We start from the raw sequence: 115,343 nt of genomic DNA, 5'->3' as shown, positions 1-115,343 counted from the left end.
CGCGGGTTGTCCTACGGCGGCGCGGTCGCCGACCCGCTGCTCGAGACGCTGGCTTGGACGATCGGGATGATCGTCGTCTTCGCCTACCCCGCGATCAGGGGTTACCGGCGGGCCGCGGAGACGGGGCCGTAACCACCCACGTCGCCGTCCGCCGGGTCAGCCAATCCGGCGCACGACGTCTTCCCGCGGTTCGGCGAAGTCGTAGTCCAGCCAGCGGTCGCGGTTGGTCCAGCCGACCAGGTCGTAGCGCCAGCGGAACGGCCAGGTGTGCGCGACCGTGTTGAACAGCACCGCGCCGAGCGCCGCGTAGTCGTCGTGGGCGGACAGCAGAGCGCGCTGACCGCGCGGTGACGCGCTGAAGAACGCGTCGAACATGGCGACGGACTGCTCGGTGGTGAGCCTGCCGAGGCCGTAGAGGCCGCGCATCCGCATCCAATACACCAGTCGCGCGCGCGGCGGCCAGAGCGCGGCGATCGGGTCGCGGCCTTCCATCAGCGCGGCGACCGCGGTGTCCACCAGCGCCAACGAGTCGGCGACGCTGTAGCCGGTGCACGGGTGCATCATGCCGCCGCGCGAACCGAACGGAATCGCGCGCGCCTCGCCTCTGCGCGGCGGCGGCTGGTCCAGCGGGTAGTGCGCCGCCTCGCTCGGTTCGGCGCCGTTGAGCCGGATGCCGTGCGCGGCCAGCCGCGCGAGCGTGCGTTTACGCAGTTCGTGCTGCGGCATGCCGCCCCGGAGACCGAGGCTGGTCTCCTCGAAGATCACCGTGCCGTCGCCGAGCGGCACCGCGTAGAGGAACGACGGCGGCTCGTCCGGGCCCGCGCCGTTCTCCGGCCGCCAGTCCAGCAGCAAGCCCTCGCCCTCGGTGATCATCGGGGCGGCGGTCTCGGCGTCGACGAAGATGCCGTGCGCGCTCGCCGCCCTGCGGCGTCCCAGCGAGGGCAGCCCACGGGCGTCGAACACCGCCGCCGCCCGGTGCACCGCGCCGTCGGCGAGTTCGACCTCGTGCGCGTCCACCCGCGTGGCGCGGCCCGCGACGACGGTGGCGTCATCGAGCGGCAGTGCCGCCCGCAGGCCCGGTTTGGACAGCACGCAGTAGGGACGCTCGATGCGATGCTCGGTCTTCGTCCATACCGTCGGCGCCGGGATGGTCGTCGCGATCGCCGTGGCGGGCAGCCATCGCGGCAGCTCGTCCACCCAGCAGGAGAAGGTGGGCGGCCACAGCCGTTCCGGGCGTGGGTCGATCGCGGTCACCGACAGCCCGGCGTTCATGGCGCGGTGCGCGAGCGCCCGCCCGGTGGGACCGAGCCCGACCACGCACACATCGACTTCCCGGTCCGCGCTGACACCCATACGGGCATTCAATCCGTTGGGACGACGGCAGCGCAACTATTCCGCGCTCCTGGGCCCAAGGAATCGGGGGCTCGCTATTTCGGGATCGGATCGATATGGAGCAACGATAATTCCGCTTTTCGATGCCTGCCCCCAGAATTGGTGGCCCAGCAACTTCAGTCGTGAATCGGCTCGGGACAGACCCTAGCCTGAGCTCGGAACGCGAGGCGTACCGGGATTCGGGATAAGGGGAGTCATGAGAGGAAGCCACCTCCGCCGGCTGATGTTGTCGGCGGTCGTCGCCGTGGCCGCCGCGTCGGCGATGATTTCGACGCAGGCCTCGGCCGCGCCGGCGGAGTCTTCCATTGTTTCCGTGCAGGAGCACAATGCGCGGAGCCTGACATTGACGGTGCATTCCGCCGCGATGGATATCGACATTCCGGTGGAGGTGCAGCGCGCCGCGGACACGAGCGTGCCACGGCCGGTGCTGTATCTGCTGCTCGGCGCGGCCGGTGGCGTCGACGGCTCCACCTGGGCAACGAAGACCGACGCCATGCAATTCCTCGCGGACAAGAACGTGCACGCGGTCACGCCGATCGGCGGCATGTTCAGCTACTACGCGGACTGGGAGAAGGACGACGCCAGACTGGGCCGCCAGAAATGGCGCACCTTCCTGAGCAGCGAACTGCCCCCGCTCATCGACGCGTACCTCGGGACCAGCGGGCGCAACGCGCTCGCGGGCTTCTCGATGTCGGGGACCACGACGCTCGCCCTCGCCGCGACCACGGGCGGGTTGTTCTCCAGCGTCGCGGCCTACAGCGGTTGCGCGCAGACCAGCGATCCGGTCGGCCGCGAGTTCGTCCGGCTCACCGTCGAGGAATGGGGACTGGCGGAGCTGGACAACATGTGGGGTCCCGCCGGCGCACCGCAATGGGCGGCCAATGATCCTTACGTGCAGGCGGAGGGATTGCGCGGAAAATCCATCTACATCGCCAGCGGTAATGGCATGCCCGGCGTCTACGACCGATACGGCGGCAAATACTCGCTGAACGGCCCATGGGGTTTCGCGAATCAACTGGTCGTCGGCGGCGTGATCGAAGCGGCCACCAATTACTGCTCACACAACATGAAAGACCGGCTCGACAGCCTCGGTATCCCCGCGCGCTACAACTTCCGCCCGGAAGGAACTCATTCCTGGGGCTACTGGGAGGACGCGCTGAAGGATTCCTGGCCGACGCTGGCCGCTGGATTGGGAATCTGATCGGTCGGGAATTCGAGATGACTGTTCGTACCAGGGCCGCGCGCGTCGTCGGCCTCATGATGGCCGCGGCCTGCGTGGCGCTGTCCCACGCGCCGAGCGCGGCCGCCGCACCGGAGACACCGGCGCTGGACGGCGCCAACGACTGGACCTGCGAGCCGACACCGGCGCGACCGGAGCCGGTGGTGCTCGTGCACGGCTCCGGCACCGATATCGGCCGCAGCTTCCCGCTGCTCGCCCCCGCCATCCGAGCCGAGGGGCATTGCGTGTTCGCCGCGAACATCGGCGCCGCGCCCGGCGTGGTCGACGCGGTGAGCGGGCAGAGCGGCTCCAGTTCCACCGGCATCGGGCCGATCGGCGCCGCACTGCTGGGCCGCGCGGTCTACGGCGTGGCCGACATCGACCGGATGGCGGGCGAGCTCGCCGAGGTCGTGCGGTCCGTGCGGGAGGCTACGGGCGCGAGCCGGGTGGCGCTGGTCGGCCACTCCACCGGCGGCACCGTGATCCGGCAGTATCTGCGCGCCCGCGGCGGCGATGCGGTGTCCCAGGTGGTGACGCTCGGCACCCCGTATCGCGGCACTACCTGGGGCGGATTGCGCGCCGGCTATCCGGACCTGGCCGCGCTCGGCTTGGGGGACGCGCAGATCGCCGCCCAGGTCTTCGGGACTCCGGGGCAGCAGCAAGTGGTCGGGTCACCGCTGCTGAACCGGCTGAACGCGGGAGGCGAGACCGTGCCGGGTCCCCGGTACACGGCCATCGCCTCCCGCGCCGACCAGGTGATCACGCCGCAGGACACCGCCCTGCTGGCCGCACCCGCCCCCGCCGACCGCAACGTGTGGCTGCAGGACGGATGCCCCGGCGACGCGGCCGACCACAGCGGCATGCTCGAAGACCCGCGCGCCACCGCCGCCGTGCTCTCCGCGCTGGCCGGAGATCGGCGGACGCTGCCCTGCTGAGCGCACCTGCGGCCGGATGAGATCACGAGACGAGATGGAGAACCGCGGTGGCCCTCGGCATCACCTGTAGCGGGCTGCGCCGCGAATACGCCGGCGTCGCGGTGGTCGACGACGTGACGTTCCGTGCCCCCGCGGGCCGGGTCACCGCGGTGGTCGGGCCGAACGGCGCGGGGAAGACGACGCTGCTGTCGATGCTCGCCGGCCAGTTACGGCCGCACCGGGGGCGGCTGCGCGTGGAGGACGCGGATCCGAGCGTCGAGCCGTGGGCGGTCCGCGCCAGGGTCGGCTGGGTCCCCGACGTGTACGAGGGCAGCGAGACCTGGTCGGTCGCCGAGGTGGTGGAGTTCTCGGCGAAGGTCGCGGGGCACAGCGGGGACGCGGCCGAGGAACTGGTCGATCGGGCATTGCATCTCGCGCGCTTGGCGGCGTCCTCGGCCACGCCCGTGCTGCGGCTGTCCCGCAGCGAGAAGAAATGGCTCGGCCTGGCCAAAGCGCTCGCCGCCGGTACGACGGCGCTCGTGCTCGACAATCCCATGGCCGACTTGGACGACGACGGCCGTCGCTACCTGGCCGGAATGCTGCGCGCTCTGGCGCGGCAGGACATGACGATCGTCGTCTCGGCTTGCCTGGAAGACGATCTCGCCGGATGCGCCGAGCACATCCTGCGCATCGATCGGGGCCGTGTCGTCGCGGGGTGAACGAACCCGCTCCCGCGCAGTAGGAGCCGAAGCGTCGGCGGGACCGGCCGCGCGGGGGTCGCCGGTGACTACTTGGGCGTGACCCAGGTCGTGATATCGGCGTGCACCACTTCCAAGCCGTGCTTGTCGTAGATCGACACCGGCACCACCAGCTCGCGGCCCTCGGTGATGCTCGCGAAGTCGGGAATCTCGGCCAGCTTCGCGACCGCCCGCAGTCCGGTCTCCGCCTTGGCCAGGTACCGCACGTTCATCGCCTTGGGGATCCACCGGTGCGTCGCGGGCACGGTCGCCTCGCTGAGCATGCCCATCGCCACCTCGGCCAGGTTGCACGCCGCGATGGCGTGGAAAGTGCCCAGATGGTTGTGGATGCCGAACCATTTGGGCGAGGTGACCTCGCACAACCCCGGTTCGAGCCGGACCACGTTCGGCAGCACGGTACCGAAGTACGGCACCCTGGCCACCATTCCCAGCGAGAACAGGGCATGTCCCAGCCGGTTGTCCGGCAGCTTCTTCCAGCCGCGATAGGTCACGGTCTCTTTCGTCATGGCGGCTATCTTACTCAGAAGTAAGTTTGTCTCGGGCCCCACTGATTTGAAGTGGCCCACGGGGGTCGTGCATACTGTTCGGGTTGCCTTGCACCGGGCCATGCCTGTTTCTCCGTGAAACTGCTGGTCGGGCAGGGCGAGCAGTACCCATCGTGTACCTCGCCGGGTTTCTGGCGTGGGTACGTCCGGGACAGTGTTCCAGGTCTGAGATACGTTGCGATCCGAGGCCGAGGAATGAGCGGACGGGCGACACGCCCGACCGCGTGGACCGGAGAACCATGACAGATGAACAGCGGCGAGGATCGGGCATGCCCGGTCATGGTCTCCACCGTGTGGGACGTCTTCGTGTGTTCGGGCTGTGCAAATGAGGGTGGTCCAGAGGACTGGTGTAGCCGGGCTTCGGATCACGAAGGAAAGCGGAGAAAAGGACACTTAGCGTGGCGGGACAAAAGATCCGCATCAGGCTCAAGGCCTATGACCACGAGGCGATCGACGCTTCGGCGCGCAAGATCGTGGAGACGGTGACCCGCACCGGGGCACGCGTCGTCGGCCCGGTGCCGTTGCCGACCGAGAAGAACGTGTACTGCGTCATCCGTTCGCCGCACAAGTACAAGGACTCGCGCGAGCACTTCGAGATGCGTACGCACAAGCGCCTTATCGACATCCTCGACCCGACGCCGAAGACGGTGGACGCGCTCATGCGCATCGACCTGCCGGCCAGCGTCGACGTCAACATTCAGTGACGGGGACTCGAGACATGACTGACAACAAGAACAGGCCTGCCGCCGGCATCCTGGGCACCAAGCTCGGCATGACCCAGGTCTTCGACGACAACAACCGTGTCGTGCCCGTGACCGTCATCAAGGCCGGGCCGAACGTCGTCACCCAGATCCGCACCGTGGAGCGCGACGGCTACAGCGCCGTCCAGGTCGCCTTCGGCGCCATCGACCCGCGCAAGGTGACCAAGCCGGTCTCCGGTCAGTTCACCAAGGCCGGGGTCACCCCGCGCCGCCACGTCGCCGAGATCCGCGTCGCGGACGCCTCCACCTTCGAGGTCGGCCAGGAGATCAACGCCGACGTGTTCGAAGAGGGCACCTACGTCGACGTCACCGGCACCAGCAAGGGCAAGGGCTTCGCGGGCACCATGAAGCGCCACGGCTTCCGTGGCCAGGGCGCCTCGCACGGTGCGCAGGCCGTGCACCGCCGTCCGGGTTCGATCGGTGGCTGCGCCACTCCCGGCCGCGTGTTCAAGGGCATGCGCATGTCGGGCCGGATGGGTAACGACCGGGTCACCACGCAGAACCTGTCGGTGCACAAGGTGGACGCCGAGAACGGCCTGCTGCTGATCAAGGGAGCGATCCCGGGTCGCAAGGGCGGCGTCGTGATCGTCAAGAGCGCCGTGAAGGGTGGTGCGCACGCATGACGAGCCTCGAGAAGAAGGCCAACCTGACGCTGCCGGTCAAGGAGATCGGCGGCAAGACCAACGGCACCGTCGACCTCCCCGCGGAGATCTTCGACGTGACCGCCAACATCGCGCTGATGCACCAGGTCGTCGTGGCCCAGCAGGCCGCGGCCCGCCAGGGCACGCACGCGACGAAGACCCGTGGCCAGGTCTCCGGCGGCGGCAAGAAGCCGTACCGGCAGAAGGGCACCGGTCGCGCCCGCCAGGGTTCGACCCGCGCGCCGCAGTTCACCGGCGGTGGCACCGTGCACGGCCCGCAGCCGCGCGACTACACCCAGCGCCTGCCCAAGAAGATGAAGGCCGCCGCCCTGCGTGGCGCCCTGTCCGACCGGGCGCGCAACGAGCGCATCCACGTGATCACCGAACTGGTGGCCGGGCAGACCCCGTCCACCAAGACCGCCAAGAGCTTCCTGGCCGAGCTGTCGGACCGCAAGAAGTTCCTGGTCGTGGTGGGCCGCGAGGACGTCGCCGCGTGGAAGAGCGTGGCGAACCTGCAGAACGTGCACCCGATCGCTCCCGACCAGCTCAACACCTACGACGTGCTCAACAGCGACGACGTGGTGTTCAGCGTCGAGGCGCTCAACGCGTTCGTGCACGGCCCCGCGGAGTCTCCGCAAGACACTGCGGCGATTGCACAGGAGGAGAGCAAGTGACCACCATCGCCGACCCCCGCGACATTCTGCTGGCGCCGGTCATCTCCGAGAAGTCCTACGGACTGATCGAGGAAGGCACCTACACCTTCCTGGTGCACCCGGACTCGAACAAGACGCAGATCAAGATCGCCGTGGAGAAGGTCTTCGGTGTGAAGGTGACCAGCGTCAACACCGCCAACCGTCAGGGCAAGCGCAAGCGGACCCGCTTCGGTTACGGCAAGCGCAAGAACACCAAGCGCGCGCTCGTGACCATCTCGGCCGACAGCAAGCCCATCGAGATCTTCGGAGGCCCGGTCGCGTAAGCGCCCGGGAGTCCAGAAAGCAGAGAAGAACTCATGGCAATCCGTAAGTACAAGCCGACTACGCCGGGCCGTCGCGGCTCCAGCGTCTCGGACTTCGCCGAGATCACCCGGTCGACCCCGGAGAAGTCGCTGCTGCGCCCGCTGACCAAGTCCGGCGGCCGCAACGCCCACGGCCGGATCACCACCCGGCACCGCGGTGGCGGGCACAAGCGCGCCTACCGCCTGATCGACTTCCGTCGCCTGGACAAGGACGGGATCCCGGCCAAGGTCGCGCACATCGAGTACGACCCGAACCGCACCGCCAACATCGCGCTGCTGCACTTCGTGGACGGCGAGAAGCGCTACATCATCGCCCCCAAGGGCGTGACACAGGGCACCCGCATCGAGTCCGGCCCGACGGCCGACATCAAGCCGGGCAACAACCTGCCGCTGCGCAACATCCCGACCGGTACCACCATCCACGCGGTGGAGCTGCGTCCGGGCGGCGGCGCCAAGCTGGCCCGCTCGGCCGGCATGAGCATCCAGCTGCTGGGCAAGGAAGGCCCCTACGCCACGCTGCGTATGCCCTCCGGTGAGATCCGTCGCGTCGACGTGCGCTGCCGCGCCACCGTCGGCGAGGTCGGCAACGCCGAGCAGTCGAACATCAACTGGGGCAAGGCCGGCCGTATGCGCTGGAAGGGCCGCCGCCCCACGGTCCGTGGTGTCGTCATGAACCCGGTCGACCACCCGCATGGTGGTGGTGAGGGCAAGACCTCCGGTGGTCGCCACCCGGTCTCGCCGTGGGGTCAGCCGGAAGGCCGCACCCGCAAGCCCAACCGTCCGAGCGACAAGCTCATCGTCCGCCGTCGCAAGACCGGCAAGAAGCGCTGAAGGAGGAGGTAAGAAATGCCACGCAGCCTCAAGAAAGGCCCGTTCGTCGACGACCACCTCCTGAAGAAGGTGGACGTGCAGAACGAGAAGGGCACCAAGCAGGTCATCAAGACCTGGTCGCGTCGTTCGACCATCATCCCCGATTTCATCGGGCACACGTTCGCGGTGCACGACGGCCGCAAGCACGTGCCGGTGTTCATCTCGGACAACATGGTCGGGCACAAGCTCGGTGAGTTCGCGCCGACCAGGACGTTCAAGAGCCACGTCAAGGAAGACCGGAAGAGCAAGCGGCGATGACGACGACCGAGACTCAGAACCCGACTGCGCGCGCGACCGCCAAGCACGTTCGCGTCACCCCGATGAAGGCACGCCGGGTCGTGGACCTGGTCCGCGGCAAGCGCGTCGAGGATGCCCTCGCCCTGCTGAAGTTCGCGCCCCAGGCCGCGAGCGAGCCGGTCGCCAAGGTCGTCGCCAGCGCCGCGGCCAACGCCGAGAACAACCTCGGCCTGAACCCGGCCACGCTGGTCATCTCGACGGCGTACGTCGACGAGGGCGCCACCCTGAAGCGGTTCCAGCCGCGTGCCCAGGGCCGTGCGTTCCGCATCCGCAAGCGCACCAGCCACATCACCATCGAGGTCGAGAGCATCCCCACCGCCGGTGGAGCCACTCGTAACCGCCGGAAGGGAGGGGCAAAGTAAATGGGACAGAAGATCAACCCCCACGGCTTCCGCCTCGGTATCACCACCGACTGGAAATCGCGTTGGTACGCGGACAAGCAGTACGCGGACTACGTGAAGGAAGACGTCGCGATCCGTAAGCTGCTGGCCACCGGCATGGAGCGGGCCGGCATCGCCAAGGTCGAGATCGAGCGCACCCGTGACCGCGTGCGGGTGGACATCCACACCGCGCGTCCGGGCATCGTGATCGGCCGCCGCGGCGCCGAGGCCGACCGCATCCGCGCCGAGCTGGAGAAGCTCACCGGCAAGCAGGTGCAGCTGAACATCCTCGAGGTGAAGAACCCCGAGTCGGATGCGCAGCTGGTGGCCCAGGCCGTCGCCGAGCAGCTGTCCAACCGTGTGGCGTTCCGTCGCGCGATGCGCAAGGCCATCCAGTCGGCCATGCGTTCGCCGAACGTCAAGGGCATCCGTGTGCAGTGCTCGGGCCGTCTCGGCGGCGCCGAAATGTCGCGCTCGGAGTTCTACCGCGAGGGTCGGGTGCCGCTGCACACGCTGCGCGCCGACATCGACTACGGCCTCTACGAGGCCAAGACCACCTTCGGTCGCATCGGCGTGAAGGTCTGGATCTACAAGGGCGACATCGTCGGTGGCAAGCGTGAGCTCGCCGCCGCTGCCGCCGCGCCCGAGCGTCCGCGCCGGGAGCGGCCGAGCCGCCCGCGTCGGTCCGGTTCGACCGGCACCACGGCGACCAGCACCGAGGCCGGGCGCGCCGCCACCGCGGTGGCCGACGCTCCGGCAGAGACACAGGAGGGCTGACGCATGCTGATGCCTCGCAAGGTGAAGCACCGCAAGCAGCATCACCCGGGCCGTTCCGGTACGGCCAAGGGCGGCACCTCGGTGGCGTTCGGCGATTTCGGCATCCAGGCGCTGGAGCCGGCCTACGTCACCAACCGGCAGATCGAGTCGGCGCGTATCGCGATGACTCGCCACATCCGCCGTGGCGGCAAGATCTGGATCAACATCTACCCGGATCGCCCGCTGACCAAGAAGCCCGCCGAGACCCGTATGGGTTCGGGTAAGGGTTCGCCGGAGTGGTGGGTCGCGAACGTCAAGCCCGGTCGCGTGATGTTCGAGATGAGCTACCCGAACGAGGAGACCGCTCGCGAGGCCCTGCGTCGCGCGATGCACAAGCTCCCGATGAAGTGCAGGATCGTGACCAGGGAGGAGCAGTTCTGATGGCTACCGGAACACCGGCCGCAGAGCTCCGCGAGCTCACCGAAGAGGAGTTGGTGGCCAAGCTGCGCGACTCCAAGGAAGAGCTGTTCAACCTGCGCTTCCAGATGGCGACGGGTCAGCTGGACAACAACCGTCGTCTGCGCGTCGTCCGTCACGAGATCGCGCGCATCTACACGGTCATGCGTGAGCGTGAGCTCGGTCTGGCCACCGGACCCGCTGGCAAGGGAGATGCCGCATGAGCGACAAAGCAGAAGGGCAGCGCGGCACCCGCAAGGTGCGGGTCGGCTACGTTGTCTCGGACAAGATGAACAAGACGATCGTCGTCGAGCTGGAAGACCGTAACCGGCACCCGCTCTACGGCAAGATCATTCGCACCACCTCGAAGGTGAAGGCGCACGACGAGAACGAGATCGCCGGCATCGGCGACCGCGTTCAGCTGATGGAGACCCGTCCGCTGTCGGCCACCAAGCGCTGGCGTCTGGTCGAGGTCCTGGAGAAGGCCAAGTAAGCCTTTCTGCCACGGCGTGAAACCCGAAGGCCCGCTTCCCGTTCCGGGAGGCGGGCCTTCGCCGTGTCCGGGCGCGTCCGGGAATTACACTGCGGTACACCCCTGGATCGGTACTGTCGGGTTCGTGTTGCGGGTAGCGATCGAGCGCACCGGCGTCCCGGCCGGACCGAAACCGCGATCGCTGGCGCCGACGGCCGATGCGGAGGTATGAGCGGTGGGGAAAGCGACTCGACCCGACCGGCCCGGTGACCGGGCGCGGCTGCGGGACCATCTGCTGAAGACGCGGATCGCGGGGGATGTCGCGACGCCTCGGGAAGGGAATCTCGCGAACTATCGCAAGATGGTGAACAAAGACCCGGGGTACCAGTTCGGGCTGACGCTGCGGGATTGGACGTTCGCCGAGACCTTGGAGATGATGGCGCGTCTGTGCGGGGTCGGGGCCGATCCGCGTCATACGCGAGGTCCGGACACCATCGACGTCGACCTGACGCTCGACGCGCTCGACGCGATGGGAGAGCGGATCGGGCTCGCGGCCCGCCGCGGGGAGACGGTGATCCTGGCGACCGGGCATCCGGACACGCTGATGGGCGTCTATCGCGCCGTCGAAGACGCGCTGCGGGCGGCGGGCTGTGCGGTGCTCACCCCTGCCGCCGGGTGGTCCTACCGGGCCGGCACGCCCTTCGGTCCGCAGCATCGCGAAATCGTCTACACCTCAGGAGTCGCCGCGCTCGCCGCCGACGGCACGCTGCGGCACACTCACGACCCGCATCCGATGCGGGCGGTTCTGCGGGAACTGCGCGACGCCGCGACCGGCCGATGGCCCGGTCTGGTCATCGCCGACCACGGCTGGGCCGGAGCGGCGGGCGAGGCGGGTATCGACACCGTCGGATTCGCCGACAGCAATGACCCCGCTCTGTTCGCCGGTCAGGCCGAGGGAAAGATCGCGGTCACGGTACCCCTCGACGACGGCGTCCACCCCGGCCACTACCGGCCTCTGACCGCGTATCTGCTCGACCGCGCGGGGCTCGGCGGGTGACCTGACCGTGCGCCGCGATGCCTCGCAGGGTGCACCGTGCAAGTCGTCGCACATCGGCGTTCGCCGGTACCAGCGGCCGATCAGATCGTGGAGGCTCGGGTGGTTGCGCGGATGCGTCCCCCCGTCGATGCGAGGTGGACCGGCCACTATCGTGAGGACGTGACCGATAACAACCGTCTCGACAGTGGGGGTCTGGCGATCGAGAGGGTGGCCGCAGTTGTCGAAGCTGCCGGTGTGGCCGGACGTCAGCTGCGGGAAGTCGTCTACGCGGTCGGCACGGAGGAGCACACGCTCGCTTCGCTGGTGCGGTCGACGGCCGTCCCGCGGCGGACCGTGGAAGAGGTCTTGTCGGCGCTGGGGGACGACCTGGAGTATCAAGGGGAAACCTTCCGGCTGCGCGGCGAGCGGGTGGACAGCTACGCCGCGCGATTCGATTTTCCGCAATTGCGGAGTACCGCGCTGACCGATCCGCTGGCGGCGCGGATGGCGCAGTACGCCGACACCATCCGGATCGTGCGGGACCTGATCGAGCGGGCGCCTGCTTCGCGCCAGGACATCGACCACGTCTCGGCCACAGCGGAAACCGTTGTGCGGCGGGCGCTGTGGATGGATTCCACTTTCGACTTGGCCGGGTCGCGGATTCTCTTCGTCGGCGATCACGATCTCACCTCGATCGCCACCGCGCTGGTGTGCCCGCGGGCGAGTATCACGGTGGTCGATCTGGACGAACGGATTCTCGAGTTCATCGATACCGAGACCGCGCACCTGCCCAACGAGGTGCAGTGCCTGTTCGCCGATCTTCGTCTCGGCCTGCCGACAGCCGCCGCACGGTCCGCCGATCTCGCGGTGACGGATCCGCCCTACACGCCGGAAGGCATCAAGCTTTTCCTCGCCCGAGGTCTTGCCGGCCTTCGCGACAAAGAGAATTCGCGGATTCTCATGGCTTACGGCTTCAGCGCACGGCAACCCGCCTTGGGGCTCAAGGTGCAGAACACCGTCCGCGATCTGCATCTGGCGACCGAGGCGATGCTGCCGAGATTCAACCGGTATCTCGGTGCGCAGGCGGTCGGGAGTTCGGCCGATTGGTACGTGTGCAGGCCGACCTCGCGGACCTGGCGTTCGCTCGAGTCCGCGCAGGGCGGCGTCGCTGCGAACATCTATACCCACGGTCCGCAATCCCTCGAAGGAGGTACCGGGCAGCTCGACGGCGAGTTCGTAAAGTACCTGCTGGAGCAGACCACGGGGGAGGCCACGGTGCTGGTCGGCGACGGATGGGGTGGCAGTGCCGAAGGTCGGGCGAAAGTCGGGCTGGACACGTTGCTCGCCAACGGCATACCCGCCGCGCACAGTCGGCGTGGACTCTGCACTGTCGTCGCGAACTTGGCGAAGGACCCCGGCGGCTGGCTGCTGCGGGTCTTGCTGGCCGCCAACTGCCGCGAGGTGGTCGCCGTGGTGCCCGATTCGCATCCCGACGTGCGCGACGCTCGGTCCCTGCAGCGATTGTCTTCGCTGGTATCCGCCAAGTACGCGCTGCGAATCGTCCGAGATACACCGCGAGCCGGATATCTGATCGTGCGGGCGGAGGCGGTCGACGCTGCCGGCCCGGACGACGCGGTCGTCGGTTTCCTGTTGAGCCGTGCGCACGGCAAAGTCGGAAACGTGTGGCGAGACGGGTTGATTCGCCATGCATCAGATGAAACCGAGCTGACCAAGCGGCAGGCGAGAGATCTGGTGCAGACGACGGCGTCGAAGAGCAAGCTGCTCGGACTGCCGCTGATCGAACTCGCCCGCCACGACGTCGCCACGGTGGTGGCGGATGCGCGCGCGTCGATGCACGCACTCGCGCACGGTTGACCGGCGCGGGAGTGATGCGCTCGGAAGGGCTGGTTCGCGGGCGATGGTGGGATCGCAGCGATCAAGACGGGCCGGGTGATCCTTTGGTCTCGTCGGGCCGGGCGATACGCCAGGTATCGCGAACGATCGTTTCGATGTCGGAATGGCGAGGACGCCACGGTAGTTCGTTCGTCGCCTTGGTGGGATCGCTGATGAGGGCGGCCGGTTCCGGCGCAGGCGGCCGGTGGGTGAGCCGGATCCGGCGGCCGGTCTGTCGTTCGACCGCGGCGACGACGTCGAGGATGCTGCTGCCGCGGCCGCTGCCGATGAGGTAGCGCCGCCATTCGCCGTTCGGCGGCATACTTTCGACGCACGCGACGAAAGCGGCTGCGGCGTCGGCGATGTGCAGGTAGTCGCGCACCGCGCTGCCGTCGCCGTTGACTTCCAGAGCCGAGCCGTTCATCGCGGCGGCGAACGCCCGGGGCACCAAACGCGTCGGATCGGGGTCCGCGCCACCGGCTACGTTCGTCAAGCGCAGCACGGTAGCGGACAAGCGACCGGCGCCCGCCTGCGAACTGATCGCCCACTCGGCCGCCAGCTTGCTCGCCGCGTAAGGATGCGGCGGTGCGTCGGGCAGACCTTCGGTCATCGGCTGTCGTTCGGGAGTTCCATATATCGATCCGGTCGAAGCGAAGACGATCCGCGACACTCCGGCGGCGGCCATGGCATCCAGCAACGCGACGGTCCCGCCGGTATTGACGCGAAAGTAGCCCAGCGGATCGGCCGTCGACTCCCGGGCCCGAGTGAGCCCGGCGAGATGGCACACCGCCTCGACCCCCTCCAGCGCTTCGCGCAGCCCGGCCTCGTCCAGCAGGTCGGCGACCCGGGTCACCGCCCGCAGGGCCGAACCCCTCGCGCGCACCATCGCGATCGGCTCGTGCCCGGCCCCGGCCAGCAGTTCCACCACCGCCCGGCCGAGATATCCGTTCGCTCCGGTCACGAGAACTCGCACCACACGATCTTGTCATCGAGTGGGGGTAGCACCTGGACAACGTCCGGCCGGTCGGACTGGTCGAGTAGGCGAGCGGTTCGGTGTTCGGGCAGGCTGGCAGGTCTTGCGCTATACGTATACATCTACTTATAGTGAGATGACGGCCCGGAGGGTCCGGGAGCATCGAATCCGCATCGGTAGAGCGGGCCGGTCCACGGTAGACGCATGCCCACATGCGCACTGATCTATGAAACGGGGACAGTTATGACCAGTGATCCGAACAAGCCGCTTGATGCGGAGACCGTCGAGGCTCCGGCCTACGGCGTCACCATCGTGAAGGAATCGGCCGAGCCGGGCGACGCGGAGGAGCTGCGCCAGATCGTGTTGCGCGTGGGGCCGGGAGGCGGACGGCAGCAGCGGTTCTTCGGCAGGCTGCTCGGCGAATCCCGCGAATACGGCAAAGCCGGGATGAACGTGGTGCGGGTCTATGTGAGCCGCAAGGGCAAATTCGTGGTGCACCGCCGGGAGTCGGACTGGCGCGAAATGTCGGTCGCGATCGACTGGACCGAATGGAAGAATTGGCGCGAGCTGCTGCGGCCGGGCAGCGGCGAGCGTGAGTGGGGCGATTACACGGTGGAGATCGTGGACTCGCCCGCTGAGTTGCGCGGCCGGATTCCGGAGCACATCTACCGGACGGTCGTCGACGTGGCCGAGAACCCGAACTCGCAGGACCTGCAGATCTGAGATACCGCCGCTTTTCCACTTTCCGGAAAGGATCTATTCGCAGATGTTCGCACGACTGGGGGCCGTGGTCGTCCACAATCCGTGGAAGGTGATCGGCCTGTGGGTGCTGCTCGCCATCGCGGTGGTGGCCGCGGCGCCGGAGCTGAAATCCACCACAGACCAATCCGCGTTCCTACCCTCGCATTACGAGTCGATTCAAGCGCTGGAGTTGCAGCAGAAGGCTTTCCCCGACAGCTCGGCTCCCGCCGCGATCATCGTGTTCGCCCGGAAGGACGCCGCGCCGTTGACCGACGCGGACGCCGCCTCGGTCGTCTCGATCGGCAACGGCCTGCGCGAGGCGCAGATCAAGGACGTCATCGGGATACAACCGACGCCGCCGTCACAGAACCGCTTGGTGCAGATCATCGCGGTGCAGATGACGAAGGTGACCAATCCGAACGACACCACGCAGGGCGACGCGGTCAAGGCGCTGCGCAAGGAGTTGAAGGACCGCGTCGCGGGCACCGAGCTGAAGGCGGGCATCACCGGCCAAGCGGCGCAGGTGCTGGATCAGCGGGAATCGGGCGACAAGGGCTTGGCGATCGTCGGAATCGCCACCGTCGTGCTGATCCTGGTGCTGTTGCTGATCATCTTCCGCAGCCCCGTGATCGCGTTGCTGCCGATCGTCGTGATCGGCGCGATCTCCAGCATGGTCAGCGGGTTGATCGCCGTGGTCGCCAAGGCCTTCGACTTGCAGATCGACGCATCGATCAACGCCATCCTGGTGGTCGTGCTGTTCGGCGTCGGCACCGACTACATCCTGTTCCTGATGTTCCGTTACCGGGAGCGGCTGCGAGCCGGCGAGGATTCGAAGACCGCCATGGTCAGCGCCGTCACGCGGGTGGGTGAGGCGATCACGTCGGCGGCGGGCGCGGTGATCATCGCGTTCATGGCGCTGGTGTTGTCCACCCTCGGCATGTTCCGCGCCATGGGACCGGCGCTGGCGATCGCGGTGGCGGTCGCGCTGGCGGCGGGGCTGACGCTGGTTCCCGCGGTGGTCTCGCTGCTGGGCACCAAGGTGTTCTGGCCGTCGAAGGCGTGGCGCACCGAGCCGAAGGGGGCGCGGTTCACCGCGATCGGCAACGCGCTCGGCCGGCGGCCCGGTCTGTTCGCCGCGGTCTCCGGCGGAGTGCTGGTGGTGCTCGGGATCTTCGCCCTGGGGTTCCACCCGACGTTCGACCTCAGCTCCGGATCGACCTCGGAGGCCTCGGAATCCGTCGTCTACAGCAAGGAGCTGGGCAAGGGCCTGCCCGCCGGGACAACCCAGCCGACGGACGTCCTGTTGCAGTCCGGCGCAGGCGAATTGGCGGCCGACCAACTCACCGCCTATCGCGCCGCGCTGGCCGCGGTGCCGGGCGTGGGTCAGGTGGCCGAGCCGAAATTGTCCACGGACAAGTCGATCGCCGACTTCGCGGTGACGCTCGACGCCGCACCGGAATCGGACGCCGCGCTGGACACCGTCTCCGGCCCCCTGCGCGATGTCGCCCATTCGGCCGCGCCCGCAGGCGCCACCGCCGCGGTGGGCGGTCTGACTTCGGTCTTCGTCGACTTCCAAGAGGCGATGGCGCGTGACTACTCGATCGTCTTCCCGGTGGCGGCGATCCTGATCATGATCGTGCTGGGATTGCTGCTGCGCAGCCTGGTGGCGCCGTGGTACCTGATGGCCTCGGTGTTCCTCGGCTTCGCCGCCACGCTCGGCGCCGCGGTGCTGGTGTTCCAGCACTTCCGGGGCGAGACCGGCCTGATCTTCACGCTGCCGGTGATCATGTACCTGTTCGTGGTCGCGCTGGGCACCGACTACAACATCCTCATGGTCGCCCGGTTGCGGGAAGAGGCGCGCGAGGGCAACGAACCGAAACAGGCCGCGGCGCTGGCGGTGCGGCACACCGGCCCGACCATCGCGGCGGCCGGCGTGATCCTGGCGGGCACCTTCGCGTCGATGATGCTCGCGGGCAACAACGTCCTCGCGCAGATGGGCTTCGCCATCTCGGTGGGCATCGCGATCGCCGCCTTCGTCATGGCGATGTTCTTCACGCCCGCGCTCACGGCGCTGATCGGGCACAAGGCGTGGTGGCCTGGGCACGGGGACGAGAAGCCCGGTGGGGCGGGGCGGGAGTCTCGGGAGGTCGTCGGGAGTTCGGTCGGCGAGGGCTGATCGAAGCCGGAGCGTTCACCACCGACGCTCGCGAGATCGGAATAGAGCTGTGCGCCCATATCATTGGGCGCACAGCTTTTCGTTCGATAACGATCGTAGTGCGACGATCACCGATTGCGAAAACTACGGCACTACCCACCCGGTTCGAGTGAAGAGTCGGCTAATGAAGTAGTGGCGCGAGATTTCCTCGTAAGACGTCCCGTTTCGTCGGTGCTGACGAGTCGTGTCTTCTTTCCGCCAACTGGCCATGCTGCCTGGGATATCAAGCAGCGCCCCGCTAGTGTGGGGCTTCACAGCATCGAGGGAGGGCATGATGGCGCTGACAACTTCTCTGGCAGGCAGGGTACGGAATACCAGCCTCCCTAAAAGCCATTCGCTGTTGCCGCTGCTGGAGGCCGTCGTCAACGGTCTGCAAGCGATCGATGCACGCTTTGGTGAGGACACCGAACACGGCCACCTTCGGGTTACGATCCGGCGGAGCGGACAGGATGAGCTCGACTTCGACTTGTCCGACGCGGGTCGTGTGACGCTGAAACCGATATCAGGATTTTTCATCGAGGACAACGGCGTGGGATTCACCCCAGCCAACATGAGCTCGTTCGAGACACTGGACAGTGACTACAAGGCGGAGATGGGTTGCCGCGGCGTAGGACGCCTGCTCTGGCTCAAGGCGTTCGACAGGATTTCGATACGGAGTACGTACCTCGACGACGACGGCGATCTTCGCGCACGGCAGTTCAAGTTCTCCGTAGACCGCGAAGTCGAGCACGACGAGGCGCCGGAGTGCTTCGATGAACCAGGCACAGTCGTCCATCTGGATGGATTCAAAGACGCCTTCCAGAGAAGCGCGCCGAAGACGGGCGAGACCATCGCCCGTGCGGTGTTCGAACACTGCATTTGGTACTTCCTCAGGCCCGGCGGCGCCCCTGACGTGACGATCGTCGATGACGAGGATGCGATCTCGCTGGCGAAACTGATGGAAGAATTCGTTTTCTCCGAGTTGCCTCAGACCGCCGTCGAGGTCAAAGGCAAAAAGTTCGACATGGTCAATCTTCGCCTCAAGTCCTCGACACGCAATTTCACGCCTCGGCTGTACTGGTGTGCGGCCAACCGCGTCGTTGTCGAGGAAAACCTCACCGGGAAGGTCCCAGGGCTGTACGGAAGGCTGAAGGACGACTCAGCAACCGAGTTCACATATGTCTGCTACCTGTCGTCCGACTTTCTGGACGCCCACGTTCGAGCTGATCGCACCGCGTTCGACATCAACGAACGACTGGCGGACCCGACGTTGGAAGACGATATCTCGCTGGAAGATATCCGTTCGGGCGTGCTGCAGGAAGTAGAACAGCTCCTTGCCGACTCACTCGCCGCAGCCCGCGACGCAGGCAAGCTGCGAGTCCTCGAGTTCGTCAGCAACCACGCGCCTCGGTATCGCCCGGTCCTTTCCAGGCTCGAGTCACTCGGTGTGACCGTGGACCCGTCGATCAAGGATGCAGACCTCGAACTCCTGCTTCATCGCAATCTACAGAAGCTGGAGGCCGATACCATCACTCAGGGCCAGGCGATCTTCGCAGAGGCCGGCTTCGCTCCCCTGGAGGAATACCGGGAACGCTTGAACCAGTACCTCGACAAAGTCAGGGACATCAATCAATCCGACCTGGCGGCGTATGTCTCCCGCCGTAGAGTGATTCTCGACCTATTGTCCAAGCTCATCAGGACGAACGAGCAGGGCAGGTATTCTCGAGAGGACGCTATCCACTCGCTGCTCATGCCTATGCGCACAGACTCGAATGAGATCGGCACCGACGCGGCCAATCTGTGGATCATCGACGAGCGGCTGGCTTTCCACGACTACCTCGCCTCCGATAAAACGCTCAAGAGCATGCCGATCACGGGCTCGGAGTCGACGAGGGAACCGGACATTCTTTCAACCCGACTCATCGACACGCCGGTGCTGGCAGCGGAGGGTGAGACGTTGCCATTGGCCTCGATCGTCGTGGTCGAGATCAAGCGGCCGATGCGGAACGACGTGTCGGAAGACAAGGACCCAATCCTTCAGTCGCTCGACTACGTGAAGCGCGTGCGAAGCGGCGGTGTAGTGACCGCTGCAGGACGTCCGATCCCGGCGTCACAGGATTCGCCGGCATTCTGCTATATCCTCGCCGACCTGACTCCGACACTGGTGAACAGGTGCGAGTATGCGAACTTGCGGCGGACTCATGACGGCCTTGGCTTCTTCGGCTTCAACGAGCCGGCCAAGGCGTACATAGAGGTCATGTCGTTCGACAGGCTCGTCAACGCCGCAACAGAGCGTAATCGAGCGTTTTTCGACAAGCTCGGATTGCCGTCGAGCTGACCGCCGAGTATGGCGGTTATCCGGTAAGCGAGTTGTGTTGAGGCGCAAGGCCCTAGGTGAGCGCTCAGACGATGGTTGCGTAGGGGCGGTGGACTTTGAGGGCTGAGTCCAGGACTCGGGTGACGGCGGAGCGGGGGAGGCCGAGTTCGTTGGCGATGGCGGGGGTGGAGCCGCCCTGGTCGGCTAGCGTCAGGATCTCTCTGACCTCCTCGATCGGGAGGTGGGACAGGCGGCGGCCGGTGATGGCGCGTGCGATCGCGGAGATCTCGTCGTCGTCGGTGTCGGCTTCCTCGGGCTCGGTGGGGAATTCATCGTCCTCGTCGTCGTCCGCCTCGAGGACGGGTATGGGTTCGACGCGCGGACGCGAGGGCTCGGGGGCTTCCTCGAGCGCCAATTGTTCGCTCTCCGTGTCGGCGGAGCGGTCGTTCTGCTCGGCGGTCGCCGACTTTCCGCGTTTCGCGCGCGGTGCGGTGGCGTTCGGGTGCACCTGAGCGGCAGTGTCGGCAGTCGCTGGGGGCGGTGTGCGCATGGGTTCGGTGGAGCCAGGGTGCCGGACTTCGTCTCCGTGATGCGCTCGCTCGATCGAACGGCCATCTCGATCGGTAGACGCGTGCGGTGACGCGACACCGTTCGCGCCTGCCGACGGGTGCTCACGGAACGCGAAGCCGTCGTGCAGGTCGGCGAGTGAAATCTGCTGTGCCGCTGGTTGCGAGAGCTGGCTGTCGGACGCGGGCGCTTCTGCTGGACTCGACGTTCCACGCTCGACATCGAGTGGGTGAGACTGTGGCGCTGGGGTTTCGTCGGCAGCGACGGCGTCCGTGGGGTGCTTGGTGACGAGCGGCTCGGTGTGCTTGTCGACTGGGTCGGCAGGAGGCACTGTGCTGGTGGGTATCTCGGTGGAGTGACCGTTGGCGGCCGAAGCAATATCGTGCCCCTTGACCCGCGGGTGACCGGTCGTGTGGAACGCATCGTCGGTGCTGGGGTGGGCGGTGTTCCCATCGCCACTCGAATACCGCACGGTGCCGTCGGCAGGGCTCGCCGGGACGATGTGGCCGTTGGTGGCAGGGCGCGAAGCGTGCCCGTTGGTGTGCGGGTGCGCGTTTCCGTTGGTGGGCGTCCGGTTGGTTTCGCCGTGGATCGGCAGTGGGTAGCCGTTCACGGGCAGGTCGTGCGAGTGGCCGTTGCGAGGACGCGAGAGCGCGGCGCCATTCGGACCGGTGACGGCCTCATGGCCGTTGCGTGATTGCTCGCCGGCGGAGTGCGAAGCGGTAGTGTGCGTTTCGCTGTCCACCGGGACCGTCCCCGTCCGAGGGAGGGTGACGGGATGGCCGTTGATCGGCGTATCGACGGCGTGACCGTTGGTCCTGCGCGCATCGGTCGGCCCCGAGGCGGCGGAACCTTCGTACATTTCGCTGTCCACGGCGTCCGCCGTCGTGGGCGGTGTGCGGTCGACGGTGATCGGATGGCCGCCGATCGGTGGTTCGGCCGGATGATCGTCGGCCGCCGACTTCCGGTGGGCGTGAGCCGGGGCGGGGGCGGCCGCTGCGGCCGGGTGGGTGAACTCGTCGGGACGAGCGTCCGTCGTCTTGTCCTGGACAGTGGCGCAGACCGGCGTTTCACGCCCGGCGGGAGTGCCCCGATGTTCGGTTCGCGTTCCTGGATTCGCGTCGTAGCGACCATCGGTCACGGGTGCGGCGTAGGTATCGCCTTCCGTAGCGAAGCGGCGGCTGTTCGTCGCCGCAATCGGCTGGTAGTCACCGTTCTCCGGCATACCCGCAGCGAATCGCGCATCGACCCGGACGGTGCGCGGGTCGGGATCGATCACCGGCGCTCCGTCGATGAGCACGGCGTACCGCGCGGAAACCCAGGCGTGCAACCAGATCACGACGCCGACCATCACCGGGGCGATCGCGTACTCGGCGGCGCGGCCGAGGTCGCCCGCGGCGAGATGCGGTCCGGTGTTGAGGGCGACGGTCGTGCCGAGCAGCGCCGCCTCGAAGAAGATCACCTTGCCGCGCGCCAGCTCCCGGCCCCAGCGCGCCGCGGTCGTCGCCGCGACCATGATGGTGATGACGGGGATGGAGATCATCGCCTCGATGCCGTAGCTCAACCAGTACAGCGGGTCGGACATGTCACCGCTGGGCACCAGATTGTGCTGCACGTTGACACCGGCCCAGACCATGCCGAGCACGACGACGGCGATCAAGGCGCGCGAGGACCACTCCGCACGCCGGTAGAGCTGCGCCAAGCGCGCGTCCTGGCTGGAGGCCCGCCGCCGTGCGGCCAGCGCGCGCCGATGCCAGCGGGCGTCGGCCTCCTCCGCGCGGCGCAACGCCGCGGCCGACTTCCGGTCGCGCCGCTCGGTGGCCAGCTCCGCCTCGATCGCCCTGCGCCGCTGCTCTCGGCGGCGCGCGCGAATCCATTCCGCCAACTCACGCTCCGCGGCGATCTCGCGTTCGGAGAGCACCTCCAGCAACGCCGGATCGAGCTGCAGGGGCAATTTGCCGCGCGCGGTCTCGACTTGCTGAGCCAGCGCGGCAATCTCGGAACTACCGTTCGAGGGTTCGTCGGGCATCGCGAGCCTTCCCAAGAGCAGGTCTCATGTCGTAGCGGTGGAGACATGATTGCTCGAACATATGTGTGATCGAAGTGAGATTAAACCGACCTGTTCCCGTGGTCAACGTAGCGGTCTCCCGGGGGGAAGGCGACACGCCGAACAGGCGAAATTCGCAGCTCGCCGCGAATATCCGCATGAGCGGCGCTTTTATCGTTGGTCTCCGCGTGTCGAAACTCAGTTCGAATGCGCGCAGAGCGATCACGCGAATTCCGCCGCGTGGGGTTGCCGCCCGCGCGCTCGAGCCCGAGGGGAACGCGGAGCGACGGCGGCCGGTCACCGCGCGTTTCAGCGCGAAGCAAGACCGGGACCGCCGTTCGTGGCCGCCGGCGAAGTTTGCGACGACAGGTCGCGACAGAACTAACGCAGCGTGGTGTGCCAGACGATGGCGGCGGCCAACGCGCCCGCGCCGTTGACCGACCAGTGCAGGGCGATCGGGGCGAGCAGGCTGCCGCTGCGGTGGCGCAGCCAGGTGAACACGACGCCCGCCGCGGCCGTCGCGAGGACGGCGAGCAGGATGCCTGCGATCTGTCCGGTCACGCCGCCGCCGACGTACTCGCTCAGGCCGCGATTGCCAGAGGTGAGGCCGAGGGAGGACGCGATGTGCCAGAGGCCGAACAGCAGGGAGCCCGCCGCGAACACGCCGCGCGCGCCGTAGGCGCGGTGCAGGGTGCCGTGCAGTACGCCGCGGAAGGCCAGTTCCTCGGGGATCGCGGTTTGCAGCGGGATGACGATCATCGAGGCGATCAACGCGCCGGAGACGGTGGCGTAGCGATCGGCCAGGAAGAACGGACGGGTCATGGGCAGCGCCGCGCCGATCGCGACGGCTGCGAGGACCACTGCCACCGCGGCGAGCGCGTAGAGCGAGCCGCGCCGCCAGTGCCGGGGCGAAAGGCCCAGTTCCGACCAGCCGAGGCCGCGCCTGCGCATCAGCGCGAGCAAGGCGATCGCCGCGATCGGCACCGTGACGATGTTCGCCCACGCGGTGGTGAAATGCGCGATCAGATTGGTGCCCGCCAAGACCATCACTACCACGGCGACGTCGATGTAGGCGTGCAGTCTGTGGCGTGGGCGGGGCGGTGCTGCTAGGTCCGGCTCAGACATCTCGACCGAGTCTACGGAACAAGAACACGTTCACCATAGATTGCGGCGCTATTGCTGGATCGATCACTTTCCCGCCGCCGTCGCGGGCGGCGGGGGACGGCGCTCGCGTGGATGGCGAGGCGGGCGCCGGAGAGCCGTGTGTGGGGAGCGGGGCGGCGCTCGTCCGGGCAGGTACGGCGTTGAGCCGATCCGCGTCCGGTGGCGCTGCCCGGGCGAGCGCCGGTTGCGGCTCCGCTGGTTCAGCCGAACGGCGGGCGGATCGTGGATTCCTCAGCCGGCCCAACCGTGCGGATCGGTCCAGGCCTGGAGCGTGCGGGTGGTTCGGAAACGGCGTGGCTCGCGGGTGACCGGATCGGTGAACTCGAGCGAGGCGGCCAGCAGTTGCAGCGGCCTGGTGAAGTCGTCGACCGGCTTGTCGGTGAGCACCGGGTAGAAATCGTCACCAAGGATGGGGATGCCGAGGCTGTTCATGTGCAGGCGCAACTGGTGGGTGCGGCCGGTGTGCGGGCGCAGGCGGTAGCGGCCGAGTCCGTCGCGGTGCTCGAGCAGTTCGATCTCGGTCTCCGCGTTGGGCTCGCCCGGCACCTCCTGGGCCGCGAGCACCTGCTTCTCCTTGATGATCCGGCTGCGCACCACGCGGGGCAGTGTGAGGGCGGGATCGAATCGGGCGATCGCCTCGTACTCCTTGCGCACGGTGCGCTTGTGGAACATGGTCTGGTACGCGCCGCGGCGGGCGGGATCGACGACGAAGAGCACCAGTCCGGCCGTGACGCGGTCGAGCCGATGAGCCGGAACCAAGTCGGGGAGGTCCAGCTCCCGGCGCAGCCGCACCAGCGCGGTCTGGAGGATGTGCTGACCGCGCGGGATCGTGGCCAGGAAGTGCGGCTTGTCGACCACCAGGATGTCGTCGTCGCGATGGACGACGGGGATGTCGAACGGGACCACCGTCTCCTGGGGCAGATCGCGATGGAACCAGACCGCGCCGCCGGGCACGTACGGCGAGTCCGGGGCGATCGGACCCTCCAGGTCGACGATGCCGCCCGCGTGCAGCAGCTCATCGATGCGCGCAGGAGACACCCGGGGCAGGCGTTCCACCAGATGGTCCCGGATGGTCGCCCAGTGGCCCTGCTCCGGCAGTCGCAACCGGGCCGGGTCCAAGCCGTGCCGCTTCGGCAACGGCGGTTGTTGCCGCCTTCTCATCGGTACCGACCTTAATAGGCGCGGTCGGACGTCGTCCGTCCTCGGTCCGCGCATGGCCGGAGCCGAGGCGGAGGTACGCCTGACCGCAGGTCCGTGACCCGGGGTCGCGGGCTCAGTGTGCGCGGATCGCGATGCCGGGGTAATCGAGCACCAGGCCCGATTTGTCGTAGTCGAGGGTGCAGGCGAAGTCGAACTCCGGGGCGGTGTACTGGAAACGCGGCCCGTGCGCGCCGTCGGCCACGCGGACGTAGCGCTGCTCCAACCGGGCTACCGCGGCGCCGGAGGCGTATACGCAGGCCGCGGGGGCGTCCGCGCTGTCGCCGATCTCCCGCGCGGCCCGGTGCACCGGCAGCGCGTTGGTCAGCGCGGAGGACTCCAGGTCCACGTCCAGGCAGCCGTCGAGCAGCGGCGCGGGCATGCCGTCCAGCAGCCAGGAGCCCGCACCGTCGGACTCCAGCACCAGCGTGTTCCAGCCGCCGGGCTTGCGCACGGCCACCTGAGCGCGGCGTGTGCGCCATTCGGTGTCCAGTGCGATCCGGTAGTCCACCACCCAGGGGTAGCCGTCCTCGACGGCTGTGGTGCAGCCGTCGATCAGCACGCCCTGCTCGGTGACCCGGAAATAGGCCACCTCGAATCCCTCGCGGGCGGTGCGATGCCGCCACGCGGCGGTGGGTGGCGGCGGCGCGAACATCATCGGGATCAGAATCCGCGCAGGCGATCGGGCGTCACACGCAGCACGACGGAGTACTCGGCGTAGAACTGCTCGTCGGTGATCCCGAGTGAGCGGAGGCCGTCGGCGTACTTCGTGGTGAAGGCGTCGATCTCCGCCGCGCCGGGGCGCTGCTCGACCACGCGCGCGGTGCCCGTGAGCACGACCACGTCGCCGCCGGTCGCGGTGCTGTTGAGATTCAGCGCGACCCGAGGGTTGCGCTGGATGTTGCGCACCTTCGGCTGGCCGGGCTTGCTGAAGATCAGGAATTCGCCGTCGCGCCACTGGAACCAGACGGGGTTGGGCTGCGGTGTGCCGGTGGGGCCGACGGTGGTCAGCCAGAGGACGGACTCGCGGTTCAGTCGCGCGGCGACTCTCGCGCCGAATTCGGTCTCGGTATCGACGACGGGGGCGGCGGAGCGATCGGATGCCGTTGCGGTCATGGCAAGGACAACGCCACCGCTGCCGTGACGATTCCGCCGCACGGACGACAGCCGCTCCGACACCGGGGGAACTCGTCGCGGCGACCACGGTGTGGCCGTCACGGCGTGGCCCGTTCGTCCAGCACCATCAGCCGGGCTTCGACCAGCGTCCTGCGTGCGCGCCTGCGGACCCGGCATATCTCGACGCCGCAGTCCAGGTGCACCTGCATGGCGCGGTGCGCTTGATTCGCGGTGAGTTCGCCAGGGTCTTTCGCGCAATTGGACAGAATCGAAAGGGTGTCTGCGCCAAACATATTCGTCACCCCTGTGTCCGATGGTTTCGCTTGCATGGGAAGTTAGCGATGCGCAGGGGCTATCGCGCCAGGACGCGGGTTCGTTCATGAAGGTTTCCCGAGCGCGTCGAGAATTCGAAAACAGAGGGTTCGCAGTAGTTTTCGCACATTGACGAAATAAGTCGCGAAAGACAACGCCTGGTGTGGGCCGCACCCTCGGGGTGGATCTCGCGTACGAGGCCGCGAGGCGGGTGTGGGGCCGGAGCGCCGGACGGGCTAAAGTAACTTAGCCTAACCTTCCTAAATAACCCCTTCTGTGTGAGTATGGGGCGAATCGGGAACGAACGCCGGGACGGGCGAGAGACGAGGACAGATGACGGTGGAGGCCGCGCCGCTGCCGGTGGCGGACACGGGGAACCGGCCGCCGAAGGCGGTGCTCAGAGAACACAAGCGGCGGGAGGCGCGGGCGCGCAAGGAGATCCTCGCGCCCGTGCGCGGGCACCTGGCCGCCGCGAGCGTCGTCATGGCCGTCGCGTCGGTGTGCGCGGTGGCGCCGTTCGTGCTGATCGTCGAAGTGTGCCGCGCACTGCTCGATCAACCCGTGGACACCGGCCGGGTCTGGCGACTGCTCGCGGTCGCCGCGGTGGTGCTGCTGGCCCGCGCCCTGCTCCAGGCCGGTGCGCTGACCTGGACGCATCTGGTCGACAGTGGTTACCAGCTCGCGGTGCGGCGGGCACTGGCCGCCAAGCTGACCAGGGTGCCGCTGGGCTGGTTCGGCGAGCGGACCTCGGGCGAGGTGAAGAAATACCTGCAAGACGACGTGGAGGCGCTGCACTACCTGGTGGCGCACGCGCGGCTGGAGTTCGTCGGCGCGCTCACCGTTCCGCTGGTCACCCTCGGCTACCTGGTCACGGTGCAGTGGCGGCTCGCCCTGGTGCTGCTGCTGCCGATCCTGGCCTACGCCGTGCTCTACAGCCGGATGATGGACCGCGACGGCCGGGACCGCTACGTCGTCTACACCCGCTCCGAGCAGCGCACCAAGGAAGCGGCCATCGAGTTCGTCGACGGCATCCAGGTGGTGCGCGCGTTCGGCCAGGCGGGCAAGGCGCACAGCGTCTTCCAGGACGCCGTCGAGCACCAGGCGCGCAGCGTCGACCGGCTGAAGACGCCGATCATCAAGGTGCAGGCGGCCTCCGACATCGTCGTCACCCCGGTGTTCGTGATGCTGGTCGTGGTCTTCGCCGGGCTGGCCGCGGTGGGTCTGGACTGGGTGCCGCCGCTGGACGTGCTGCCGTTCCTGCTGGTCGGCCTGGGCCTCGGCAGTTCGTTGCTCAACCTCGGCTACGGCGCGCAAGCGTTGCGCGCGGCGGCGGTCGCGGCGCAACGACTCTACGACCTGCAACAGACGCCGGAACTGAGCACCGACGCGCACGCATCCGATGCGGCGCCCTCCGCGCCCGCTGGACTGGTCCGGTTCGAAGGCGTCGGCTTCGGTTACCGCAGCGGCCACGACGTGCTGCACGACATCGATCTCGAACTCGCGCCGGGCACCATCACCGCGCTGGTCGGCCCCAGCGGCTCCGGCAAGTCGACGCTGGCCAAACTGCTGCCGCGCTTCTACGACGTGGGCGCGGGCCGGATCACCATCGGCGGCAGGGATATTCGTGACTTCCCGAGCGAAGAGCTCTATCGCACCGTTGGTTTCGTCTTCCAGGATGTGCGGCTGATCCGCGGGACCATCCGGGAGAACCTGCGCCTGGCCCATCCGGACGCCGATGACGCGGCGGTGGAAAAGGCGGCCCGCGCCGCGCAGATCCACGACCGGATCGTCGCGCTGCCACGCGGATACGACTCCGAGATCGGCGTCGACGCGACCCTCTCCGGCGGCGAGGCGCAACGGCTCTCCATCGCCCGCGCCCTGCTCGCCGACACCCCGGTGCTGGTGCTGGATGAGGCGACCGCCTTCGCGGACCCGGAATCCGAAGCCGCCGTGCAGGACGCGCTGGCAGTTCTGGTCGCGGGTCGCACCGTGCTGGTCATCGCGCACCGGCTGCACACCATCACCGGAGTGGATCGCATCCTCGTGCTCGAGGGGGGACGGCTGGTGGAGCAAGGCGAGCACGCGAGCCTGGTCGCCGCGGGCGGCACCTATCAGCGACTGTGGGAGATCAACGAGGCGGCGCTGGGCGAGATCGCCCTCGTCGAACGTGCGGAGGGCGTCCGATGATTCGCAAGGTACTCGACCTGGTTCCGGCCGAATTCGCCCACCTGACGCCGAGGTTGTTCGCCGCGATCGTGGCCCAGGCGCTCAGCCAGGCGCTGGCGTATCTGCTGCTGGTGCCGGTGTTGCAGGCGCTGTTCGACGACGACCTCGGCCGCGCGTGGCTGTGGGCGCTGGGCATGCTGGCCGCGGTCGCGGGCGTGGTGGTGTTCGGTTACCTGCAGGCCGCGATCGGACTGCGCGTCGGCGTCGGCATGCAGCGCGGATTGCAGACCCGGCTCGGCGACCACCTCAACGCGCTGCCGCTGGGCTGGTTCGAGACCCACGACGCCGGACCGCTGGGACGGCTGATGGTCGAGAACGTGCGCGAACTGCAGGGCCTGGTCGCCTACCTGCTGGCCAAGATCCTGACCGGCGTCATCGTCCCGCTCGCGGTCGCGGTGGGCATGCTGCTGGTCGACTGGCGTATCGCGGTGGCGATGCTGCTCGCCGCGCCGGTGCTCTATCTGGTCAACGGCTTGGCGAATCGCGCCTACACCGGCGCGGACAAGCGCCTGCACGCCGCGGCGGCCGAAGCCGATTCGCGCGTCATCGAATTCGCGCAGGCGCAGCCGGTCCTGCGGGCCTTCGGCGCGGTGGGCGCGGGCAACCGCGCGCTCGACGCGGCGCTGGCCGGGCAGCGGTCGGCGGGTGCGCGCATGGTCTTCGCCAGCGTGCCGGGCCTGATCCTGTTCGCGCTGTTCGTGCAGGCGGTGTTCCTGCTGCTGGTGTACGTCGCGGTCGCCCGGGTGACCGACGGCGCGATCTCGGCCGCCGCCGCCGTCGCGCTCGTCGCGGTGAGCTCGCGATTCATCGAACCGGTCAATCAAGCCGCGCAGTTGGGCAACGCGCTGCGCTCGGCGGCGACGGCCGCGGACCGGATCACCGAATTGCTCGCCGAACCGGTGCTGCCGGAGGCCACCGCCCCGGTCACGCCCGGCGCGCCATCGGTGATCTTCGACGACGTGAGCTTCGGCTATCGCGATGGCGAGCCGGTGCTGTCGGGCGTCACCTTCAGCGTTCCCGCGGGCACCACCACGGCCATCGTCGGACCGAGCGGCGCGGGCAAGACGACCCTGCTGCGGCTGGCCGCCCGGTTCTACGACGTGGATTCCGGCCGGGTGGCGGTGGGCGGGCACGACGTGCGTGACCAGCCGTCGGCGACGCTGTTGAGCCAGCTGTCGCTGGTCTTCCAGAACGTCTACCTGTTCGACCAGTCGGTGGCCGACAACATCAGGATCGGCAAGCCCGGGGCGGACGACGCCGAGGTGCGGCGCGCGGCCGAAGCGGCGCGGGTGGACGAGATCGTCGAGCGTCTTCCCGACGGTTTCGACACCCGCGTCGGCGAGGGCGGCACCGCGTTGTCGGGCGGTGAGCGGCAACGCGTCTCGATCGCGCGGGCGCTGCTGAAGGACGCGCCGATCGTATTGCTGGACGAGGCGACCAGCGCGCTCGACCCGCACAGCGAGGCGGTGGTTGTGCGCGGCGTGCACGAGATCACCAGGGACAAGACGGTCATCGTCGTCGCGCACCGGCTCGCCACCATCGCGCACGCCGACCAGATCCTGTTCCTGGACGGTGGCCGCATCGTCGAGCGCGGCACGCACGACGAACTGCTGGCGCTGGGCGGCCGCTACGCCGCCTTCTGGAACGAGCGCTCCCGCGCGACGGGTTGGCGGCTGGAACCGGCTCCGGCATAGGCGGGCACGAGGTCCCGTCGCCGGACAGGCGGCGGGGCCCCGCATCGGTGGGAGTTACTTCCAGTAGGCGCGCGCTTTGATCGCGGTTTTCGGCAGCGCGTGCGCGGTTTTGAGCGTCTTGACGATCGAGCGGGTGGTGTGACCGTCGCAGGCCACCCAGGCGAAAGCGTCCTCCGGGCAGTCGATCTCGTGGGCCTGCTCGCGCATCAGCCGCCCGTCGTCGACGCGCTGCAGCCAGGTGACCTGGTGGTGCGGCTTGTTGCGGACCGGGAGGGTGCGGTCGGACTCGTACTGCCATTCCAGCCAGACCCGTGCCGGGGTGTCGCCGATCGCGTCGAGCAGGGAGTTGATCGCGGGCAGCGACGCGGTGTCACCGAAGATCAGATACTCGCTGTGGGCGGTCTCCGGCAGCTGGAAGTCCGAACCGAGGACCGAGGCATCGATCTCGTCGCCCACCACGGCATTTCGAGCCCATTCCGCGGCCGGGCCGTTGTGCAGGGCGAATTCGATCCAGAAGCGGTCGTTCTCCGGGTCGGGGTCGACCAGGGTGTATCCGCGCTGATGTTCTCTGTCCCCGTTGGGGATCCACAGCCGCACCCACTGGGTCGGGTGCACCGGATGGTCGGCGAGCAGGCCCCCCGCGCTGAAACCGAGCCGGACGAACTTGTCGGTGATCTGCTCGGTCGAGGTGACGGTCAGCCGATAGTCATCGGCCCGCCACGCCTTCAACATCAAGCCTTCGAATCCTCTGCCCATGCGACTAAGGCTAGCCTAATCACACTTGGAAGTGGAGGCGTAGGCCGTGCCGACGCGAAAACGGCCCCGGAACTCGGAAGCCGAGTTCGACGGGACCGTTTTCGCGCCGCGGTCGATCAGACGCTGCAGGGGACCGACGCGTAGTAGCCGATGGTGCACTCGGATTCGCGGGTCAGCTTCCACGTGCCATCGATCCGGCGCCAGGACACCTCGATCGCCGGGAAGGGGGAGAAGCCGTCGACGGTGGTCATCAAGTTGGCGGAGAGGGTGTCACCGTTGACGCTGACCGGACCCTGGACCGACCAGCGGAAGCTGGGCACCGAGTTCATCACGCCGGCGATCTGATCGATCATCGGCAGTCCCGCCTCGCCCGCCTCCAGTTCGGCGGCGCGGGCGGAGCGCGACGCTCCGGTGTTCAGCAGCACCTGCAACTTGGCCTGCAGTTCCCCGACCGAAGGCGCCGCGGTGCGGACCACGGCGGGCGCCGCGGTAGCGGGGGCGATGCCGGCGAATCCGCCGACGAGCGTGGCCGAGACGATGGCGAAGGCCGCCGCGGTTGCTCTGATCTTGCGGTTGTTCATCTGCGTACTTCCGTTTCGTTCCAGGGCGATTGCTCGCCTGCCCCTGCGGAGTTCGCCACAGGAGCGGTTGCCTCTAGCAATATAAGGTAAGCCTATGCAAACATGTGTGGGTGCATGTCCAGTCTCACGGTGACGTCGTCGCGGGCGACCAGCCGCACAGCTGAGTGCCCGACCGATAGCTGAGCAGTGGCTGGAAACACAGATGGGAGAACCGGTGGACAGACTTCTCGTGGTCGGTGGCGGCCCCAAGGCCATGGCCGTGGCGGCGAAGGCGCACGTGCTGCGCGAACTGGGATTGGCGGCGCCGGAGGTCGTCGTCGTGGAATCGCAGGCGGTCGGCGGCAATTGGCTCTCCAGCGGCGGATGGACCGACGGTCAGCACCGGCTCGGCACCAGCCCGGAGAAGGATGTCGGCTTCCCGTATCACTCGACCTGGGCGCGGGGGCACAATCGCGCCATCAACGAGGCGATGCAGCGGTTCAGCTGGACCTCTTTCCTGATCGAGCGCGGCACCTACGCCGAATGGGTGGACCGGGGCAGGCCGCATCCGCACCACCATGTGTGGGCGAAATACTTGCAGTGGGTCGCGCGCAAGACCGGGGTCGAGCTGGTGCTCGGCACGGTGCGCACCATCTCGGCGGCCGCCGACGGCTGGCTGGTCCGCGTGGTGGACGCGAACGGCGTCGAATCCGAACTCGACGCCGACCGGTTGATGATCACCGGCCCCGGGCGCAGCGACCGCGCGCTCGCCCGGCACCCGAAAATGCTGAGCATCGCCGAATTCTGGGATCTGGCCTGCCGCAGGCGGTTGCCCGCGTCCTCGCGGGCGGCGGTGATCGGCGGTGGGGAGACCGCCGGATCGGCGCTGGACGAACTGGTGCGTCACGACGTGCTGACCGTGTCGGTGATCTCCCCGGCGGCCACGATCTACACCCGCGGCGAGAGCTTCTTCGAGAACTCGCTCTACAGCGATCCGGCCAAGTGGCGGGCGCTGAGCCTGGGGGAGCGGCGGGATGTGGTGCGGCGCACCGATCGCGGCGTCTTCTCGGTGCGGGTGCAGGAGAATCTGCTCGCCGACAGCCGGGTCCATCATCTGCAGGGCCGGGTGGTGCGGGTGGCCGATCAAGGTGATGGGGTCGCGTTGACCCTGCGCAACGATCTGCGCCCGGATCAGGTGCACGCGTTCGACTTGGTGGTCGACGCGACCGGCGGGCAGCCGCTGTGGTTTCTCGAACTGTTCGATTCCGACGCCGCCGATCTGCTGGAGCTGGCCATCGGCGGGCCGGTCACCCAGGCGCGGCTGGAGGCGGCCATCGGCCACGACCTCGCCGTCTCCGGACTCGAGGCGAAGCTCTATCTGCCGAATATGGCGGGGCTGGCACAGGGGCCGGGATTCCCGAATCTCAGCTGCCTGGGCGAACTTTCGGATCGAGTGCTGGCCGGTGCGCCGGTGCGCTCGGCCACAGTGCGCCACTTCGGAGCGAACCCGGCATTTGCATAGGCTAGGCTAGCCTTACTTAGAGTTCGTCGAGGATAGGTTCGGTATGCGCATCGTGTCGTTCGGCTTCCAGACCTGGGGCCGCAAAACCCTGCAGGCCCTGATCGATTCCGGTCACGACGTGGTGCTCGCGGTGACGCATCCGGCCAGCGAACAGTCCTACAAGGCCATCTGGTCGGATTCGGTCGAGGAACTGGCTCGCGAGCACGGGATCCCGGTGCACCTGACCGAGCGCGCCGACGCGGAGACCATCGACCTGGTCAAGCGGGCCGAGCCGGACGTCATCGTGGTGAACAGCTGGTACACCTGGATGCCGCCGGAGCTGTACAACCTGCCTCCGCACGGCACGCTCAACCTGCACGATTCGCTGCTGCCCAAATTCACCGGCTTCTCGCCGGTGCTGTGGGCGCTGATCAGCGGGGAGAGCGAGTTCGGGCTGACCGTGCACCGGATGGACGAGCAACTGGACACCGGCGACATCCTGGTGCAGCATTCGCTGCCGATCGGCCCGGAGGCCACCGGCACCGAACTCGTGCTCGCCGGAATGGAACTGATTCCCGGGGCCGTGCGGGAAGCGTTGCACGCGCTGGAGACCGGCACCGCGGTGTGGCGGCCGCAGGACAAGACGCAGCGAACCTACTTCCACAAGCGGTCCGAGCGCGACAGCCGCATCGACTGGCGCACCCACGCGGTCGATCTGGAGCGGTTCGTCCGCGCCCTCTCCGAGCCGTACCCGCGCGCGTTCAGCTACTACCGCGGCGAGAAGATCGAGGTGCTGGCGGCGCGCGTGTCGGAGGCGCGCTACGGCGGCACGCCCGGCCGGGTGATCGTGCAGGAGGGCGGCGGCACCGTGGTCTGCGGGCCGGACGCCTACCGGGGCAACCCCGGCTTGGTGCTGACCCGGGTGCGCACGTCGGACGGGGTGGAACGGTCGGGAGCCGAATTCTTCACGCGCGGGGGCTATCTCACCGATTCGCCGGAGTGATCCGCCGCCATGTCGACCATCGCCGATTCCGCGCGTCTACGCGACGGCGCGGAGCCCGCCCGCGCCGGTGACGAGCGGGTTCCGCTGTCCTCGGGCCAGCGCCGGGCCTGGTTCCTGCAGACCAGGGACCCCGACGACGCCACCCTGAACATCTGTTTCGCCTACCGGCTGACCGGCCCGCTGGACGCGGCCCGGCTGCGCGCGGCCGTCGATCGCGTGGTGGCGCGGCACGACATCCTGCGCACCACTTACGGATCCGGCCCGGACGGCGAGCCTTACCAGCTGGTCCACGACGATCTGTCCGCACCGTGGCTGGAAGTCGACATCGCCGATCTCCCGGAATCCAGCCGCAACCGCCGGGTCGAGGTGCTGGCGCGCCGCGCGGTCGGCGAACCGTTCGACCTCACCCGCGCCGCGCCGCTGCGGCTGCTGCTGTTGCGCACCGGCCCGGCGGAGTTCGTCTTCGTGCTGGTCATCCACACGATCTGCTGGGACGACGACTCCTGGAGCGTGTTCCGCGCCGAGGTCAACGCCGCCTATCGCGGCGCGCCGGCGACGACGCCGACCCAGTACGTGGACGTCGCGGTGCACGGCACCACCGGTGAGCCGGAGGACGCCGCCGTCGAGTTCTGGCGCCGCACGCTGCGGCCGCTGCCGGAACCACTGGAACTGCCGAACCGATCCCCGCTCGCGGGCACGGGGAACCGGCAGGCGGGCCACCGAGTGCTGGACGTGCCCGCCGAACTCGTGGACCAGGTGTACGCCTTCGCGGGCGACTACGACACCAAGCCGTTCGCGGTGCTGCTGGCCGCCTACTACACGGTGATCCACCGCTACACCGCCGCGACGGATTTCCTGGTGGCGGTGCCGGTGTCCAACCGAGGTCCCGCCGCGGTGTCGGCCATCGGGTACTTCGGCAACACGCTGCTGCTGCGCGCCGGGTTCGCTCCGGAACATTCCTTCGCCGATTTCGTCGCGCTCGTAGCCGAGAGCTGCGCGGCGGGATTCGCGCACCAGCATGTCGGCATCGATCGCGTTGTCCGTGAGGTCAACCCGGATCGCGCCGACGGACGCGACGGGCTGGAGCAGCTGGTGAGCGTCGGTTTCGGGGTGCGCGAGAGCGCGCGCGGATTCGACTTCGACGGCGTCACCGCGCACGGAGTGCAATTCGGCGGGTCGGTGGCCCAGTTGCCGCTGCGCCTGAACGTGGTGCTCGACGAGCGGGGCGTGCACCTGGAAGCCGAATATGCCGCGGACCTGCTGCCGGACGCGGTCGTCGAGCAGTTGCTGCGGCACTACCTGCATCTGGTCGGCGCGGCGGTGACCGAGCCGACCCGCGCGGTGGGCGATCTCGAGTTGTTCCCGGCGGCGGAGCGGGAACGCGTCGCGGCGCTGTCGCACGGCGAACTGGTCGGCACGCCGCCGACCACCGTGCCCGCGCTGCTGCAACGGCGCGTGGCCGCCACCCCGGACGCGGTCGCGATCATCGCGCCGGGCTTGGCGAACACGGCGCCGGTCACCCTCACCTACGCCGAGCTGCACAGCCGGGCCAACCGGCTGGCGCACTGGCTGATCCGGCAGGGAATCGGGACCGAGGACGTCGTCGTGCTGCGACTGACCACCTCCGTGGAGTTCGTCGTCGCGGTGCTCGCCGTGCTCGCGGCGGGCGCGGCCTACCTGCCGATCGACCCCGCCGACCCGGCCGATCGAGTCGACGCACTCGATCGCGCGGCCGGTCCCCGCCTGCGGCTCGGGCAGCACGAGCTGGCGGCCGCCGAGCAGGCCGCCGAGGGCCTGCCGTCGCACGCGCCGACCGACGCCGAACGCGTGCGCCCGCTGCGGCCGGACAATCTCGCCTACGTGCTCTACACCTCCGGCTCGACCGGCAAGCCCAAGGGCGTGCCGGTGCCGCACGCGGCGCTCGCCGAGCACCTGACCGGCTTCGCCGCGGAGGGCGGCATCACCGCGGCCGACCGGCTGCTGCAATCGGCGCCGCTGAGTTTCGACGCCTCGCTGCTGGACATCTTCGTGACCCTCACCGTCGGCGCGAGTCTGGTGATCCCCAAACCCGGTGCCTTCCGGGACATCCCGTACGTGGCGGACCTGATCGAACGCTGCGGTGTGACCGTGCTGCACATGGTGCCCTCCCAGTTGAGCACGTTCCTGATGCTGCCGGAAGTCAGCGAGTGGCAGGCGCTGCGCTACGTCCCGGTCGGCGGGGAAGCGCTGCTCGGCGAGGTCGCCGACCGATTCGCGGGTGTCTTCGATGCCGAGTTGCGCAACCACTACGGACCCACCGAGGCGGTGGTGTCGGCGACGCACTTCACCGTCGACGGCCCGCAGGGCACCGGGATCGTGCCGATCGGCGTGCCCAACCGCAACGTCCACGTCTATCTGCTCGATGCTCGCCTGCACCCGGTGCCCTCCGGCGTCGTCGGCGAAATATATCTGGGTGGAACGCAATTGGCGCGCGGATATCTCGACCGGCCGGGATCGAGCGCGGAGCGGTTCGTCGCCGATCCGTACCGGCCGGGCAGCCGCATGTACCGCACCGGCGATCTGGCCCGCAGGGACGAGGCGGGCGTGCTCGAATTCGTCGGCCGCGCCGACGAACAGGTGAAGGTGCGCGGTCACCGGATCGAACTCGGCGAAGTGCGGGCCGCCATCGCGGGCCATCCCGCGGTGGCGCGCTGCGAGGTCGTCGCGGTGACCGACGCCGCGATCGGTCCGATGCTCGCCGCCTACGTGGTGGCGGCCGAGGACGACATCGATCTCGACCAGATCCGGGCGCACGCGGCGGCCGTCCTGCCTGATCACATGGTGCCCGCCGCTTTCGCGGTCCTGGCGGAGATTCCGCTGACCGCGCACGGCAAGCTCGATCGCCGCGCGCTGCCGGAGCCGGTGCGCGGCGCGGCGCACGCGTACCGGGAACCGAGCACCGCAGGCGAGATCCGGCTCGCCGAGCAGTACGCCAGGATTCTCGGCCTGGACCGAGTGGGCGCGGACGACTCGTTCTTCGAACTCGGCGGGCATTCGCTGCTGGCCAATCGGCTGCTGGCCTGGATAAGGGAGGAGTTCGGCGTGGAGATCGATGTCCGCGTGCTGTTCGACACCCCGACGGTCGCCGAGCTCGCCGCCGCGCTGGAAGCGAGTTCCGCGGGAACGCGCGACGATCTGAGCGGGGAGCAGCGCAGGCGGGTGCTCGGCGAGTGGGCCAACGGCGTCGCGCTGTCGGACGTGCCGGGCGTCGAAGAGTTGATCCGCTCGGCGCGCACCGTTCCAGGCCCGCGTCGCGCCCTGCTGTGCGCGGGCGAATCTCTCACCTACGACGCGCTCTTCGAGCGACTGGCCGCGCCGCGCGCGACGTCGGCGCATCCGGTGGACACGCTGGTCGCCTTGCTCGCGCGCACGATCGCGCACGGCGAGGACGACGCGCTCGCGGCCGCGGTCGCCGATCGCCGCGCCGTCGCCGCGCACCAGCGCTCGCGCAGCGCCGATCCCGCCTTCGCCGCGCCCGACGTGCGGCTGCTCGCGGTGACCGGCGACGCGCGGCGCGCCGTTGTGGAACTGCTCGCCGCGCTCGCCGACGGCGCCAGTCTGCTGGTCGCCACCGAGGCGCAACGGGTCGATCCGGTCGCGCTGGCCGAACTCGTCGCCGCGCACGCGGTGACCCACGTGGTGCTGGCGCCGGTGACCGCGGTCGCGCTCGCGGACGAACTGCCGCAACTGCCCAGTGTCCGGCGCTGGGACGTGGCGGGCGTCGACGCGCCCGCGACGCTGTCCACCCGGCTGGCGGCGATGTCGGCGGATTCGGTCGCGGTCGCCTGCTACGGCGTGCCCGAATACGCCGGGCCGGTGGCCAGGGGACCGCTGGACGGCAGCGGCCGGGTCAGGCCGATTCCCGGTGCGCGGGTGCTGGTGCTCGACGCCGCGCGGCGTCCGGTGCCGCCCGGGGTGATCGGCGATGTCTACGTGGGCGGAGCCGGGCTCGGCGCGCCGGCCGACGCGGCGCGGTGGGTCGCCGACCCCTATCTGGTGGGCGGCCGGCTGGTCCGCACCGGTGATCGCGGCTGGTGGGACACCGACGGGTGGCTGAATCTCGACAAGGAGCTGACGAAATGAACACGGTCCGAACTACGGGGCGTCCGCGCCGGGGCACGCTCGGCCGGATGGGTCTGGCCGCGCTCGCGCTGAGCCTGGTCTGCTCGCTGGCGGCCTGCGGCTCCAGCACCGGCGACGACAGCGCCGACGGCGCGGTGAAGATCACGCACAGCCTGGGGGAGACCGAGGTTTCCGGCACCCCGCAGCGCGTGGTCACCCTCGGCAACCAATGGCTCGACGCCACGCTCGCGCTGGGGGTGACGCCGGTCGGTTTCGCCGACAACATCTCCATCGGCGCGCAGTCCAAGCCCCCGTGGGCGCCGGACTCGCTCGCGCAGGCAAAGGCGCTGAGCATGGGCGGCGACATCGTCGAACAGATCGCGGCGCTGGAGCCGGACCTGATCCTGGTGCCCGGCTTCATGGTCGACAAAGCGATGTACGACAAGCTGTCCAAGCTGGCTCCGACCATCGGCCCGGTGACGCCGGGCGCGCAGGTCGACCGGTGGGCCGATCAGGTGAACACGCTCGGCAAGGTGCTGCACCGGGAAACCGAGGCGAGCAAGGTCGTCTCCGACGTCGAGGCCCGCATCGACGCGGTCGGCGCCAAGTACCCGAAGCTGCGCGGCAAGACCTTCTTGACCTGCATGCTGACCGGTCCCGCCCAGTTGATGGTGCTCGCCGACCCGAAGGACGGTTCGGCGGCGCTGTTCACCCGGCTCGGCATGGACATCCCCCAGAAGATCGCGCAGGAGGCGCCCGCGGGCGGCCGGTTGGCCCTGTCGCCGGAGCGGCTCGGCGACCTCACCTCCGACCTGCTGATCTGCGGCGCGATGCCGGTATTCGCGGAGAAGTTCAAGCAGCTGCCCGGATACGCGGAGCTGCCGTCGGTGCGCAACAACGGCATCGCGTTCGTCGACGTGACCACCATCAGCGCCATCAACACCCCCACGGCTCTTTCGGTGCCGTACGTGCTCGACAAGCTCGACCCGACGTTCGCGGCCGTCGGTAAGTAAGGAAGGAACGCAATGTCGGATTCGTCCGTGAACGGGGCCACCACCGGTGACCGGGGCACGCCGCTGTCGCTCGCACAGCAGGCGGCGCTGCTGCCCGAACGGTTGCGCCGGGTGCCCGCAGCCAATCTGTTCGTCGCGCTGGAGATCACCGGTGAACTCGACGGAGACGCCTTCGAGCAGGCCGCGGCCGCGCTGCTGGCCGAGCACGAGATTCTGCGCAGCGTCTTCCCGGACGACCGGCGCATGCCGTATCAGCGTGTGCTGCCGGTGCCGGACACGGTGGTCGAGGTGGTCCACGCCGACGCCGCCGCGCTCGGCCCCGCGCTGCACGCCGACGCCGAGCACCGATTCGACCTGGTGCGCGGCTTGCCGATCCGGATTCGCCGCTACGACTCGGGCGATCGCGCCGTCGTCTCGATCGCGGTGCATCCGGTGGCCGCCGACGACCGCAGTCTCGAACTGCTGACCGAGGCGCTGTTCGCGGCCTATGAACTCGGCACCGCGCAGCCGGCGACCTCGCAGTACCGCGCGTACGTCGCCACGCAGCTGCGCGCCCTGGCCAATCGGGACGCGCCCGAACTGGCCTACTGGACCGAACGGCTCGCGGAGCTGCCCGAGCGGGCTGTGCCGGTGCCGGGCGATGCCACCGGCCCTACGCGGCACAGCTTCACGGTTCCCGCCGCGACGCTGTCGGCGCTGCGCGGCGAGCAGGAGACGACGGCGGCGTTCGCCGCGGTGCTGGCGCGGGCGCTGCGGGACGCGGGCCTCGGTGATGACGTCCTGATCGGCGTCATCGATCCGGCCCGCACCGATCAGACCGAGCACAGCCTCGGCAATTTCGCCAATCACCTTGTGCTGCGCCTCGATCCGACCACAGGACCGCGCGAACTGCTGGCGGTCGCCGGGCAGCGCCTCGCCGAGGCCCGCGCGCACGCGACGGCCCGCATCGAGCGGCTCACCCACGAACTGAAGGGCGCGGCGGCGGTGACGACCGGTGCGCTGTTCCAAGCGCTGCTCGGGGTGCGCGCCGAGCGGCCCGGCATCGTGACCGCCGACTTCGCTGTGCGGGAGACGATGCGGCGCTCCGGCCGTCCACACGGCGTCGATCTGGTCGTCGACGTCGTGACCGGCGCGCAGGACGCCACCGTGACGATCGAGTTCACTTCCGCCTTCGCGGCGGCGGGCGAGTTCGCCGCCCACCTGGAGGCGCTGTGCGCCGCCTTCGCGCAGGGCCGCGACGAGCAGGCCGAGATCGCGCTGTTCGCGGCAGCGGCAGCGGGTGACGGGTTCGGCGGACCTGGTCTCGGCGGCCCGCCGCAGACCGAGGCGGAGACCTTGATCGCGGCGGCGATCAGGAAGGTGCTCGAGTTCGACGACGATGACGAGATCGGCCGCGCCGACACGTTCTTCGCACTCGGCGGCGACTCCATCGCCGCGTTGCGCCTGGTCACCGAACTCGGGGAGCAGGGGTACGCGCTGGACGTGCAAACAGTGTTCGCGCATCCGTCGATCCAGGAGCTGGCGTCGCAGCTGACCGACGCGGCGCCGGCGCAGCCGCAAACCGCCACTGTCGCGCCGATGGCCGCCTCCGGCCTCGATCCCGCGGCGCTGGCCACCCTCGGCAAGAGATTCGGCGCGTCGTGAGCGCACCGCGAATCCTCGATGTCGTAGCGCTCTCTCCGCTGCAACGCGGTCTGTACTCGGTCAGTTCCCTGTCCGGCCCGGTGGACCCGTATCTGGTCACCTTCGCGGTCCGGATCGAAAACCTGGCCGACATCGCGCCGCTGCGGACCGCATTCGATCAATTGCTGACCCGCTATCCCCATCTGGGCGGCGCGGTGGTCACCGACGGCCTGCCGCATCCGGTGCTCGTGATCACCTCGGCGGGCCGGATCGGCTGGCAGGAGGTGGATCTGCGCGACGCCGACGATCCCGCCGCCGCCGCCATGCTGCTGTACTGGGCGGAGGGCCGCAAGCGCATCGACCTGGACAACGGCCCCTTGTTCCGGGTGACCGCGGCACGGGTCGGCGCGCGCGACTACGAGCTGATCTGCACCGCCCATCACATCGTCGTGGACGGCTGGTCGATCCCGCTGCTGTTCGCCGACCTCATCGCACTGCACGCCGGGGCGGGCGCGACCCTGCCGCCCGCTCCGCCGCTGCGCGACCACGCGGCATGGCTGGCCTCGCGCGACACCGCGGAGTCGGTGCGGGCGTGGAGCGAAGCGCTCGCGGGGCTGGCCCCCATGCCGATGCTGGCCCCGCCCGCCCAGGCCGATATCCCGGTGCTGGGGCAGACCCGGCTGGATCGCGCGTCCACCGCGACGGTCACCGGCTGGGCGCGGCGCAACGGCCTGACGCTGAACACCGTGCTGCAAATGGCCTGGGCGCGAGTGCTTTCCGGGCTGACCGGCCGCGACGATGTCGTCTTCGGTCAGACCACCTCCGGCCGCGACGCCTCGTTGCCCAACGCCGACCGGCTGGTCGGCGCGCTGGTCACCACGATTCCGGTCCGGGTCCGCGCCGACGAGCGCGCGCCGGCGGCGATCGGCGCGCAACTGCAGCGCGAGGTGGCCCTGCTGCGCGCACACGAGTATCTGGGGGTCGCCGAGATCACCCGTCAGGCCGGTATCGGGCAGCTCTTCGACACCCTGCTGGTCTTCGAGAACACGCCGCTGGGCGCCGTGACGGAACGGATGCCGATGGCGGGCGGCGCGACGATGCTGCCGCGGCGGGTCGATTCGCCGAGCCACTATCCGATCGCGGTCGTCCCGGTGGTCGAGCAAGACGAGCTGATCGTGCGGGTCGAAGTCCGGCCCGACCTGGTGTCCCGATTCCAACCGGACCGGCTGGCACGGCGTTTCGCCGAGGTGGTGCGGCGCATGGTGACCGCGACCCGCGCGTGCGACGTGAACATCCTGCTGGACGACGAACCCGCGGCCCTGGTCGCGCCCGTGCCGCGCGCGGCGGAACACCCGACGGTGCCGGACGCGTTGTTCGCCGCGGCCGCGCGCGCGGGTGACGCGGTCGCCGTGGTGGACGAGGACGGCGAACAGACGTTCACGGAATTCGCCGCCGCCGTCACGGCACTGGCCGAAGGCTTGCGCAGCGCCGGAGTGCGCGCGGGTGACGCGGTCGCCGTCGTGTTGCCACGGGATCGCCGAGTGTTGCACGCTCCGTTCGCGATCGGGCGGATCGGCGCGCTGTGCGTGCACGTCGATCCCGCTACGCCCGCGGATCGGCTGGCCTACATCCTGGAAACGTCCGGTGCGCGAGTCGTGCTCGCCGATCAAGCCTTCGGCGATGTGCTCGCGGAGTGCGCGGACGTGCGGCATGCCGGTACCGGCCCGCACGGCGAACTGCACCTGGCCGGGGACCGCGAGCGACGTCCCGCCGAGGGACCACGGCCGGGCCCGACCACGCCGTTCTACGCCGTCTTCACCTCCGGCACCACCGGCAGGCCGAAAGGCGTTGCGGTGTCCCACGGCGCGCTGCTCAACCACTGGGCGAACCACGAGCGCCGCATCCTCGCGCCGGTGGCGGCGGAGGCGGGACGGCGGCTGCGCGTCGGGCACGGCTGGTCCACCGGCTTCGACGCGGCATGGCAGCCGACGGTGGCCCTGCTGAGCGGGCACACCGTCGTGTTGCTCGGCGACAAGGTGCGCACGGACGCCGAACAGGTGGTCGCGGCGATCGAACGCCATCGCATCGATGTCTTCGACACGTCGCCGTCGATGCTGAGCAGGCTGATCGTCTCCGGGCTCTTCCTCGAGCGCGACGGTCGCGAGCACTGCCCGCTGCGGGTGCTGGCGCTCGGCGGCGAGGCCATCTCGCTCGACACCTGGGCGCGGTTGCGCGCGCTCGACGGCACCAGGGTGATCAACTTCTACGGGCCCACCGAGACCACGGTGGAAGCGCTGATGGCCGACGTGCTCGAGCACGAGGGGCCCACCATCGGACGTCCGTTCGACGGCATGACCGCCGAAGTGCTCGATCATCGGCTGCGCCCGGTGCCGCCGGGCGGTCACGGGGAGCTGTACCTCTCGGGGCCGCAGCTCGCGCTGGGCTATCTCGGCAGGCCGGGCACCACCGCCGCGGCGTTCGTCGCGGGGCCGCGCGGAAGGCGCTATCGCACCGGTGATCTGGTGCGGCGCACCGACGCGGCGACCGTGGTGTACGAGGGACGGGCCGACAGTCAGGTCAAGATCAACGGCTACCGGGTCGAGCCGGACGAGGCCACCGTGGTGCTGCGGGAACTGCGCGGCGTCGAGCATGCGGCGGCGCTAGCGTTCGTCGAGAACGGCCGGACCAGGCTCGGCGCGCTGGTGGTCGCGGATCGCTCGGTCGAGGAGATCCGCGCCGCGCTCGCCCGGCGGCTGCCCCAATTCCTCGTCCCGAGCCGCATCGTGCACGTCGATCGGATTCCGTTGAATCGCAACGACAAGCTCGACGTGCAGGCGGCGACGGCGTTGCTCGCCCGGCCCGCGCGCGAAACGCGGGGCGGTGCGCCCGCGACCGAGACCGAGCGCGCGCTGCTCGAGGTGATCGCCGCGATGGGCGACGCCACCGCGGGGGTCGGACTCGACGACAGCCTGCTGGACCTCGGCATCGACAGCATCGGCGTCATCGATCTGGTGTCGCGCCTGCGCGGCGCGGGCTTCCGGGTGCGCGCCGAGGACGTGCTCGCGGCGACGGATCTGCGGCAGCTGGCGGCGGTCCTGTCGAGCGCGGAGCAACCCGAGGAAGCGCCGCGGGTGCCTGCGGGTACGGTCATCCCCCTGACCGCGCTCGCGCACGAGATCATCGCCAACGGCGACTATCGCTACCTGGCGCAGAGCCAAGTGCTCACGGTGCCGGTGGACGCGACGCCCGCCGACATCGTCGACCGGCTGGAGGCGCTGGCCTCCGCGCATCCCACGCTGCGCTCCCGGCTGGACTGGACGGCGGAGCGGACACCCGTGCTGATGGTCGGCGAATCCTCCGGCGTCGCGGAGCAATTCGAGATCGCCGACGACGAATCGGGCGCCGCGGCGGCCCGGCTGGCCGCCACGGTGGACCGGCTCGACCCCGAGTCAGGCCGCATGATGGCCGCCACGTTGCTGAACGGCCGGGAAGGCAAGCGGCTGCTGCTGTCGATCCACCATCTCGCGGTGGACGTGGTCTCCTGGCTCATCCTGGGTGACGACCTGCGCAGGCTCGCCGAAGGGCAGCCGCCGGTCAACGAGTCCAGGCCCGAGCCGGGGCCGATCCACGCGCCAGCGGCGACCCCGCCGATACTGGGCACGCCACTGGGCGGCAGGTTGACCGACCCCGCCGTCGATCGAGCGGGCAAGGCGTGGCAGCGGGTGGTCGAGCTGGACGCGCGGCGGACCGCCCGGCTGCTGGACGCCGCCGCCGAGAACGACGTGCCGCTGGAGGATTTCCTGCTGCTGGCCTGTGCGCGCGGCTTCGCCGACAGCGCCGACGCCGCCGGGCGGGTCGCGGTGACCAGGGAATCGCACGGCAGGCCCGCCGACGACGACAGCAGGCAGGTCGGCTGGTTCACCGTCGAAGAGACCGTGCTCGTTCCGCTCGCCGCGGCCCAGGCGTGGACTCCCGGCTCGGGCGCGGCCCCGGTGCGGGAGCGCACGCTCGACGCGCGCGGCCAGTTGCGCCTCAATCACCTCGGCCGGTTCGATCTCTTGCGATTCGGCTCCGGTCCGTGGACACCCGCGCCGCTGGCGGAGTTCACCGCCGAGTTCGGCATCGCGGCGCATCCGGATCTGCCGCTGCGTTTCACCGTGGACATCACCACAGCGGTGGTGCCGAGGGCGGACGGGCCGGTGCTGGTCGCTCAATTCGACGTGAATTCAGCGGTGTTCGACGAGGCCGAGGTCGAAAAGCGCTTGACGCGCTGGACGGCGGTCCTCGCCGATCCGGAGGTAGCCGGGTGAATGCCGGAGCCGGAACGGTGCGTGCGTAGGTTAGGCAACCACACTCTGCCGCATGACGGGGTCTATGGGTTAGGATCCATTAAGTTAGGCAAGGCTTGCCTTTTAAATGCGCAGGCCGGTGTTCGGTGCGGTGAGGAGTCTGATGCTCGGCAAGGCGGAAGTTCGCGAGATCGTTGCGACGGACCTGGGAGTGGCTCCGGAAACCATCGGCGACGACGACGATCTCGTCGGTCTGGGCATGCACTCGATGAAGCTGATGCGTCTGGCCGCGCAATGGCGCAAGCAGGGCTACGACGTGCGCAGCTCCCATCTGGCACTGCAACCGACCATCGCCGCGTGGGCCGAACTGCTCGCGGCGAGCCGGGCCGGGGAAACCGCAACCGAGGCCGCGGCGCAGGCCCCCACGACCGAAATCGCCCCCGAGTCGGACGAATTCCCGCTCGCCACCATGCAGCACGCCTACTGGGTCGGCCGCAGGCAGGACCAGCGGCTCGGCGGCGTCGCCGCGCACCTGTACGTCGAATTCGACGGCGCCGGACTGGAAGCCGACCGTATGCGGCGCGCGGTCGGGCGGCTGCTGCGCAGGCACGACATGCTGCGGGCCCAGTTCTCCGACAGCGGCACCCAGCGGATTCTGCCCGAGCCGCTGGTGCCGGTCTTCCACGCGAACGACCTGCGCGACGGCCACGACACCGGCGCGATCGAAGTCGAGCTGGAGCGGATCCGGCAGGACAAGAGCCACCAGCGCATGGACGTCGCGGCGGGTCAGGTGGTGGACATCGCGGTCACCGTCCTGCCGGGCGGAAAGCACCGGCTGCATCTCGATGTGGACATGGTCGCCGCGGACGCCCAGAGCTACCGCAGGATTCTCGACGATCTGGCCGCGCTGTACGAGGCCGACGACGATGCGCTGACGCCCATCGGCTGCACCTTCCGCGAGTACCTCGCCGCGAAGGAGCGCACCGCCAAGGACAACTCGGCCGACGCGCGGTGGTGGGCGGGCAAGATCGGCGACCTGCCCGACATCCCCTCGCTGCCGGTGGTGCCGGAGAGCGATCGTCCCGACCCGTCGCGCAGCATCCGCCTGCATCACTGGTTCGACGCCGAGGCGAAGGCGCGATTGCACGCGAACGCCCACGGCAACGGCGTGACCCCGGCGGTCGCCCTGGCCACCGTGTTCAGCGAGACCATCGCGCGCTGGTCGGCGCGGCAGCGCTTCCTGCTCAACCTGCCGCTGTTCAACCGCGAACCGCTGCACGACGACATCGACCGGGTCGTGGGCGATTTCACCAACTCGGTGCTGGTGGACGTGGACGCACGCGAGACCGAGTCGATGGTGGCGCGGGCCAAGCGGTTGCAGCGCGAACTGCACACCTGCGCGGCGCATTCCGCCTACGAGGGCTTGGACGTGCTGCGCGACCTCGGCCGCGAGCGCGGCGCCCCGGTCACCCCGTCGGTGGTGTTCACCTCGGGCCTGGATCTCGGTGAGCTGTTCTCCGAGCGCGTGACCCGGGTGTTCGGCGAGCCGGTGTGGATCATGTCGCAGGGTCCGCAGGTGGATCTGGACGCCCAGGTGGCGGAGTTGTCCGGTGGCCTGCTGGTGAACTGGGACATCCGCAGGGACGCGCTGCCAGAGGGCGTGGCCGAGGCCATGTTCGAGCAGTTCCGTCGCACGCTGGAGGCGCTGATCGAACCGGACGCCGACTGGACGGCGGATCTGCGCATCGAGTTGCCCGCGGCCCAGCGTGCGGTCCGGGCCGCGGCCGACGACACCGACGCCGACCTCGGCGCGCGCACCCTGCACGGCGCGTTCTTCGACGCGGCGCGCGACCACCCCGAGCGCATCGCGCTGTACTGGCGCGACAGCGGGACGAGCAGCTACGGCGAACTGGCGGACCAAGCCCTCGCGGTCGGACACGCGCTGACCGCGGCGGGCGTTCGTCCCGGCGACACGGTGGCCGTCATCGTGGCGAAGGGCCACCGGCAGATACCCGCCGTGCTCGGCGTGCTCGCGGCCGGAGCCGCCTACCTGCCGATCGGCACCGATCAACCGAACGCCCGGCGCGATCGCATCCTGCGGCGCGGCGCGGTCTCCGTGGCGCTGCTGGACGAACCGGCCGAGCTGCCCGATGGCGTCACCGGGCTGACGCTCGCCGACGCGCTCGCAGGCCCGCGACTGGACCGCGCGCACGACACCGACCCGAACGCCGTGGCCTACGTGCTGTTCACCTCCGGCTCGACCGGCGAGCCCAAGGGCGTCGAAGTGAGCCACCGCGCCGCGGCGAACACCATCGACGCCATCGACACCCGGTTCGGCATCGGCGCGGACGACCGCACCATCGGCCTGTCCGCGCTCGGCTTCGATCTGTCCGTCTACGACATCTTCGCCCCGCTGTCCCATGGCGGCGCGCTGGCTTGCGTGGACGCCGACACCGAGCGCGACGCCGCGGCATGGGCGGCCTTGATCGCCGAGGCGGGCGTGACGGTACTGAACTGCGCGCCCGGCCTGGTCACCATGCTGGCCGACACCGCGAGCCCGCAACAGCTTCGCTCGCTGCGCGTCGTGCTGACCGGCGGCGATCGGGTGAAGACTCGACTCGCGCAGCGGATGCGCGCCGCCGTGCCCGGTCTGCGCTTCGCCGGGCTCGGCGGCACCACGGAGACCGCGATCCACTCGACGGTGTGCGAGGTGACCGACGACTTCCCCGCCGAATGGGACAACGTCCCCTACGGCGCCCCGCTGCCCAATGTCCGGCTGCGCGTGGTCAACGAGCGCGGCGAGGACTGCCCGGACTGGGTGCCCGGCGAGCTGTGGATCGGCGGGGCGAGCGTCGCCGACGGCTACCGCGGCGATCCCGAGCGCACCGCCGAACGGTTCGCCGAACGCGACGGCGTGCGCTGGTACCGCACCGGTGATCTGGCCCGCTACCTGCCGGACGGAACGGTCGACTTCCTCGGCCGCGCCGATCACCAGGTGAAGATCCGCGGCTACCGCGTCGAGCTGGGCGAAGTGGAGTCGGCGCTGGCCGCGCTGCCCGGCGTGGACGAGGCGGTCGCACTGCTCACCGAGGCGGGCAGGCTGGCCGCTGCGGTGCGCGCGGATGCCGAAGTGACCGCCGACGCCGTCGCCGCCGCACTGCGGGAGTTGTTGCCCGCCTACATGGTCCCCGACGTCATCGAGGTGCTGGCCGACATCCCGCTGACCGCCAACGGCAAGCTGGACCGCGCCGCGATCCGGCGCAGGCTGGGCGCGGACGACGCGGCGGCGCGCATCACCTATGTGCCGCCTGCCGACGAGGTGGAGGCGGCGGTCGAGTTCATCGCCGCCCAGGTGCTCGGCGTGGACCGGATCGGTGTCGCCACCGACTTCTTCGACGCGGGCGGCAATTCGATTCTGGCGACCACGTTCACCGGTCAGGTGCGCGGCCTGCTCGCGGTGTCCGGCTTCGGCGTCACCGGCGTCTTCGAGGGCAGGACGGTGCGCGGGATCGCCGCCCGACTGCGTGCCGCGGAAGCGGATCCGGCCCGGTTGGAGCGCGTCAGCCGGATTCTGCTCGAACTCGCGCAGGTGAGTGTTCCCGAGCCCGCCGCGGTCTGACGACCCGCTCGGTTCTGTCCCACGAGGATTGGTGTGACGCAGATGCGATCGCTGGAAGAGCTACAGGAAGCGATGCGGGCCCGGCTCGCGGAAGAAGGGCTGGCCGCGGCGCCCACGGTGCCGGTGCGCCGGGACCCGGCCCGCGCGCCGTTGTCGTTCGGGCAGCGTTATGTATGGGCGCATCTGCAGATCGCACCGGACAGCACTGCCTACAACCTCTGTCTCGCGCTCACTTTCGAAGGCGAGGTGGTCGACGACGCGCTGCGTCGCGCCTTCCTCGCGCTGGCGCGGCGTCACGAGGTGCTGCGCACCACCTACCACAACGACGAGCAGGGCGAGCCCTACCAGCTCATCCACGCCGACCTGCCGCCGCGGGTGCGCGAGGTCGATCTCACCGCACTGCCCGCGCCGCAGGCGCGCGCCGAACTGGACGCGCTGGTCGCCGCGGCCGCGCACGAGAGCTTCGATCTGTCCCGCGAGTCGTCCATGCGGCTGACGTTCGCGCGCACCGACGCGCGCACTCTGACGGTGGTGCTGGTGATCCAGCACATCGCCTGGGACGGCATGACGCTGCCCGCGTTGTCGCGCGACGTGGAGCGGTTCTACCGGGAAGCGCTGGCCGGTGCGATCCGGGTGGAGCCGCCGCGCCTGCAGGTCGCCGATTTCGCCGAGTGGGAGCAGGATCGTTTCGCCGAGCAGGACCACGCCGCCGACGAGGCGTTCTGGGCCGGGCGCTTCGACGGCGACGTGCCCGAACTCCAGCTGCCGTACAACCGGCGGCCGGTCACTGTCACCGAGCGCGGCGCACGGCTGGACCGGCTGCTCACGACCACCGCGGACGCGAATCTCCGTGCGCTGAGCGCCCGTTGCGGCGCGACGCCGTTCGCGGTGTTCCTGGCGGCGTACTACGTCGCGCTGCGCCAGATGACCGGGCAGACCGAGATCGTCGTCGGCACCACGGTCGCCAACCGGGAAGAGTCCGGTATGGAGCTGCTGATCGGCAACTTCAGCAACATGCTGCCGCTGCGGTTCACCGGAGTACGCGGCGGCGACCGCCCGGCCACGTTCGGCGACCTGATCGAGCATGTGCGCGAGGTGACCACCGAAGCGTTCCGGCACAAGCACTTCCCGCAGGAAGCGCTGGTCCGCGCGGTGAACAAGGCGACGGGCAATGTCGGATCGCGGCTGTTCGACACCATGGTGCTGTTCCTGCACCAGAAGATCGACGGCCCGCAGTTGCCCGGCGCGGTCACCAGCTGGCAGCTGGCCGACCACGGCGCGTCGCTGCTGCCCGTCGCGGTCGAGGCGTTCATGCACGCCGACCGGGTGGACGTGCAGATCACCTATCGCACCGATCTCTTCGACGCCGCCACCATCGAGCGGCTGCACGACTACATCGACCGGACGCTGGCCGCCGCCGCGATCGATGTGCCGGTGGACCGGCTGCTGGTGCTGACCCCGTCGGACGAACTCGCCGTGCGGACCTGGTCGCGCGGCGATGTCGTGCCGATCGAGCGGGACACCGTGGACGCGATGATCCGGCATTCGGCCGCGACCCATCCGGACCGCGTCGCCGTGGTGTTCGGCGACATCGAACTGAGCTACGCCGAATTCGACGCGCGGGTCAACCGATTCGCCAGACTGTTGCTCGCGCACGGCGTCCGCAACGGCGACCGCGTCGGCGTCTACGCCGAACGCAGCGAGCGACTACCGGTGGCGTTCGCCGCCGTGCTGCGGGCCGGGGCGGTCTATGTTCCCGTCGACCCCAGCTATCCGGCCGATCGCGTCGAGTACATGCTCGGTGACGCCGAGCCGGCCCTGCTGGTGCTGGCCGCGGCGGAAACCGTTGCCGTCGAAGGCATCGCGGTGATCGACCTGGACGCGCCGGAAACCGTCGCCGAGCTCGCAGGCCACGACGATTCGCCGATCCGTGAAGTGGAGCTGTCCCGCCCGATCCACCCCCTGGACGCCGCCTACCTGCTCTACACCTCGGGCACCACCGGCAGGCCGAAAGGCGTGGTGATCAACCATCGCGCGGTCGCCAACCACGTGCAGTGGATGCGCGACTATCTCGGCTTCGGAGCCGAGCGCATCCTGCAGAAGGCCCCGATCGGCTTCGATGTGTCGGTGTTCGAGCTGGTGAACGCGCTGTGCACCGGCTCGGCCACGGTGCTGCCGCCGCCGGACTGGTGGCAGGCCGACGTGGAGGCGCTGGCCGCGATCATCCACCGGCACCGGATCACCCAGGTGTCGCTGGTGCCGAGCGTGGTGCGCGCCTTCCTCGACGCCGGACCGGATCCGGACCGGCTGCGCTCGATGCGTTTCGTCTACCTCGGTGGCGAGGCGGTGCCGCCGCCGCTGGTGGAGGAGACCAGCCGGGTCTTCGGCGGCACGGTGCTGAGCCTGTACGGACCGACCGAGGCCGCGATGGACCTCACCCACGAGAACTTCGCCGGTGCGCTGGCGCGGCCGCAGGAGTTCCGGTCGGCGTTGATCGGCCTGCCGGAATGGAATTCGAACGTCTACGTGCTCGACGAGCACCTGCGTCAGGTGCCGCCCGGCGTCACCGGCGAGCTCTACCTCGGCGGGATCCAGCTGGCGCAGGGCTATCACCGCAGGCCCGGCCTGAGCGCGGCCGCTTTCGTCGCCTGCCCGTTCGCCGACGAGCCCGGCGCGCGGATGTACCGCACCGGCGACATCGTGCGCTGGCATCCCAGCGGCAGCCTGGAATACCTCGGCCGGGCCGACGATCAGGTCAAGATCCGCGGGCACCGCATCGAACTCGGCGAGGTCGGCACGGTGTTGCGTCAGGTGCCGGGCATCGCCTCGGCCGCCGCCGTCGCGATCGAACGCGAAACGGACACGGTGCTGGTGGCCTACTACGTGGCCGAGCCGGGATCGGCGCTCGCCGCGGGTACCGACGCCGCGAACACCGAGGCCGTCAAAGCGCAGCTCGCCGAGCGGTTGCCGGACTACATGATCCCTTCCGCCCTGGTGAAACTGGCGGCGCTGCCGCTGACCGCGAACGGAAAGCTCGACCGAAAGGCGCTGCCGGTGCCCGACCTGGGCGGCAGCACCGGGCAGGGCCGGGCGCTGCGCGCGGGCGCCGAACTGGCGGTGGCCGAGGCGATGCGGCAGGTGCTGGGCATCGCCGAGCACACCCACCTCGCGGCCGACGACGATTTCCTCGCGCTCGGCGGCGACTCCATCACCGCGATCCGGATGGCGTCGGCGCTGAAGAAGCGGGGATGGCTGATCACGACCAGCGCGCTGTTCGAGGCGCGCACCATCGCGGCGATCGCCGCCGCCACCGAGCCGCTGGACGCGCTCGCCGCGCCCGCGCTGACAGAGGTGGGCGACGGCACGGGCTGGATTCCGCTCAATCCGATCGCCACGCTGCTCGTCGAGCGGCGCGCCGACCACTCCGCCTACAGCCAGGCGATCGCGGTGGTCACTCCGGCGGACAGCTCGCCGCGGCGGCTGCAGACCGTGATCAACGGCATCATCGACCGTCATCCGCTGCTGCGGGCGCGCATCGCGACCGGCCCGGAAGGCGCGCCCGCGTACTACGTCCCGACTCCGGGCGAACCGATCGTCTACCCGGTCGTGGCGGAAGTCGAGATCGCCGATGCCGCTTGGGAACAGGACGCCGAGCCCGCGCTGCGCGAACAGCTGCGCAAGCTGAGCGCCGAACTGGACCCTGCCGCCGGTCGCATGGTGGGCGCCGCGTGGGTGCGCAGCGCGGATCGTCGCGCCGGGCGGCTGCTGCTCGTCGCGCACCACCTCGTGGTGGACGGCGTCTCGTGGCGAATCATCACCGACGACCTGCGTCACCTGTGGGCCGGTGACGGGGCGTCCGACGAAGGCACTTCGGTGCAGACGTGGAACACCAACCTGGTGCGGCTGGCGCAGTCGGATGCGATCGTGGCCGGACTCCCGGCTTGGCAGGCCGTCGCCGAGCGTCCCGATCCGCCGCTCGGCGCCCGCGCGTTCGACGGCGCGCTGGACACCGTCGCCACGGCGCGCGAGGTCACCGCGGAGCTGACCGCCGCCGACACCCAGTACTTGATGACGACCGCCGCACAGGCTTTCGGCTGCGACTTCCTGGACATCCAGGCGGCGGCGCTCGCCGTCGCGACCCACCGGTTCCGGCGGGCCAGGGACACCGACGCCGACACGGTCTCGCTCACCATGGAGCGGCACGGCCGCGTCGAAACGCTGTTCCCCGGTGTGGATCTGGCCAACACCGTCGGCTGGTTCACCACGGCGTATCCGGTCGCGCTCGACATCGCGGCGGGCGCGGCGGAGCCCGACATGGTGGCCGCGGTGAAGGCGGTCAAGGAGCAGTTGCTCGCCGTGCCGGATTCCGGCATCGGATGGGGCCTGCTGCGCTACCTCAGCCCGGTGGGCAGGCAGGCGCTGGAGCGGTATCCCGCGCCGCAGCTGAGCTTCAACTACATGGGGCGGTTCGCGGTCCCCGCGCGGACCGACGCGCTCGACGACTGGGCCGCCGCACCGGAATTCGGGTATCTGGGCGGCCACGCCGACGACTCGATGCAGGCTCCCGCCTTGCTGGACGTCAACACCGTCGCGGTGCTCGACGGCGACACCCCGACGCTGCACGCCTCGTTCCGGTTCCCGTCCGGCCCGCTGGCCGAGGAGGCGGTGCGCGAGTTCGCCGGGCTGTGGACGGCGGCGCTGCGCGAGCTGGTCGCGGCCGTGCGGGACAACCCCGATGTCGGGCTCACGCCGAGCGATGTGCTGGCCCGCGACGTCACGCAGCTGGATTTGGACCGCTGGCGCGCGCTCTACGGCCGCTACGTCGATGTGTACCCGCTCGCCCCGCTGCAGGCCGGGCTGTACTTCACCGCGCTGAGCACGGCGGGCCGCGACGCCTACACGGTGCAGACCACCATCACCGTGCGCGGTGAACTGGACGTGCCGCGGCTGGCCGGCGCGCTGGACACGGTGCTGAACCGGTACCCCAATCTGCGTATGGCCGTATCGGTCTCGCATGCCGGTCAGCCGTACGCCGTCATCGCCGAACGGATGGACTTCCCGGTCGCCGAAGTGGACTACAGCGGGTACGCAGATGCGGCCGAACGCCTCACCGCTTTCCTCGACACCGACCAGGCGGGCGCGTTCGATCTGTCCCTCGGGCCGCTGATGCGCGCGACCGTCGTCCACCTGCCGGACGCCGAGCACATGCTCGTGCTCACCTCGCACCACATCCTCACCGACGGTTGGTCCGGCCAGTTGCTGCCGCGGGAGATCTTCGCCGCCTACGCGGGCCGCGCCGCGCAGGAGCCGCAGGGCAATCCGGCCACCTTCGCGGAGTTCCTGCGGCTGACCGAGGAACGCGAGCAGCGGACGGAGGCGGTGTGGGACGCCTATCTGGCCGCCGCGCAACCGTGCCTGGTCGCGCCGAACCGGGTGCCGGGCGGCTCGATGCCGGTGCTGCATCGCTTCCCGGTGCCGGACGAGGTGGCCGGCGGCCTCGCCGAACTGGCCGCGGCGACCGGCACCACCGTGAGCGTGGTGTGCCAGCTGGCCTGGGCGAACGTGCTCGCCCTCGTGACCGGCGGCGACGCGGCGGTCTTCGGCGAGGTGGTCTCCGGCAGGCCCGCCGATCTCGACGAGGTGGACAGCGCCATCGGGTGCTTCGTCAACACCGTCCCGGTCGCGGTGGGACTGCCCGCCGACCGCAGCTGGCGGGCGCAACTGACCGAGATGCAGTCGCGCCGCTGGGAACTGATGGAGTACCAGCAGTACCGGCTCACCTCGGCGAATCGCGCGGCGGGCGCGCGCAGGCTGTTCGACAGCATGTTCGTGTTCCAGTCCTACCCCTCCGGGCGGGCGGACCTGGTGCGGCTGCTCGGCAGCGCCGGGCTCGAGCTGACCGGCTTCGAGGGCCGCGGCGCCACCGACAACGCGCTGCTGCTCATGATCTTCCCCGCCGACCTGCTGTTCCCGGGCGAACCGCTGCAGGTCGCGCTGTTCTACGCCGAGGACTCCTTCGACGACAACGACGCCCGAATCATCGAGACCGCGTTCAGCAACACCCTGCGCGCGATCGCGACCGACCCCGACCGCCGCATCGGCGACACCGAGGTCGTCGACGACGCCGACCTCGGGATGTTGGTGATGCGCCGGATGTGGCAGTGAGGAAATGATGGCCAGTTCACCCGGATGGATCCGGAAATTCCACAAACCCCGCGCCGCGGGCAACCCGCCGCTGGTGATCTGCCCGCACGCGGGTGGCGGCGCATCGACCTATCGGCCGTTCTCCAAGGCGCTCAGCGAGCATTTCGACGTCGTGGTCTTCCAGTACCCGGGACGGCAGGACCGGGCGGGCGAGCCGGTCAAGGAGACGATTCAGGAGATCGCCGCGGAGGCCTTCGACGAATACCTCCGCTCGCCGCTGCCGCGGGATGTCCCGGTCACGGTCTTCGGTCACAGCATGGGCACCATGGTGGCCTTCGAATTCACCCGGCTCGCCGAAGCGGCGGGCGTTCCGGTACGGCTGCTCGGCGTCTCCGGCGCGGTGGCCCCGTGGCAGGTCGCCGACATGCCGCCGCATCCCACCGAGGACGAGGCGCTGCTCGACCACGTCGGCGCGCTCGGCGGCACCGGCGCGGACGCGTTGGCCAACCGGGATCTGATGCGCATGGCGCTGCCCGCGCTGAAGGCCGACTACGCCGCGTTCGACGCCTACACCTGCCCCGAGGACGTGACGGTGCGCGCCCGCATCCACGCCATGGGCGGCAGCGCGGACGAGTTCGTCGGAATCGGCGATCTGTTCGCCTGGGACGCGCACACCGAACAGGACCTGACCGTGACGATGTTCGACGGCGGGCACTTCTATCTGCACGATCACGTACCGGCGATCACGGACGTGCTCTCCGGCGAGCGAGCGGCGGCATGATGACGGCGAACAACCACGAGGATCCGATCGTCATCGTCGGGATGGCCGTGGAAGCGCCTGGCGGCGTCGACACGCTGGGCGACTACTGGACGGCGCTGGCCGAGTCGCGCGACCTGATCGGGCCGTTCCCGCGTGACCGTGGCTGGCCCGTGGAACGACTGATGGGCATGGCCGACACCGACGGATGGGGCCGGGTCGCGGACGCGGGCGGATTCCTCACCGGCGCGGCGCACTTCGATCCGGCGTTCTTCGGGCTCAGCCCGCGTGAGGCGGTGGCGATGGACCCGCAGCACCGGGTCGCGCTGCGGGTGGCCTGGCGGGCGCTGGAGAACACCGGCGTCAACCCCGACGCGCTCGCCGGTGCGGAAGCCGGTTGCTTCATGGGCGTTTCGTACACCGAGTACGGTCCACGAGGCGACGAACCGAACGAATACACCGGTTATCGGGCCACCGGGGCCGCGCTCGGTGCGACGGCGGGCCGGATCTCGCATGTGCTCGGTTTGGTCGGCCCTTCGATCAGCGTGGACACCGCGTGCGCCTCGTCGCTGTCTGCGCTGCACTTGGCGGCCAACGCGATCCGCGCCGACGAGTGCGAATGGGCGCTGGCGGGCGGCGTCTGCGTGATGGGCTCGGCGGCGGGCTTCTTCGAGTTCGCCAGGGCGAACGCGCTCGCGCCGGACGGTCAGTGCAGGCCCTACTCCGCGCACGCGCAAGGAACGCTGTGGGGCGAGGGCGCGGGTGTGGTCGTGCTGGAACGCGAGTCGCGAGCGCGCGAACTCGGGCACCGGATCTACGGCCGGGTGCTGGCCACCCGGGTGAACCACAACGGCAAGGGCGCGCCGATCGCGGTGCCCAGCAGTGCCGCGCAGGAGCGGCTGATCCGCAAGACGGTCGCGGCGGCGGGCATCCCGGCCGAGTACGTCGGGATGATCGAGGGCCACGGCACCGGCACCGCGGTGGGCGATCCCATCGAGCTGGTCGCCTTGCAGAACGTGTACGGCGCGGGTGCGGACGCGGGGCCGCTGCTCGGTTCGGTGAAGTCGAATCTCGGTCACGCACAAGCCGCCTCGGGCATGCTCGGCTTGATCAAGGTGCTGCTCAGCGGCCTGCACGGCAGGATAGCGCCGACCAGGTTCGCCGAGGAACCGACCACGGAGGTGGATTGGCACGCCGCCTCCCTACGCCTGGCCGACCGGCTGTCGGACTGGGCTCCGCGCGACGGCGTCCGCTACGGGGCGGTCTCCTCGTTCGGTGTCGCGGGCACCAACGCGCACGCCGTCATCGCCATGCCCGCGCTGGAGGAGGAGATCCATGTCTAGTCACCGGCTTCCGGACGGCAGCATTCCCGTCCTGCTGTCCTCCGACGGCGTCGAGTCGCTGCGCGCCGAGGCCGCCGCGATCCTCGCCTACTTGCAACGGTGGCCCGGCGTCACGCCGGATCAGGTGTCGGACATGCTGCTGCGGACCAGATCGGCGCGACGGCATCGGGCGCTGGCCATGGTGCGCGACCGCGCGGAACTGACCGACGCGCTGCGCGCGGTGGCGGCGGGGCAGCCGCACCCCGCCGTGCTCGGCAACAGCGCCGCGGCGAGCGCGCGCAGGATCGGATTCGTGTTCCCCGGTCAAGGTAGCCAGCGGGCGGGCATGGGCAAGCTCTACTACGAGAAGTCGCCGGTATTCCGCGCGGCGGTCGAGGAATGCGATCTGGTGTTCCAAGAGCTGTTCCAGCTGTCCCCCCTGGAGTACCTGCTCGACGACTCCCTCTCCGACGACGTGCTGCGCACCGTGCAGCCCGCGCTGCTGATGCAGATGCTCGGGCTCGCCGCGATGTGGCAGGCGGCCGGCGTTCGCCCCGCCGTGACCATCGGCCACAGCCAGGGCGAGCTGGCGGCGGCCGTGGTCGCCGGGGTGATGCCGCTGGCCGACGCGGTGCGCGTGGTCACGTTGCGCGGCGGGCTCGTCGATACCCTGGGCGAGCAGGAACGCACCAAGGGCCGGGTGTTCTCGATGGCCGTGCTCGGCATCGATCGGGAGGAATGCGAGGCGCTGCTGGCCCGCAATTCCGGATTCGCCGAACTGTCGGTGATCAATTCGGCGCACGTGCTGGTGATCGGCGGGGATCGCTCGACGGTCGGCGAGATGGTCGCCGAACTGACCGCCCAGGGCAAGTTCGCCAAGGAGATCCGCGTCGCCTATCCGGCGCACACCTCGGTGGTCAGCGAGTTCCGCGACGAGTTCTGCGACAGCACGCTGGTGGACAAGCTGGATCGCGCGCAGTTCGCCGCGACCGACATCGAATGCATCGGCGGCACGCTGGGCGCCGCGATCACCCCGGACCTGCCGGTCGGTGACTACTGGTACTGGAACCTGCGCAACCGCGTGCGATTCGATCTGGCCATCGCCGCCGGTGTGGACAGCGGCGTCGATACGTTCATCGAGATCTCCGAGCATCCGGCGCTGGTACTGGCCCTGATGGAGAACCTGGGCACCGCGACCGTCCAGCGTGATTTCCAGGTGATCGGCACCTCGCGCCGCACCGCCGAGGGCTTGGAGGACTTCACCCGCAACCTCGCGACCGTCGCGGTCAACGACGCCGGATACGACTGGTCGGCCTTGCGCGTGAAATCCCATGCGCGCGAAGGACTTCCGCTGCTCGACTTCCCGAACACCCGGATGAACGAGAAACACCTCTGGGCGCCGTACGAGCGGACCGAGAGCGTCGCGCGACCGACGACCACGCCGGAAGCGCCGACCGCGCCCCCGGCCCGGGTGCGGGAGACGTGGGTGCGGCTGCCCGCGCGCACCCTGGTGCCGCCACGCACGGTGGCCATCGTCGACGGCACCGGACGCTGCGCGGAGCTGGCCGGTGCCCTGCGGACCGCCGCGGCCCGGCACGGCGTGCCGGTCGTCGATCACGACGGCGGCAGCGTGGCTTTCGACACCGTCCTCGTGCTCGCGCCCGCGCCGAGCGACGGCGAGATCGAGTCCGCCGTCACGGCGCTGGCCGAGTTCGTCGGCGGAAGCGCTTGGCTGCCCGACCTGACCGGGGTGGGCGATGCCTGGCTGGTGACCGTCGGCGGGGAACAGGTGCTCGCCGCCGACACCCCCGACCTGTTCGGCGCCGCCGCCCAGGCGGGATTCCGTTGCCTGGCCGCCGAGCATCTCGGCGTGCGCTTGCGCCACCTCGATCTGCCCGCGGACCAACCGGCCGCGGCCATGGCCCGGCAGGCGATCGGCGCGATCCACACCGCGGCCGAGCCGGAACTCGCGCTGCGCGAGGACGGCGTCTACGCCAAACGCCTGATCGCCGACGACTCAGCACCCGAGCCGCTGCACGACGACCGGCTCGCCGAGGTGCTGATCACCGGCGGCACCGGCAAACTCGGACTGGACTTCTGCGAGCAGTTCGTGCGCGCGGGCGCGAAACGAATCACCCTGCTCGGCCGGTCGGGCGGATCGCCGGAGGTGCGCGCCCGGATCGCGCGCATCGGCGAACTGGGGCCCGCCGAGATCGTCGTGCGGGCCTGCGATGTGCGCGACGAGGCGGCCGTGGCCGCGCTGGCCGCGGACTATCGCGACACGCCCATCGACCTGATCGTGCACGCCGCGGTCGATTACGTCGCCGCGGCCGAGCCCGGCCCGGAGGCCGTGCGCGCGGCCGCCGCGCCGAAGATCGTGGCCCTCGACCATCTGGTGCGGCATCTGCCGCGCGGCGAGGCGGGCCGGATCGTGCTGTGCTCGTCGCTGTCGGCGACCATCGGCGGGCGAGGTCACCTGCTGTATTCGGCGGTCAACCGCATGCTCGATGCCGCCGCGGCGCGGTATCGCGGTCGCGGCGTCGCGTGCTCGTCGGTGCAGTGGGGCTTGTGGCGCGAGGTCGGAGCGGATCAGGCCGAGGCGCTGGCGAAGATCAGCGGCACCGGCCTGGCGCCGATGAACCCGGCGGCCGCGACCGCCGCGGGCATCACCACGGCGGCGGAGAACGTCATCGTCGCGGCGGCGGATTGGGAGCGGATCGCGGACATCTTCACGATCTTCGGCTTCGGTCCGCTGTTCGCGGGCCTCGAGGTCGAGCCGCTGCCGGAGCTGGCGCGGGTTCCCGAGACGGGGACCGTCGCACCGCAGGTCGAGACGGCGCCACAGCCAGAGCCGGAGGACGTGCCCGAACCCGACGGCGCCGACACCGCGGAACGGGTCCGGTTCGCCCTGCGCGCGGTGATGGGCATGGACACCTCGGAGTCGATCGACGGATCGATGCCGCTGGTGGCGCTCGGCCTCGACTCGCTGCAGGCGCTGGATCTGCGCAAGCGCATCGAAGCGGAACTGCGGCGCGAACTCCCGGTCACGGCGATCCTCGGCGGGGCGTCGCTGGACGAAGTGGTCACCCTGCTCGGCTAGTGGCGACCCTGCGGGGCCGGTGTGGGGCGACCGCACCGGCCATGGACCAAGGGCTCGCGCCGCCAGTCGATTTAGGTTAGCTTTACCAAAGTAACTGCGGGCAATCGGAAAACGGAGGCTGGTGTGGAGGCGAGCAGGGGCGCGACAACGCGCACCGATCCGGCGATCGTCGTGGAAGCCGTCGAGAAATCGTTCGGCGAGGTGAAGGCGCTGCGCGGGATCAGCTTCAGCGCGCCCGCGGGCAGCGTGCTCGGGGTGCTCGGCCCCAACGGCGCGGGCAAGACCACCACCGTGTCGGTACTGTCGACGCTGGTGAAGCCGGACGCGGGCCGGGCGACGGTCGCCGGCTTCGACGTGGTTCGCGAGGCCGAGCAGGTGCGCGCCTCGATCATGCTCACCGGCCAGTACGCCGCGCTCGACGAAATGCTCACCGGCCGCGAGAATCTGGTGCTGTTCGGCAGGCTGATGGGGTTGCGCCGCAAACAGGCGCGGACGCGGGCCGAGGAACTGCTCGCCCAGTTCGAGTTGGAGCACGCCGCCGACCGCCGCGTCGGACAGTACTCGGGCGGTATGCGCCGGCGCATCGACATCGCCTGCGGCCTGGTGCGCCCACCGCAGGTGGTGTTCCTCGACGAGCCGACCACCGGTCTGGACCCGGTGAGCAGGCAGAGTCTGTGGGCGCTGGTGCGCTCGCTCAAGGACCAGGGCGTCACGATCCTGCTGACCACGCAATACCTCGAAGAAGCCGACGTGCTCAGCGACAACATCATCGTCGTCGACAAGGGCACGGTGATCGCCGAGGGCACCGCCGACGAACTCAAGGCGCGCACCGGAACCAGCTTCTGCGAGGTGGTTCCCGCCGACGCGGGCCGGGTGCCCGCCGTGGTGGCGGCGCTCACCGGACTAGGTGAACTCACCGTCGCCGAATCGGCCGATCGGGTCTCGCTGCCCGCGCCGGACGGCGCCGTCACGCTCGGCGAGGCGCTGCGCAGGCTCAACGAAGCCGAGATCGAGCTGATCGACATCGCACTGCGCAGGCCGTCGCTGGACGAGGTCTTCATCGAACTGACCAAGCCCACCGAGGTCGTGGCGTGACGACGTCGAACCCCGCGGCGGTACTGCGTGTTCCGCCACTGTCGCAGTGGAGCGCGCTGAGCGAGCGCGGTATTCGCGCCGCGGTGCGGGAGGGCGACCTGATCCTGGCCTTCACCGCGCCGGTGACGTTCTTCGTCTGCGTGTACGTTCCGCTGCGCCGCTCCATGGAAGCGTCCGGACTGGACTACGCGCAATTCCTGCTGCCGCTCATCGCGTTGCAGGCGATGTTCTTCACCGCCATGTTCGCCGGTGACCGCGCCGCCAGGGAAGTGGCCGGCGGCATGGGCGCCAGGTTGCGCTCGCTGCCCGTGCGAGCCTGGGTGCCGCCGGCGGCCCGGATCTCGGCGAACGTCGTGCGCGCGGGCGCGGCCCTGGCGGGCGCGCTGGTCATCGGCGCGCTGTTCGGTTTCCGTTTCCACGGGGTGCCCGGCGCCATCGCCTTCCTGGGCTTGACCCTGGCCTTCGGCGCGGCGCTGGTGCTCGGCGCGGACGCGCTCGGCACCAAGACCGCCAATCCGGAACTCGGCGCGACCGTGCTGTTCGCACCGCAACTGCTGCTGCTGATGATGTCCACGGGTTTCGTTCCCGCCGAGAGTTTTCCCGGCTGGATCCAGCCGTTCGTGCGCAACCAGCCGGTGTCCCAGGTGGCGGGCGCGCTGCGGGAGATGTCGGAAGGACGCTTCGGGGCCGCCTCGGCCATCGCCGCGGTCTGGGTCGCCGGTCTGCTCGTCGCGGCGATCGTGGTGTCGATCCGGGTGGAGAGGAAGCGGCGATGATCGCACTGCTCGACCAGAGCCTGGTGGAGACCGGGCGGCTGCTGCGGCGCTGGAGCAGGCAGCAGGAGGTGGTGACCACCACGCTCGTGCTGCCGATCCTGCTGCTGCTCATGTACAAGCTGGTGCTCGGCAAGGCGCTCACCCCGGCCGGTGGCGGCGCCGAGCCGATCTACGGTTTCGTGCCGATGATCGCGGTGGCCGGGGCGATGTACGGCGCGATGGGCACGGGCCTTTCGCTCTACGGGGAGCGGGAAAGCGGTCTGCTGCGCCGGTTCTGGGTGCTGCCGGTGCACCGCTCGGCCGGACTGATCGGCCGGCTGCTCGCCGAATGCCTGCGCGCGCTCGCTGCCACCGCGATCGTGCTGATCGTCGGCGTGCTGCTCGGGCTGCGGTTCCACAACGGTCTCGCCGGGGTGCTCGGCGCGCTGCTGGTGCCCGCGCTCGTCATCGCGGGTTTCACCCCGATGGTGATCGTGGTCGGCGTGAGCCGCATCGGCGACAAGGTGGTCCAGATCTTCGCCGCCGTCGTGCTCTTGGCGATGTTCTTCAACTCCGGCTTCGTCCCGGTGGAGAACTATCCCGAGTGGTTGCGGCCGATCGTGCGCGGCCAGCCGATGAGCTGCGCGATCGAGGCGATGCGCGGGTTCATCCTCGGCGGGCCGCTGCTCACCCCGCTGGTGCAGGTCATCGCGTGGTCGGTGGGGTTGACGGCGGTCTTCGGACTGCTGGCCGTCCGCGGCTACCGCGATGCCGCCCGGCACTGATCGGCTTGGCCGCGGCGCCGCGGCGAATTACTGTCTGTCGCGATGAATTCCGTACCCGCGCCGCTGCTGCTGTCGATCGGTGTGTTCGCCGCGGTGGTCACGGTCGGTCGCTGGGTGTTGGTGCGCCACACCATGATCGACCGGTTGATCAACCGCATCTGGACGTGGGAACTGTCCGGGTTCCTGGCCGGCGGCATCGGCGCCGGGTTGGGCGCGCCTGTGCTGGGGGAGCGGTTGTTCATGGGTTGCGGTCTGCTGGCGGGCGCGAGCGCCATCGGCTTCGCGATGGTGCTTGCCGGCCGCGAGCCCGAGCGGGCCCGAGGCGACCAGCGGCGATACGACACGGTCGCGGCGATCGCCGCGGTATCGCTGCTGGCGGAACTGCCGGTGCACGATCATCTCGACTGGCTGCACTGGCCCAGCGTCGTATGGACCGCCGGTTCGGGCGCGACGGCGATGGGCGGAATCTTGATCGCCCGCACCTGCGTTGTCGAGATGTTGCGCGCGGATCTGTCGGTGTGGGAACGGATGCTGTACGGCACGCTGTTCGCACTCGCCGTGTACTGGTTCGCGGGCTCGGTCGTCGGCATGGTCCGGACCGCCACGGGCACGCCACCGACCGAACCCGGTGCGCGGTGGGTACTGGTGGTGCTCGCCAGCTTCGTGGTCACCACCGGACTGGTGACCGTGCGGCTGGTCGACGTGATCCTGGCGCGCTGCGCGTGGGACCGGGCGAGCAGGCGGTGCCGCCGGTTGCGTCCGTTGTGGCGGGATTTGACCGCAGCGGTGCCGGAAGTCGTGCTGCAACACGGCCCTTCGGACCGTGACTCGGCTTCACGGCTGTATCGCATGTCGGTCGAACTCTGGGACGCGGTGCTGCATCTGAAGGCGTACGTGCCGCCGGACGTCGCGGGCGAGCGCGACCTCGCCGTGCTGATGGCGCACGCCCACCAGGTCAAGATGGCGGGTGGCGGGCCGTCGGGCGCGGCAGACGTGCGCCTGCCGGGACCGGTCGATCGCGGCTCGGAATTGAGCGTGCTGCTCGACCTGGCTCGCAAATGGCCCTCGGTCCGTGCCGCGAGCGGTGCGCCGGCCCTGGACGGCGTGGACCGGCTCCCCGTGCGCCGTGCCCGGCTGCGCGAATCCTGGTAGTGGACGGGGTTCGCCGATGAATTCCACGCCGCCGACCGTGTCGGTCGTGGTCTCCGTCTTCGCGGTACTGGTCACCGCGGGACGGTGGTGGCTGGTGAACGACGCTCCGGCCGATCGGTTGATCAATCGCGCGCTGAGCTGGAATCTGGCCTCGCTGGCCGGATACTCGATCGCCGCGGCCGCGGGTAACGAGCAACTGGGGCAGCAGGTGCTGCTGGGCATCGGAGCCGCTTCCTTGTCCCACGCCTACGGTCTGGCGAAACTGCTGGACGGCGCGAGTCCGGCCGGCGTGGGCGCGCGGCAACGGCGGTACAACGCTGCCGCGGGGGTGTACGCGCTGATCACCGCCGGCTGCACCGTGGCCGACGCGCTCGGCGCAGGCCTCGGCTCGGTGCTGGACTGGGAGGGGCTGTTGTGGTCGGCGGCCGGTGTGTTCATCGGCTTCGTCGGCCTGCTGCTCGCGCGCGCCTGCATCCGGGAACTGCGACTGGTCGCGTCGTCCCTCCGGGAGCGCCTGACCTACTCGGCGTTGCTGCTGCTCGGCCTCTACTGCGCGGTGTCGACGGTCGGCGGTATCACCCAGGTCGCGGCAGGCGCTGTGCCGGGCGACCCTGGACCGGCATGGGCTGCGGCGTCGATCGTGGCGTTCGGTGTGCTCGCCGCCCTGGTATCGATCCCGCTGCTGGAGGCGTTGGCGCTGCGGGCGGGCCTGGATCGCGACGCCCGCGCTTGCAGGCGGCTGCGACCACTGTGGCGAGATCTCACCACGGCGGTTCCGGAAGTGGTGCTGCCCCCGCACGATTCCGGGTCCGCGTCGCGGTTGTACCGGATGAGCGTCGAGATCGAGGATGCGCTGGTGGTGCTGCGGAATTACACACCGGCCCCGGGCCACTCCCCAGCCGACGACCGCCACGCGGTCCGTGCCGCCTATGCGGCGTGGCTCGAGCGCTGCGGCCCGATCGGCCCGTCCACTCGCGGCGACGACCACGCCGGTCGGTTGCGTTTCCTGCTCGACCTCGCGCGTCGATGGCCACGCCGCCCGGCGTTTGATGGTTACATCGGCTAACTATATAGTTTGCGGTGGTAACTATGTGGTGAGGGGCTGCCGTGACGAATCCATCCGCCGAAGTCGACCCGGGCGACGTCCGAACCATCCGGCGCAGAATGCGCTACGACCGGGACCATCCGGGGTACAAGTGGATCGTTCTGACCAACACCACGCTCGGCGTGCTGCTCACGGCGGTCAATTCCTCGATCGTGCTCATCTCGCTGCCCGCGATCTTCCGCGGCGTCGGGCTCAATCCGCTCGAAGCGGGCAACGTCGGATACCTGCTGTGGATGTTGATGGGCTACCTGCTGGCCACCGCCGTGCTCGTGGTGATGTTCGGCCGGCTCGGTGACATCTTCGGCCGGGTGCGGGTCTACAACCTCGGGTTCACGGTGTTCGCGCTGTCGGCGGTCGCCCTGTCCTTCGATCCGTGGCACGGGGGCGCGGGCGCGATGTGGATCATCGTCTGGCGAGTGATCCAAGGGATCGGCGGCGCGATGCTGACGGCCAACTCCTCGGCGATTCTCACCGACGCGTTCCCGGCGCGCCAGCGCGGCACCGCGCTCGGCATCAACATGGTCGCCGCGGTGGCCGGTTCGTTCTTCGGCCTGCTCATCGGAGGCGTGCTGTCGGAATGGGACTGGCGAGCGGTGTTCTGGGTGAGCGTTCCGATCGGCATCCTCGGCGCGGTCTGGTCCTATCGCTCGCTGCACGAGGTCGGCGTCCGCTCCGCGGGCAAGGTGGACTGGGCGGGCACCGTCACCTTCGGTCTCGGGCTCACCGCGCTGCTCACCGGCATCACCTACGGCATCCAGCCCTACGGCGGGCACGCCACCGGCTGGACCAGCCCGTGGGTGCTGTCCGCCGTGCTCGGCGGGATCGCGCTGCTCGCGGTGTTCTGCCTGGTGGAGACGCGGGTTCCCGATCCCATGTTCCATCTCGGGCTGTTCCGCAATCGCGCCTTCGGACTCGGCAACTTCGCCAATCTGATGGTCTCCATCGGACGCGGCGGCATGCAGTTCATGCTGATCATCTGGTTGCAGGGCATCTGGCTTCCCCTGCACGGCTACGACTTCGAATCCACCCCGCTGTGGGCCGGTATCTACCTGCTGCCCTTGACCATCGGCTTCCTCGCCGCCGGACCGGTTTCCGGCTGGCTGTCCGACCGCTACGGCCCGCGGCCCTTCACCACCAGCGGCGCGTTGCTGGCCGGCGCGACCTTCCTGCTGCTGCTGGTCATCCCCGTCGACTTCGACTACTGGCTGTTCGCGCTGATCACCCTGCTCAACGGCATCGGCAGCGGCTTGTTCTTCTCCCCGAACACCGCCGCCATCATGTCCAGCGTCCCCGCCGCCCAGCGCGGCGCCGCCTCCGGCATGCGCGGCACCCTCTTCAACGGCGGCAACGCCCTGTCGATGGGCATCTTCTTCTCCCTCATGGTCGTCGGCTTGGCGGCGAGCCTGCCATCGGCGCTGGACTCCGGTCTGCGCGCGCAGGGCGTTTCCGCCGCAGCCGCGGCGGAACTGGCCGGAATGCCGCCGGTGGCCAGCATGTTCGCGGCGTTCCTCGGGTACAACCCGATCCAGGAGCTGCTCGGGCCGTCGGGTGAACTGAGCAAGCCGGGAGTCGACGCGCAGACCCTCACCGGACAAGAGTTCTTCCCGCACCTGCTCACCGGGCCGTTCCATGCCGGATTGGTCGTGGTGTTCGTGTCGGCGGCCGTGATGATGTTCCTGGCCGCGGCCGCGTCGTGGTTCCTCGGCGACAAGTACGTCTACGACGAGGCGGCCGAGCTGGCCGAGGCGGACAAGCGGGCGCAGCGGACGGTCACGGTGCCGGTCCGCTGATCCGCCGATGCCCTGGCTCGCGGTGGCCGGGCGGGCTCCGGAGGATTTACAGTCACCACGATGTACGTCGTACCGGCCTGGTTGGTGATCACGGTCATCGTCTTCGTCGCGCTCATGACCATCGGGCGGTGGTTGTTCGTGAACGAGACCAGCTCCGACCGGCTGATCAACCGGACCTGGAGCTGGACCGTGGCCGCTGTGTCGGTGTACGCGGTCGTGCCCGCGCTTGGGCATCCGTACTTCGCCCGGTGCCTGTATCTGGGGCTGGATCTGATCGCGCTCGCGAGCTTCTACGGGTTGGCCCGGCTGCTCGACGACGCCGATTCCGCCGCCGCACCGGCGCGTCAGCGCCGATACGATGCGACCGCGGTCACGGCCGCCGTTTGCCTGGTCTGCGGCGCACCTGTCGCGTACCGGCTGCTGCGGATCGATTACACCGAGATCGTCTGGACCTTGTCGGCGGTCCCCGCATCGTTCGCGGGGTTGCTGTTCGGCCGGGCCTGTGTTCGGGAACTGCGCGTCGCGGGCTCCGCCGCGCGAGAGAAGATCACCTACGCGCTGTTGCTGATGTTCTCGATCCATTGGTCGGTCTCGTGGTCTTTCATGCTCTGCCGTTCGCTCGCGGGCACGCCGCCGAGCGAACCGGGGACCGTCGCGGCCGTCTCGTCCTTCCTCATGTTGTCGGTGGTGACGCTGCTGACCGCGATCCCGCTGTGCACCGTGCTGCTGGCGCGCGCGGCGTGGGACCGGACCGGCCGTCGCTGTCGCCGGTTGCGCCCGCTGTGGCGCGAATTGACCGCCGCGGTGCCGGAAGTGGTCCTGCTCTGCGATCCCTCCGCACCGCGCGAGCCCGCCTCACAGCTCTACCGGATGACGGTCGAGATCTGGGACGCGCTCCTGCATTTGAAGCAGTACGCCCCCGACGGGCTCGGCTCGCCCGGCGCGACGGAAGACCAGGTGCGCGCTTACGCGCTGCGCGTGGCGTCGGCTGTTCGAGCGAAACGCGACGGCAGCGCGCCGATGCCCGGGTTCCCCGCACGTGCTGTCGGGCAGGAGGAGAAACGCGATCGCGCGGAGGATTTGGCGTTCTTGATCCGATTGGCTCGCGAATGGCCCACGGCTGTGGCGATCGCCGACCGCTGTGCGGATACGCAACCAATGCCGTATCCCCCGTAGCACTTTCGAACACGGTCGGTGACCAGCCCGGCGCCCGCGCGCGACGCGCACGCGGGCACCGTGGCGGCGCGATCACCGCGCGGTGACGGGCTCCTGACGGGTCTCGTGGCGCAGGCCGACGGACATGATGGCGGATGGTTCGTCCAGTTCGATGCGGTGCCAGCGGTTGCGGGGGACGACGAAAGCGGTGCCCGCGGTGAGGCGCACCATCGATTCCTCGTCGCCGGGCCGCTCGGGTCGCAGGTAGAGGCGCAGCGCGCCGGTCAAGCAGCACACCGCCTCATCGCCGCTCGGGTGGACTTCCCAATGATCGGCATGCACGTCGGCGTCGGATTCGACATGGAACGTCGCGAGTTGCCAGTCGCCGTCGCCGCTGCTCATCCGCCGTTCACCGGCCGCTACGCGGCCGTCGTGGCCGAAATGGATGGCGCGGCCGAACAAGTCGATCGGGGCCTGGTTCATGATGGGTTCCTCTCGTTGCGATGGGTGAAACTTTCGGGGTTGATCGAGTGCGGCTCGGTGGCGATCCGAGCCGTTCCGGCTCGCAGGCGGTATTTCGCTCTTCATGGGCGCGCTGCGGACATTTCGGCTTCCGGCCGCATCAGGTCCGCTCCGGCCGTGGGACTCACCCGGCTCGTCCTCGGCAGCACAGTCGCGGCAACGACGCTCGCCACGGCGAAAAGTCCCGCCGCGCAGCACAACGCGAGCGCGTAACCGCTGTTCAGCGCCGCGGGCGCGGTGCTGTCGCCGGTGCGCGCCGCCGCGACCGTGGCGAGCGCGGCTACCCCGACACACCCGCCGAGCTGCCGCGCGCTGTTGAACACGCCGGAAGCCATTCCCGCTTCCTGCGGCGCGACGCCCATGGTCGCCGCGGCGGCCACCGGAGCCAGGCACAGCCCGAGACCGAAGCCGCCGAGCAGCGAAGGGCCGAGGACATCGGCGACGAAGCTGCCGTCGACGCTGATGAAGGCGAACCAGCCGATCCCGGCCGTGGTCAGCGCCCCGCCGAGAACGAGCGCCGCTTTCGGGGAGCGCCGCCCGCCCAAGCGGGTGGCCACCACAGTGCCGACGATGACGCTGAGGGAGAAGGGCACGAAAGCCGCACCCGCCGCGCCCGCGCTCATGGCCAGCACCTGCTGCTGGTACAGCGACAGGAAATAGAACGCGCTGAACTGCCCGGCCGCGGCGAAGAATACGAAGAGATTCGCGCCCGCCACCCAGCGGTTGCCGAACAGCCCGAGCCGCACCAAAGGCGTCGATGTCCGTGCCTCCACCGCGAGAAAAGCCGCGAGCAGCACCACCCCGGACCCGAGGGTCACGGCCGTGGCGGCGGAGAGCCAGCCGTAGTGTTCGGTCCGCACCACGCCCACGACCAGCAAACCGATTCCGCCGGTGGCGAGGACAGCGCCGGGCACGTCGATCCGCGCTCGGCCGCTCACTCGATCGGCCGCCACACCGGCCACCGCCGCGACCGACGCGATCACCACGATCGGAACGTTGATCAGCATCACCCAGCGCCAGTTGGCGTACTCGGTCAGCAATCCGCCCACCAGCACGCCGATCGCGCCGCCCGCCGCGTTCACCGCGCTCCATACGCCGAGCGCTCGCACCCGGGCGGGACCTTCCGGAAACGTCGTGGTCAATGTGGCCAGCGCGGCGGGAGCCACGGCCGCCGCGGCCAGACCCTGGACTGCCCGCGCGGCGACGAGTTGCCAGGGCTCCTGCGCGAACCCGCCCGCCAGGGAGGCGATGCCGAACACGACAAGCCCGGTGGTGAACAACCTGCGCCGCCCGAACAGATCGCACGCCTTTCCGCCCAACAGCAGGAACCCGCCGAAGGTCAGCGCGTAGACGTGCACCACCCAGGCCAGATCGACCGGAGCGAAGCCCAGATCCGCGCGGATGGCAGGCAGCGCGACATTCACCACCGCCAGGTCCAGCGCGACCATGAACTGCGCGACGGCCACCGCCGTCAAGGCGAAGGCCGGCCGCCCATGAGAGTTTTTATACATGTATAAAAAGTAACCGTGCGAGCCGCCCCGTGTCCACATCCGATGCGGCGGATGAGTGAAGATGGACCCATGCCGAGTTCGTCGCAACCACAGCGCACCGGTCGCCCCGCGCGTATCTCCCGCACGGAGATCCTCGCGGCGGCCAACTCGGTGATCGAGGCCGAGGGCGTGGCGAAACTGACCATGCGCCGCCTCGCCGCCGAACTCGGCTGCACGCCGATGGCGCTCTACCACCACGTCCGGGACAAAGAAGACCTACTGCGGCTACTGCTCAACGAGTACGCCGACCAGGTGGTCTGGCCGGACCTGCCGGAGGAACCCCGCGACCGCGTGCGCGTCGCGGCGCGCGCCATGCGCGACGCTCTCGCCGCGCGGCCGTGGATCGTGGACATCCTCGCCGCGGACGATCTTCTGGGCGTCTCGGCGCTGTGGGTCAGCGAATCCATCGTCGACGGATTCGTCGCGGGCGGCCTGCCGCTGGACCGCGCCGCCCAGGCGTACCGCGTCATCTGGCACTACACGGCGGGCGACCTCATCGTGCGCGCCCGATCCGCCCGCCGGGCCGCGGAGGACCGTCCCACCTTCCGCGCACAGGTTTTCGCCGACCTCGACGCCGAGACCTACCCTCGCCTCGCCGCACTCGGCTCCGACTACCTCTCCCTCGCCGCCCGCGACACCTACGACCTCGGCCTCGCCGCGCTCATCGACGGCCTGCTCCGGTCCGCATAGCGATCGAGCCCGCCACGAAGGACGGGCTCGAATGCGCGATCGGAAGGCTCAGAAGGTCACTCGCTGATCGGGCGGCATGTACAACTTGTCGCCTTCCTTCACATCGAAGGTCTTGTAGAACTCGTCGAGGTTGCGCACGACCTGATTGCAGCGGAATTCGTTGGGGGAGTGGGTATCGATGCCGAGGTAGCGGACGGTGAGTTCCTTGGTCTGCTTCTCGCGCCAGCTGCGGGCCCAGGACAGGAACATGGTGCGGTAGTCGGGATTGTCGATGCCCCTGCGCTTCTCGGCGATGCGGAAGGCGGCCAGGGTGATCTGGAGTCCGCGCAGATCGGCGAGGTTCTCGCCGACGGTGAGTTCGCCGTTGACGTGCTGGTTCGGCTCCAGGCCCTCCGGGACGAGCGCGTTGTACTGGTCGACCAGCTGCTTCGCCTTGGCGTCGAACGCGGCGCGGTCCTCCGGCGTCCACCAGTCGCGGCGATTGCCGTCACCGTCGTACTTGGAGCCCTGGTCGTCGAAGCCGTGGCCGATCTCGTGCCCGATGGTGGACCCGACCGCGCCGTAGTTGACGGCGGGCAGGGCGTCCTTGTCGAAGAACGGCGGCTGGAGGTAGGCGGCGGGGAAGACGATCTGATTGGAGGTCGCCAAGTAGTAAGCGTTCACCGTCTGCGGCGACATGCCCCATTCGGTCTTGTCGACCGGCTTGCCGAGTTTGGCGAATGCGCGCTTGGTCTCGAATTCGTTGATGGCGAGCAGTGATTCGATGAGCTTGCCCTTGGTGATCTTCAGCTTCGAGTAGTCGACCCACTTGTCCGGATAGCCGATCTTCGGATCGATCTTGTCCAGCTTCGCCAGCGACGCGGCCCTGGTGGCGGGGGACATCCAGGTCGAATTGGTGAAGTTCTCGCGGTAGGCCGCGATCACGTCGTCGAGCATTTCCTTGGCCCGTTCCTTGGCCTCCGGCGGAAAGTGCTTGGCGACATACAATTTCCCGAGCTGCTCGCCCAGCTTGTCGTCGACGATGCTCACGCCGTACTTCCAGCGTTCCGGGCGCTCGTCCTGCCCGTTGAGGATCTTGCCCTTGAACTCGAAATTCGCGTCGTTGACGGCCCGGGGCAAGTAGGGCGCGAACTCCCGCAGCACACTGAGCTTCAGGTAGTCACGCCACGTGGCGATATCGACTTCCGACCACAACTGTCCCGCCGTCGTGAGGTAGGACGGTTGGCCCACCACCATGGTCGCGAACAGCTCACGGGGACGATCGGTGTTACCGGCCAGCCACGGATCCCAGTCGAACCCGGGGGCGAGGGCGGTCATGTCCGCCCAGCTGTAGACGTTGTAGGTCGCGTCGACGTCGCGGGTGCGGACGTTGTCCCAGTGCCCGGGGGCGATCCGTCTCTCCAGGTCGAATACCCGCTGAGCCATACCCGCCGGATCGGGGAAGCCCGCGGCGGCCGCGATGCGTTCGAGGAACACCCGGTACTGCGTGAGCACCTCCGCGTACTCCGGCTTCCGGTAGTACTGCTCGCCGAGTCCGAGGCCGGATTGGCCGACCCACGGGAGGTAGGCGTTGGAATTCTTCCGGTCGACGGCGATGCTGATGCCGATCAGCCCGCTGATCGGCAGCTCGGCCATCACCTTGGCCAACTCCGGCTTGGTGGCCGCGCCGTCGATCTTGGCCAGCAGCGGCGCCAGCGGCGTCATGCCGAGCCGTTCGATCTCGTCCCAGTCCACCCTGGCGTCGTAGAGATCCCTGATCTGCTGTTCTTCCGAGCCGGGCTTCGGGTCTTTGATGCCGTCGATGATCTCCCGCAACTGCTGCTCGGTGCGTTCGCCCGCCTCGCTGCCCGAGCCGTAGCTGACCTTGTCCGGCGGCAGTTGGTACTCCCGCAGCCACTTCCCGTTGACGTGCCGGTACAGGTCGTCCTGGGGCCGGATCGCCTCGTCCGCTCCGCTGAGATCCACGCCGGTGAGCGTGCGGCTCGCGGGTTCGGCGTCGTCCGAGCACGCGACCAGCGCTGCGGCGGCCGGGACGGCTCCGAGGGCGATCAGGAAGGCACGACGATCCAGCTTCGCTGGCCGACCGGTAGATGTCACGAGAATCCTCTCCCCGACGCGGCGGTGCCGCTGATGTACGAAGGCAGCCTTGCAGGACACGAGGCTACCGGCGCCGCGCCGGACCGGCCGGGATTGGGGAACGGGTAGCGGCGCGTGGCCCCGATTTGGGAACGACCTGCGGATTCCCCTACACTAGACCGGTTGCCTGCGGGAGCTGTGCCCGCAATCCGGCAGTGAACCCCCAGAGGTTGGTTCCGCGTTTCTGGCTCGAACCGAGAAAACCGCTGGCAGGCGCGCGTCCGGAGGGCAACCGACCATGCCCGTCGGGTCGGCAATCCGGCGTGCACATACGTCCAGGTCAAGGAGGACGCTGAAGTGATTCAGCAGGAGTCGCGACTGCGCGTCGCCGACAACACGGGCGCGAAGGAGATCCTTTGCATCCGCGTTCTCGGCGGTTCGTCGCGTCGCTATGCCGGTATCGGCGACATCATCGTCGCTACCGTCAAGGACGCCATCCCCGGCGGCAACGTGAAGCGGGGTGACGTCGTCAAGGCCGTCGTCGTGCGCACCACCAAGGAGCGCCGCCGTCCGGACGGTTCCTACATCCGTTTCGACGAGAACGCGGCCGTGCTCATCAAGGCGGACAACGACCCGCGCGGCACCCGCATCTTCGGCCCGGTCGGGCGCGAGCTGCGCGACAAGAAGTTCATGAAGATCGTCTCGCTGGCCCCGGAGGTGCTCTGACATGAAGGTGCACAAGGGCGACACCGTGCTCGTCATCTCGGGCAAGGACAAGGGTGCCAAGGGCAAGGTCATCCAGGCCTACCCGAAGGAGAACCGGGTTCTCGTCGAGGGCGTGAACCGGATCAAGAAGCACGTCGCGAACTCCGCCAACCAGCGCGGCGCCTCCTCGGGCGGCATCGTGACCCAGGAAGCCCCCATCCACGTCTCCAACGTGATGGTCGTCGACTCCGACGGCAAGCCGGCCCGCGTCGGCTACCGGACCGACGAGGAGAGCGGCAAGCGGGTCCGGATCTCCCGTAAGAACGGGAAGGACATCTGACATGACCACGACCGAAAAAGTGCAGCCCCGGCTGAAGCAGCGCTACCGCGAAGAGATCAAGGACGCGCTGAACAAGGAATTCGGCTACGCCAATGTGATGCAGATCCCCGGCGTGGTGAAGGTCGTCGTCAACATGGGTGTCGGCGACGCCGCCCGCGACGCGAAGCTGATCAACGGCGCCGTCGAGGACCTGGCCCTGATCACCGGTCAGAAGCCGCAGATCCGCAAGGCGACCAAGTCCATCGCGCAGTTCAAGCTGCGTGAGGGCATGCCGATCGGCGCCAAGGTCACCCTGCGCGGCGACCGGATGTGGGAGTTCCTGGACCGCCTGGTCTCCATCGCGCTGCCGCGTATCCGCGACTTCCGCGGCCTGTCGCCGAAGCAGTTCGACGGCAACGGCAACTACACGTTCGGCCTGAGCGAGCAGTCGATGTTCCACGAGATCGACGTCGACAAGATCGACCGCCCGCGTGGTATGGACATCACCGTGGTGACCACCGCGACCAACAACGAAGAAGGCCGTGCCCTGCTCAAGCACCTCGGCTTCCCGTTCAAGGAGAACTGAGCACATGGCTAAGAAAGCACTGGTCAACAAGGCCAACGCCAAGCCGAAGTTCGCTGTCCGCGCCTACACCCGCTGCCAGCGCTGCGCCCGCCCCCACGCGGTCTACCGCAAGTTCGGCCTCTGCCGCGTGTGCCTGCGCGAGATGGCGCACCGCGGCGAGCTGCCCGGCGTGCACAAGAGCTCCTGGTGAGCTCGCGCTCCTCGTGAGCGCACTTGAATAGCAAGACGCCGAGGGCACGGACTCATACTGAGTCCGTGCCCTCGCCTTTCATGGAGGCGCTTACACCGCGGCAACACTGATCGGACGCGGTTTCCCGCCGCTGACGCCGCCGTCGAGTGTTCGACCGAAGGTGGAATCCTGCGCCGGCTCACCGTCGGCCGCCGCGACCGTGCCTTCGAATCGCCCGAAACGATCATCGCCATGCAACGGCGTCTTGCCAGTCCTTCGTTCCCCTGACTGTCGAGGATCTGATGTGTGGCCGACCTCGGCTGTGATTTGTCCGGGATATCCAGTTCGATGACACGTTTTGTGTCGATAACGCTTAACGTCGCGGGGGCACAACAGTTGGTTCGGAAGGTGGCGGCGAGCGTGACAGGTACCGAGGCGAAGCTCGAGGAACTGGTCAAGATCCTGACGATTGCTGCGGAACCGGCGGGTGAGGCCGGTGTCGCCAAGCGGGAGAAGAAGGGCGTTCCGAGCGTTCGCCAGCGTGTGAACATGCTGCTCGACCCCGGGACATTCATCGAGACCGGTGCGTTGGCTCGTCAGCCCGACCGACCGGATGCTCTCTACGGTGACGGGCTGGTCACCGGTCGCGGCCTGATCGGGGGCCGTCCGGTGGTGGTGATCGCCCACGATCAGACCGTGTACGGCGGGTCGGTCGGTATCACGTCCGCCCGAAAGTTCATGCGGGCGCTGCAACTCGCGTTCGACAACGCATGCCCGGTGGTGACGATCAATGATTCCGGCGGTGCGCGTATCCAGGACGCGGTGGGTTCGATCGCTTCGTTCGGTGATATTTCGCGGGTGTTGGAGAAACTGTCCGGGTATGTGCCGCAGGTGTCGATCATTCTCGGCAAGTGCGCGGCGGGTTCGGTGTACGGGCCGATCAACACCGACGTGCTCATCGGCACCAAGGATTCCTACATGTTCGTCACCGGGCCGGAGGTGATCAAAGCCGTCAACGGTGAGGACATCACCGCCGAGGAGCTCGGGGGCGCCGAGGTCCAAGCCAAACGCGGCACCCTGCATCACGTGGCCGACACCGAGCAGGAAGCCTACGAGTGGGCGCGCAACTACCTGAGCTACATGCCGACGAGCTGTCTCGAGCAGCCGCCGATCGTGAACCCCGGCCTGGAGCCGGAGATCACTGCTACCGACCGGGAGCTCGATACAATCATCCCGGATTCCGATCGCGCCGGTTACGACATGCACGAGATCCTGCTGCGGATTTTCGACGACGGTGAATTCCACGAGATCCGCGCCGCGTTCGCCCCGAATCTGATCACCGGGTTCGCCAGGGTCGACGGTTATCCGGTCGGTGTGATCGCCAATCAGCCGCTGGTGCTGGGCGGTTCCATCGACGCCGCCTGCTCGGACAAGTCGACCTACTTCATCCGGCTCTGCGACGCGTTCAATATCCCGCTGGTGTTCGTCGCGGACACCCCGGGCGTGCTGCCGGGCCTCGAGCAGGAAGCCAACGGTGTGATCATCCGCGGCGGGCGGGTACCGCGCGCGATCATCGAGGCGACGGTCCCGATCATCAACCTGGTCGTGCGCAAGTCTTACGGTGGCGCCTACGGCATGATGGCGGCCCGACAGGTGGGCGCCGATATCAGTTTCGCCTGGCCGACGGCCCGGATCGCGGTCATCGGCGCCGAGAGCGCGGTCGACCTCATCGGCAAGCGGCAATTGGCGGCGGTGCCCGAGGAGCATCGGGCAGCGGCGCGCGAGTTCATGATCAACCAGTACAACGAGACGATCGCCACCCCGTGGATCGCCGCCGAACGCGGCTACATCGACGCGGTCATCGAACCGTCGCGGACCCGTCTGGAGATCCGGAACGCGCTACGCCTGTTGCGGGACAAGCCGCCGGTCAAGCCGGAGTTCAACCCGCGCAAGCATCCGGTGTACCCGATGTGATCTCCCGTTGACTCCGCAGCTGGGCGTATGGCACGCCGAACGCGGTCACACCGACAGGTTGCCGGAAGAGGCATCTGGCGACCTCCTCGACCGATGTCAGCCCTGAGGTCACCGGTAATCGCGGACGCGACAGAGCCCGCGCGGCTGTGTGACCACCGAGCGTGCGCCAAGTAGCGAACCATGGACGACCAGAAGCAAGGCGCTGCGGCGGATCGTGTCCGCCGCAGCGCCTTTCGCGTTTCACCTCAGCAGATCAATCGCTGATTGTCAGGGCAGCACCTGCGGAATGACATCCGGCGCGACCGTACCCACGACCGCGCCGACCACGGCACCCAGGATGGCGGTGGTCACCACGCCGACCACGGCGCACAGCGCGTAACCGACCACGAAGATCGCCAGGGTCGGAATGCAGGTGATAAGGGCGGCGACCGCACCGACGCCCGCGCCCGCGGCCGCACCGTTCATGACCGGATCCGGGTACTGCGCGCCCGGATTGGTCGCGATGTCCTTCAGTTCCGCGCCCGTCGCCGCCGAGACCTCAGGTGTCGTCACCGACAGCGTGCGGCCGTCTTCGGACACCTTGGCATCCAGGGCGATGGTGGTACCGGACGGCGTGGCCAGCGTGCGCGGAAGCTCGGTGACCGCCGCGCCGGCCTTGTCCACGACCTTGATCGAGGCATCGCCGAGCTGAAACGTGCCCGCGTCCAGCGTGGCGGACACGCTGCGCAGGTCCGGCGCGACCGTGGTGCGGTAGCCGATGTCCGCGGACGTGCCCGACGTAGAAATCGCCTGCGCCAGCTGCGCCTGCTGCTCGGCGTAGTTGGTGGCCGATGCGGCTCCGGCACCGGCGAACGTAGTCGCCACGGCCAGCGGCAGCGCACCGATGAGCGCCTTCCGACCGACCCGAATTGCAGCGCGATAGACCATTGAATTCATTCTCCTCCCCGACCCCCGACACCCCCACGTGGACGAATCGAACGTCGTTTCGTGTGATGTGAACGCACTATTGGTAGCGATCGCGCGACCGTCAAGGCAAACCTTGTGAGATTGTCCACAACGTGGAACCGATTGAGCGACACGGTAATTGGGTTCGAAATGAGATCTCGGCAAACTGAAAGCAATGTTTTCGCCGACCCAGCCGTCGCCTCGGGCGACTGCGGGAAGCTCTCGTTTCGGCCCATCGAGACGCACTGCTCCCGGCCCACGTGTTGATATCGTTCAGTGCGTCCTCGGTCTACCTGTGCGTATGGGCGTCGCGCAGCAATTCGATACTCCAGCCGGACGCGTGATCAGTCGAGTTGGCGGCGATGTCGCCGGTGCGGAGGGGTGAAGGTCGGCGGCGCCAGGTCGACCAAAAGCAGCCGGTGCCAGAGGCCGTGAGCGGGCTGCTGGATCAGGACCAAGAACATGTGCCGAATCCTGCTGCGAGTAGCGGGGATCAGCTCGGCCGTTGTGGTGCTGGTGTGTTGCGAAGAGGGCCGACTTCGACCTTCGGCCCCCCATCGACTGCCGCCGCAAACTACCAGCAGTAGCGGTACGGCCCGCTGTTGTGGCACTCCTCCTGGTAGTCCCACTGGTCGGGAACATCGGAGTTGGGAATCGACGCGCCCGCAGCACCGCCGACCGCCATGCCGCCGATTACACCGACGATCAGGCTCACCGGCAGGCTGATCGGAAGCAGCAGTCCACCCGCGGCGATGCCGACGACGAGGCCGACAATGGTGCCGCCGACGCCGCCGATCAGACCGCCCATCGCGATGCCCGCCTCGATGCTGCGCTGCCGTGGCGAGGTCTTGCGCCAATAGCCGACCTCCTGGGCGGAGACATCGGCGACCAGCGTGGTGCCGTTGACGTCCACACGCGGCTCCAACGTGATCACGTGCTGGTCGAACGTAAGCGCGCGCGGAACGCTCGCGATGGAGCTGCCGTCGGCGGCGGCGATGTCGATCGTGTCATCGGTGACGCGGAAGATCCCCTCTTCGTGTTGGCGGATGCCACATCCGATCAGTGACGGCCGCAGCGCGACTCGGGTACATTCGATTGAATCATTCGCTGGTAGAGAGGGCAGAGGCGTGGCGGGGGAACAGCCATCACTGTCGATCGATACCGCTGAGGTCAAGGCGTTGGGACGCTTGGCGTTCGATGTCGCCACACAATGCCGGGACGGGTACTCGGCGCTGGAGACCGATGTCCGGGACATGCTGGGAAGCTGGACCGGTAGTAACGCAGGCGCTTTCGCGGCCGGGTGGGAAGAGTTCCATCAGGGTGCGGTGCGGGTGTGGGATGCGTTGTTCGAGTTGGCGGAGAAGCTGGGGATCACCGCGGACACCGTGCGCGGCGCCGATCAATCATTCGCGGCGGGCGTCAGCTCGCTCGATCTGCCCTGAGGGGGACCGTATGTCCGATGAACAGGCGTTTTCGGTCGATCTCGACAAGCTCGAAAACTTGGCCGCCAGAATTCGAGGCTTCGCGGGGTTGCTTTCCGATCAGCTTGCGGCGATCGACCAGAAAGTCAAGGAGGTCGATGCCGCGTCGGCCGGTGCGGCAATGGCGGCCTACCGTGAGGCGCACGGCGAATGGCTGAGGGGCGCTACGGATATCCGAGAAGGGCTCACTGCTTTGGAGGAGGCCGTGAAGCTCGCCCACGACGGCTATACCGGTGCTGTCGCCGAGGGATTGAGGATCCTCGGGGTATGACGGCTCTGGCTGTCGATCCGAAGGCTTACTACCAAGCGGCCATCAACTGCTTCGACGCCGCATCCGCGCTGCGGGACAGCTTTCTGTACATCTTCGCGGAGCTGTCCGAATGCGGATCGATGGCGGGTGTGGACGAGAACGGCCAGGAGTGGGCGCGCTCGTACAACACCTCCGCCTACGAAGCGGTGGGATTCTTCCAGGACGTCCACTCCACGCTGTACGCGTACGGCAGCGCCCTCAACGACATCGGGTTCACGCACGCGCAAGCGAACGCCACCATGAAGGGCGCACCGCAGCCGGACCGGCCCACGGACCCGGGAATGCCTGTGTTCGGCCCGTTCTCGGTCCCGGCTTCGGCTGGTGGCCCTGGTCAAGGGATCGTCGACAAGGGCATCAATATCATCAGCCACATCGGCATTCCCGTTCCCGACGGCGACACCGGAAAGCTCGCCAAGGCGGCCGACGCGTGGGACCGTCTCGGCACGATCTATCAGAACACGAACGCCCGCGACAAGATCACGATCGCGGCGAGTCTGTTCGACAGTGTGACCGCCGACGACGCGGGCCATATTCGAGACGACCTCAAATCCCTGGCCAACTCCATCGACCAACTGCTGACCGCCTGCACCCAGACCAGCCAGTCCTGCCTCGCCTACAAAGACGCGCTGACCGAACTCCGCGCCGAGATCGAGGGCTTCTTGAAGTCGCTCGCCACCGATCTCGCCATCGACGCCGCGATCACCATCGGCCTCTCTCTGATCAGCTTCGGAGCGGGAGCGGTCACCGCAGGAAAGGCGCTGCTCACGGTGCAGAAGTGGGCCGGAAAGATCAAAGACGGCATCGTCGCCTGGCGTGCGCGCAAGGCGCTCCAGATCGCGGGCGTCAGACAAGAAGCGAAAGACGCCGTTGTCAAAGCCAGGAAGGTAGTCACCGATCTGCGTGATCGATTGCGGAGGAAGGCTGACGACGCAAAAAGGCCTCCGGCGAAGTCGCTCAAGAACGAACTCGACAACGCGCAGACTTGGACCGGAGGAAATCTGCCAACCCAGAATGGGCCGCCGAATGGATACTTGGTCAAACGCGATCCCCAGGGTAATATAACGAACTATTCGTACTATGACAGTGACGGAGTCGCGACGAAGCGGGTCGATTTGACTGGCGATTCCCATTACAACAAGGCGACGGGGCAAACCATTCCAACACCTCATGTCGTCGAAATTCAGAAGTATGTGAAACCGGAGACCGGCGAGATATTCGCTCGCACCGATAGAAACAATGTCCGGGCTGCGCTACCCGAGGAGATTCCATAGTGGATACAGGTGATGTCGATACCGAACTGTCGTCGATATTGGCGCGCTCCCGCAGTGGTGATCCCGCTGTGAGAATCGAAGCAATTCCTGACCTCGGGCGGTATATCCACTTCAGCAGTGCGCGACAACGGCTCCAACAGATAATGCTCGAGGACGAGATCGTGACCATGCGAGTCGACGCTGCCGAGCAACTCGTTCGCGCTGGCGGGGAAGACGGATTGCTCGAGGTTCTAGCCGAACTGGGTCGGCGCCGAAATGATCCTGATATCGACTACACTGCTTATATGCTGAGCGAGCTCGATAATTTTGAGGAATTTCCTGTGCTTCGCAATGCTTTGGCTATCGATAAGTCCAGGTTGTCGCGTGACGCTGCTGTAGGTCTGAATAATCTGCGTGAACTCATGGACAAATGAAGAGTCGGAATTTTCACCCGGGGTTGTGCGGTGTGCACTTGCTATGACGAGAAGCTGGAGAACTTCCTTCTATGCAATGTAGCGGACGATTGGGCTCCGATCGGAGAGTTCGACGGGCCGATTGAAAAAATCGCAGCGCAAGAATACTCGCGCAGTTATGTGCTCCGTGTTATCGAAGAATTGGCGAACGAAGGATTACATCGAGTTCGGAGCCCTTCCTGGAGATGGCAAGGGGTGGGAGCCCTGGAATGTCGGTGCGGAGGAAGCGATCAGGCGGATCTCCGATGGTTATAACGGGGTGCCCGGATACCTGAGCATCGCTGAGAGCGAGATCGGCTCCAGTGAGATCTTCCGGGCGAGAATAACCGAAAGTGGCAGACGGCGGTTGCGGGACCTGGGCGATCCGTACGAGAACTATGGCGATCCTTGGGCGGACGATCCCTACTTGCATGCGTGAGAAGGTGGGTTGCGGCTTCTTCTTCGGTTGCAGGTCCCGCGAGTGGCACGCCAGTGAGAGGTCTGCTCGTGTTTTGCCGCAGCCATGTGCCACTCGTGGGCGTCGGCGGGGCCGCTGATTGCCGGGGTGGATTCGTTGGCGTGTTGGGGAGTGTCCAGCCCGGCGGCGGGGTGCGGCTGGTCTCGAAGGGATTCAGCTGTAAGGGAAGTGGCCGTTTTTGGTTGCGGACAGGAAGGTGTCCCAGGCGGTGGGGGTGAAGGTCAGGGCGGGGCCGGTCGGGTTTTTGGAGTCGCGCATGCCGACTGTGCCGTTGGTCAGGTGGGCGATCTCTACGCATTGGCCGTTGGATTCGCTGAAGCTGCTCTTGAACCAGCGCGCTCCGGATAGGTCAGCGGTCACCGTCAAAACTCCTTGCTGCCCGGCGGAGCAGATCGCGCGTGGTCTTCTCGTCCAGGGCCGTCTGTCGGATGGCGTCGGCCATTTCAGTGTAACGCTGTACCAATTCGGGCCTTTCCAGGTAGAGATCACTGCTCATCCCGCCGTCGAGGTAGACCACCGGAGGTTCGATCGGTCTTCCTCTGCTGTCCGTGCCGAAGTCCAGGAGCACGAACGAGCCGTGCAAGATGCCGCGCGTGTATCCGGCCGAGTACGGGTGGATTCGCAGAGTGACGTTCGGCCGGGTGCTGACATCGGCTAGGTACCGATGTTGTGCGGCCATCACCTTCGGCCCGCCGACCACCCGGTAGACCGCTGATTCATCGAGAAGCACGTGAAGGTCCACCGGGCGGGTCTTGCGGGTGACCGCCACTTGCCTGTTGAGGCGAAGACGCACTCGTTGCTCGATCTCCTCGTGAGGACCGTCGTGCAGAAAAGCGCCGATCAGTGCGCGGGCATACTCGGCGGTTTGCAGCAATCCAGGGACCTGCACCGCATAAGAAGTGAGCCGCTGAGCCGACCGTTCCATCCCGACGTACATGTTGAAAGCATCCGAGAACAGTCCGCCGAGCGGCGTGATGCCGTCCTCGTCTCGCGCCGTCGCCGCGCGCGACGCCAGTCCCACCGCCTGTTCGGTCTGCTCGGCGGTCACCTCGTAGAGCATGCACAGTTCGCGCACGTCCTGGCGGCGTGGTTTCACCGCTCGTCCGGTTTCCAGGCGTTGTAACCCGTTGAAGCTGAGTTGAACTTCCTTCGCGGCGATGGCGATCGTCAGGCCGCAGCCCTCACGCGCCTCGCGCAGGAATCTGCCGAGCTGGCGGCGCAGCAGCGTCGGCGACTCGACTTCGGTCATCGGCTTTCCCCCAGGTGAATGAATCCAGCACACGGTCTGAACTGCATCCATTGATACACCGAAGTTCGATGCCGTCCAGGGCTTTCGGCGAAGTTGTCGGGAATACGCGAATCAGGTCGAAGTGGGCCCTGCCCGGCTGGTGTGCTGTGCCTGCGCCGGGCCGCTGAACAGGGATTTGTCGGTTCGGAAGCGGCGAGCGATCCGCGATAGGCGCACATCGGACTCATTCGACGGCAGGGGAACACCATGCAGGAAGGCTCCTTTCGAGACACCCCCACCACCAGGTGCGCGTACTACCGCCGTATCGGCGGACTCGCCGCTGGCGTGGACCCGCACACCGGACGCATCACGGTCCCGGCTGGGAGCGTGTGGGGATTGGGGATGGCGGCGTATCTCGGCCACGAGGTCCGCGAGGAACTGCGGCGGCGGGGAAGCGCTACCGGACCGATCGTGTCGTACCCGAGGTCGGGCTGCTGGGTCTTTCTCGTGCGTCCCGATCTTCCGGACTCGACCGCCGTGTTCGCCCAGTTGTATCGGGCTGGTGTCACGGTCTACGCCCACGGTCGGGTGATCGCGTTGCCGTCGCCGACTGATCGCCCACCTGCGGTACGGCATTGGGTCGAGGCGCCTCGGGACGGTTTCCGCCCCTCGGCGATGGTGGTGGTCGCGGCGATCAGCCGATGCCTTCCGCCGAGAGCGATCAACCTGTCCGCGTTCGGTTTCCCCGGAGTGTCCACGTCGGCGAGGGGAGTTCGGTGACATCCGACTCGCGAATTCCTCCGAAAGAAAACCGGATTCATGTGCTGCGCCTGCCGGACACCCGTGCCTTCTTCGATATCTTCAACGCCCGCACCTCGCCGGCGGATGCGCTGATGGTGTCGGCCGTGGGGCTGCTCGGCGTGTGGGTCCGGCATTACGAGACCCGCAAGCTCGGCCATCCGATGAGCCAGCGTTTGGCATATTTGATGGACCTGCATATCTGGGCCATCGACCGATATGTGGAAGACTTGCTCGAAACGGCGTGTCACCGGCCTGCTGCGGACGCCGAGGAGATGCATTACTCCTACGACGAGCTGGTCAGCCTGCTCACCGCGGATTTCGTGCGCTGCCGCCGAGAGGAACGGCAACCCGGCGGAATCACCGAGGACCAGGTGCTCCACCACGTCCGGCACTGGGACGGGTTCAACGCCATGGTGGACGCGGTAGCCGCCGGTCGAGCGCGTCCGAAAATTCCGCGCAACACGGAGCCCGCGCCTGCCGCCGCCGAGTCGCGGGAGAGGGCATGACCACCCCGCGCCCGGAGGAGCCCGATGTCCACCTGCGCGTGCTGCTCGGCGGCCTGAGTCTCGACTTCGCCGCTTGCCATACCGCAGCCGTGCGGTTCATCAAGGAGTGGCGTTCGGTGCGCGCTGCTGCCGACCTCATCGTTGTACCTGGCGGTACCGCCGGGCTGCCGCGTTTGCCGTGCGAGCGCCTCTACTTGCAACCGTGAAGACGGGCGCATCCCAAGCTGCGGACCAATCCTCGACCCGGGCACAACCACCCCCGTGTGAATGGGACCGCGAGTGGCGCACCATCGAGAGGCTTACTCGGCTGATGGCGCAGTGGTGTGCCACTCGTGAGTCAAAACTGTGGGCGTCGAGTGCGCGGGAGGGTTGAGCCAGGGGCGGTCCGTGCAGCTATAGATCGTCCGGTAGTACGCGGAAGGATTTGTGCTCGGTGAGCGGGGTCACCGCGCGGAAGTCCCTCCGGTCGAGTGTGAGGACTTCGTTGGTCTCGTAGTCGGCGGCCAGGGCGACTGTCACGGCGTCCGCGAGATCCAGACGCAGGTCGGGATAGAGCCTGCGGACGGCGTTGGCCTGCTCGAGAACGTCGGCAGTCACCACAGCGACTTCGAAGTGCTCGGTACGCGCCTGGGCGGTGAGATCTTCGATCATCTCCGTGGAGACGCGCGGACCGAGTTCCCGGCGTGCGACGTGGTCGACCTCGGCGAGAACCAGGGGCGACAGGACCACGAGCCCAGCGTGTTCGAGTACCCGAAAGGCGCCGTCGCTGTCCGGTGACGAGGTGTCGAATGCGGCGATGAGTCCGGAAGTGTCGGCGAAAACGATTCCCGGTCGCTCGAAGTCCGATGTCACCGGCGGTCTGCGTCGTCGCCGAAGTTGTCGGCGAGGATGTCGTCGACGCGTTCGGCCAGAGTGGGATCGCCGCTCGCGAAACGCCTCAAACGCAATGGTTCGGATCGGCGGCGCACCCGCATCGCGGCCAGATGGATTGCATTACGGATGATCTCCGCCTCACTGACATCACTCCGTGCAGCGGCTTCTTTGATGACGGCTAAATCTTCAGCGTCGGCGTAAACCATCGTGCGCTTGAGGGGCATATGAGTATTGTGGCATATATGCCGGGGTCTGGAACTCAGGCAGCGTCCATCCGTGTCAGAACTCCAACTCCGACCAGGGGATGTGGATGGGGAACGGGAAGTCGATGGTGATGGCGTCGGAATCGTTCGGTGACCATTCGTCGATCAGGAGATAGTTCGTCGGATAGAGCGGGCGTACGCCGGGTGGGAGCTCGCCGTGGACGGTTTCCAGGGCGTACGCGCGGACTGTCGCGATGGCCCTCTTCTTACGCGCGAGCGTCACCTCCCAATACCAGGGGATGCCCCCATCGGCGTATCGCCGCTGCTCCTCGTGCGGATCGATTGCGATGTTCGCCGGAGAACTGATGTGGCCGACAAGCAGTACGTCATCGGCGCGGATGTCCTGGTAGGGGGTATCGAGGCGGCGGTAGACGAGGACGTCGGGGGTGGCGAAGTCCGACTTGCCGGTCTTGCCGAAGAAGACGTTGGTTTCGAAGTCGACGCGCCACCAGCTTTGTGGCTGCTCGGCCATGCCATCGCGGGCGCAGCGCTTGAGTGCGCTGGTCAGCGCGAATGTGAACGCTTGATATTCGGCGGGTCCCCGCTGTCGCCAGACGACGCGCCCGTTGCGGAGTTCGATCTGTCCGGCGATCTCCTCGGGTAGCTGCTCTAGCTCCTCCCAGGTCATGGACTCCGGAAGGTCGGGTCGTTCGACGCCTGGGCTCGACATAGGCCCATGTTAGCCCGGCTAAGGGCTATTTCCGCTGGTCATGAGTCCAGCGAAGCGGGCACCTCACCGACCCCGATTTTGCCCCGGTGAACCCCTTGCCTACACTAGAGCGGTTGCCTGGGCACCTCCATGCCCGCATGCGTGCGCCCGGGTGATCGAACCTCCTCCGGTCGGCAAGGGTCGGCCGGACCATCCGAATTGTCGTAGGCCCACCGCTGGACATGCCGATGCGCATGGCGGCGCTGCATGGGAACCGCGGCGAGAAAGGTGTCTAGGTCGAACCATGACCATGACTGATCCGATCGCAGACTTCCTGACACGTCTGCGCAACGCCAACTCGGCGTACCACGATCAGGTGAAGGCTCCGCACTCGAAGCTCAAGGCGAACATCGCCGAGATCCTCAAGCGCGAGGGTTACATCGCCGACTACCGGACCGAGGACGCACAGGTGGGCAAGACGCTCATCGTCGACCTCAAGTACGGCCCGAGCCGTGAGCGCAGCCTCGCCGGCGTGCGCCGTGTCTCGAAGCCCGGTCTGCGCGTGTACGCGAAATCCACCAACCTGCCCAAGGTGCTCGGCGGCCTCGGCGTGGCGATCATCTCCACGTCCTCCGGCCTGCTCACCGACAAGCAGGCGGCCAAGCAGGGCGTGGGCGGCGAAGTCCTCGCTTACGTCTGGTAAGGGAGCAGGACTATGTCGCGTATTGGTAAGAAGCCCATCGCCGTCCCTGCGGGCGTGGATGTCACCATCGACGGCCAGGACGTCTCGGTGAAGGGGCCCAAGGGCACCCTGTCGCTCACCGTCGCCGAGCCGATCACCGTCGCCAAGGGCGAGGACGGCCAGCTCGAGGTCGCCCGCCCGGACGACGAGCGCCGCAGCCGCGCGCTGCACGGCCTGACCCGCACCCTCGTGTCGAACATGATCGTCGGTGTGACCCAGGGCTACGAGAAGAAGATGGAAATCTTCGGCGTCGGTTACCGCGTCGCGCTGAAGGGCCAGAACCTCGAGTTCGCCCTCGGCTACAGCCACCCGGTGCCGATCGAGGCTCCCGAGGGCATCACGTTCGCGGTGGAGTCGCCCACCAAGTTCTCCGTGTCCGGGATCGACAAGCAGAAGGTCGGCCAGATTTCGGCGGTCATCCACGGCCTGCGCAAGCCCGACCCGTACAAGGGCAAGGGCATCCGCTACGCCGGCGAGGTCGTTCGCCGCAAGGTCGGAAAGACGGGTAAGTGATCATGGCGCAAACCGAAAACCAGAAGGCCAAGCGCATCCCCCTGGGCAAGGACGTGGCGACCCAGCGTCGCCTGTCGAAGGTGCGCCGTCACCTCCGCCTGCGCAAGAAGGTCGCCGGCACCACCGAGCGCCCGCGCCTGGTGGTCAACCGCTCCTCGCGGCACCTGCACGCGCAGCTGGTCGACGACTCGGTCGGCAAGACCATCGCCGCCGCGTCGACCATCGAGGCCGACGTGCGTGCGCTGGACGGCGACAAGTCGGCCAAGAGCAAGAAGGTCGGCGCCCTGCTGGCCGAGCGTGCCAAGGCCGCCGGTATCGAGGCCGTCGTGTTCGACCGTGGTGGGCACGACTACCACGGCCGGATCGCCGCACTGGCCGACGCCGCTCGCGAAGGTGGGTTGAAATTCTGATGCGTAGCCTGCGAAGCATCCAGGAAACACAGCTGAGCGTTCAGCTGATCATGAACGGAAGGAACGTCTGATGCCGGGACGTCAGAGGCGTGACGGCGGAAGCGGACCCGCCGGACAGAATGGCAGCGCCCCCGAGGGCGGCCGCGGCGACCGTCGCGGTGGCGGCGACCGTCGGGGCGGTGGCGACCGTCGCGACAACGCCGCGGAGAAGAACCAGCTCGAGCGGGTCGTCGCGATCAACCGCGTCTCCAAGGTCGTGAAGGGTGGTCGGCGCTTCAGCTTCACCGCCCTCGTGATCGTCGGTGACGGCAACGGCCTGGTCGGCGTCGGCTACGGCAAGGCCAAGGAAGTTCCCGCGGCCATCCAGAAGGGCGTCGAAGAGGCTCGCAAGAACTTCTTCCGCGTCCCGATGATCGGCTCCACCATCACGCACCCGGTTCAGGGTGAGGCGGCCGCCGGTGTGGTCATGCTGCGTCCGGCTTCGCCCGGTACCGGTGTGATCGCGGGCGGCGCGGCCCGTGCCGTGCTGGAATGCGCCGGTATCCACGACATTCTGGCGAAGTCGCTCGGTAGCGACAACGCCATCAACGTCGTGCACGCGACTGTCACCGCCCTCAAGCAGCTGCAGCGTCCGGAAGAGGTCGCGGCCCGCCGTGGCCTGCCGCTCGAGGACGTCGCCCCTGCGGGCATGCTGCGTGCGCGCGCCCAGGCTGCCGGAGGTGTCAAGTAATGGCAGATCTCAAGGTGACCCAGATCAAGAGCTCGATCGGCGCCAAGAAGAATCAGCGGGACAGCCTTCGGACCCTCGGTCTGCGCGGTATCCGCAAGACCGTGGTCCGCGAGGACAACGCCCAGAACCGCGGGCTGATCAACGTCGTGCGCCACCTCGTGACCGTTGAGGAGGTCTGACATGACCATCAAGTTGCATCACCTGCGTCCGGCTCCCGGCGCCAAGACCGAGAAGATCCGTGTCGGTCGCGGTGAGGGCTCCAAGGGCAAGACCGCGGGCCGTGGTACCAAGGGCACCAAGGCGCGCAAGAACGTCCCCGCCGCCTTCGAGGGCGGGCAGATGCCGATCCACATGCGGCTGCCCAAGCTGAAGGGCTTCACGAACCCGTTCCGCACGGAATACCAGGTCGTGAACGTCGGCAAGATCGCGAAGCTGTTCCCGGAGGGCGGCGAGGTCGGCAAGGCCGAGCTGGTGGCCGCAGGCGCGGTTCGCAAGAACCAGCTGGTCAAGGTCCTCGGCGATGGTGAGATCGGCGTCGCGGTCCAGGTGACCGCGGACAAGGTCACCGGCGCGGCGAAGGAGAAGATCACCGCCGCCGGTGGCACCGTCACCGAGCTGGGCTGACGGTACTCTGCATGACAGCGGCGCCGGACGAGTGAGCAGCTCGTCCGGTGCCACTGTTAGAGTTCAATTGTTGTCTGCCCAAGCCTCGTCGTGGTTTTCGGCGTCCCATCAGTGTCGAGCAGGGACATCGCTGAACATCCATGTCATGACCATGTCGTTCGCCAGGAGGATCAGTGCTTTCCGCCTTCGTATCGGCCTTCCGGACTCCGGACTTACGGCGGAAGATTCTCTTCACGCTGGGGTTGATCGCGTTGTACCGGCTCGGTGCCTCGCTGCCGTCCCCCGGCGTCGACTACAAGGCGGTCCAGGAGTGCATCGACCTGGTCTCCGGCGGTGAGTCCGGCGGCATCTACCAGCTGATCAACCTGTTCTCCGGTGGTGCGCTGCTGCAGCTGTCGGTCTTCGCGATCGGCATCATGCCCTACATCACCGCGAGCATCATCATCCAGCTGCTCACCGTCGTCATCCCGCGGTTCGAGGAACTGCGCAAGGAAGGCCAATCCGGCCAGACCAAGATGACGCAGTACACCAGATACCTGTCGATCGCCTTGGCGATCCTGCAGGCCACCGGTCTGGTCGCGCTCGCGGCCCGCCGCCAGCTGCTGCAGGGCTGCCAGAAGGACATCCTGGCCGACACCAGCATCTTCGGCATGATCATCATCGTGCTCGTGATGACCGCGGGCGCGGCGCTGGTGATGTGGTTCGGCGAGCAGATCACCGAGCGCGGCATCGGCAACGGCATGTCCCTGCTGATCTTCGCGGGCATCGCCGCCCGCATCCCGAGCGAGGGCAAGGCGATCCTGGACAGCCGGGGCGGTCTGGTCTTCGGTCTGGTGTGCGTCGCCGCGCTGGCGATCATCACCGCGGTGATCTTCGTCGAGCAGGGCCAGCGCCGGATCCCGGTCCAGTACGCCAAGCGCGTGGTCGGCCGGAAGATGTACGGCGGCTCCTCGACCTACCTGCCGCTGAAGGTGAACCAGGCGGGTGTCATCCCGGTCATCTTCGCCTCGTCGCTGCTGTATCTGCCGAACCTGATCGCGCAGCTGACCGGGTCGCAGAACAACCAGAATCCGAGCTGGTGGCAGGAGATCATCCAGAAATACCTGGTGAATCCGGGCAACCCGGTGTACATCGCGATCTACTTCAGTTTGATCGTGTTCTTCACCTACTTCTACGTCGCGATCACCTTCAACCCGGAGGAGCGCGCCGACGAGATGAAGAAGTTCGGCGGCTTCATCCCGGGCTACCGTCCCGGCAAGCCGACCGCCGACTACCTCAACTTCGTCCTGAGCCGCATCACCCTGCCCGGCTCGATCTATCTCGGTCTGGTGGCGGTGCTGCCGAACCTGTTCCTCGACATCGGCGCCTCCGGCGGTACGCAGAACCTTCCGTTCGGCGGTACCGCGGTGCTGATCATGGTGAGCGTCGGTTTGGACACCGTGAAGCAGATCGAGAGCCAGCTGATGAATCGAAATTACGAAGGGTTCCTCAAGTGAGAGTTGTACTGCTCGGTCCGCCGGGCGCCGGTAAAGGCACCCAGGCCGTCCTGCTGTCGGAGAAGCTGGGCGTTCCGCACATCTCCACCGGGGACCTGTTCCGCGCGAACATCAGCCAGCAGACCCCGCTCGGCCGCGAGGCGCAGAAGTACCTCGACGCGGGCGACCTGGTGCCGAGCGACGTGACCAATCGCATGGTGGAGGCGCGGGTCAACGAGCCCGACGCCGTCAACGGCTTCGTCCTGGACGGATACCCGCGCACGGTCGATCAGGCCGACGCGCTGGAGAAGATCCTCAAGGACATGAACACCAAGCTCGACGCGGTGCTGCGGTTCGTCGTGCCCGAGGACACCGTGGTGGAGCGGATGCTCGCGCGCGGCCGCGCCGACGACAACGAGAGCGTGATCCGCAACCGGCTGCGGGTGTACCGCGAGGAGACCGAGCCGCTGCTCGATCACTACGACGGCCTGGTCGTCTCGGTGGACGGCGTCGGCGAGGTCGACGACGTCAACGCGCGGGCGCTGCGCGCGCTGGGTCACTGAGCCGGTCGACGATGGAGCGCTGAGGCCGGATGGTCTTCAACCGCAAGAAGAAGGTCGTGCCGTTCCGGACGGCAGGCGAACTGGATGCCATGGCGGCGGCAGGCGCGATCGTCGGCCGCGCCTTGGTGGCCGTGCGCGCCGCTGCCAAGCCCGGGGTGTCCACCCTGGAACTGGACGAGGTCGCCGAGCAGGTGATCCGGGATGCAGGCGCGGTGCCCTCCTTCAAGGGCTACCACGGCTTTCCCGCGTCCATCTGCGCATCGGTGAACGACCGTGTTGTCCACGGGATTCCCACGGCCGAGGAAATCCTCGCCGAGGGCGACCTGGTCTCCATCGACTGTGGCGCGATTCTCGACGGTTGGCACGGTGATTCGGCCTGGACCTTCGGCGTCGGCACGATCATCGAGGCCGATCGGTTGCTCAGTGCGGCGACCAAGTCGTCGATGGAGGCCGGCATCGCGGCGATGCTGCCCGACAACCGGCTGACCGACGTCTCCCACGCCATCGAGCTCGGTACCCGGGCGGCGGAGAAGGAGCACGGGCGCGCCTACGGCATCGTCGACGGCTACGGCGGGCATGCCATCGGGCGCGAGATGCACCTCGATCCCTTCCTCGCCAACGAGGGGGAGCCGGGTAAGGGCCCGAGGCTGGTGGTGGGCTCGGTGCTGGCGATCGAGCCGATGCTCACGCTCGGCACCACCCAGACGAAGGTGCTCGACGACGACTGGACCGTGGTCACCGTGGACGGCAGTCGTGCGGCACATTGGGAGCACACGGTCGCCGTCACGGAGGACGGACCCCGGATCCTGACACTGCGTCCGGAGTAGCGGGCGGGCCGTCGGACGGTTCGGTTCGGTCACACTGCGCGGCGAGGAAACGAGCCGCACCGACGCCAGGATGCCCTGGTCGATCTCGCCGCGTCTCCGCGTGCCGACACCATGCGCCGACACGCCCCGGGCGATACCCAGCGTGCGCTGGATCGGTGACGTCGTTCCTTGCGCCCGCGTCCTTCGTGTCGAGCCGAAGCGGTGGGCCCGGTCGGTGCCCGTGCGGGGTGGAACGGTTACTTCTCCTTGGGTTTCGGGACTGTTCTGAACGATGCCGTCAGCGTATGGCCGCGCAGGCGAGGTTGACGTGAGTAGGCCGCTACTCGAATCGACTTGGCGCACTCCGCAGTTCGCTGCGATTCCGCCTGCATCGAGGGCTTCGTTGCAGGGTGGGCGGCGCTCTGGCCTGGCTATTTCGTATGCGTAAGTAGCCGTTCAGTCGGCGGGGCGCAGGATTGTCCGCAGTGCCAAGGTGACGATGGGCAGATCGAACTCGCCCTCCGCCGTCTCCGGCCTCTCGCGCAGATAGGCCATGATCCGACCGAGCACCTCGGCCCGCTCTTCGGGCGAGATGACCAGTGTGTGCGATTGCGTGCCGATGGTCGCGGTCAAAGACTCGGCGGTGCGCCGATACCGGTGCGGGAAGCTCGAACGCTCGAACTCGTGATCCCGGAACAACGGATGCGCGGGTAGAACCACTCGGCCGCCCGGCGGCTGTGCGGTGGACGCGCTGGATCCGGCCACTGCTTTCAGCCCGGCGACCCAGTCCACGGAGCTGTCGTCGGTGTTCCACAGGGCGGCGAAAACGCCGCCGGGCCGCAGGACTCTGCGCAACTCCGGATAGGACCGGTCCAAGTCGAACCAGTGGACCGCCTGTCCGGCGACTATCGCGTCCACGGAATCGTCCGGGAGCGGAATGTCTTCGGCCGTACCGGCGTGGGCGGTGACGTGCGGGAAGCGCCGGTGCAACTCACCGCGCATGTGCTCGTCCGGCTCGACGGCGATCACGGTGGCGCCTGCTTCGAGCAGGCCCTCGGTCAGCTTGCCGGTTCCTGCGCCGAGGTCGAGGACGGTCGGCGGCTGCCGGTGGGCGACGGCGGCCAGCGCCCAGCGGATGGCCGCGGCCGGATAATCGGGTCGGTGTTCGGCGTACGCGGCGGCGTGCGCGCCGAACGAACTCGCTCTCCTGGCGTGCAAGGCGAGCTTCTCGTCGTGGTCGTCCGGACTCCCCATCCGTTCGACTCTACGGATGGGGAGCCGCGCGCGGGAACCTAAGACGCGCCGGGCAGCCTGCGCACGCCCGCGCAGACCTCGGCGGCCAGGTCGTCGTAGCCGACGGCCAGTTCGGCCAAACGCTGCCAGGCGTCCCACAGATCCCATTCCGAAGCGCTGGCCAGCGCCGCGTAGGCGTTCGCGGTGAACTGGGCCAGGCGATCGATCACCGCGCCGACGGTCTCGGTGTGCACGTGCGCCGCGCCGTGGGCGGGGGGCAGTTGCACGGTGATCCACCGGTCGATGTCGCGAATCAGGCTCGCGCGCAACGCGTCTATCTCGTCGAGCGCATCGTGTGCCGCGCTCAACCTGCGTTCGTGCAACGTGGTGAGTTCGTGCGCACAACGCAGCAGCGGGTTGCTCTCCTGCATTTCGCCTCGGCAGGCTTGCAGCACTTGATGTTTCGCCGGAAGCACCGCGCCGGTGGTCATCGCCTGACCGTTCTGGTGCAGGACCGCACGGCATCGACGATGGATGAGCCCGCGGGACGGAAACCGTTCTCCGGAGGCACGATCCAGTGCCGGTAGTCGGCGTCGGCCGTCGCGGGGGACGGCAGGGCGATCTCGCCGCCGCTCGGCACGATCGAGACGTTCAGGCGGAACAGCTCGGCGAACAGGCGGACGTCGTCGGGTAAGTCGGGCCGGGTGAGGAACGTCCATCGTTTGGACCGGACGTGAGAGATGATCGGGCCCAACGCTATTCGGCGATGGACGAGATCGTCGCGCACCTTCTGCCCCAACGCGGCGGGCATCGTGATCGCGCCGACGAATCCGGCGCGCAGGACGATTCGGCCTATCTCCGGATGAACTCCGGCGGGCAGGTCGCAGGTGTGTCGATAGTAGGCGCATCGGGCGGTCGGGGTGTCCGCCAACGCCAGTTGGTCCATAGGGCCCTCGGGTAGCTTCGTGTGACTTTTTCCAAGCCGCCCGGACGGCGCTGCGGCATCGGTGCTGCGATCCGGTACATCGTGCGGGCGTTGTTTCAGTAGAGCACTCCATGGAGCGGATCAAACATTCCGTTCAATTAGTTCTCGAGAAATTCGTTTGCCTGCTGGTTACCCGTGAGTGCGGTAACCAGCAGGACGCGCGGCGCGACGGCGCGTTCAACTCGGAGTACGGTTTCCTGGTCAAATGACCTGTGGCGATGCGGGGCTGGCGCGCCGGGTATTTTGTTCACCGCCCCCCGCTGACGGATGTGCTACCTTGCCGCAAATCGGTGCGGCGACAGCGGATCAGGGTGTGGTGCGGAAGAACAGCACGCGGTCGCCGTGCTCGGACAACGGCGTGTCGGCAGTGATCTGGCGCAGGCCGCAATCCGGCAGGTAGGTGAGGTTGGCGAAGGCCTTCGTGTTGCCGAAGGCCGCGCGCAGTTTGCTCTCCGTCGCCCGATCGGGGTTGTACAGGGCCAGCGTCTCGAAATCCAGTGGTGCGAGCGGTTTGTCGAGGGGAGCCTGGCCGGCCGGACGGCCGAGCGCGGCGTACTGGGTGGCCGCGCCGCGCTCGTACCAGCACAACTCGTAGGCCACGTCCTCGGTGACCGTGATCGCCGCGACGGGCCAGTCCTGGGACAGGCGCAGTGCCAGCGGATGTTTCGCCACCGGGGTGAGTTCCCAGTTCAGGCTCATGACCGTCACCCAGCCACCGTAGGGCTGGTCGATCAGCACGATGTCGTCGCCGAGGGTGGTGGAGGTGTTCAGCTTCGGCTCACGGATCTTCCACTTCGACTCGGGGGTACCGAGATAGCTGTCCCGGTCGAGGGGATAGGCGTCGTCGACCGCGTAGGCCGCGATGATCGCTGCGCGCACCTGGGCGATGGCGTCCCGTTCCGGCAGGTAGACGCTGAGCGCGCCGAAGGTGGAACCGATCTGCACCGGCGTCGACGGCTGGTCCTGCTCGGTGCCCGGCGCGAGCGGGCGCAGGCCCACCAAGGCGAGCTTCCAGTTGATCTCCTCGACGGTCGAGAGGTCGCCGGAGGATTTGAACATGATCTGCTGCTGGGTGAGCCGTCCGGCTCCCTCCAGGGTGCGGCAACCCAATTCGACCAGGGCCCGGTGCGACTTGGGGGTGAGGTCCAGGTCCTGGATGCCGCAGGCGCGCAGCCGGATCGACATGCTGGTGGAGGTGAACGCGGCGTACCGCTCCCGGTACATCGCGATGGCCTGCTTGCGCGACCGGCCGACCATGAGAGTGCGCAGCAGCGTGCTCAAACTGGCCAGGTACTTGCCGGACAGCTCCGGGTTCGCCGCGGCCAAGGCGGCGCGGATGCGGGCCGCCTCCTCGGTCGCGGCCACGGCGGCGTCCTGGTCCAGCCTGCCCAGCCAGACACCGCACTTGGACAGGCCGTCGGCGCACGGGCCGGCGACCTCGGGATGCTCGCGCGCCACCTGCCGGTAGACGTCGCAGGCGCGCCGGATCGTCGTGGTGGCCAGTTCCCTGCGGCCGCTGTGCCGCGCCGCCTGTTCGAAGGAGCGCAGCGCGTCGTTCAACTCCCCGGCGAGGCGGGCGGTGAGCACTTGCCCCCTGGACAGCAGGCGCAGGCGGATCGCCACCGCCTCTTCGGCGGGCGCCAGCGCTTCGCGCGTGCGGTCGCGCGTCGAGCCGTTGTTCTTGGTGGCGATCAGCCCCTTGGCGAGTTCGCCGAGCGAGGTGGCCAAGCGCAATTCGGATTCGACCGTCCGGTCGAGGGCCGCATACCGATCCGCCGCGATCTGACGCTCCATCGCGTCCAGATCCATCGCGCTCCTCGTTTCCAGCATGATCCTCCGCCAACGCGCGGCAACCGCGCAACACAATCTTCTGCGCACCGAGTTTGTCACGGTTGCCGCCCGCGCGCACCTGTATCCCGCCAGGCAGACCGGGTTGTCCGGCGTGCGGTGACCCAGGCGGCCGTCACCGCATCGGCGGAAGGCATGATCGACGGTTGTGCGAGCCCTTCTACAGCGCGTGAGTTCGGCCCGGGTAACCGTCGACGAGCAGGTCGTCGGCCGGATCGACCCGGCTGCCGACGGCCTCCCGCACGGCCTGGTCGCCCTGGTCGGCGTCACGCACTCCGACACCGAGGCGACCGCGCGGGGATTGGCCGACAAGGTGTGGCGGCTGCGCATCCTCGACGGGGAGCGCTCGGCGGCGGATCTGGGCGCGCCGATTCTGGTGGTCAGCCAGTTCACGCTGTACGCGGACACCAAGAAGGGCAGGCGTCCGTCCTGGTCGGCGGCCGCGCCCGGCGCTGTCGCCGAACCCCTCGTCGAGCACTTCGCGCAGGCATTGCGCGAACTCGGCGCAACCGTGGCGACCGGGCGGTTCGGCGCGCACATGCGCATCGAGCTGGTGAACGACGGTCCGGTCACCGTGCTGCTGGAGCTGTGAGTCGCCGTCCTGCCCCGAAAATCGGGGGCGCCGAGCACATCTGACGGGCTCGCACCTGCTGGACCTGGGTGCGGAGCCTACCCGCAAACATCGAGGAATTTGCCGTTCATATTGGCGTCACTGGGGATTAGTCATCCGGTGTTACCGTGGATGGGAAGGACTCGAGGGTGGAGGAGCGGACGCGATGGCGGACAATGTCGAATTCGACGAGCATCTGTTCCGCAAGGCGGCCCAGAAGACGGGGCACGTCGAGGACCGGATCAACGGCATCATCGACAGATTGAGCGCGTCGATCGCCGCGCGCGGAAACTGCTGGGGCAACGATACTATCGGCCGCAACTTCGCCAACGGCCCCGACGGCTCCGGCGGTTACACCACGACCAGGGACAACCTGATCAAGGGCGCCCGCAACGTGGCCGGCACCTTCCAGAACTTCAGCGAAGGACAGACGAAGACCGCGAATCTGCTGCGCGACATGGAGCACGGCAACCGCGACGGTATCCGCTGATCCCGGGGGTGCACCGACCGATGACGAACGAGCAAGCCAAAGCGGAGCTGGCCGACATCCTCGACGGCGTCCAGGAACAGATGCGGATCATCGCGCGGTTGCAGCAGGAGCGCGCGGAATTGACCGGCCGCGCCACGGTGCGCGGCAAGCGGGTGACGGTCGTCGTGAATGCCGACAACACGGTAATCGACACCCAGTTCGGGCCGAATATCGAAGATCTCAGCCACGCCGAGATCGCCAAGGCCGTCACCGAGGCCGCGCAGCAGGCCAGTGCCGATGTGGCCCGGAAGACGCGAGAGCTGATGGCTCCCTTGGATACTCATCGTGCGCGCATGCCGAAGCTGTCCGACCTGGTGGAGGGCATGCCCGACCTGCGCGCGCCGGAACCCGTCCCGGCCCCGACGACGCCGCCGAACGCGCGGGAGCGCAGGGAGTTCTCCGACGGCAGCGGCATGCGCTTCACCGAGACCGTAGAGCGCGATCGTGGTGGATCGGTCACCGATTCCAGCTGGTGAGCTCGGTGGCCGCACCGGGCCGTCGAGGTAGCCGCCCATGGCCATCGAGCTGCCCGCCGCGCTGAAATACCTCGAGCCGATCGTCGGCATGGAGTGGCCCGAGGGCAACGAAGACCAGATGTGGGGCCTGGGTGGGGACTGGCGAACCGCCGCCGAGGAGTTGCGTTCGGTCATCCCCGACATCGTGGCGGCCAAAAGCGCGTCGACGACCGCATATCCCTCCGGCGACGGCTACGAGGAGATGGTCAAGGCCTTCGACAGCTTCCTGACGTTCAGCGGCGGCAACCCGCAGGACGACCAGACGCTGTCGAAACTGGCCGATTACTTCAAGGAAATCGGCGACTCCGCATACGACGTCGGTACCGAGATCGAGTACGGCAAGCTGATGTACTGGTCGTCGCTGGCGTTGCTGGCGGCGGAACTGGCGGCGTCGTTCGCGTCCGGTCCCTTCAAGCCCGCGGTGGATGCGGCGGCGATCGCGGCCACCCGGATCGCGGTCCGCATCATCGGCCAGCGGTTGGTGCAGGCGGTGATCCAGCGGGTGGGGCGGATCGTGGCCAACCGGTTCGTGAGTTTCGTGCTCCGGCACGTCGCGATCGACACGATCCTCGGCACCATGCAGGAACTCGGGGTGCAGGCCTATCAGGTCGGGCAGGGGCACCGCAAGAACATCAATGTCGAGCAGGTCGTCGTCACCGCTGTGAGTTCCGCGGTCGGCGGCGCCGCGGCGGGACCGCTCGGCGAGAAGCTCGGTCACGCGCTGACTCGGCGGTTCGGTCCGGACTTCAATCCGTTCCTGCACGGCGCGATCACCGGGACCACGGCGGGTTTGGCCGGCGCGGGTGCGGGCTTCCTCGGTGCGACCGCCACGCAGTTCGGCTTCGACGTGGCGACGGACGGGTTGGACAAGGCGCTGCAGAACCTGGGGAACACCCCGGTCGACTGGCGCATGTTCACCGCGGGCGCGTCCAACGGTGCGATGACCAGTGCAGCGAAGGTCGGTTCCGCGCATATGTGGAACAAGGTGATGCCGACCACGATGAGCCGTCCCGATCTGGGGACTCGGCTGAACAATCTCTTCGCCGACGTGGGCGGGCCGCGGGTGGGCTACCGGCCCGATGGCGCGGCCACGCCCGGCGCGGGGGACGGCAGTCTGGCTCCCGGCGCGTCGAATACCTCCGGGACGAACGGTGCTCCGCGCGCCGGGATGCCCGCGGCCGGGAACGGCAATGTCGCCGGGGGTACGGATACTGCGCGCGTCACCGGCGCGTCCGGGGATCGGGGATCGGGCGCGGCATCCGATGGGGCGGGGGCGAATGGCAACGAGGCTGGGCGGAATGGTGAGGCCGGCGCTACGGCACAGAACGGGGAGCGGGGGTCGTCGGGGGAGCGGAGTGGGTCGGGTGAGCAGTCTTCGTCGGGGGAGCGCACGTCGTCGGGTGAGCAGGCTGTGTCCGGTGAGCGGAGTGTGTCGGGTGAGCAGTCTGCGTCGGATGAACATTCCGCGCCGGGGGAGCGCACGTCGTCCGGTGAGCAGTCTGCGTCGGGTGAGCGAAGTGCGGCGGGCGAGCAGACCACGCCGGGAGAACGGTCCACGTCCGGCGAGCGGTCGGCGTCCGACGCCGGCGCAGGGCTCGCCGACGAAGGACGGCAGGATCGCGGCGCGGAAGCAGGCCGGTCGGAAGAGCCGAATATTGCTGCGGCGCAGCATGATAGGGCTGGCGACCCAAGTGTCACGCAGCGCGGCGCGGTCGACGGCGGGCAGAATCCGGAGACGCGGTCGGTCTCGGATACTTCGCCGACGGGCATGACACCCGTCACGGGCGTTCCGCTCACCGGCCCGGCGGCGACGCCGCACACCGGGCCTAGTATCGCCGGCGCGCCGCCGTCCAGCGGTGTCGCGCAGGGCGCCACGCCTGCGTCGCCTGCTTCGCCGGGAGCGAGCGACGCGCGGCCTGCGCCGTCCGCCGATTCCCGCACCCCGGCCGCCACGTCCGAGAACAGGGCGGTGGCCGACCGGGGCCGGGCCGGTGTAGCCGATCGCGCAGCGGGTTCCGGCCGCGACGAGGCCGGAGTACGAGCGGGCAAGACCGACTCGGAAGCGCCGCGAGCCGAATCCAGGCGGGAGGCCGGTGCGACCCGCCAGGTCGGGGAGACCCGCCAGGACGGCGAGGCGCGCCCGGCGGGCGAGGCGCGCCGAGCAAGTGCGGACCGGCCGGAGGGCCGCGATACCACGGAATCCGAGGACGGCAGGCGCGACGCCGCGCAGCCGGTCGTGCTGCCGCTCGCCGGTGACGTGGGTGAGGCCAGGCCGGTGCGCCGCGCGGACACGGATGGCCCGGCTCGTCGCCCGGGCGGGGATACCGATGGCCCGGCTCGTCGCCGGGGTGCGGACACCGATGGGCCGGATCGCCGGGATACGGACGAAACCACGCGCGACGATCCCGAATCCGATGCGCAGGCAGATCATCCGAAGAATCGCGGGGAGTGCGCCCGGCTCTCCTTGGCCGAGCTGCGGGAGGCCACCGGGAGCGACACCATCCGGCCGCCGGACGAACCGGTCGGCGAGCGCGGCATGTCCCTGCGCGAAATCGAGCAGGCCGCGGGCGGCCGTCTGTGGGACTACCCGGACGGCGGGCCGGACGAGTCCCGTCACCAGGGCATCGCCGACGAATTGCTGCGGATGGCCGCGGGGATGGACCCGCGCGATGTCGCCGAAGGCCGTGGACCGCGCGCCCTCGTGGTGGACGAATACGCCGGCCCGGTCGACGAGCACGGGGTCGGCGCCCACGCCTACACCTTGACCGTGCGGATGCATCCGGACACCGGCGAGTTCCGTATCGAGGTGTCCGATCCGGGAGCGGACAGCCGCAAGGGATTCCCGCCCGACGTGCCCGCGGACCTGCGCTCGGTGTCGGCGATCCTGTTCGACGGCCAAGGAAAGGCGGTGTCGCCGAGCGGATCCGACCCGCGCGTGCGACCGGCCGACGAGCGTCCGATCTATGGTCCCGACGGCGAGATCGCCGGTCGGCGCGGCGACGAGACGCCCGAGCAGTTCCGCGCACGGCTACGGGCCGAGATGGCGGACATGCACGCCAGGCGGGCCGCCGAGCAGGCGCGACAGCTGCGCGACCTGGTGGACCGCGTCGATCCGGCGGATCTGCCCGAAGGGGTGACAAAACGACAGCTGCGGATCAAGGCTTCGCAGGCGGAATGGCATGCCCGCGAGTTCCGCAAGAACGCCGACACCTGGTGGCGAGTGGCCGGAGGACGCCCGGCGGACGATGCCCCGATACCGCCGCGTTCGCCGTCGGATCCGGCTCCGAACTCGACGCGCTCCCGCGACGACGCGAATCCACTCGATCCGGCCACGGACCCGGCGCGTTCGCGCGACGACGCCAGTTCGCTTGACCCGGCGCGGTCGCGCAACGACTCGGATCCTTCTGGTCCGGAGCGTGTTCCGCCGGGCGACCGTGAGCCGAGCGCGGCGGATGAAGGGAATCGGCCCTCGGATTCGGCGACTCGGCCGCGTGACACCGACGGCGCGTCAGAACCGGGCGACCGGAGGGGCGCGCTGCTGGACGGTGCCGATACGGTCCCGGCGCGGTCACGCAGCGATTCGGATACCACTGAACCGGAACGTGTTCCGCTGGGCGACCGTGTCTCGAGCGCGGCGGATGAAGGGAATCGGCCCTCGGATTCGGCGACTCGGCCGCGTGACGCCGACGGCGCGCAGGAACCGGATGACCGGAAGGTCACGCCGCTGCACGACGGCGACGACGCGCGGCCCGCACGCGACCGCCTCCCGGCCCTCGACGAGACGCCCGACTTCCTAGGGGAATCCGATGACGCCGAGCACCGCTCGGAACACGGTGACGACGATGTCCCCACCGGCATGTTCCGCGACGCCGACGGGCTGTTGCACAAGTTCGGTGATCGGCCGGACTCCTACCGAGATCGGGACGGCACGTGGCATCACCAGGACGACGACCCTGGCACCTACCGCGACGACAGCTTCCGGTTGCGCGACGAACTGAACAATGAATACGTCACCGACCATCTGACGAGCAGGCCCTACCGGTTCCTGGCCGATCCCGGCGACAAGCAGCCCTACACCGTGGTCGACGAAGCGATCGCGGCCCAGATCGCGAAGACGGTCACCGAGCGGGCTGCGCTGGAGACGCGGCGCAACACGGCCAATGACGCGGTCAAGCGGCGCATGGCGGAATTCGAGATCAAGAAGATCAGCGATCTGGCCGAGGATAAGCTTGCCGCGCGCGTGGAGAAACTCGAGATCGAGATCTTGGAGTCCGACCTCTCCGACGAGCAGAAGCAGGCGAAACTCGATCGTCTCGGCGAGTTGGAGCGCAACGCCGCGGAGTTCAACCGGCTGGGCCCGCTGCTGGTGAACGCGTCGAAGACGCTCGGTGAACTGGGCGGCAGAGCGTTCGCGCTCGACGGAGACAAGTATCCGGGCGCGGTGCTGCTGTCGCCGTTCGAGGGTGCGATCGATGGCGCCGATACCGTCGACATAGCTGTGCTGGTCCCCGGTGTCGACGGTGGGCCGCCGAAGCTGGTGGTGATCGAGGCCAAGGGTGTCCACCGGCACCTCGGCGGCTCCAAAGCGGTTGAAGCGCAACAGGGTTCGCCGGAGTATCTGCGCCGCACGGCCGCGATCGACAAGAACCTGCGGCGGATTCTGACCGAAACGCCCGAGGAGATGGCGGCGCGCGGCGTCGATCCGGACAGCCCCGGTGGGCGGGCGCTGTCGCGGGCGCGTGACCAACTGCTGGAAGCGCACCGGAACGGGACGCTGGCGGTCGAATACCACCTGGTGCACGCCACCAAGGACGGCGTCGTCACCTCGCGCGAGTTCAACCTCCATCGCGACGGCGTGCTGGTGCGGATCGACGTCATCGGCGGTATCGAATCGCCCGCGCTGGTGGGTGGACCGGGCCGGCCGCCGTACGCGGACACTCCTGCTCGCGATGCCGACACCCCGGCGCGGGACGCCGACGATTCGTCACCTCCGCCCCCGGACAGTGACGCGGCGGCCACCCGCGATGCGGAACTGCTCGGCGTTCCGGGCGAGGACGAATGGTCGCACCTGAGTCCGGAGGAGGTCGGCGAGCGGCTGCGCGAGCACCTGCGCGGCGCGATGGACAATCCCGGCTTCGAAGTCTTCGGATTCGGCCTCGACGGTCTCAACCCCGAGGTGGTGCGGGAATACGCCAGGGCGATGGTCGATCTGGTCGAGCGGTTCCCGGCCGCCGACCTGCACAGCATCGGTATCGGCGGGCTGCCGCCCGAGGTGATCGGCATGGCGCAGCCCCGGCTGGACGCTTCCGGGCGCATGGTCACCGAGTCGATCGTCCTCAGTTACGACCATGCGACCGGGGCGCAGACGTTCCGGGATCGACTGCGGATCGGTGTGGACAACGGCCGGTTCTCCCCGGACGTGCTGCGCCGTCCGGTCCGCGCCGTCGTCGCGCACGAATACGGGCACGCGCTCGACCATGCCAGCCAGCAGAGCGCGCGCCATCGCGCCGAGGAATACCTCTACGAGCGTTATCTCGATGACGACACCCGCAGCCCGGAACTCGGTTTCGAAGACTGGCTGCACCAGCTCAGCGGCCACAGTTTCGACCGCGACGGCAACCTGCGGCCGGAAGAAGCGCTGCCGGAAGCGTTCGCCGATCACGTGCTCCGCGGCGACGACGACCCGGTCAGCGCCCCCGCCAGAGCGCTGCACGACCTGCTGACCCGATCGGCCGCCGAGCCGCCGGAGAACAGCGACGCGCCGCTCTCGCTCGAGGCCGACCACATCGATCTTCCGGACGACGGTTCGGAGGCGGAGACCGCCGGTGCGCAACGACCTCCCCCCGGTGGGCCTGAGCCGGGCGACCGGAAAGTCGCGCCGTTGGGCCGCGACGATCCGGCGAACCAGGAGGCGACACCTCCGCGGACGGAAGCCGCCGATGGCGGGTCGGGCAAGCCGCCCGCCGACCCGCCTGCCCGATTGCCGGACGAACCCGATGACGGCGCGCGCAACCGCCGCGAGGAATCGGCACGAGATGAGCCCTACCAGAAGCAGGTGTGGCCGCCGGCCGAGCAGGGAGACGCCAGCCCCGACCGGCCCGATGGCGATGAGCCGTCGCCCGGAGGCGCGCAGCCGGACGATCTCGCCGCGGCCACGGCATGGGCGAACCGCGAGTACGACCGGATGCTGGGCGAACGGCACCGGCTCACCCGCGAGATGGAGTTCTGGCAGGCCAAACGCGACGACCGGGCCACCAGGTCGATGGCGGTCGGCGATCCGGAGCGTGCGCTCGGCTCCCGCGAATCGCTGGCCGAGACGATGCGGCGGCTGGACGAGGCCGCCACCCGCAGGACCATCGATATCGCGCCGCTGGGTGAGGACGCGGGCGGGCAGGTCAGCGAACAGCGCTCGGCCGCCGATCGCATGCGGCGGTTGCGGGACCTGAACAAGCTGGAAGAAGCCGCCCAGCACGTCATCCGGTTGCGTGAGCGGATCGCGGTGCTGGACAGCGGTCTGCGGGAATTGGTCCGGGACGGCGCGGTCGAGGGCAGGCCGCTGCTGGCGGATGCCCTTGCGGAGCAACACCGATCGGCCGCCGAGCGCGCCCGCGAGCTGGTGCGGATCAAACCGCGCCGCGCCATGCGCGACGATCTGGCGCAGCGGCTCGGCCTCGTGGACGAGCACGGTCTGGTCGACGAGGCCGCCCTGAGTCCGGATCGGTTGGCGGACACGATCGAGCGGCTCTCGTCCGAGCATCCCGACCGGTCCGACCAGGTCGGCATGCTCGGCGAGGTGGCAGGCGAGGTCAACGACGCGCACAATCGGATCGGCCGGATCCAGGACCGGATGGCGCAGGTCGCGGGCGCCGGACGCCGGGACATCGAAGCCGCGGGCGGGCGGATGGAGACCGACCGGGTCGGGATGATCGATGGTGAGCCGCCCCGGATCGTCGTCTACGGTCCGCGGGAACCGCTGACGCCCGCGAACGGCATGACCGACCACGACCTCGCGCTCCAGCATGCCGCGCACACCTCCGAAGCCGTGGTGCGGGCGATGATGCGCCCGGATGTCACGGTGGAGTACCGCAGAATCACCTCCAACCGTGAGGGCGACTGGACGATCGATGACCTGCCCGGCCCGCAGGTACGTCACCTCGGTGGCCGCTTCGGAGCGCGGGAAGGGGCGACGCCGCGGCGCGGCTTGGACGTGTCGATGTGGCGCGCCGCCAACGGCGAGTGGCAGCAAGTCGATCCGTCCCGGCCGGATTGGCGGCAGAACCGGCGCGGTGTGGCCGAGCACGATTTCAAGAGCCGTGACCTGCCGGAAGGCGTCAGCAGCTGGGCGGTGGACCAGATCCAGGCGACGGTGCACGACTGGCTCGCCGACCCGCCGCCGCCGGAACCCACGATGCGCGACCCGCACAGTCCGCCGCCGCAGGCGCCGATGAACGAAGACATGCTGCCGCACATCCCCGGTGGCGGGTCACCGATCAACCCCGGCGACATCCCCACCTACCAAATGCCGTTCTCCGGGGCGATTTCCGCCACGATGCGCGTGATCATCGAGACGGCGAAGCTGTCGGGCTTCACCTGGTTCGCCGATCGCGACAACCCGGGCAGGATCCGGCCGGGATTCAAAGGCCACCCGTGGTTCCGCGCACCGAAGTCCGAGCACCAGCCCTTCGTCCGTCCCGCCGAACCGGACGACGTCACCGACGACCGCGAGGCCCCGGAGCAGTTGCGCGATCGCGCACGGCAGCGGCGGGCGGACTGGGCGCGCGTCCAGAGTTGGACGGACGAGCAGTATCGGCGTTTCCTCGACGACGCCGATGACGTCGACCGGATCGCCGAGCGGGTGCGCGAGCAGCATCGGCGGGAGCGCGACGAGGCCGCGCAGGAGGTCATCGATGTGCTGCGCCGCCGGGTGCTGCCCCATGCCGCGATCGACCCGACCGGCGACCCGGACGCCCAGCTGACCCGGCTGCGCGGCGCCGTCGACGCGGCGAACGCGCTGCTGGACCGGCATTTCGATGGTTCGCTCGACGTCGAGCAGCGTCGGCGCGTCCTCGGCGAGGTCCTCGACCTGATGGTGCGTGGTGCGGATTCCGATGCACTGCGTGCCGCCCTGCACGACCATATGCGCACCCGCACCCCGGATCTCACCGCGGAGGATGTGCGGCAGATCAAGAAGCTGCTGATGGAAGACGAGCTGTTGATGCTCGACCCGGACAGCGGGCAGCTCGAATGGCGGCAACTGGATCGGCTGGCCCACGTCGCCGAGGCGTGGGATCGGCTCGCGAACGGCGATCCCTTGGCCGAGGACTTCCGGCTCGTCACCGACGCGCGGGCGTGGTCGGAGCTGGCGCGCAGGTTCCGCGAGGAGAGCGACTACAACGTCACCTGGCACGAGATCTACGAGGCCGTGCAGCGGCTCGAGGGTCCGCATTGGGACGATCGGCGGCCTCCGCTGTCGGATTGGCGCACCGACATCCCGTACACGCCGCCGTTGCCCGCCCACTTGGCCGACGGGCCGCGGTCGCCGGAAGAATCTGCGGCACAACGCTCTTCGGATGGCGAGCCGATGCGCGATCCGGTGCTGGAGGGGATGCTCACGGAGCTGGAGGCGACCGTTGAGCGGATGCGCCGAATGGACGCGGAGTGGGAAGCGGCTTCCGATCAGGAGACCGACGGACCGGAGAACAGCGGCTCTCGACGTGATCCAGATGTGGATTCGGTGACGCGAGATCCCGAACTGGATCGCATGCTCGCGCGGCTCGAGGCCACGGTCGAGCGTATGCGTCAGCGGGACGCGGAGTGGAGGGCCGCCCTCGATTCGACGCCGGAGGCGGAATCGGAGCAACCGGAAGGCGCTGCGTCCCGGCATGTCTCGGACGAGCCGGTGCGGCGGGACCCGGTGCTGGAGGGAATGCTCACGGAGCTGGAGGCCACCGTCGAGCGGATGCGCCGGATGGACGCGGAGTGGGAGGCCGCGTCCGAGCGTGTGGCGGAATCGCCGGATGAGCCCGGTTCACAACGTGCGCGCGGCGAGGAGCCGCCACCGCGGGATGCCGTGCTGGACGGGATGCTCGAAAAGCTCGAGGCGACCGTCGAGCGGATGCGCCGGATGGACGCGGAGTGGGAGGCGGCGGAGGCTGCGCGGGACCGGGAGCGTAGTGCCGATGAGCCGGGGGAGGACGGCCCCGAAGCCGCGGGTGGGGTGCGGCCGAGCGGGCCTCCGTCCGAGCCGCCGTCGACGCCCGCGCGGTCGGTGGAGGAACCGAGCGCGCCGGATGAAGCGCGGCGTCCGGATGGTTCCGAGCCGGGCGGGCGGATCGATGAGCGTGCCGACGCCGGCGACTCGCTCGGTCGCGATGGCGACGTTCTCTTCGAGGGCGATCTGCCGGAGGACGGGACGCCGTTGTATCGCGGCATTCCCCGCTTGCTGCCCGACGGATCGGTGAATCCGTCCTACCAGCAGGCGGTTTCGGGACGCGCGGTGCCGCGCGGGACCGTGGACCTGTCCGCCGAAGAGCACATCTCCCAGCGGCGAGCCGCCGAGAGCGACACCACGTCGTGGTCGCGCACGCGCAGTGCGGCCGAGGCGTTCACCAACGGCGACGGGGTGATCCTGGAATGGCGCACCGGGGCGCCGCCGGAGGGCGCGTCCTGGAAGTTCAAGCCGATCTTCGATCTGCCGGACCAGTTCTCCCAGGTGCTCATCCAGGGCACGCTGCCCGACGCGCGCGCGACCAGGTTCATCGCGGCCGACGCGCATCCCCAGCCCGCCGTGCGGGACAACCAGCAGCGGTTGGGCGACGGCAAACCGGATGGGGATACGGCGGCGCAGCTGCGCGACGACGAACCGCCCGGCGCACCGGCTCCGGATCCCGGCAACGACGAGAACGCCGCGCGGCCCGATGATTCCGATGCGACGCTGCTCGGTGCGCCGACCGATGACGAGTGGTCGCCGCTGAGCCCGCCGGAGGTCGGCGAGAAGCTGCGCGACGACCTGCGCCGGATGACCGACAACCCACGGTTGGAGGTGTTCGGCTTCGACCGCGACGGTCTGAGCCCGGAGGCGGTACGCGAGATCGCCCGCGCGCTGGTCGATCTGCACGCCCGCTTCCCCCAGGTCGACATCCGCCGCATCGGGATCGGCGACTTGCCGGACAAGGCGATCGCGGAGGCGCGTTCCGGCTACGCGGACGGCCGCTTCCACACCGAGTCCATCACGGTGAGCCCGAAATACGTCGCGAGCGCACGGGAGCTGCGCCGGACGATGACCGACCGGGTCGGCGACGGACTGTACGACCGGGCCGTCCTGCGGCGGCCCGCGTACTCGATCGCCGTCCACGAGTTCGGGCACGCGCTGGAATTCGCGGGAGACAACGCCGCCAGAGCCGGGGCCGAGGACCAGCTGCTCTACCACTATCTGGACAACCATCCGGCCGACCGGACGATGGATGGCTTCATGGACTGGCTGCGCGCCCACCTCAGCGGCTACAGCCTGACCGCACAGGGCATCGAATCGTCGGAGGCGCTGGCCGAAGCGCTGGTCCAAGTGGTGGCCAACGGCCGCGACAACGTGCCCGAGCCGGTGCGGATGCTGTACGACCGGTTGGTCGAGGCGGTCGAAGGCGATGCGAAGCTGCTCGGCGCGCCGTTCGACGACGAGTGGTCGCGGCTGGGTCCGGCGGAGGTCGGGCGGAAGCTGCGCGACACCGTGCGGCGGATCACCGGCGATGCCGAGTTCGAGGTGACGGGCTTCGACCGTCCCGGCCTCAACGGCGAGGTGCTGCGGGAATACGCCCGGTCGATGGTCGAGATGTTCGAGCGGTACCCGCAGGCGAGTTTGCGCCGGATCGTCGTCGGTGACCTGCCGCGCGGCGTCTTCGCCGAAACCGGGCAGCTGATCGACCGTCGCACCAGGAAGGTGCACGCGGACGATCTGCTGATCAACGCGCACTACGCCGCGAGCGCGACGGAATTCCGCGAAGCCGTCGAGCGGGGCGTCGAATCCGGGTGGCTGCATCCGTCCGCCACGCGCAGACCCGTCCACGCGATGGCGGTACACGAGTTCGGCCACATCCTCGACATCGCAGGCAGCGGCTTCGCCCGGCGCGAACTCGACGCCGCGCTGCTGAACCACTACTTGTCGAAACAGCTGGGTGAACCGACCACCGAGGGCTACCTGGCGTGGCTGAAGGACAACCTCAGCGGGTACAGCTTCGACAAGTCGGGACTGCTCGACCCGGCGGAGGCGCTGGCCGAGGCGTTCGCCGAAGTGGAGTCGCGTGGCCGTTTCCGGGTCGGCGAACCCGTGCGCGTGGCCTACGACCTGCTGCGCGAATCGGTCCACCGCGGTGGCCGCCGCGGATGGCTCGGGCGGTTCATGGACGGGCTGCGGCTGGAGCGGTTCATCTCGCGCGATGAAACGGCCGGGATCGAACGCGACGCGGTCGAAACCCATGAGCGGCACGCGGTCCGGGTGGAGGACCCGCAGGACGGCGGCGAACCCCTGCCGCCCGCCGACCTCGCCCTTCCGGCCACAACCGGTGGCGACGAGACCGGCGCGCGTGCTCTGGTTCGCCCGGACGAGGCGCAACCGGCCGGTTGGCATCATCGCCCGATAGATGTGGCCGCGGCGGAAGTACGGGAAGTGCTGGTGCGCAGCGAGATCGGCAGGCAAGCGCTCGCCCGGCTGCGCGATCTCGGCGCCGCCATCCGGTTCGAGGAACCCGGCGACGGCCCAGGGGAGCCGGACCGGTTCGACGGACGGACGATGGACGTGTTCATCGGCACCCGCGGGCGCGACCAGCTGGCCCAGGCGGCGGCGGTCGTCCGGGCGGCGGAGCTGGCCGGGGCCGTCGCCGAGGGCAGGCTCGAGGTGAGCCCGGCCCGCATCCGGGAGCTGGATCGGTCCGATCACGTCGCCGCGCGGGTGCGGGCCGAGGCCGAGGCGCTCGGCCGCCAAGCCGAATTCCACCGGGAGATGCGCGAGGCCGGTTACGACCCGTACGGCGCGCCGGTGCGCGACGTGGTCGATGCCGCGCAGCGCAGCGTGCTGGAATCGGCTTACCTGGACGCCTTCGACCGGGCCGGCGAGCCGGACGGCGCGGCGGTGGACGACCCGGCGCGCCGGGCGATCCGGGACGCGGAGGCGGCTCGGCTGACCGCGCGGCGGGACGCCGTGGCCGCGGCTGTCGACGCGGCACGCGTCGTGCGTGCGGAAGCGGCGCGCGGTCTGGCGGACGATGCGCAGCTGACCACGCGCGCCGCACTGGCCGACACGATGGAGCAGTTGCACGGCCGGACCGTCCGGGTCGATCAGGCCGGCGCCTGGCGGGACCGGTTGTCGGAGCTGGAGCGGGCGGCACTGCGGGTCATCGACCTCGAGGAGATGCTGAGCCGCGCCGGCACGGACCTGCGGCACGTGCTCGACCTCGATGCCACCGAACCGGATGCGAGCGCCGACCGCGAGCGACGGCGTGCGGCGGGCGTTGACGAGTTGCTGGCCGATCCGCGGTTCGACGCGCCGGAGGATCCGCGCGAGGGCGTGAGCGGACGGCACGAGGCCGGCGAGGAGTGGGACGCCGCGCACCGCTCGCGCGCACCCGAGGGGACGGCGGAATACGCTCCCTCCGATCTCGCGACGGCCCGCGAACTGGCGCGGCTCCAGCGGGCGGACGCGGCGGCCGGGCGGGAACTCGCACGGATCGAAGCGGATTGGGATCGCGCGTTCCGGCGGCTGAAAAACGGTTTCAACCTTCCCGACGACGAGATCCCCGCCACCCGGCAGGAAATGTTCGACCTGGTCCGGGAACGGTCCGAGCGCATCGACATCTGGAACGGCACCAGTTATGTCCTGCTGCTCGCGGATCTGACCGCGCAACACGCACGGGTGAGCGCGGATCGCGCTCGCCTGCTGGGCGAGATCACCGGCATCGTGCGGCAGGACCTGTCCCATCGCGCCGCCCTGGACGGCGGCCCGCCGCCCACCGATCTCCGGGTGCGCCTCGACGAATCCGGTGACCTGCGCATCTCGCGGGACTCCGCAGACGCGCCCGCGCCGATCGATCCGCCCGGGCAGGGGACGCACCCGCGGACGATCACCGAGCACGCGGGCGCTCTCCTGGAACGGGCGCTGGCCGAACTCACCCGAAGTCCGCAGGGCAGATGGGCGGCGGTCGCGCTGGAGCGGCTCGGGGTGGACATCCGGTTCACCACCGAGTCCGAGGCGAGCATCCGGCGCATGGACAGCGGCCGGTACGAGCTGCGCCCGGACGCCGGATATCACCCGGCCACCAATTCCGTCGTGCTGGAGTCCGACGCCGGACCAGGGCGGCACGCCGCGGAATTGGTGCGCGCGGCGCGGCTGGCCGAGCAGGTGAACGAGGCCGCAGGCGAACCGCTGGCGCGGCTGACCCTTTCCCGCGACGAATACGTCGATCTGATGCTGGACCGAATGGCCGAGGCGTACGCCCTGATGTACGCGGGCAACGCCGACGAGACCGGCAGGACGGATCTCGACCGGATCGGCGTCGACGACCTGGAACGCGCCTACGCCGAGGCATACGACGACGCCATGAAGTACGCCGAGAAGACGTACTGGAAGTCCGGCGTCGTCCGGTCCTACCCGCTCTATCACCGGGCCGCGTTCCGCGCCGGCGTGCGCGCCGTGCGCGAACACCTCGACCGCCTCGGGCCGCAGGTCGGCCGGCGGGATTACGGCGATCACTTCGCCGCCGCGTGGGACCGGGCGCACGGCATCGCACCGACCGAGCGCGCGGTCGAGGCCGGCGCACCCGCGCGCGACACCCGTGCCAGGGTCGCCGAGCGCGCCACCCACATCGTGCTGGAGATCGAAAGTCTGCGCATGCTGCGCGACCTGGGCGAATACGTTCCGGTCAGCCCGGCCGAACGCGCGTACACCGAGGCCTATGACAAGGCGTACCCCAAGGCGGAGAAAGCGCATCGCCGCAATCCCGAGGCCCCGCCGCCGGAGGAGGCCGCCTACCGAGCGGGCCGCGAGGCGGTGCGGCGCTATCTCGACCGGGTGGGGTTGGACCGGGCCGAGATCGCCCTCGATGTCGTCCGCGCCGCCGGCAACGAGGACGAGTCGCGCTGGGGTCATCCGAAGCCTCGCGAGGACGCGCAGCACTCCGACGACCCCGCGAGCCGGGAGACCGGGCGCCACGATGACGCCGACCTCGCCCGGCGCGTTCTGGATCAGGAATTCGACAGTGAGCCGCGTCCGGAGCGGCTCACCGACCGCGTCGCGCGTTACCCGGCCGATTCCGAACCGGGGAGGCGGCCGCGGCTGGTGGTGGTCGCCGAACCCGGGCAGCACATCGACGCCCTGCGCGAACTGGCGGCGAGCCACCCGGAATTCGCCGACGTGCTCTGGGACCGGTCGCACTATCTCGACTACCGCGAGGCGGTGCGCGGGGCGGGCGGCCTGCCGACCATGCACCACATCACGGTGACGGCGGCGGAGGGGCCGTATCGTCATCCGACCAGGAGCGAAGCGCTCACGCAGATGCTGGCGCACTACCTGCGCTACCGGGCGGAGGGCCGGACCCGTCTCGGGTTCGAGGAGTGGCTGAAACAGCTCGGCCCGGAGGCGTTCTACACCGCCGAGGACGCCAATCGGGCTCGCGGCACCGGCCGGCAGGGTTTCCACGTGCCGGGCCGGCTGACCGAGGGCTTCCACGAGGCCGGATACCGCACCGCGGCCGCCGCCGACCCCCCGTTGACGCCCCCGCATCCGGCCGAGGTCGCGCATCGGCTCTATACCCGCAGGATCCCGCTGCCCAGCGATCCGGGGATCCCGCGCCCGTCACATCACCAACTGGAGATCTTCCAGGTCGGCTCGACGGTGCTGAGCATCCACCTGGAACCCGATGGCAACGGCGGCTGGCGGGTGCCGGCTCCGCTGTCGAACCGATCGGAATCCGATGTCCTGTCCACGCATCTGCAGGGCTTGGCCGCGCCCGATCGGAAGAAACTCCTCGCGCGGATCGTGGAAGTGCTCGGCGACGGCTCTGCCGATCTGGCGGATCGCGGCAAACCGCGCAGCAGGTTCGGCCGGTTCATCGATCGGTTCACACCGGGCAGGGCGAGCGCGCCGGAAGGTGACCAGCCGCCCACCGGCCGGGACCGGATGGCGGACGAGTCGGCGCGCGGCGCCCATCCGCCCGAGGACATCGCCGCCGACCTGCCCGATACGGAGGTGCTCGGCGCACCGGCCGCGGACGAGTGGTCGCGGCTGGGCCCGCACGAGGTCGGCGAGTTGTTGCGGGACCGGCTGCGCGAGGTCACGGGCAACCCGGAGTTCGACGTGTTCGGCTTCGACCGGCCCGGCCTCGATCCCGAGGTGGTGCGCGAATACGCCAGGGCCGTGGTCGAGATGCGCCAGCGGTTCCCGCACGCCGATCTGCGCGGGGTCGGCATCGGCGAGTTGAAGCGGGGCGAACTCGGGTGGGCCGACGGCGCGATCGATGAGGTCACCAAGAAGGTTTTCACCAGGGCGATAGTGCTCAGCCACGAGCACGCGACCAGCGCGCGGGCCTTCCGCGCGGCCGTGTACAACGCCGTCGGCAACGACCAACTGAAGCCGATGATGTTGCGGCGGCCGGTCTTCGCGGTCGCGGTGCACGAATACGGTCACGTGCTCGACCACGCCGGTGGTCTGGCCGCGCGGATGCGGGCGGAGCGTCATCTGCTCGAGTTGGCCGCCGCGGACCCGGACGGCGATTTCGGCCGGTGGCTGCGGGAACTGAGCGGATACAGCCTCGACCAGGACGGTCTGCTCGACGATCACGAGGCGGTGGCCGAAGCCTTCGCCGAAGTCGTCATGCGCGAGCACCTCGGCGATCCGGAGCCGGTGAGCAAACCCGTTCGCGCGCTGCACGATCTGTTGCTGCACCACGCCGAGCAGGGTGGGTTCGGCCGTGCCGCCGACGCGCCGTCGAACGACCGCCTGGTGCTGGACACTCACGACGACCAGGTCCGCGACCTGCTGCGGCAGACCGACTACGGCAGACAGATCCTGGCGAGCCTGGACAGCGGACCGACCCGCACCGGTTACGAAGGCTCCGCGCCGGACGGAAGGACCGGCGAGTTCCGCCGTCGCGAACTGGCCGCGATGGCGTTCACCGCGGGCAACTCGCACGTGCGCCAGGCGCTGGCCCTGGCGCACGAATCGCTGCACGCGCAACGTCATCTCCAGCGCACGACGGCGAACACGCCCGAGCGCATCCGCGCGCTGTCGCGGGAGGAATTCGTCGACGCGATGGTCGACGAGGAAGCCGCCGCCAGCGGCAGGCACTTCCGGCTCGCGGCGGAACTGCGCGCGCTCGGCTACGAGATCGCCGAACACCCGCTCGAGCAGCACTACCGGGAAGCGTTCGACCAAGAGCTGACCCGGCGGCGCTGGGACAACGCGGGGACCCGCGCCGAGGCGCACGAGCGCGGTGTCGCGGCGCTGCGCGAGCCGCTCGGCCGGACCGAGTGGAACAACGGACGCGACTACGCCGACTACTACGGAACCATCTGGGACGAGGCCAATGTCGGCCGCGACGGCGCTGCGGAGGCGGGCAGGCACCATTCGTTCTCACCGACTACCGCCGACGAACTGTGGCAGGGTGCGCTGACCCGCCAGGACGCCAGGCTGCGGGCGCAGGAGACCGCCGCGGAATTCGCCCGCCGGGCCGAGGCGGTGTTCGGAAGCCGCGACGTCTCCCGCTCGGCGATCGAGCGTGCGCTGCGGGAGGCGGAAGACGCGCTCACCCGGTCGGGACACGACGCCGAACTGCTACGCAGGCAGCACGATCTGCGCGTGCTCAGCGATCTGGCGGATCTGCGGGACCAGGCCCGGACCCGGCTCGAGGGGCAACAGCGCAGTCTCGCCGCACTGGCCGCGCGTGGGGTGCTCGGCGCGGCCGTCCGCGGCGAGCCGGGCGCCCGGGTGCTCACCGAGCACGTCGCGCATGTGCCGGGCGAGCCGGAGCGGGTGGTGATCGCGGCGGAGGCCGGTGACCATCGGCGGGTCATGCGGGAGGCCGAACGCGACCCGTTCGCGGCCGCGCTGCTCGGCCGCGACGACGTCGACCGCCGGTTCCTCGAAGTGGGGATCGACGACTTCGGCCACGTGCGCGTCCGATCCGTGGCGGAGCCGGAGCCCATCGCGCCGAGCGACCCGATCGGCGAGGTGACGCCGCGCGACCTGGCCGGGACCGCGGCGGCCGAGCGCACCGCCCGCCTGCGCGCGGAACTGGCCCGGACCGAGATCGGCAGGCAGATCGAGCGGGCGCTGACCGAGCACGAGGTGCGGATCGAGTACGAATCGGGCGCGCAGGACCGCTACTACCCGGCGCAGCGGCGCTTGGTTCTCGACCCCGGCCTGACCGACACGCAGCAGATGCTCGCGCTGGTGCGCGGCGGCGCCCTCGCCGACCTGGCCCACGCGCCGGACATGCCCGACGCCGCCCGGGTCCGTTCACAGTCGTCGCGCCGCGCGTATGTCGGGACGATGCTCGATCTGGAGACCGCCGCGCGCGTCATGGAATTCGCCGCGATCGGCGAACTGCGTGCGGCGCGGCACGACATCCCCGAAACCGACCTCGAGCGGGTGTACACCGAGGCCTACGACGCGGCGCACGCGGCCGCGAGGGCAGCGGAGCCGAACGCGTGGCCCGAGGACCTTCAGGACAAAGCCAGGGAGGCCGCGTTCGAGGCGCTGCGCCCGCTGATGGACGCCCAACTCGTCGGCCCGGACCAGACCTACGCCGACTTCTACGGCGACGCCTGGGACGCCGCGCACGGCGAGCGCTCGTTCGACCAAGTCGTGGCGGAGGCGCTGGTCGCAGGTGAAATCGGCTCGACTCTACTGCGCGAGGGCGATTCGCCGCACAGCGCCAGGAGCGTCGAGCTGGTCCGGTTCGGCAACGGCACCGAACTGATCCGCAAGGTCGTCGTCAATCCGCGGCACGCTGTCGCCGAGGTGCTGACCGGGGTGCTCGGCCGGGCGCTCGACGCCCCGGTGCCCGAGTCGGTGCTGCACGAGCCGAACGTCGTCTACCAGCAGGTCATGCCGGGTGAACCGGCCGGCGACCGGCACCGCGACTTCGCCGATCCGCACGACCTCGGGTACGCAGATTCGATCCCCGGCCGCGCCCTCGGTCTGCTAGACACCATGATCCGGCCCCCCGACCGGGATCGTTTCGGCTGGCTCGCCGGGCCCGACCGGCAGCTCGCGGGCATCGACCACAGCCGCGCCTTCGACCCCGGCGCCGAGGCCCGCGCGGCGGTGAGCCCGTTCGCCGAAGGATTCCTCACCCGCGACGCCGACGGG

Annotated in this window: 91 protein-coding genes (2 of these 91 only partly in view); 66 read left to right on the top strand and 25 right to left on the bottom strand. The window is 68.9% G+C overall.

All coding sequences use genetic code 11. The annotated features are described in order from the left end of the window. Window positions 1–132, top strand: partial view of an ABC transporter permease gene (locus U3653_RS17400; RefSeq protein WP_195080332.1) — the final stretch only. Its footprint begins 747 nt before the window's first position; the window shows 132 of its 879 coding nt (coding positions 748–879); the start codon falls outside the window, past its left edge; its stop codon occupies window positions 130–132. Between the two features lie 24 nt (window positions 133–156). On the opposite strand, the gene U3653_RS17395 is transcribed toward U3653_RS17400, so the two are convergent. Continuing rightward, window positions 157–1,353, bottom strand: coding sequence for a lycopene cyclase family protein (locus U3653_RS17395; RefSeq protein WP_195080333.1), 1,197 nt, complete (start codon window positions 1,351–1,353; stop codon window positions 157–159). A gap of 235 nt (window positions 1,354–1,588) precedes the next feature. On the opposite strand from U3653_RS17395, the gene U3653_RS17390 reads away from it, so the two are divergent. Genes U3653_RS17390 through U3653_RS17380 form a run of 3 tightly spaced genes read left to right on the top strand, consistent with a single transcriptional unit; the run spans window position 1,589 to window position 4,244 of the window. After that, window positions 1,589–2,593, top strand: coding sequence for an alpha/beta hydrolase (locus U3653_RS17390; RefSeq protein ID WP_195080334.1), 1,005 nt, complete (start codon window positions 1,589–1,591; stop codon window positions 2,591–2,593). Between the two features lie 17 nt (window positions 2,594–2,610). Further along, window positions 2,611–3,546 (top strand): lipase family alpha/beta hydrolase, encoded by a 936-nt coding sequence (locus tag U3653_RS17385; protein ID WP_195080335.1) that lies wholly within the window; start codon window positions 2,611–2,613, stop codon window positions 3,544–3,546. A 47-nt stretch (window positions 3,547–3,593) separates the two neighbouring features. Next, window positions 3,594–4,244, top strand: a complete 651-nt coding sequence (locus tag U3653_RS17380) for an ATP-binding cassette domain-containing protein (RefSeq protein ID WP_195080336.1) — start codon at window positions 3,594–3,596, stop codon at window positions 4,242–4,244. Window positions 4,245–4,312: 68 nt separating this feature from the next. On the opposite strand, the gene U3653_RS17375 is transcribed toward U3653_RS17380, so the two are convergent. Continuing rightward, window positions 4,313–4,789 carry a hotdog fold domain-containing protein gene (locus U3653_RS17375; RefSeq protein WP_195080337.1) on the bottom strand — a complete coding sequence of 159 codons (477 nt, stop codon included), beginning with the start codon at window positions 4,787–4,789 and terminating at the stop codon, window positions 4,313–4,315. 437 nt (window positions 4,790–5,226) lie between these two features. Here U3653_RS17375 and rpsJ point away from each other — a divergent pair, with 437 nt between their 5' ends. From rpsJ to U3653_RS17310, 13 genes are all read left to right on the top strand, one after another. Then, window positions 5,227–5,532 carry a 30S ribosomal protein S10 gene (gene rpsJ, locus U3653_RS17370; RefSeq protein ID WP_003938093.1) on the top strand — a complete coding sequence of 102 codons (306 nt, stop codon included), beginning with the start codon at window positions 5,227–5,229 and terminating at the stop codon, window positions 5,530–5,532. 14 nt (window positions 5,533–5,546) lie between these two features. Beyond that, window positions 5,547–6,212 carry a 50S ribosomal protein L3 gene (rplC, locus tag U3653_RS17365; RefSeq protein WP_195080338.1) on the top strand — a complete coding sequence of 222 codons (666 nt, stop codon included), beginning with the start codon at window positions 5,547–5,549 and terminating at the stop codon, window positions 6,210–6,212. Continuing rightward, on the top strand, window positions 6,209–6,904 hold the full coding sequence (rplD, locus tag U3653_RS17360; RefSeq protein ID WP_195080339.1) for a 50S ribosomal protein L4: 696 nt from the start codon (window positions 6,209–6,211) through the stop codon (window positions 6,902–6,904). Before rplC ends, rplD begins: the two co-directional genes overlap by 4 nt. Further along, a complete protein-coding gene (gene rplW, locus U3653_RS17355; RefSeq protein WP_011207266.1) occupies window positions 6,901–7,206 on the top strand; it encodes a 50S ribosomal protein L23 in 306 nt (101 codons plus the stop codon). Before rplD ends, rplW begins: the two co-directional genes overlap by 4 nt. A 33-nt stretch (window positions 7,207–7,239) precedes the next feature. Next, window positions 7,240–8,076 (top strand): 50S ribosomal protein L2, encoded by an 837-nt coding sequence (gene rplB, locus U3653_RS17350; protein ID WP_039795441.1) that lies wholly within the window; start codon window positions 7,240–7,242, stop codon window positions 8,074–8,076. Window positions 8,077–8,091: 15 nt separating this feature from the next. Further along, window positions 8,092–8,373 (top strand): 30S ribosomal protein S19, encoded by a 282-nt coding sequence (gene rpsS, locus U3653_RS17345; RefSeq protein ID WP_043719741.1) that lies wholly within the window; start codon window positions 8,092–8,094, stop codon window positions 8,371–8,373. Beyond that, a complete protein-coding gene (gene rplV / locus U3653_RS17340) occupies window positions 8,370–8,774 on the top strand; it encodes a 50S ribosomal protein L22 (RefSeq protein WP_039795443.1) in 405 nt (134 codons plus the stop codon). Before rpsS ends, rplV begins: the two co-directional genes overlap by 4 nt. Continuing rightward, window positions 8,775–9,569, top strand: coding sequence for a 30S ribosomal protein S3 (gene rpsC / locus U3653_RS17335; RefSeq protein ID WP_067808069.1), 795 nt, complete (start codon window positions 8,775–8,777; stop codon window positions 9,567–9,569). 3 nt (window positions 9,570–9,572) lie between these two features. Then, window positions 9,573–9,989: a 50S ribosomal protein L16 gene (rplP, locus tag U3653_RS17330; RefSeq protein WP_063021258.1), complete on the top strand. Its 417-nt coding sequence runs from the start codon at window positions 9,573–9,575 to the stop codon at window positions 9,987–9,989. Beyond that, entirely contained in the window at window positions 9,989–10,228 is a 240-nt protein-coding gene (gene rpmC / locus U3653_RS17325) for a 50S ribosomal protein L29 (protein ID WP_040864843.1), read from the top strand. Before rplP ends, rpmC begins: the two co-directional genes overlap by 1 nt. Further along, a complete protein-coding gene (gene rpsQ, locus U3653_RS17320; RefSeq protein ID WP_043719750.1) occupies window positions 10,225–10,497 on the top strand; it encodes a 30S ribosomal protein S17 in 273 nt (90 codons plus the stop codon). Before rpmC ends, rpsQ begins: the two co-directional genes overlap by 4 nt. Before the next feature lie 214 nt (window positions 10,498–10,711). Further along, window positions 10,712–11,533 carry a phosphatase gene (locus tag U3653_RS17315; RefSeq protein ID WP_195080340.1) on the top strand — a complete coding sequence of 274 codons (822 nt, stop codon included), beginning with the start codon at window positions 10,712–10,714 and terminating at the stop codon, window positions 11,531–11,533. A gap of 159 nt (window positions 11,534–11,692) precedes the next feature. After that, window positions 11,693–13,387 (top strand): bis-aminopropyl spermidine synthase family protein, encoded by a 1,695-nt coding sequence (locus tag U3653_RS17310; RefSeq protein ID WP_195080341.1) that lies wholly within the window; start codon window positions 11,693–11,695, stop codon window positions 13,385–13,387. A gap of 61 nt (window positions 13,388–13,448) precedes the next feature. Here the strand turns inward: U3653_RS17310 and U3653_RS17305 are convergent, their stop codons facing one another. Beyond that, window positions 13,449–14,378, bottom strand: a complete 930-nt coding sequence (locus U3653_RS17305; protein ID WP_195080342.1) for an NAD-dependent epimerase/dehydratase family protein — start codon at window positions 14,376–14,378, stop codon at window positions 13,449–13,451. A 243-nt stretch (window positions 14,379–14,621) separates the two neighbouring features. Between U3653_RS17305 and U3653_RS17300 the strand changes: the two genes are divergently transcribed. The 3 genes from U3653_RS17300 to U3653_RS17290 all read left to right on the top strand — a co-directional run bounded on the left by U3653_RS17300 (window position 14,622) and on the right by U3653_RS17290 (window position 19,651). After that, window positions 14,622–15,101: an EXLDI protein gene (locus U3653_RS17300; RefSeq protein ID WP_195080343.1), complete on the top strand. Its 480-nt coding sequence runs from the start codon at window positions 14,622–14,624 to the stop codon at window positions 15,099–15,101. 43 nt (window positions 15,102–15,144) lie between these two features. After that, window positions 15,145–17,295, top strand: a complete 2,151-nt coding sequence (locus tag U3653_RS17295) for an MMPL family transporter (protein ID WP_195080344.1) — start codon at window positions 15,145–15,147, stop codon at window positions 17,293–17,295. A gap of 313 nt (window positions 17,296–17,608) precedes the next feature. Further along, window positions 17,609–19,651, top strand: a complete 2,043-nt coding sequence (locus U3653_RS17290) for an ATP-binding protein (protein ID WP_195080345.1) — start codon at window positions 17,609–17,611, stop codon at window positions 19,649–19,651. 64 nt (window positions 19,652–19,715) lie between these two features. On the opposite strand, the gene U3653_RS17285 is transcribed toward U3653_RS17290, so the two are convergent. The 6 genes from U3653_RS17285 to U3653_RS17260 form a co-directional block, all read right to left on the bottom strand. Next, a complete protein-coding gene (locus U3653_RS17285; RefSeq protein ID WP_195080346.1) occupies window positions 19,716–22,226 on the bottom strand; it encodes a hypothetical protein in 2,511 nt (836 codons plus the stop codon). A gap of 399 nt (window positions 22,227–22,625) precedes the next feature. Beyond that, window positions 22,626–23,369 (bottom strand): CPBP family intramembrane glutamic endopeptidase, encoded by a 744-nt coding sequence (locus tag U3653_RS17280; protein ID WP_195080347.1) that lies wholly within the window; start codon window positions 23,367–23,369, stop codon window positions 22,626–22,628. A gap of 270 nt (window positions 23,370–23,639) precedes the next feature. Beyond that, complete coding sequence (locus U3653_RS17275) at window positions 23,640–24,569, bottom strand: RluA family pseudouridine synthase (RefSeq protein ID WP_195080348.1); 930 nt, start codon at window positions 24,567–24,569, stop codon at window positions 23,640–23,642. Window positions 24,570–24,681: 112 nt separating this feature from the next. Next, a complete protein-coding gene (locus U3653_RS17270) occupies window positions 24,682–25,263 on the bottom strand; it encodes a putative glycolipid-binding domain-containing protein (protein WP_195080349.1) in 582 nt (193 codons plus the stop codon). A gap of 5 nt (window positions 25,264–25,268) precedes the next feature. Further along, a complete protein-coding gene (locus U3653_RS17265; RefSeq protein WP_195080350.1) occupies window positions 25,269–25,721 on the bottom strand; it encodes a TIGR03667 family PPOX class F420-dependent oxidoreductase in 453 nt (150 codons plus the stop codon). A 98-nt stretch (window positions 25,722–25,819) separates the two neighbouring features. Beyond that, a complete protein-coding gene (locus U3653_RS17260; protein WP_195080652.1) occupies window positions 25,820–26,014 on the bottom strand; it encodes a hypothetical protein in 195 nt (64 codons plus the stop codon). A gap of 352 nt (window positions 26,015–26,366) precedes the next feature. Here U3653_RS17260 and U3653_RS17255 point away from each other — a divergent pair, with 352 nt between their 5' ends. Further along, on the top strand, window positions 26,367–28,220 hold the full coding sequence (locus tag U3653_RS17255) for an ABC transporter ATP-binding protein (RefSeq protein WP_195080351.1): 1,854 nt from the start codon (window positions 26,367–26,369) through the stop codon (window positions 28,218–28,220). Beyond that, window positions 28,217–29,953 (top strand): ABC transporter ATP-binding protein, encoded by a 1,737-nt coding sequence (locus U3653_RS17250; RefSeq protein WP_195080352.1) that lies wholly within the window; start codon window positions 28,217–28,219, stop codon window positions 29,951–29,953. Before U3653_RS17255 ends, U3653_RS17250 begins: the two co-directional genes overlap by 4 nt. Window positions 29,954–30,007: 54 nt before the next feature. Here the strand turns inward: U3653_RS17250 and U3653_RS17245 are convergent, their stop codons facing one another. Further along, window positions 30,008–30,709, bottom strand: a complete 702-nt coding sequence (locus tag U3653_RS17245) for a siderophore-interacting protein (RefSeq protein WP_195080353.1) — start codon at window positions 30,707–30,709, stop codon at window positions 30,008–30,010. 116 nt (window positions 30,710–30,825) lie between these two features. Beyond that, window positions 30,826–31,290: an MTB12 C-terminal domain-containing protein gene (locus U3653_RS17240; RefSeq protein ID WP_195080354.1), complete on the bottom strand. Its 465-nt coding sequence runs from the start codon at window positions 31,288–31,290 to the stop codon at window positions 30,826–30,828. A 214-nt stretch (window positions 31,291–31,504) separates the two neighbouring features. On the opposite strand from U3653_RS17240, the gene U3653_RS17235 reads away from it, so the two are divergent. From U3653_RS17235 to U3653_RS17150, 18 genes are all read left to right on the top strand, one after another. Next, on the top strand, window positions 31,505–32,791 hold the full coding sequence (locus tag U3653_RS17235) for a SidA/IucD/PvdA family monooxygenase (protein ID WP_195080355.1): 1,287 nt from the start codon (window positions 31,505–31,507) through the stop codon (window positions 32,789–32,791). A gap of 43 nt (window positions 32,792–32,834) precedes the next feature. Further along, on the top strand, window positions 32,835–33,773 hold the full coding sequence (locus tag U3653_RS17230; RefSeq protein ID WP_195080356.1) for a methionyl-tRNA formyltransferase: 939 nt from the start codon (window positions 32,835–32,837) through the stop codon (window positions 33,771–33,773). A gap of 9 nt (window positions 33,774–33,782) precedes the next feature. Beyond that, a complete protein-coding gene (locus U3653_RS17225) occupies window positions 33,783–37,895 on the top strand; it encodes a non-ribosomal peptide synthetase (protein ID WP_195080357.1) in 4,113 nt (1,370 codons plus the stop codon). Beyond that, on the top strand, window positions 37,892–38,887 hold the full coding sequence (locus tag U3653_RS17220) for an ABC transporter substrate-binding protein (protein WP_195080358.1): 996 nt from the start codon (window positions 37,892–37,894) through the stop codon (window positions 38,885–38,887). Before U3653_RS17225 ends, U3653_RS17220 begins: the two co-directional genes overlap by 4 nt. Window positions 38,888–38,899: 12 nt before the next feature. Then, window positions 38,900–40,531 (top strand): condensation domain-containing protein, encoded by a 1,632-nt coding sequence (locus tag U3653_RS17215; protein ID WP_195080359.1) that lies wholly within the window; start codon window positions 38,900–38,902, stop codon window positions 40,529–40,531. After that, window positions 40,528–44,820 (top strand): non-ribosomal peptide synthetase, encoded by a 4,293-nt coding sequence (locus U3653_RS17210; protein WP_323124522.1) that lies wholly within the window; start codon window positions 40,528–40,530, stop codon window positions 44,818–44,820. Before U3653_RS17215 ends, U3653_RS17210 begins: the two co-directional genes overlap by 4 nt. Window positions 44,821–44,962: 142 nt before the next feature. Next, on the top strand, window positions 44,963–48,418 hold the full coding sequence (locus U3653_RS17205) for a non-ribosomal peptide synthetase (RefSeq protein WP_195080360.1): 3,456 nt from the start codon (window positions 44,963–44,965) through the stop codon (window positions 48,416–48,418). Window positions 48,419–48,460: 42 nt separating this feature from the next. After that, window positions 48,461–54,583 (top strand): non-ribosomal peptide synthetase, encoded by a 6,123-nt coding sequence (locus U3653_RS17200; RefSeq protein ID WP_195080614.1) that lies wholly within the window; start codon window positions 48,461–48,463, stop codon window positions 54,581–54,583. 7 nt (window positions 54,584–54,590) lie between these two features. After that, a complete protein-coding gene (locus tag U3653_RS17195; RefSeq protein WP_195080361.1) occupies window positions 54,591–55,343 on the top strand; it encodes a thioesterase II family protein in 753 nt (250 codons plus the stop codon). Then, a complete protein-coding gene (locus tag U3653_RS17190) occupies window positions 55,343–56,662 on the top strand; it encodes a beta-ketoacyl [acyl carrier protein] synthase domain-containing protein (RefSeq protein WP_195080362.1) in 1,320 nt (439 codons plus the stop codon). Before U3653_RS17195 ends, U3653_RS17190 begins: the two co-directional genes overlap by 1 nt. After that, window positions 56,655–59,741 carry a nocobactin polyketide synthase NbtC gene (nbtC, locus tag U3653_RS17185; protein WP_195080363.1) on the top strand — a complete coding sequence of 1,029 codons (3,087 nt, stop codon included), beginning with the start codon at window positions 56,655–56,657 and terminating at the stop codon, window positions 59,739–59,741. Before U3653_RS17190 ends, nbtC begins: the two co-directional genes overlap by 8 nt. A gap of 123 nt (window positions 59,742–59,864) precedes the next feature. After that, the gene (locus U3653_RS17180; RefSeq protein WP_195080364.1) at window positions 59,865–60,836 is read left to right on the top strand and encodes an ATP-binding cassette domain-containing protein; all 972 of its coding nucleotides are present in this window, start codon (window positions 59,865–59,867) and stop codon (window positions 60,834–60,836) included. Next, complete coding sequence (locus tag U3653_RS17175; protein WP_195080365.1) at window positions 60,833–61,612, top strand: ABC transporter permease; 780 nt, start codon at window positions 60,833–60,835, stop codon at window positions 61,610–61,612. Before U3653_RS17180 ends, U3653_RS17175 begins: the two co-directional genes overlap by 4 nt. Then, window positions 61,609–62,376: an ABC transporter permease gene (locus tag U3653_RS17170; RefSeq protein ID WP_195080366.1), complete on the top strand. Its 768-nt coding sequence runs from the start codon at window positions 61,609–61,611 to the stop codon at window positions 62,374–62,376. Before U3653_RS17175 ends, U3653_RS17170 begins: the two co-directional genes overlap by 4 nt. A gap of 42 nt (window positions 62,377–62,418) precedes the next feature. Then, entirely contained in the window at window positions 62,419–63,528 is a 1,110-nt protein-coding gene (locus U3653_RS17165; RefSeq protein ID WP_195080367.1) for an MAB_1171c family putative transporter, read from the top strand. A gap of 16 nt (window positions 63,529–63,544) precedes the next feature. Then, on the top strand, window positions 63,545–64,594 hold the full coding sequence (locus tag U3653_RS17160; RefSeq protein WP_195080368.1) for a DUF6545 domain-containing protein: 1,050 nt from the start codon (window positions 63,545–63,547) through the stop codon (window positions 64,592–64,594). Between the two features lie 98 nt (window positions 64,595–64,692). Beyond that, complete coding sequence (locus U3653_RS17155; RefSeq protein WP_195080615.1) at window positions 64,693–66,423, top strand: MFS transporter; 1,731 nt, start codon at window positions 64,693–64,695, stop codon at window positions 66,421–66,423. Between the two features lie 60 nt (window positions 66,424–66,483). After that, complete coding sequence (locus U3653_RS17150) at window positions 66,484–67,599, top strand: MAB_1171c family putative transporter (protein ID WP_195080369.1); 1,116 nt, start codon at window positions 66,484–66,486, stop codon at window positions 67,597–67,599. 72 nt (window positions 67,600–67,671) lie between these two features. Here U3653_RS17150 and U3653_RS17145 read toward each other — a convergent pair whose 3' ends face one another. Together U3653_RS17145 and U3653_RS17140 are read right to left on the bottom strand one after the other, a co-directional pair. Next, on the bottom strand, window positions 67,672–68,061 hold the full coding sequence (locus U3653_RS17145; protein WP_195080370.1) for a cupin domain-containing protein: 390 nt from the start codon (window positions 68,059–68,061) through the stop codon (window positions 67,672–67,674). Between the two features lie 101 nt (window positions 68,062–68,162). Beyond that, on the bottom strand, window positions 68,163–69,611 hold the full coding sequence (locus tag U3653_RS17140) for an MFS transporter (protein WP_195080371.1): 1,449 nt from the start codon (window positions 69,609–69,611) through the stop codon (window positions 68,163–68,165). 51 nt (window positions 69,612–69,662) lie between these two features. Between U3653_RS17140 and U3653_RS17135 the strand changes: the two genes are divergently transcribed. After that, complete coding sequence (locus U3653_RS17135) at window positions 69,663–70,340, top strand: TetR/AcrR family transcriptional regulator (RefSeq protein ID WP_323124521.1); 678 nt, start codon at window positions 69,663–69,665, stop codon at window positions 70,338–70,340. 48 nt (window positions 70,341–70,388) lie between these two features. Here the strand turns inward: U3653_RS17135 and U3653_RS17130 are convergent, their stop codons facing one another. Beyond that, window positions 70,389–72,437: a M13 family metallopeptidase gene (locus tag U3653_RS17130; protein ID WP_323124520.1), complete on the bottom strand. Its 2,049-nt coding sequence runs from the start codon at window positions 72,435–72,437 to the stop codon at window positions 70,389–70,391. A 336-nt stretch (window positions 72,438–72,773) separates the two neighbouring features. On the opposite strand from U3653_RS17130, the gene rplN reads away from it, so the two are divergent. From rplN to U3653_RS17105, 5 genes are all read left to right on the top strand, one after another. Continuing rightward, window positions 72,774–73,142: a 50S ribosomal protein L14 gene (gene rplN, locus U3653_RS17125; protein WP_067807954.1), complete on the top strand. Its 369-nt coding sequence runs from the start codon at window positions 72,774–72,776 to the stop codon at window positions 73,140–73,142. A 1-nt stretch (window position 73,143) separates the two neighbouring features. Continuing rightward, window positions 73,144–73,461: a 50S ribosomal protein L24 gene (gene rplX, locus U3653_RS17120; protein WP_039795507.1), complete on the top strand. Its 318-nt coding sequence runs from the start codon at window positions 73,144–73,146 to the stop codon at window positions 73,459–73,461. A gap of 1 nt (window position 73,462) precedes the next feature. After that, window positions 73,463–74,026, top strand: a complete 564-nt coding sequence (gene rplE, locus U3653_RS17115) for a 50S ribosomal protein L5 (protein WP_067807951.1) — start codon at window positions 73,463–73,465, stop codon at window positions 74,024–74,026. 4 nt (window positions 74,027–74,030) lie between these two features. After that, window positions 74,031–74,216: a type Z 30S ribosomal protein S14 gene (locus U3653_RS17110; protein WP_067807946.1), complete on the top strand. Its 186-nt coding sequence runs from the start codon at window positions 74,031–74,033 to the stop codon at window positions 74,214–74,216. Between the two features lie 399 nt (window positions 74,217–74,615). Then, window positions 74,616–76,169, top strand: coding sequence for an acyl-CoA carboxylase subunit beta (locus U3653_RS17105; protein ID WP_195080372.1), 1,554 nt, complete (start codon window positions 74,616–74,618; stop codon window positions 76,167–76,169). Window positions 76,170–76,436: 267 nt separating this feature from the next. Here the strand turns inward: U3653_RS17105 and U3653_RS17100 are convergent, their stop codons facing one another. Together U3653_RS17100 and U3653_RS17095 are read right to left on the bottom strand one after the other, a co-directional pair. Continuing rightward, window positions 76,437–77,096, bottom strand: coding sequence for a DUF8020 domain-containing protein (locus tag U3653_RS17100; protein ID WP_195080373.1), 660 nt, complete (start codon window positions 77,094–77,096; stop codon window positions 76,437–76,439). A gap of 592 nt (window positions 77,097–77,688) precedes the next feature. Then, entirely contained in the window at window positions 77,689–78,087 is a 399-nt protein-coding gene (locus tag U3653_RS17095; RefSeq protein WP_494338308.1) for a hypothetical protein, read from the bottom strand. On the opposite strand from U3653_RS17095, the gene U3653_RS17090 reads away from it, so the two are divergent. From U3653_RS17090 to U3653_RS17070, 5 genes are all read left to right on the top strand, one after another. Next, on the top strand, window positions 78,049–78,180 hold the full coding sequence (locus tag U3653_RS17090) for a hypothetical protein (protein ID WP_323124519.1): 132 nt from the start codon (window positions 78,049–78,051) through the stop codon (window positions 78,178–78,180). The genes U3653_RS17095 and U3653_RS17090 overlap by 39 nt on opposite strands. 61 nt (window positions 78,181–78,241) lie before the next feature. Beyond that, the gene (locus U3653_RS17085; RefSeq protein WP_195080375.1) at window positions 78,242–78,556 is read left to right on the top strand and encodes a WXG100 family type VII secretion target; all 315 of its coding nucleotides are present in this window, start codon (window positions 78,242–78,244) and stop codon (window positions 78,554–78,556) included. 10 nt (window positions 78,557–78,566) lie between these two features. Then, the gene (locus tag U3653_RS17080; protein WP_195080376.1) at window positions 78,567–78,866 is read left to right on the top strand and encodes a WXG100 family type VII secretion target; all 300 of its coding nucleotides are present in this window, start codon (window positions 78,567–78,569) and stop codon (window positions 78,864–78,866) included. Continuing rightward, window positions 78,863–80,176, top strand: coding sequence for a polymorphic toxin type 24 domain-containing protein (locus U3653_RS17075; RefSeq protein WP_195080377.1), 1,314 nt, complete (start codon window positions 78,863–78,865; stop codon window positions 80,174–80,176). Before U3653_RS17080 ends, U3653_RS17075 begins: the two co-directional genes overlap by 4 nt. Beyond that, window positions 80,176–80,589: a hypothetical protein gene (locus U3653_RS17070; RefSeq protein ID WP_195080378.1), complete on the top strand. Its 414-nt coding sequence runs from the start codon at window positions 80,176–80,178 to the stop codon at window positions 80,587–80,589. Before U3653_RS17075 ends, U3653_RS17070 begins: the two co-directional genes overlap by 1 nt. Window positions 80,590–81,238: 649 nt before the next feature. On the opposite strand, the gene U3653_RS17065 is transcribed toward U3653_RS17070, so the two are convergent. Continuing rightward, on the bottom strand, window positions 81,239–81,445 hold the full coding sequence (locus U3653_RS17065; RefSeq protein ID WP_195080379.1) for a DUF397 domain-containing protein: 207 nt from the start codon (window positions 81,443–81,445) through the stop codon (window positions 81,239–81,241). Continuing rightward, complete coding sequence (locus U3653_RS17060) at window positions 81,435–82,334, bottom strand: helix-turn-helix domain-containing protein (protein ID WP_195080380.1); 900 nt, start codon at window positions 82,332–82,334, stop codon at window positions 81,435–81,437. Before U3653_RS17060 ends, U3653_RS17065 begins: the two co-directional genes overlap by 11 nt. Before the next feature lie 755 nt (window positions 82,335–83,089). Between U3653_RS17060 and U3653_RS17055 the strand changes: the two genes are divergently transcribed. Together U3653_RS17055 and U3653_RS17050 are read left to right on the top strand one after the other, a co-directional pair. Beyond that, the gene (locus U3653_RS17055) at window positions 83,090–83,620 is read left to right on the top strand and encodes a hypothetical protein (protein WP_195080381.1); all 531 of its coding nucleotides are present in this window, start codon (window positions 83,090–83,092) and stop codon (window positions 83,618–83,620) included. After that, a complete protein-coding gene (locus U3653_RS17050) occupies window positions 83,617–83,826 on the top strand; it encodes a hypothetical protein (RefSeq protein ID WP_195080382.1) in 210 nt (69 codons plus the stop codon). Before U3653_RS17055 ends, U3653_RS17050 begins: the two co-directional genes overlap by 4 nt. A 187-nt stretch (window positions 83,827–84,013) precedes the next feature. Here the strand turns inward: U3653_RS17050 and U3653_RS17045 are convergent, their stop codons facing one another. From U3653_RS17045 to U3653_RS17035, 3 genes are read right to left on the bottom strand one after another with little or no spacing between them, the layout of a single operon-like run. Beyond that, window positions 84,014–84,472, bottom strand: a complete 459-nt coding sequence (locus tag U3653_RS17045; RefSeq protein WP_323124518.1) for a type II toxin-antitoxin system VapC family toxin — start codon at window positions 84,470–84,472, stop codon at window positions 84,014–84,016. Beyond that, complete coding sequence (locus U3653_RS17040) at window positions 84,469–84,717, bottom strand: ribbon-helix-helix domain-containing protein (protein WP_195080383.1); 249 nt, start codon at window positions 84,715–84,717, stop codon at window positions 84,469–84,471. The genes U3653_RS17045 and U3653_RS17040 overlap by 4 nt, the downstream gene beginning before the upstream one ends. Window positions 84,718–84,772: 55 nt before the next feature. After that, on the bottom strand, window positions 84,773–85,384 hold the full coding sequence (locus U3653_RS17035; RefSeq protein WP_323124517.1) for a Uma2 family endonuclease: 612 nt from the start codon (window positions 85,382–85,384) through the stop codon (window positions 84,773–84,775). Window positions 85,385–85,709: 325 nt separating this feature from the next. Here U3653_RS17035 and rpsH point away from each other — a divergent pair, with 325 nt between their 5' ends. The 9 genes from rpsH (at window position 85,710) to map (ending at window position 91,289) form a co-directional block, all read left to right on the top strand. Beyond that, window positions 85,710–86,108, top strand: a complete 399-nt coding sequence (gene rpsH / locus U3653_RS17030) for a 30S ribosomal protein S8 (RefSeq protein ID WP_039795549.1) — start codon at window positions 85,710–85,712, stop codon at window positions 86,106–86,108. Window positions 86,109–86,120: 12 nt separating this feature from the next. Further along, window positions 86,121–86,660, top strand: a complete 540-nt coding sequence (gene rplF, locus U3653_RS17025) for a 50S ribosomal protein L6 (RefSeq protein ID WP_067807914.1) — start codon at window positions 86,121–86,123, stop codon at window positions 86,658–86,660. Window positions 86,661–86,662: 2 nt separating this feature from the next. Then, complete coding sequence (rplR, locus tag U3653_RS17020; RefSeq protein WP_323124516.1) at window positions 86,663–87,070, top strand: 50S ribosomal protein L18; 408 nt, start codon at window positions 86,663–86,665, stop codon at window positions 87,068–87,070. A 70-nt stretch (window positions 87,071–87,140) separates the two neighbouring features. Next, complete coding sequence (rpsE, locus tag U3653_RS17015) at window positions 87,141–87,800, top strand: 30S ribosomal protein S5 (RefSeq protein WP_039795557.1); 660 nt, start codon at window positions 87,141–87,143, stop codon at window positions 87,798–87,800. Further along, window positions 87,800–87,979 (top strand): 50S ribosomal protein L30, encoded by a 180-nt coding sequence (gene rpmD / locus U3653_RS17010; protein ID WP_039795559.1) that lies wholly within the window; start codon window positions 87,800–87,802, stop codon window positions 87,977–87,979. The genes rpsE and rpmD overlap by 1 nt, the downstream gene beginning before the upstream one ends. Before the next feature lies 1 nt (window position 87,980). Then, window positions 87,981–88,424 carry a 50S ribosomal protein L15 gene (gene rplO / locus U3653_RS17005; RefSeq protein WP_039795561.1) on the top strand — a complete coding sequence of 148 codons (444 nt, stop codon included), beginning with the start codon at window positions 87,981–87,983 and terminating at the stop codon, window positions 88,422–88,424. Window positions 88,425–88,597: 173 nt separating this feature from the next. Beyond that, window positions 88,598–89,920, top strand: coding sequence for a preprotein translocase subunit SecY (gene secY / locus U3653_RS17000; protein WP_195045194.1), 1,323 nt, complete (start codon window positions 88,598–88,600; stop codon window positions 89,918–89,920). Continuing rightward, window positions 89,917–90,462 (top strand): adenylate kinase, encoded by a 546-nt coding sequence (locus U3653_RS16995; protein ID WP_067807905.1) that lies wholly within the window; start codon window positions 89,917–89,919, stop codon window positions 90,460–90,462. The genes secY and U3653_RS16995 overlap by 4 nt, the downstream gene beginning before the upstream one ends. Window positions 90,463–90,491: 29 nt before the next feature. Then, entirely contained in the window at window positions 90,492–91,289 is a 798-nt protein-coding gene (map, locus tag U3653_RS16990; RefSeq protein WP_195080385.1) for a type I methionyl aminopeptidase, read from the top strand. Between the two features lie 435 nt (window positions 91,290–91,724). Here the strand turns inward: map and U3653_RS16985 are convergent, their stop codons facing one another. From U3653_RS16985 to U3653_RS16970, 4 genes are all read right to left on the bottom strand, one after another. Further along, window positions 91,725–92,522: a class I SAM-dependent methyltransferase gene (locus U3653_RS16985; RefSeq protein ID WP_195080386.1), complete on the bottom strand. Its 798-nt coding sequence runs from the start codon at window positions 92,520–92,522 to the stop codon at window positions 91,725–91,727. A gap of 38 nt (window positions 92,523–92,560) precedes the next feature. Beyond that, window positions 92,561–92,992, bottom strand: coding sequence for a DUF4254 domain-containing protein (locus U3653_RS16980; RefSeq protein ID WP_195080387.1), 432 nt, complete (start codon window positions 92,990–92,992; stop codon window positions 92,561–92,563). Next, on the bottom strand, window positions 92,989–93,447 hold the full coding sequence (locus U3653_RS16975) for a DNA-directed RNA polymerase subunit beta (RefSeq protein WP_195080388.1): 459 nt from the start codon (window positions 93,445–93,447) through the stop codon (window positions 92,989–92,991). The genes U3653_RS16980 and U3653_RS16975 overlap by 4 nt, the downstream gene beginning before the upstream one ends. 345 nt (window positions 93,448–93,792) lie before the next feature. Continuing rightward, a complete protein-coding gene (locus tag U3653_RS16970; protein WP_323124515.1) occupies window positions 93,793–95,316 on the bottom strand; it encodes a hypothetical protein in 1,524 nt (507 codons plus the stop codon). A gap of 166 nt (window positions 95,317–95,482) precedes the next feature. On the opposite strand from U3653_RS16970, the gene dtd reads away from it, so the two are divergent. From dtd to U3653_RS16950, 4 genes are all read left to right on the top strand, one after another. Then, window positions 95,483–95,926: a D-aminoacyl-tRNA deacylase gene (gene dtd, locus U3653_RS16965; RefSeq protein WP_195080389.1), complete on the top strand. Its 444-nt coding sequence runs from the start codon at window positions 95,483–95,485 to the stop codon at window positions 95,924–95,926. 184 nt (window positions 95,927–96,110) lie between these two features. Continuing rightward, complete coding sequence (locus U3653_RS16960; protein ID WP_195080390.1) at window positions 96,111–96,434, top strand: hypothetical protein; 324 nt, start codon at window positions 96,111–96,113, stop codon at window positions 96,432–96,434. 20 nt (window positions 96,435–96,454) lie between these two features. Beyond that, on the top strand, window positions 96,455–96,949 hold the full coding sequence (locus tag U3653_RS16955; RefSeq protein ID WP_195080391.1) for a YbaB/EbfC family nucleoid-associated protein: 495 nt from the start codon (window positions 96,455–96,457) through the stop codon (window positions 96,947–96,949). 37 nt (window positions 96,950–96,986) lie between these two features. Next, window positions 96,987–115,343, top strand: partial view of a WXG100-like domain-containing protein gene (locus U3653_RS16950; protein WP_195080392.1) — the 5' portion only. It continues 16,614 nt past the right edge of the window; 18,357 of the gene's 34,971 nt are visible here — the first part of the coding sequence; its start codon is at window positions 96,987–96,989; its stop codon lies off the right edge, out of view.

It is taken from the genome of Nocardia implantans, from assembly GCF_035544775.1.
GTDB classification, from domain to species: Bacteria; Actinomycetota; Actinomycetes; order Mycobacteriales; family Mycobacteriaceae; genus Nocardia; species Nocardia implantans.
Note: the sequence above shows the minus strand (reverse complement) of the source record. Positions and strands in the feature narration are given on the sequence as shown.

Excerpts from the sequence above, each read along its gene's own strand:
- U3653_RS17395 (WP_195080333.1), bottom strand. The coding sequence starts at position 1,353 with ATGGGTGTCAGCGCGGACCGGGAAGTCGATGTGTGCGTGGTCGGGCTC.
- U3653_RS17390 (WP_195080334.1), top strand. The coding sequence starts at position 1,589 with ATGAGAGGAAGCCACCTCCGCCGGCTGATGTTGTCGGCGGTCGTCGCC.
- U3653_RS17385 (WP_195080335.1), top strand. The coding sequence starts at position 2,611 with ATGACTGTTCGTACCAGGGCCGCGCGCGTCGTCGGCCTCATGATGGCC.
- U3653_RS17375 (WP_195080337.1), bottom strand. The coding sequence starts at position 4,789 with ATGACGAAAGAGACCGTGACCTATCGCGGCTGGAAGAAGCTGCCGGAC.
- rplC (WP_195080338.1), top strand. The coding sequence starts at position 5,547 with ATGACTGACAACAAGAACAGGCCTGCCGCCGGCATCCTGGGCACCAAG.
- rplD (WP_195080339.1), top strand. The coding sequence starts at position 6,209 with ATGACGAGCCTCGAGAAGAAGGCCAACCTGACGCTGCCGGTCAAGGAG.
- rplB (WP_039795441.1), top strand. The coding sequence starts at position 7,240 with ATGGCAATCCGTAAGTACAAGCCGACTACGCCGGGCCGTCGCGGCTCC.
- rpsS (WP_043719741.1), top strand. The coding sequence starts at position 8,092 with ATGCCACGCAGCCTCAAGAAAGGCCCGTTCGTCGACGACCACCTCCTG.
- rplV (WP_039795443.1), top strand. The coding sequence starts at position 8,370 with ATGACGACGACCGAGACTCAGAACCCGACTGCGCGCGCGACCGCCAAG.
- rpsC (WP_067808069.1), top strand. The coding sequence starts at position 8,775 with ATGGGACAGAAGATCAACCCCCACGGCTTCCGCCTCGGTATCACCACC.
- rplP (WP_063021258.1), top strand. The coding sequence starts at position 9,573 with ATGCTGATGCCTCGCAAGGTGAAGCACCGCAAGCAGCATCACCCGGGC.
- rpmC (WP_040864843.1), top strand. The coding sequence starts at position 9,989 with ATGGCTACCGGAACACCGGCCGCAGAGCTCCGCGAGCTCACCGAAGAG.
- rpsQ (WP_043719750.1), top strand. The coding sequence starts at position 10,225 with ATGAGCGACAAAGCAGAAGGGCAGCGCGGCACCCGCAAGGTGCGGGTC.
- U3653_RS17300 (WP_195080343.1), top strand. The coding sequence starts at position 14,622 with ATGACCAGTGATCCGAACAAGCCGCTTGATGCGGAGACCGTCGAGGCT.
- U3653_RS17295 (WP_195080344.1), top strand. The coding sequence starts at position 15,145 with ATGTTCGCACGACTGGGGGCCGTGGTCGTCCACAATCCGTGGAAGGTG.
- U3653_RS17290 (WP_195080345.1), top strand. The coding sequence starts at position 17,609 with ATGGCGCTGACAACTTCTCTGGCAGGCAGGGTACGGAATACCAGCCTC.
- U3653_RS17285 (WP_195080346.1), bottom strand. The coding sequence starts at position 22,226 with ATGCCCGACGAACCCTCGAACGGTAGTTCCGAGATTGCCGCGCTGGCT.
- U3653_RS17280 (WP_195080347.1), bottom strand. The coding sequence starts at position 23,369 with ATGTCTGAGCCGGACCTAGCAGCACCGCCCCGCCCACGCCACAGACTG.
- U3653_RS17275 (WP_195080348.1), bottom strand. The coding sequence starts at position 24,569 with ATGAGAAGGCGGCAACAACCGCCGTTGCCGAAGCGGCACGGCTTGGAC.
- U3653_RS17270 (WP_195080349.1), bottom strand. The coding sequence starts at position 25,263 with ATGATGTTCGCGCCGCCGCCACCCACCGCCGCGTGGCGGCATCGCACC.
- U3653_RS17265 (WP_195080350.1), bottom strand. The coding sequence starts at position 25,721 with ATGACCGCAACGGCATCCGATCGCTCCGCCGCCCCCGTCGTCGATACC.
- U3653_RS17260 (WP_195080652.1), bottom strand. The coding sequence starts at position 26,014 with ATGTTTGGCGCAGACACCCTTTCGATTCTGTCCAATTGCGCGAAAGAC.
- U3653_RS17255 (WP_195080351.1), top strand. The coding sequence starts at position 26,367 with ATGACGGTGGAGGCCGCGCCGCTGCCGGTGGCGGACACGGGGAACCGG.
- U3653_RS17250 (WP_195080352.1), top strand. The coding sequence starts at position 28,217 with ATGATTCGCAAGGTACTCGACCTGGTTCCGGCCGAATTCGCCCACCTG.
- U3653_RS17245 (WP_195080353.1), bottom strand. The coding sequence starts at position 30,709 with ATGGGCAGAGGATTCGAAGGCTTGATGTTGAAGGCGTGGCGGGCCGAT.
- U3653_RS17240 (WP_195080354.1), bottom strand. The coding sequence starts at position 31,290 with ATGAACAACCGCAAGATCAGAGCAACCGCGGCGGCCTTCGCCATCGTC.
- U3653_RS17230 (WP_195080356.1), top strand. The coding sequence starts at position 32,835 with ATGCGCATCGTGTCGTTCGGCTTCCAGACCTGGGGCCGCAAAACCCTG.
- U3653_RS17225 (WP_195080357.1), top strand. The coding sequence starts at position 33,783 with ATGTCGACCATCGCCGATTCCGCGCGTCTACGCGACGGCGCGGAGCCC.
- U3653_RS17220 (WP_195080358.1), top strand. The coding sequence starts at position 37,892 with ATGAACACGGTCCGAACTACGGGGCGTCCGCGCCGGGGCACGCTCGGC.
- U3653_RS17215 (WP_195080359.1), top strand. The coding sequence starts at position 38,900 with ATGTCGGATTCGTCCGTGAACGGGGCCACCACCGGTGACCGGGGCACG.
- U3653_RS17205 (WP_195080360.1), top strand. The coding sequence starts at position 44,963 with ATGCTCGGCAAGGCGGAAGTTCGCGAGATCGTTGCGACGGACCTGGGA.
- U3653_RS17200 (WP_195080614.1), top strand. The coding sequence starts at position 48,461 with ATGCGATCGCTGGAAGAGCTACAGGAAGCGATGCGGGCCCGGCTCGCG.
- U3653_RS17195 (WP_195080361.1), top strand. The coding sequence starts at position 54,591 with ATGGCCAGTTCACCCGGATGGATCCGGAAATTCCACAAACCCCGCGCC.
- U3653_RS17190 (WP_195080362.1), top strand. The coding sequence starts at position 55,343 with ATGACGGCGAACAACCACGAGGATCCGATCGTCATCGTCGGGATGGCC.
- nbtC (WP_195080363.1), top strand. The coding sequence starts at position 56,655 with ATGTCTAGTCACCGGCTTCCGGACGGCAGCATTCCCGTCCTGCTGTCC.
- U3653_RS17170 (WP_195080366.1), top strand. The coding sequence starts at position 61,609 with ATGATCGCACTGCTCGACCAGAGCCTGGTGGAGACCGGGCGGCTGCTG.
- U3653_RS17165 (WP_195080367.1), top strand. The coding sequence starts at position 62,419 with ATGAATTCCGTACCCGCGCCGCTGCTGCTGTCGATCGGTGTGTTCGCC.
- U3653_RS17160 (WP_195080368.1), top strand. The coding sequence starts at position 63,545 with ATGAATTCCACGCCGCCGACCGTGTCGGTCGTGGTCTCCGTCTTCGCG.
- U3653_RS17155 (WP_195080615.1), top strand. The coding sequence starts at position 64,693 with ATGCGCTACGACCGGGACCATCCGGGGTACAAGTGGATCGTTCTGACC.
- U3653_RS17150 (WP_195080369.1), top strand. The coding sequence starts at position 66,484 with ATGTACGTCGTACCGGCCTGGTTGGTGATCACGGTCATCGTCTTCGTC.
- U3653_RS17145 (WP_195080370.1), bottom strand. The coding sequence starts at position 68,061 with ATGAACCAGGCCCCGATCGACTTGTTCGGCCGCGCCATCCATTTCGGC.
- U3653_RS17140 (WP_195080371.1), bottom strand. The coding sequence starts at position 69,611 with ATGTATAAAAACTCTCATGGGCGGCCGGCCTTCGCCTTGACGGCGGTG.
- U3653_RS17135 (WP_323124521.1), top strand. The coding sequence starts at position 69,663 with ATGAGTGAAGATGGACCCATGCCGAGTTCGTCGCAACCACAGCGCACC.
- rplX (WP_039795507.1), top strand. The coding sequence starts at position 73,144 with ATGAAGGTGCACAAGGGCGACACCGTGCTCGTCATCTCGGGCAAGGAC.
- rplE (WP_067807951.1), top strand. The coding sequence starts at position 73,463 with ATGACCACGACCGAAAAAGTGCAGCCCCGGCTGAAGCAGCGCTACCGC.
- U3653_RS17110 (WP_067807946.1), top strand. The coding sequence starts at position 74,031 with ATGGCTAAGAAAGCACTGGTCAACAAGGCCAACGCCAAGCCGAAGTTC.
- U3653_RS17100 (WP_195080373.1), bottom strand. The coding sequence starts at position 77,096 with ATGGTCTATCGCGCTGCAATTCGGGTCGGTCGGAAGGCGCTCATCGGT.
- U3653_RS17080 (WP_195080376.1), top strand. The coding sequence starts at position 78,567 with ATGTCCGATGAACAGGCGTTTTCGGTCGATCTCGACAAGCTCGAAAAC.
- U3653_RS17075 (WP_195080377.1), top strand. The coding sequence starts at position 78,863 with ATGACGGCTCTGGCTGTCGATCCGAAGGCTTACTACCAAGCGGCCATC.
- U3653_RS17060 (WP_195080380.1), bottom strand. The coding sequence starts at position 82,334 with ATGACCGAAGTCGAGTCGCCGACGCTGCTGCGCCGCCAGCTCGGCAGA.
- U3653_RS17050 (WP_195080382.1), top strand. The coding sequence starts at position 83,617 with ATGACCACCCCGCGCCCGGAGGAGCCCGATGTCCACCTGCGCGTGCTG.
- U3653_RS17040 (WP_195080383.1), bottom strand. The coding sequence starts at position 84,717 with ATGCCCCTCAAGCGCACGATGGTTTACGCCGACGCTGAAGATTTAGCC.
- U3653_RS17035 (WP_323124517.1), bottom strand. The coding sequence starts at position 85,384 with ATGACCTGGGAGGAGCTAGAGCAGCTACCCGAGGAGATCGCCGGACAG.
- rpsH (WP_039795549.1), top strand. The coding sequence starts at position 85,710 with ATGACCATGACTGATCCGATCGCAGACTTCCTGACACGTCTGCGCAAC.
- rplF (WP_067807914.1), top strand. The coding sequence starts at position 86,121 with ATGTCGCGTATTGGTAAGAAGCCCATCGCCGTCCCTGCGGGCGTGGAT.
- rplR (WP_323124516.1), top strand. The coding sequence starts at position 86,663 with ATGGCGCAAACCGAAAACCAGAAGGCCAAGCGCATCCCCCTGGGCAAG.
- rpsE (WP_039795557.1), top strand. The coding sequence starts at position 87,141 with ATGCCGGGACGTCAGAGGCGTGACGGCGGAAGCGGACCCGCCGGACAG.
- rpmD (WP_039795559.1), top strand. The coding sequence starts at position 87,800 with ATGGCAGATCTCAAGGTGACCCAGATCAAGAGCTCGATCGGCGCCAAG.
- rplO (WP_039795561.1), top strand. The coding sequence starts at position 87,981 with ATGACCATCAAGTTGCATCACCTGCGTCCGGCTCCCGGCGCCAAGACC.
- map (WP_195080385.1), top strand. The coding sequence starts at position 90,492 with ATGGTCTTCAACCGCAAGAAGAAGGTCGTGCCGTTCCGGACGGCAGGC.
- U3653_RS16985 (WP_195080386.1), bottom strand. The coding sequence starts at position 92,522 with ATGGGGAGTCCGGACGACCACGACGAGAAGCTCGCCTTGCACGCCAGG.
- U3653_RS16980 (WP_195080387.1), bottom strand. The coding sequence starts at position 92,992 with ATGACCACCGGCGCGGTGCTTCCGGCGAAACATCAAGTGCTGCAAGCC.
- U3653_RS16975 (WP_195080388.1), bottom strand. The coding sequence starts at position 93,447 with ATGGACCAACTGGCGTTGGCGGACACCCCGACCGCCCGATGCGCCTAC.
- U3653_RS16970 (WP_323124515.1), bottom strand. The coding sequence starts at position 95,316 with ATGCTGGAAACGAGGAGCGCGATGGATCTGGACGCGATGGAGCGTCAG.
- U3653_RS16960 (WP_195080390.1), top strand. The coding sequence starts at position 96,111 with ATGGCGGACAATGTCGAATTCGACGAGCATCTGTTCCGCAAGGCGGCC.
- U3653_RS16955 (WP_195080391.1), top strand. The coding sequence starts at position 96,455 with ATGACGAACGAGCAAGCCAAAGCGGAGCTGGCCGACATCCTCGACGGC.